Origin of the sequence: Paraburkholderia dipogonis (assembly GCF_046027395.1) — a bacterium.
GTDB classification, from domain to species: Bacteria; Pseudomonadota; Gammaproteobacteria; order Burkholderiales; family Burkholderiaceae; genus Paraburkholderia; species Paraburkholderia dipogonis_A.
In genome coordinates, this window is record NZ_JAQQEG010000012.1 from 114,528 (window position 1) to 216,821 (window position 102,294).

Sequence of the window (102,294 nt, forward strand, 5' to 3'; positions counted from 1 at the left end):
CTCGCCTGCCCAGGCAAAGTCAATGACGATCCGCGAAATGGCCGAAAAATGCGAAGTGTCGGAAGCCACGGTAACGCGCTTCGTCAAAGAGTTCAGCTTCGAAAGTTTCCAGCAGATGAAGATATCGCTGGCCGAAGAATTGTCACGCCGTCGGCAGGAACTACCCGCAAGCGAGACGCGCGAAATTTACGACCATATCAAGCCGGACGATTCGCTGGATATCGTTATGCGCAAGGTGCACGGCGCGCTGCGCGAAACGCTCGATCAGACCATGATGAAGTTGCAGCCGGAGGTCGTCGCGCGCGTCGTCGAAGCATTGAGTGCCTGCGAATACGTGGTCTTTTTTGCGACCGGCACATCCGCGCTCGCTGCGGAAAATGGTGTGGTGCGATTCTTTCGTGTGGGTAAGAAATGCATCTTCTATCGAGATCAGAGCATCCAGCAGTTCGCGTCCGTGAATCTCGACGAAAAATGCGTCGTGTTCGGCATCAGCAATTCGGGACGCACGAAGACCACGGTGCGGGCTCTTCAGATCGCGCGCGAGCGAGGAGCCCATACTGTCTGCATCACGTCCTTTCCGTCGTCGCCGATAACACGTTACGCAGACATCTCTCTCATCACTGCCGAGCAGGCCGATGCGATCGATCGCCCTGAGGCGCCCGAGTCCACGACCGCCAAGATTGGCCAGATCGCGGTGCTCGACGTGCTCTACTCCGCTTACGCGATCCACCATCATCGCGACGCGGTGCATGTACTCGCCGAAACAGATCGCTTTGTCGAGGAAGGCAAGGTGTGAAGGCCGTTCGGGCAAAGAGCATTTCCATCTTCTTTCGCTCATGGCAGGACCGCTGTATTCAGGCGTCTTCGCGATGTCACGCTCGATGTCAGCGTCGAGCTCTTTTCCAAAAGTATGAATCCGATCCCGGATGCCGCTGAACAAAATGCCCCTGTCGGGGTGCCCTCAAGATTCGGACTTTTTCGTACGTCAGGGCTTCCAAGTGGGCATTTCGAATGTTGTCGCTGACCGATCCGTCTGAGTCGCTCAAAACCCGCCCCCTATTGTCCGCTTTCGCGCCGGCATGAGGCGTTCGCCGACGGCTCGTCGGCTCCGCACTGCTTCGCAGGGTCTTCGGGCACGGCGTCTATCACCTGGTTAAGGGGCTCTGTTTCGTCAGATTCGATGATGGCAGCGAGACCAGCATGTGATCCGGCATTTCGTTCAAATAAGGCCAGAAGTTCAGGGCGCAATCCGTCACCCCGTTGGGCTGCGAGAGCGTGAAGCGAGAGAAATGGCAACATGGTAGGACTCCAGTCAATGAAAGACAGGGGAACACGATGTCGATGAAAGAATTGACGTATCGCGCGCCTGCAAGATTAAGCATGGTTCGAGCGTACCGTGGGGTGTCCGCCGACCTCGGCAACTGCGGGATCGAATGATCAGGTTATGGCAGCAGCCCGGCACATGCACTCCGTTTCTTGCTATCTAATTTCTTTGAACGTTAACCCATGCTTAACGCGTACGTGCACCTGGCGTCATTGGTCAGCCTTCGGATGCCAGCCTGCCGTCGTGCGGTTGATCACCATCAGTCTGTTTGAGCGCCGTCGCGGAGCCGCCGAAAACCCTTCTGAAGGCCCAATTTGGCCGCTCTGGTTGCAGCGCATCGCCGCTAGATATCGGGTTTCTGGCTTTCGCAGGCGTGAAGGCGCGCGAAGGCAGATGCCGGCTCACCGGGAGTAAGAAGAAGCAATGCGAACCGGTCGACTACGCGTTGACCCCTAGCGCGATCCGCTTTGTGTGCCCTGCGACGACGAAAGCGCAGTCGGCGCCGGGCCAAACCGCGTCTCTGCATAAGGTTCGATGTGCACTGCCGACACCGGCTTGCCGATTAAGTATCCCTGCGCCGCATCGCACCCGAGCTCCCTGACGAGAACGAGTTGCGTTTCGGTCTCGATGCCTTCCGCGACCGTTCCCATGCCCAGCGCGCGCGCGAGCGCCACCATCGCTTCGACCATCGCGCGTGCCTGGTGACAGGTCTCCTCAACGGTGAGCCCCTGCACGAATGACTTGTCGATCTTGATGCGATCGACAGGCAGCCGTGTGAGGTACGCGAGGCTCGAGTAGCCGGTGCCGAAGTCGTCGAGCGAGACGGTCACGCCGAGCCTTCGTACGGCCGAGAGCGAGCGCGACGCTGCGACGAAGTCGCTCATGACAGCGGTCTCCGTCACTTCGATGTCGAGTACGGAAGCGCACACGCCCGACGCCTCGGCCGCCTCCGAAACCAATGCGGCGAGATCGCAGTTCTGGATCGTCGTGGCCGAGAGATTGACGGCGATCTTGAACGGCGTGCGGTCCGTCGCCTGCCATTGCGCCGCCTGGCGGAACGCGAGGCGAATTAGCCATTCGCCCGTCGCCTCGTAGGCCGGCGATTCAAGCAGCACGTCGAGGAAGTGGCCCGGCATGAGCAGGCCCAGTTGGGGATGGTTCCATCGCAGAAGCGCCTCGGCGCCGTAAATACGGCCCGTTTCCAGGTCCAGTTGTGGCTGGTAGTGCAGTTCGAACTGATGCGCGGCGCTCGCGCTTTCCAGATCCGCGCGTAGCCGCAGGCGATGCGAGAGGCGCTGCGCATCCTCCTTGCCGAACGACCACACGTGCGAGCCGCCCATGCGCTTCGCGTGATACATCGCGGTGTCCGCGTTACGCAGCAACTCGCCCGCATCCGACGCCGACACGGGGTAGCGCGCCACGCCGATGCTCGCGCCCACCGACGCCCGCACGGATGGCGTCTGGATGGGCTCGCGCATGCGTACTATGACGTCACGCGCGACGCGCGCGGCCTCGCCCTCGGGCGCGCCGACGAGGAAAATTACGAATTCGTCGCCGCCGATCCGCGATGCATGGGCGCGTTCGGTGAGCAGGTCCGAAAGACGCTCGCCGACGACGCGCAGCACTTCATCGCCCGCCGCGTGGCCGAACGAATCGTTGATGTCCTTGAAACGGTCGAGGTCGATGAAGAGCAGATCGACGGAATCGGCCGCGCCTTCGTCGACGAGACGGTTCAGGCGCAGCAGCAGTTCGCGCCGGTTGATGAGGCCGGTCAGTTCATCGTGCGTGGCCTGGCGCGACAAGAGTTCGGAGATCGCGCGCGCTTCGGTGACATCGCGAACCAGCACGGTGACGCCGTCGTCGCATGGAAACGCCCGCACTTCGAACCAGGTACCGAGCGGCGCGTAGAAGTCGGTCGCGGTGCTGGGCATACCGGTCTCGGCCGCCTGCCGATAGGCCGTTTCGTAGCTCGACCCAATGAGGTCCGGGTATTCGGCCCAGATCTCGCGACCCAGCAGGTCCGTCGACCGGCGCTTCAGCAGCCGCGCAGCGGTGCGGTTGATGTTTCGAAACTTCCACTCCCGGTCAAGCGACATCACCCCGTCCGTGATGTGGTCGAGCACTTGAAAGTCTTCCACGCCTTTATCTCCCTTGGCGGACCGATGCCACGGTCCCCCTATGACTGAAATCGCTACCAGTGTGTATCGTAGGAGGATAGGCCGTGTTTGTGAACTGAAAAGCTTCGCCAAGCAGGGGCGCCCCCAGTGCCTGCACGACGCGGTCAGCGCAACGCTACGCCGCTATGGGTAGGGCTGCAGTGCGTCGGGCGCGCGCGTCTCACGGTCTCTCAAAGTCATCGAGCGGCCCGCAGCGCATATCCACGGGCGCGTGCGGGGAGCCTGGAGCGACCGCTGTAGCCATACCGGGACGTCTTGCTGTGAGAGCGCCGACAGTCAATGTCACTCCGGGAATCCCTCCGCTTCAACCGGATCATCGCGCTGACGCATGAGCCAATAGACCCCGCCCAGTGCCAGAAGTGCGGCGGCCAGCGCGCCAATCCGGTAAGGATCCGTGTTCGGATCAAGAATGATGAATTTGCGCGCGATCGCGAGCAAAGCGATCAGTACGACCGTTTTCACCTGCACGATATGATCGCGTCGAAGCATCACGCGGATGATGGAGTGCTTGAACTCCATCGCAATCAGCAACGTCATGATCATGCCAAAGACCGTCTGGAACACAGCGTGATCCAGCGGGTTCAGCGCTTTCAACAGGAGCAATGCGACTACCGCGCGGATGAGTTGCCACAGTGATATGGCAATGATCACGGAAATGACGATGCTCAGAATATGAGCAACAGCCTGTTCGAAGCGTTCGTAAAAACCGAGGACGTGCAGCTCCAACCGGAGCGCGTCCATCGCCCTGCGGGCCCTATCCCTTTTCCCATTCATAGTTAGCTGCCTTAATCCCACAGTGCCGCCGGGCGGCGTGGCGAATAGATGCCACGCCGCCCGGGCACGCTACCGTTCGACCCTACGCGCCGAAGAACTCATTTGATCTCGATCTTCCTGACCGCGGAGCCGGCGGAAGTCGTTTTTGGCAAACAAAGCGTCAGGACGCCCTTGTCAAACTTTGCATCCACCTTGTCGACGTCGACCCCATCGGGCAGTGGAATCATGCGAGTGAATGAGCCGTACGACCGCTCCAGCCGGTAGCAGCCGTTTTCCTCGCTCCTCGTGTCCTGCTTCTTCTCGCCACGCAGAACGAGGACGCCGTCTTCGATGGACGTCTGCAAATTCTCGCGATCCATGCCCGGCAGTTCAGCGGTGATGCGCAGCGCGTCGCCGTCATCGACGACATCGATGCGCGGCTGGAACCGCGATGAACTGAAGTCGCCGAACCATCGGTCAAGACCGTTGACGTCTGCGGACGGATCGTGCAGGAACTCGCCCATCGCCCGCCACGGGTCCAATGAGAAGAACCGGGACACATCGGGCCACTCGGCCAGCCAGTGCTTCGACGTTGGTGCACTGGGCGATGATTGCTCGCCGTTTTTTTCGGTTTGCGTTTTGCGCAGGAATTTGAACGGGTTCCATTTGCTCAGATCAGTGTTCATTTCATCCTCCAACAAATTGCAAGATGATTGACGTTCGGTGCACGTGGAAAAGTCCGACCTCGCTCAAACGTGCTACGCGGCCAAACCCAACGCTTGCACCGATTCACCCCATACACCACGATTGATCAGTTGAACGGCGTATTGCATCGCTTCGCGCTCAGCTTCCTGCTGACTGCGCCACCGTTCGCCGTAGCGCGGCAGGTGCCAGTCGGCCAGCACGTCGCCGTTCATGCAGATCTGCACGATCGCCACATAGCCGTCAGGGGCGGATACCGGCGTGTGAATGTATCGAACCGGCACGGGGCGGATGTTGATTTGATGCCCTTTCCAGAACTCTTGTGTGACGCTTTCCATTGCAAACTCCCAGAAATGCGATGGTGGCGCCCAGCGGCGCGCCACCAGGTTTCCTCATTGTCGTAATGGTGTGCTCCGGGTTACCCGACCCTGACCTCAATGCGACGAGGCTGAGCCTTTTCACTGCGCGGAATGCGCAGCTTCAGCACGCCGTCCTGCAGGTTCGCTTCGATCTTTGCCGTGTCGAAGTCCGGACTCAGCGTGAAGGCCCGGAAGTAGCTGGGCGCCGGCATTTCGGCATGCCGCAGCCGCAAGCCGTCGGGTGTCGGCACGCGCGCCTCGGCCTCGATCACGAGGTTGCCGTCCTGCACCTTCACATCGAGCCGGTCCTTCGAAACACCGGGTAGATCGGCCACAACCGTGATGCCCGTCTGGTCCTCGAAGACATCGACGGCCGGCACGATGGTTGCCCTGCGTTCCGCGGACTTCGCCTGCGTGCTCGGCGTCACGCTGGTTGGCTGTTCGCGTTCGATAACTTGAGTGGTATCGCTCATGGCTCTCTCCTCAATCATTGGACCGTAATCGACCGGGGCTTCGACGACTCGTGCTTGCTCACCGTCACGCACAGACAGCCGTCTACATAACGCGCCTGCACCTTGTCAGGGTTAGCGTTCTGCGGTAGTTCGATGACCCGCCTGAAGGTGCCGGCGAAGCGCTCCCCGGCGTAGACCTTCCGGTCGCTGTCGCCGTCGGGCGTTGCTGACTTACGCTGGCCGCTGATCGTCAACAGGCCCTTGTCGATCGAAACATCGAGTTCGTCCGGCTTCATGCCGGGCGCGAATGCGACGATCTCGATGGTGTCGTCGGTGACGCCGAGGTTGACTTGCGGGAAAGTACCGCGTCTGATGGAGCGGATGCTGGACGGGAAGCCTCCGAAGAGTTCATCGATCTGCCGCTGCAAGCGGTTGAACTCGCTGAAGAGGTCGCTCCCGAAGTAGAGATCACTCATGGTCGTATCCTCCTTTTCAAACATGAAAGGAAGGCGAACGGGCGCACGCGCTCCAGTTCGCCTGCCAAGCCTCTGACAAACAAATCGAAACACGCAGCGCGATAACGCGACTGCCTGAGCGAAACCCAGAATAGGAACGCCCGCGCAAAATTTCAAGGGAGTGCGCCGGTTGGTCGCAGCAGCGCGAAGGCTGTCGGGACGCTGTGAGTTTCGCTCACTGAATCGGCGGCACGGAGCCGAGCTGAATCACGCGGCCCGATGCTGGTGGGAAAGCCATCGAAAAGGCTGGCGACCTGCCCTGCCCCGTGATGCCGAAACCGCGCCGGGCCGGTCCGCGCGGACGCACGCTGTACCGTCTGGGCAGCGTGCGGCGCATCATCGTCGGCTAAAACATTTTGTTACAAACTGGCCGTTCAGCGGCCTCTTGAAGCAGGCGGAGTGAAACCTTATTTCGCTATCCGCCAGCACGCTGGCACGGCTGCGCCCCACCGCGGGCGTTACCCATCTCGCTGTTCGCGCGCAGCCGGATTCCTTTTTTTGGTGATCTGTTTTCCCTCAGGAGATGGCATGACCGATTTCCGCGAAGCATTCCCGGACCTCAACTTCTGGGGTACCGCTGATCACATCGCCGAGGGGGACTATGTAGTCGGCCGGCGGGAGGGTGGCGGCACGCATAACGTCCGGCGTTCAACGATTTCCTCATTGGATCGTGCCGACTACGACCTGCCGGAAAATGCGCTTCAGCGGCACGACCGTGCTCCGGCTCAAAGACGGCAAGTTCGTTGAAGAAATCGGCTTGGATGACAGTGAGACCGCCCAGCAGCAACTCGGACTCATCAATCATGGCTCCTCGTCTGCTATTTATTCCGCTCCTTCGCGCCCAGTATGCCGGGCTGTCCCTTGCTCAGCCATTGCTCGCCTCGCCAACATGCCCAAAGTGTGCATCTCCTTTTCAACGTCCGGGGTCCACGGACGACCATAGTTAAGCCGGATGTGACGGCGAAATTCGCGGCTGCATGAAAAGATTGCACCGGGTGCTATCGCGATTTCGTGCGCTTCCGCCATCTCGAACAACTGCACTGCCTCGACTCCTTCTGGAAGTTCCACCCATAGAAAGAATCCGCCCGGCGGCCGGACCACTAATGTCCCCTGCGGGAAGTACCTGACGACGGCGGCCACCATCCGGGCCTGAAGGGAAGCCAGTTCGCGACGCAGTTTGCGTAGAAGCCGGTCGTAGTCCCCATGCTCAAGGTAGTCGGCGATTGCGCATTGTGCGGGCACCGACGCCGGGGCCATCGTCAGCCAACGCGCGTGCTCAATTCTCGCGGCGTATCGTCCCGCCGCTACCCAACCGAGGCGCAGTCCAGGCGCAAGGCTCTTCGAAAACGAACCGCAGTGCAGCACGAGGCCGTTAGAATCGAAACGCTTCGCCGGATACGCGGGCGTCAAGCCAAAATGCAGTTCGCGGAATACGTCGTCCTCGATTAGCGGCACGCCATGTTTTGCCAGCAGCCTCACGAGCGCCTCCTTCCGTTCATCGGAGAGCGTCGCGCCGGTAGGCTGGTGCAGCGTCGTCATAAACCAGCAAGCCCGTACGGGATGATGCCGCAACGCCTCCGCTAATGCGCCGAGGTCGAGTCCATGGTGTGGATCGACAGGGATTTCCACGGCCTTCAGATGCAGGCGCTGAACCGCATCTTGCACAGCATGGAAAGCGGGCCGCTCTATTGCGATGGTGTCTCCAGGCTGCGTCAGAACCTGCAGACACAGTATCAGTGCATCGAGCGCGCCGCTCGTCACGACAACCTCATCGATTGGAACGGTAACGCCTGTGACAATGTAGCGCAGGGCGATCTGGCGACGCAGATCTGCTTCCGCCTTTCCCGCCGACAAGGCATTCCGGGAACTCGCCATACTCCGGGTCGCCGCAGTCAACGAGCGCGAGATCCGGCCAAACGGGAACAACTGGGCACTTGGCTCCGAAGAGCCAAGCCCCGGATGCGCGCATCGACGTTGAGCCTTCATGAAGCGGATAACCAGGCTGTCGCCATCAGCCTCGTCAATACTGCGCTTCGAAACGATCATTAGTGATTTCGGTAGCGCAGGCCGACTTGCGACGAAATAACCAGACCGAGGTCTTGCTACGATCAGGCCTCGTCGTTCGAGCGTGTAGTAAGCCTGGAAAACCGTTGAAGGGCTGACGCGATACGAACTGCTCGCCTGGCGCACCGACGGGAGCCGCACGCCGGGCTCAAGCGTACCGCTCGCAATCAGGTTTTCGAACTCTGCCGCCAGCTGAAGATAGCGCTTCATTATTATGTCATGCTAATTAACTAGAGTTGACTCGGGTCGCTCCGGTTGCGGGCGGAATGCCTCATTTAGAAATTTCGGACCCGCCAGCCGAGCACGGTTGCAGCTCCCGCCGGCTTTGAGGACGGGGCGTTGGCGGTCTGGAGAAATGCCTTCAGCCGGCTGGCACCGAGTGCACGGCTGTAGAAGAAACCTTGACCGAATTCGGCCCGGCTTGCCCGCGCGATGTTGTGATGCGCCGCGTTCTCAATGCCTTCGACCACGACCACGGCGCCCATCTCATGGCCCATGCTCGTCAACGCACTGATCTGTCTGGAGCGATCATCGGGATCCATTCCCAACACTTCCCTGTCAATCTTCACCATTTCGAAGGTCATGTCTGCCGGCAGTTCAAGTCCGACGTCAGTGGGACGCACGCCCGACAGGGCAAAACGCATTCCCATATCACGCGCCTGCGCCATCATCGGGATGAGACGTTTTCTGAACTTCCTCGCGCTGCCTGCGTCGATCTTCAGTATTAGCGGTGGAAGACCGAGGGAGCCAACGTCACCCAGGTCCCTGATGAACGCGGAATTTACCAGGTAAGAAGCGGGAGCGGTAACGCCCAGGTAGAGCGATTTCGGAACGCCGATTTCCCGCAGATCCTGAGCGGCACGCGACAGGACGAATCGCGTCATTGGCCCAATCAGGCTACTGCTCTCAATGAACTCCATGTAGTGGGCCGGCCCCAGCGCGCCATATTTCTCGTTTTCCCATCGCAGTAATGCTTCGACGCCGACACACCTGGCCCGCCGCACGCCAACGACAGGTTGATACTCAACATGGAACCGGCCACGACGCAGCCCTGCACGCGCTGCACGCAGCAGGGACTTGTCGTAGCGAAACCACCACTTGAGGGCCCAACCGACAACAACGACCAAGGCCCCCACCAGGATCGGCCACAATATAAATCCCAATATGGTCCATACTGAAGTACGCTGCGTAGTAGTGCTCGCCGAAGGCTGCACCGAGACGAGCGTGTCGGTGCCGATCGAAGGCGATCCCGCTCGCGTTTCACAACCTCCACCCGATGGGCAATCCAGGGTCTCCATCGCTGGTTCCGGCAACTGCTCCGCGCGGTCGACCCGCGACGCGGTACCGGCCACTGCGTCAGAGGCCAGACGGCCGCCTCGTTCTGCCGCCGCATGGTCCCTGATTTGCCACCGCAGTTCCCTAAGCAGCGTCACAACGTTTGGCCCCGAGCTGGCCATCGCAGCAGCGGTGCCGGTGGCATCGGCACGCGTGTCGTCCAGCGAATCGCAAGTATTAGTCAGTACAGCCGTCGGGCCAGCGACCGGTCCGGCAAGGACGGCGGGAATAACGGGCAACTGCGCAATGGACGCGCAGGCTGAGCCGAAGCGAATCGGGGGCGCTGGTGGACCGGTAAGCCAGTCCGTCAATTGCTGCCAGACGTTGCGTTCAAACGTAAGACTGCGACTGGAACCAGTGTCGGTCGGAGCTGCAAGAGCGAGTGAGGTGCCTGCGCAGGCGACCAGCACGACTGCCATACCTCGTCTCCATGCCCGACGGAGCGCGATGAACGCGCTGCAACTGATGGTTGATACCGGGAACCCAAATGCCATTGATTTATCGTTAAAAAATTTCGGCTTTAAAATCGCTATCGATTGGACCGCTACGCGTAGGCGAAACATCGAAAGAAGTGGAAACTGTCTGCGCCGCACTTTGCCAGCGTGTGCCCGTCAGCAATAGAAGCAGATTGCAAAAGAAAGGCCGTATCAGATTGATAAGCGGCTTTCTTCTAACGTTAAGTGTGTGTGCTACCGGGGCGGGTCCGACGCCCGCAACGGTGTTATCTGTGAGGAGTACAAGTTGAAACGGTACGAGCGGCTAGCCGACCAACTCAGTGAGCTCATCAAGCGCGGTGATCTGCCACCCGGCGCGCGTATCCCTTCGGTTCGCGCGGCATGCAAGGCTTGGGGCGTGAGCCCCGCGACGGTATTTCGTGCCTACTACCTGCTCGAAAATCGGGGCATGATCAAGGCGCGCCCGCGTTCAGGCTATTTCGTGTCGGCGACTTCCAGAGAATTACCGCAGCAAATGCCCTGGACCTCCCTGGGTACCGACCCGAAGACCGTCAATATCAGCGACCTTGTCTTTGAGGTCCTCAAGACGATCAGGCAGCCCGAGACGGTCCCACTTGGTTCAGCGTTCTTGAGCCCTGCGCTGTTTCCGATGGCGCGCGTCGGAAAGTCGTGCGCGACGGTCAATCGTTCAACGGACCTAGCCAGCATGGTTGACGGACTGCCGCCAGGGCACGAAGGATTGCGCCAGCAGATTTCGTTGCGTTACCTGATGGCGGGCATGACGGTGCCCGTCGACGAGATAATCATTACGAGTGGTGCACTCGAAGCCCTGACACTAAGCGCCCAGTTGCTCGCCGCTCCAGGCGACGTGATCGTGATCGAAAAGCCGACGTTTTATGCAGCGCTGCAGGCTATCGAACGTCTGAGGCTGAACGTAGTGGAGATTCCTGTTGACCCGGTGGAGGGTCATGATCTGGATGCGCTCGCGCGGGCGCTGCAGCAACATCCGGTTCGCGCCTGCTGGTTCATGACCTCGTTCCACAATCCGACCGGGGTGACACTGGACGATTCCAGGAAGCAGGCGCTGGTTGATCTGCTCGCCAAACACGACGTGCCGCTCATCGAGGATGACGTCTACAACGAGCTGCACTTTGGCCCGGACCCGGTGCGTCCGGCCAAATTCTTCGACCGGAAAGGTCTTGTCATCCATTGTGGATCGTTCGCGAAGTGCCTTGCGCCCGGATATCGTATCGGCTGGGCGGCAGCCGGAAGGTTCGCGGGCGGGCTGGAACGTGCGAAATGGATGACCACGCTATCGGCCAGCATGCCGGCGCAGCGCGCAATCGCCGACTATCTGGAGCACGGCGGATATGAACGTTTCCTGCACAAACTGCGTCGCGAGTTGGCCCATCAGCAATCGCAGATGCTCGACGCGATTAGCCGGTACTTCCCGGCCAATACGATGGCGACGAGGTCTGACGGCGGTTATTTCACATGGGTGGCGCTACCGGATCACGTAGACTCGATACACCTCTTCCAGGCTGCGCTCAACAGTGGCATCAGCGTCGCGCCCGGACCTATCTTCTCTGCGGACGGCGCCTTTCGACACCGTGTGCGTCTAAACTATGGATACCCGTGGTCGGCACAGCTCGATAAAGCGGTCGCGACACTAGGCGCCCTGTGCGCTGATGAATCGCGTTGTGGCGCAAAGCTGGCCGGTCCGGTGCAGCCGGCATGACGCGGGCGTCGATTTCAACCGTGCATGCCGGCCGGTGAATCGTGAAGCTCGAGCACGACAATACGCGCCTTGCCCGCGACTTTCGCACGATACATTGCGGCATTCGCCGCGCGTAACAGGGCTTCGCCACTGAATGACGCTGCCTGGTCGCGCGGTAGCATGCCGATACTCGCCGATAACTGGACGACCTTCGCCCCGAACGTTATGGGCTGGCTCAGCGTCAGCAGGATTGCGCGTGCAATTTTCTCCAGTGCAGCACGATCGATTGCAGGGCCGGTCAGCAGCACCGTGAACGCATCCCCGGCATGCCGCGCAATCAGATCCCCGCCACGCACGCAGCAGCTAATCCGGCGCGCGGCTTCAACAAGTACTTCGTTGCCGCACTGATGCCCGTATGTATCGTTGACAGCCTTGAAGCCGTCCAGGTCGATAAACATAATGGCAGCCACACCGTCGCCTCCTGCTGCGCATGCCTCCTCCAGCCTGTGGAGGAACGAGCGTCTGTTAGGCAGGCCGGTCAGCGCGTCGTGGAACGCCTGATGCCGCATGCAATCGAGCAACGCCCTTCTCTCAGTCACATCCTGCACCAGCAGGTAATACCCGTCAGCCGACTGATCGTGGACGCGACGCGGCACCAGCACACCGCGCAGGATACGTTGGCTCCCGTTAAGCGTCGCTCCGACCTCGTACTCGACCCTTTCGCCGTTGAGCACGCGTTGGACGTACGGCTCGATGGCAGCAACGTAGTCAGCGTCGAGAACCTCATGGGTGAGCCGTCCCGTGATCTCCTCCGGGTCCAACCCCAGCCACTCGCGATAGGTTGAGTTGGCAAACTGAAGACGTCGCTCACCGTCGACGTAAGCGACCAGCACCGGCAGATTGTCAGCGATGGCGCGCAAATCTGCGCGCGTGGCCCCCAATTGTCGCTCGGCGGTCGTCAGCTGCTCATGCGACCTGCGCAGAACTTCCGAGGCCTCATGTGCTGCCCGATGCAACGCAGCCTCCCGCGCATCGCGCGCGGTTTTTTCCCGTTGCTCCGCCTGGGTATCGTGAATGACAAACAGCCAGCCTCCGTCGCGGGTCGACGCCGCCTGCTTCAATGCCACCTGCACTCGCGCTGGCTTACTTTGCTTGTTGCGCAACCGGAACGTTACGTCGAGCGTCAGGACCTCGACCCCTCGCCCACGATTGAGTGCCTGCACGACCTGTTCAAGGCTGGTCCGGTCGCTCGCATCCAGCAGATCGAGTATGTTCGTTTTCGTCAGCGGAGCACGCGAGTGCGCGAAGAATTTCACGCAGGCATCATTCATGCGACGCCACTCCCAGTCCCTTCCGATATGCGCAATAGCGACCGGTGTCCGATAGAACGTCTCGACGTACAGCGCATGCTGGGCCTCAAGCCGGTCGATCACCTGAAGCACCTGCAAACGATCAGGGCTGTCCAGCTGGCGCAGGCCAACTTCGTGCTCGATCATTTGCCCGAGGTCTACCAGCATCTGACGCTGTTCGCGCGTGAAGCGCCGCGGCATCGCGTGCATCGCGCACAGCATACCGATGGGTTTGCCGCACGGAAGACGCAGCGCAATACCTGCGAAAAAGCGGATGCCCGGTTCGCCGATTGCCAGTGGCCCCTGCGCAAGCTTCGCATCAGACAACGCGTCCCTGACGACGAACGGGTCATCGCATTGGAGCGTCCGGCAATAGTATGTCTCCACATGCGATAGCACATCCCGATTGCACCCACTTGCACCCATGACTTCTGGCTGACCCAAGTTGTCCAGAAATATGACTGATATCGGTAAATTCAGCGCGCGCGCAGCGATGCTGGTCATGCGCTCAAAGTACTGATCGTGGTTGCTTTCTGGTGGCGGGTTGGCGGTGGCTAGTTGTCGTTGCCGCTCCGCATCCATGGTGCATTCGTCTTTCACGCTCCATGCTCCATTCGGGTCACACCGTGTGGTGTATTTATCGACGTCCTCGCCGACGCAAACGCACGCAGCTGATCAACTGCCATCGGCTTCCCATACCAGTATCCCTGTGCGAGGTCGATTCCCGAGCGCTGTATCACATCGTGTTGTGCAGCGCTCTCGATGCCTTCCACGACAACTTTCGCCCCAAGCGTATGCACCAACGCGGCGATTGACTTCAGAAACAGGGTGCGCGCTTCGCCGCGCATGGCTAGAAATCGCCGGTCGACTTTCACCTGATCAAACCGGAAATCCCAGAGTAAGTCCAGATTGCTGAAGCCGGTGCCGAAATCGTCGAGTGACAGGCGTACGTCACGCTGCCTCAAGTGGCTAAGCGCCGCGATAACCCGCGGTGTGCGCTCGACGCAGTTGCGCTCGGTGAGTTCCAGAACCAGGCGATCTAACATTGGACCGGCGGACTCACAGATATCCTCGACAAAGCTTTCCTCCATCAGATGCCGCGCGCAGATATTTACCGATATATGCCAGTCCTGAGCGAACGGTACCTCGGTCAGTGCGTTATTCGCCTCGCGTAGTACGAAACAGGTCAATGCGCCGAGCAGACGCGTGCCTTCGAGCGCTCGAATGAACCGCCCCGGGCCTTCGGCTCCGAACTTTGGATGACCCCACCGGAGCAGGGCTTCCACACCCACGCAACGTCGCGTGTGCGTGTCCACGATGGGCTGATAGACAACATGGAACTCCCCGCGGCGAAGACCGATGCGCGCCGCGCGCCGCAATCTCGCTTTTGGGGAGACCCCGTAACCCCCGTACACAAGCGCAACGCAAGCAGACAACGCGACGGCCGGCACAGCGGCGTCGTGAACTCCGATCAGGGTGGCCGCCAGCAAAATAGCTAGGGCCGACACAACGGTGACGGTCACGACCTCGTCAAGATGCGCGTCGAATACAGGTCGCAGCCGGCGCAGTCGTGCTGTGTAGCGTTGAAAGGAACGCATGAAGTTGGCTTCGCGCAGTTATCTGTGTCGCGTACTATGACCTGACTGCGTTTCGAAAACGAGTAGCAGTTACGTGTCAAAACATGCGTATCAGATCCGCCGTCACACGCGGGATAAGTCGGCGCGGCAATTCGCCCACCAGGATGTATCTCGAAAAACAGAGCATGCATCTTGAGAAAAATCTCAAACCTGGGATGGTGAGACAAGAACGGATTATCCAAGATAAAGACATGGCAACTTTGAGTGACGACGGCCGATCGGGACATATTGCGCGTCTCAAGCCAGTTGATAGCTTGCAGAGTTAAACCTTCCTGAAGATGTCGCCCCAGCAGTGGTGCATCGCTGGTCAAGCCAGAACTCTCTCATCCTACGACGCGGGCCGTCATCCCTTGTGGTGGCGAGTTCCGTGTGGACTTCTCCCCGTCTACCGTCGCGAGCTCGGGACGATTTCAGGCCTCAGTCCGGCATCGACAAAGGCAGGTTGAGGGACGCACGACGAGAAAGCCAGACACCGGGACGGTATCGAGGGTCGCCACAGACATCCATCAACCCGCGGAGCACCGCCATGATCCGCCGAGCGCCGATACGTTCGCCGAGCGTCAATGGGCCAAACGGGGTAACCCAAATGTCCCGTCTTTTTGCGCGCGGGCGGCCTTCTGCTGGCTGCGCAAGGCGAACGCGTCCTGATCTTCACGACTTACCTGATAGTCGTCCGTGACGTTCTCAGCAGTTTCCGGCATCGAATCGACGCCGTATTGCTTCTTCATTAGCGCATTGACAAAGCGCCAGCCGATGGTCGTATCCTGGATTTGCGCCAGACGCGAGAACCCGCTTGTCGCCTTACCCAATACAAAGGGCGCGCGACTCATGCTTTCGACACCACCCGCAATCAGCAAACCCGCTTCGCCCGATTTGATTGCCCGCACCGCAATGCCCACCGCATCCATACCCGAACCACACAAACGGTTCACGGTAGAACCTGGCGTGCCAACCGGCAGGCCGGCAAGAAGCGCCGACATGCGCGCGACGTTTCGGTTGTCCTCGCCCGCCTGGTTCGCGCAGCCGTAGATCACTTCTTCGACGCCTTCCCAATCCACGTCCCTGTTACGCTCGACCAGCGCGCGCAAAGGTACCGCGCCCAGATCGTCGGCGCGCACAGAAGACAGCGAGCCTGCGTAACGACCGATCGGCGTGCGAATTGCGTCACACAAATATGCTTCAGTCATGCCAGTCCTCTCCATTCGAGTTTACGTTCAGATCCCTACGGCCCCTCTGTCAAGCGCCCTGGTCGCCCGACGTTATTGGTCTCGTGGTATTCCGAAGAAGTGCGTCGCCGGCGCTTGGGCCAACGGTTCGCGGGTCGGTGTCTGCAACAGTCAATGGGTAGCCGCTACATTGATCTGGAGCAACCCCGCAGCGTTAGGGTGCCGCCGCGCGAAGCAGTCGAAGCTCGATGCTGTGTGCCCTCATGGGCAAACAAGGGTGTGTGCGGAGCAGGCGCTCCGCTACCCATAAAATCTGGTTTGAAACTACAGCTTACGTTGATCGCCGGGGGAATCCTGGTCAGCCACCGCCGACTAATGAATGTGGCTGCCACCGTTGACGTCGATGGTCGCCCCGGTGACATAGCCCGCCAGATCCGACGCGAGGAAAAGGCAAGCACCCGCAATCTCCACTGGCCGACCAGCACGCTGAAGAGGAATGGTCGTGGCGATCTCCTTCTGCCGCTCTTCGGACAGCCCGTCCAGCATGCCTGTTTCCGTCATCGACGGGCAGACGACATTGGCACGGATCCCCATTGGCCCGAACTCCCGGGCGATCGTGCGGGTCAGACTAATGACGCCACCTTTTGATGCCGCGTAATGCGCACCGCCGACCAGACCGCCCCCGCGTTGTGCCGCGACCGAAGCAACGTTGACGATGGCGCCGCGCTTCTGCTCAGCAAACACCGCAAGCGCGCTCTTGCAGAGATTGAACGTTCCCTTGAGGTTCACATTCATGATCCGATCGTAGTCGGAGTCCTCTATTGTCAGCATCGGCTGGGCTTTAACAATCGCTGCGCTGTTCACGAGGCAATCAACCGCTCCGTAGCGAGCGCAGACCTCATCGAACAGACGGATGCAATCCTCACCGTTGGCGATGTCGCATCTGATACCGGTCACGTCGGCATCGCGGCCAGTCTTGGCATCGATAGAAGCCTTCATTTCGCTTGCCAGGCCATCATTCATGACCAGGTCGACAGCGACGATTTTTCCGCCGTGTTCCGCGAACAGTTCTGCAGTCGCATATCCGATTCCCCTGAGCGAACCCGCCCCGACGATCACACAAACCTTGTTTTCCAAAAGCATGTCTCTTACTCCGTTTCGTGCCGATCCGCAGAGCGCGAATTAGCGTTTGATGTCGAGGTGTCGGGTTTCAGGGCTCGCAATGATGGCGATGAGCGAGGCGCTGATGACAACCGCGCAAAAGGCAGTGATGACCCACGTCTGCCCGTGCGCACGCTGCAGCAGCCAGGCGCAGATGAATGGTGTGGGGCCACCCATCAGCAGATTCGCGCCGGTGTATGCGGCCGCGGAGCCGGAATAACGGACGTTGGTTGGGAAAGGCTCCGCAAAGAAAGCTGGCTGCACGCCTGACTGGATCTGGAGCGATCCGACGAACGCCGCCATTGCGAAGAAGATGAGATACCAGCTCTTGCTGTCGAGGAGGGTGAAGTAAGACAGCGCGATCGCAAGCGTCAACACCGATGCAATCAACATGGTTGGCTTACGGCCGATCCGGTCACTCACCGCACCTCCTGCGATGACCGTGAAAATCGCGAAGACGTTCGCGCCCATCAGGCAAAGAAACGCAGTCTGACTTGGCAGTGCGAGATTCTTGGTGATATAGCTGAGCGAGAAAACGGTAATCACGTAGAAGCACGCCGTGGGGGCGCACCAAACTACGAGCAGTCGAAGAATCGTCCCCGGATACTGAGCGAACGCCTTGATCAACGGGACGCGTTCCTCCTGGCCTTTGGCATGTGCCTGCACGAAGGCCGGTGTCTCTGAAACCCGAAGACGGATATAGATTCCGACGATGACCAGCAGGAAGCTCAGAAGGAACGGCACACGCCATCCCCAGCTTTGAAACTGCTCCGCGCCGAGGGTGCTTGTCAACACGAACAGCATCCCGCTCGCCAGCGCCGCGCTCAGCGACGAACCGGTGTTAATAAAAGATCCATACAGGCCTCGCTTGTTCTGCGGAGCGTGCTCCATCGTCATCAGTTGGGCGCCAGTCGCCTCGCCGCCGAGCGCAAAGCCTTGCAGGAAGCGCAGGAGAACGAGACACAACGGTGCCGCAAAGCCAATGGTCGCGTAGGTCGGCAGACAGCCGATGAGGAACGACGCCGCGCCCATCAGCGACAACGTATAAAGAAGAATGTTCTTTCGTCCGATACGGTCGCCCAGCATCCCGAAGAACAGGCCACCAAGCGGGCGCGCAAAAAAGCCGATCCCGAAGGTCGCGAACGCCGCAAGGATGCCCATGTTGGGGTCCATTTGCGAAAAGAATATCTTGGGAAAGACGGTCGCCGAAACCGCACCGTATGCAGTGAAGTCGATCCACTCCAGCGCCGAACCTACCGTACTCGCGACAGTCGCGCGCTTTGCCATCGAATTCGTTGGCGCGGCGGGCATGTCCATAGTTAGTGTGTCCCTCATCGGGATGTCTCCTGTTGGAAGATTGATTTTGCTTTGATAACGAAATGGAAGGGGTAATTCGATCAAGCGTGGCTGGTCAGGCGTCGCACACATCCAACCGGAGAACGGGCACAACTGAGTGGCCTGCATGCAGGAGGCGCAGCACCCGGGCCCGGTTGCCAAGTGGCGACGGGACGCCGCTGCGCCAGCTACCCCTAGCGAGCAAACACGTTCGGTTGGTGTACTTCGATCACGTTTCCATCCGGATCCTGAAGGAACACCTGGTGCCAACCGGCAATCGCCCAACGACCGTAGTCCGAATAGCGAATGCCACGCTCATCGAGCCGCCGCTTAAAGCCCTCAATGTCGTCAGTGCGGAAGCAAAAGTGTCCACGCGCCATCGGATTGACGATCTGATTCATCTTGAAGCCAGTATCCAGATCCCGCTCCGCCCAGTGAAATTCGATGTCGCCATCGCTAAGGAAGTCGACCTTGCCGTTGTAGCCCGTAGTCGTGCTTTCGGCGTTCACCCGAGCGTGTTCTTCGTCGTTGATAGTGCCGAGATCGAACAGCGTTTGATAGAACTTGGTCAGGCGAGGAAGACTGTCCGTGCACAGGTTGAGGTGGTGAAACTTGAAGTTCATGTCGTGCCTCTTCAGGGGTCAAAGGATGCGCTTGGGTGAGCAGGAAGGCATGAAGCGTCATATGCAACTGCGCTGCTCCGGTCGAAGCTCTGTTCTCATGTTCAAAGCTTAATGACAAGTTATGTCGTTTCACTGGTGAAGTCAACTATGCATAGGTGCAAACACCTACAAGTATTTTCACGTATGCGCCAGTAGCGCGAGTTTGCTATTCTCAGGCTTGATTCTCGGCATCTTTTGGGATTTTCAGGTCTTTCGATCGTGTACAAACTAGGGATGCATCAAAATTGGCCTGCGTCACACCGAAACGCCAGATGCATGGATGAATTGAAAGCGCAATCAGCCGCCACGGCATTCAGCGGGCGGGGGCAGATACAAGGGATCGGAGGACTTGGGTTATGAAACGTGACGTCAACCTGGACACTTCCGCTGATGAAGCGGGCGCCCGCAGCTATTCGGCCCCAGCGCTGGAGAAGGGCCTCGACATTCTTGAGGCGCTCTGCGGAAGCCAGCATCCGCTGACCCAGAAGGACCTGGCCGGCCAGGTGGGTCGAAGCGTGGGCGAGATTTACCGAATGATTCAGTGCCTGGTGAGCCGCAACTATGTCGCGCAGATCGACGACAGTTACGCAATCACCACCAAGCTATTCGAGCTTTCGCACCTGAATCCACCAACACACCGGCTGCTGCTCGAAGCGACGCCAGTCATGAACCGGCTAGCAAGCGAGTTCGATCAATCCTGTCATCTGACGGTCTATAACCACGGCAAGCAGGTCGTGGTGGCGAAAGTCGATACGCCGAGCGGAATGGGATTCAGCCTTCGGGTCGGGTCGGATCTGGACGTGTTGATCTCTGTGTCGGGACGGGTTTTGGTCGCCTTCCAGGATGAAGAGACACGCAAACTGCGGATTGCCGAATCGCTGCAGCGAAGGCCAGACCAGGCGGATCCGCAGATTGACGCCGTTCTGGACTACATTCGGGCGCGCGGCTTCGAGTCCGCCCCCAGTTCGCAGGTGAGGGGCCTATATGCGCTCAGCTTTCCCGTACTGGATTCGAGGAATCACGCAAGCGCGGCGCTGACGATTCCCTATGCGGAACGAATCGACCAGGCGCAGCGCAAGCCGGTCAGCGAGATTCAGGCGGCGCTGGAAGAGGCCGCCAAGACTATCAGCGGGCGCATTGGCGGAGGTGTGCCGGATTCCAGGCAGCGGCATGACTGATGGCAATATCGGCCGCTTGAAATCGCCTTCAGCTAAGCGTTCGCCCGCACCTGCGAACGTCCACCAACTCGCGTGCACAGCAGCGCAGCTGCTTCTCCAAGGGCGTCTTCAATGTCTGAAATCGACTTGCGACGAGTCTGATCGATCCGTTCAGCGTACGGAACGGTAAGCGCTGCTATCGCGTGGTTGTGCGAATCCAGAATGGGGAAACTCACCGCGTACAAGCCGCGCACCTGAACGCTCGGAGCCGATTCATAGCCACGCTGTTTGATAAAGTCGAGAACACCCGAGATCTGCGGATCAGCCTGGTCAGGGCGCCGCTCCAATGATTCATCGATTCTGAACTTTCGAGTTTCCAGGTCCTGGAACGCAAGAAGGACGCGCCCGGACGCAGACACCAGCACATCCAGTTCTGATCCCACGCGGACGCTAAATCCCATTCCGCTCGGGGTGTCGACCTTTGCGATGACGGTCTGACGGCCTTCGCCGTACACGGTCAGATGGCAGGCCTGGTCGAGTTGACTCGACAGCTTCTGCATGATCGGCATTGCCTCGGTGAGCAGCCTGTGCGTGGGCGGATTGTCGTGCGACAGGGAAAAAAGCTTCGTCGTGATGTAGTAGCTGTCGCCGATTTGCGCAACATACTTGCGGTCTATCAACACCGCAAGCATGCGGTAGAGCTCGCCGACGCTGCGCCCGAGCTGCAGGGCAATGTCCTTCATCGTCACCGGCGCTTCGGCCTGGCACAGCATCTCCAATATGTCGAGGCCCTTCTCAAGCGCTGGCGCCGAGTAAGCGCGGCCCTCCGCTTCTCCTGCTTTTGTCACTTCTGTCACGTCATCTTTCATCTGGTTGCTGCTCTTCAGTTCGCTGTTTGTGCGTTGCCGCGGCATGAGTTGGTTTATTTCATGCGAAAGGCGGCCCGACGGTGTCGCTCGGCCCAATCGCAATAGATACGCATTCGAACCACTGTACTGGATGAGCCAAATCACTTCAATCAAGTGCTCCGCTCGCAGAACGGTCGTACCGCACCTGGCCGCGGATCAATCGCTCCGCGCACAACTCCGCGTTAACCGCAGGTTGTACCGGCCGCGGAATCGAGTAGAATCACCAATGAAATATCATTTTCACCTATGCACTACAAAACAGACGCACATCTAGTTTGGCAGCCGAGGAACAAGGAGTTCTCGATGACGGTAGAAGCAACTCACGTAACCTACACCCGCACTGAGGACTGCTCTGTCTCGTTAGTCAGGCGGGTGGCCGCAATGCTGGACCTACCGATGGATGCCATCAGTGATGGCGCCCCGCTTCCTCGCGGCTGGCATTTTCTCCTTATGGGTGCCGACACTCGACGCTCAGAGCTACGCGCTGACGGTTTTCCCGGTCTCGGCGCGCCAATTCCAGATCTTGGCTTGCCTCGCCTTCTGCAGGGCGGACGAAGCGTGGAGTACCACCATGACATTCCAATTGGCGCGGTCGTCACCAGGACGAGTGGCGTAGCCGACATCATCGAGAAGACCAGTGCCTCCGGGCGCAAGGCCATCGTGAAGATCGTCCACTCGTTGCGGCTCGCGAACCACGCGGAGCCCGCAATCACCGAGACGCAGACTTACCTGCTGTTGCCTGCGCAGGCGGGCGACAAGGAATCCGTTGGCGAACCTGTTGCGGTATCGGCCTCCTATACGAAGGTCGTGGTCCCCGATGAGACGCTGCTATTCCAATACTCGGCGCTTGGATTCAACTCTCACAAGATTCACATCGACCGGGGCTACGCGCGCGAAGTGGAAGGGTTTCCGGATCTTGTGGTCAACGGCGGACTCACCACGCTGTTTTTAACTGAGTTCGCGCGCCGTGAACTTGCGCTGAATCTGAGCAGATTCACGATGAAAAACCTTGCGCCGCTTTTCTGCGGACGGCCCGTAACGATCGCGGCCGATGGCAGCGGTACCGAGCGGAGCCTGAAGGCATACGACGATTGCGGAAAACTCGCTGCTGTAATGGAGGCTGAAATAAATGACCTTTGAACCTTTGAAGGGAATTCGCATCCTGGACCTGACTAGTGTCGTGGTCGGTCCGGTATGCACGGCAAGGCTCGCGCAATACGGCGCCGAGATCATCAAACTGGAGAGCCCCGACGGCGATCTGATGCGCGGCTTGGGCGGTTTGTCTCCGACTGGTCAGCACTCGGGTGCATACCTGCATCTGAACCGTGGCAAGCGGAATCTATGCTGTGACCTGAAGAAGCCGGGCAGCAAGGACCTGGTCAAAAAGCTGGTCGCCTCCGCGGATGTGGTGATTGCCAATATGCGCCCTCAGGCGCTCGTGCGTCTCAGGCTCGACGCGCAAAGTATCCGTGCGGATCATCCGGACAAGATTTATTGCCTGATAACCGGCTATGGCACTGATGGGCCTTATGCAGGCCATCCCACCTACGATAGTGTCGTGCAGGCCGCCACGGGCATGACCGGACTGACGCTTGCGCGCGATGGCGCACCATCCTATGTTCCCATGCTCATCTGCGATCACGTCGTCGGCGAGATTGCTGCTGGGTCCATTCTGGCTGCGGTCATACAGAGAAAGGCAACAGGAAGTGGCTCTTCCATTGAAGTACCGATGTTCGAAACCATGTCCGCATTCGTGCTGCAGGAACATTTGGCACAACAAAGTTTTGATCCGCCCGTCGGGCCGCCGGGCGATCTTCGTTTGCTAAGCCCTCACAACAAACCCGTGAAGACGGCAGACGGTTGGATCGCATTTACGGTCAATACCGACCAGCAGGTACGTGCGTTCCTCAAGGCAGTGGGTCGTGCGGAACTGATCGACGACCAACGCTTCGCGACCGTTGGCGCGCGAGCCCAGAACGTCAGGGAGTGGTTTGAAATCCGGGGCGCGCCGCTTACCGACAAGACAACGGTTGAATGGCTCGACATACTTCAGGAGGCTGACATCGCCGTCAAGCCATGTCACACGCTCGAAACCTTGCCTCATGATCCGCATCTACAAGCGGTCGGACTTTTGCAGGCCGATGAGCACCCCACCGAAGGCAAGACGGTTGCAATCCGTTCGACCATCAGCTTCGACGATGCTTACCCTGCGCTCCCCTCATTTGCACAGCCTCGCGGGTGGGATACGCGCGCCGTGCTCGAGGAGATAGGATATTCGGCCCATGAGATTTCTGGTCTGCTCGCAGAGGGCACCGCTATTGCCAGTTCAACTCGAGCGGAGGATCAATAACATCGAAGGCCATGCGACGACCGCGGGAAGCCAACGTGCGCATTGCGGACAGATTCTCTATTCCGCACATATTTAGAGGCTGTTTATCCCGTTTTTCAGCGGCGATAGAATCCTTCAGGTCAATGCAGACGGGCCGACGCTGGCTCACGCATTGCACTATCGCTGACAACTTTAACGAGGATTTGCAAATGCCGGTCGTTCGAGTAAGCTGGTTTGAAGGTAAGGACACCGCTGCTAAGCAGGCGGTCGCCGCCGAGATCACGGAAAGCATTGTGAAAAACACCGGTACTGACGCAAAGTACATTTATGTGATTTTCGAAGACGTCGCGCCGTCCAATTGGGCGGGCGGAGGTACCTTGTTCGGAGATACCACCTCATCAACTTGAGGCGAATTTTGCCGAACACGGCCGGTCATCGCACCGTCAGTGCTCTCCGTCATACACGGGGTCTGGCTATGCAGGGGATGTTCGATTTAATAGTGTTAGCTTCGGACGTCACCTTGCAAGGGATCGCCAAAGTGCCAGCCTGCCCATAGCCGCACCACCCGCTATGAGGACGGTCAGCCGAAAAAACACGCGGCCAGCGGCCGCGCATCGCTGAGTTTTGTTTGGGATCTCTTTAGCCGACACAAACGGCTTGCGCCGTTCCGTAACGATCACGTTCGTCAATACCTGTTGCAATGGAACTCCCGGCATATCGACGTTGGCCCCCATCTGCAAAACGCCGCTCCCGACGCAAGACACGATGCTATGTATCCTGCTGCGCTCGGTAAGTTCCAGAACGATGCGCCGGTGTTCATTCGGGGCGACTTCGATCCGGAACGTTATGAACGCCGCTCACAGGTGGGAGGCGCTCATTCCATTCCCCCGTTCCTCAAGTGGACGTCTCGAAATGCCACTCTGGCACATGGATGCCGATCGGCTCGTAGGGCCTCAGCGTTCCTGCAGGATCCTGCATCCCCGGCAGCAGGGCGGCGTCCCTTCCATCGCCCCCACTTCCGCCTCTCCTGTAAATTTCGCGAACGACGGCTCCCGAGCGGCTACGAGACGATGGCAGATGACGTGCTGAACTACCGTCGTTGGCGGTCCGAGTGAAGATCCGTCACCCTCGCACGCAGGACGGCTTGATCAAAGAGAGTACGCGTTCGCTAGCAAACACCGCAGTCCAGTCGTCCGCGTCGCCGGCGTTCCAGTCGCCGATCGGTACGCGGTCGGTGTCGTGTTGCCGGCATTCGGCCAGGGCGGCATGTGCATGCTTCGTGCGCTGTAGTCCGGCGTGGCGACGCCTGCGGTATGGGCGATGGGCATCGAGACGAAGGGGCTCCCGCTCGAAACGCCCGGATCCCGGGTGCAACCGGAGGTGGCCGGACTTCGCGTGACCATCGACGACCTCCGCGAGATTGACGCTTACGCTGCCCTCCCGTGCCGGGCGTGGCAAGTCGGGTCAATTGCCGCGCTGCCCGCCTTCGCCGGGCCGTGCCCCTTGCTGTCGCTGCGCGTGCGCCACGCGATCGCGCTCCGCTTGCGCGGCAGCCGTCGCGTCGACCGGGTCATCACGCTGCCGCATCAGCCAGTAGACGCTCCCCAGCGCCACCAGCGCAAACGCAAGCGCCGCGATCTGGGCGGGTGCACTGGCCGGATCGAGAATGATGAATTTGCGGGCGATAGCGAGCAGCGCAACGAGAAGCACCGTTTTGACCTGCACGATGTGATCGCGCCGCGCCATCACGCGCGTAATCGAATGTTTGAACTCCATCGCGATCAGCAGCGTCATGACCATGCCGAAGATGGTCTGAAACACCGCGTGATCCAGCGGGTTCAGCGCGTCCGAAACCAGCAATGAAATCACCGCGCGAATCAACTGCCAGAGCGACACGAGGATGATGATGGAAATCACGACGCTCAGCACATGCGCAACAAGCCGCTCGAAGCGTTCATAAAAGGTGAGCATGTCCCACTGCAGACGCAACGCATCGAGATCCCTGCGCAGCCAGCTTTTCTTTCTTTCCATGGTTTGACTCCCGGGCGGCCGTCGCTGCGCCGCGAACGCACCGCGCGCGCCGAACACGGATCGCCCAGATTTCCGGCAACTTCAGCGGTGGCTTCTGTCCTGTTAACATGCCCTTGTTCCACGGCACCCGCGTGGGATGGGTGGCTTCAGCGGTTTCCATGAAGCTCTCCTTTCGAATGAAGGGAGTATTAGTCTGCGCTCGCCGCCAACGGTCGCTGCTCGACCCGATCCTGCCGCCGGCCCCAGCCACAGTATAACGGCAGTTTCCGAGGCACAAGGGCCATTCATTCCTTCGAGTCAGTCGATTAGTTCCTCGTACACGGGGCGGACTACAGCTTTATGTAATAGCGGCCCTTCCCCCTGCTCACTATCATCAGGGCAAGATAGGATCTGAAGCAAACCCCAGTTCGGTGAGCGTTCAATGCTCCGGCCTGTTCGCACGCTGTTGCCCGCGCATCGCGCGGCCGACACACGGCAGAACCGGTTCGTGCCGCTTTCACGGACACGTCCGGTCGATTCCCTCGTTCGCAGTCGGCGCGCCGGGACACATGTCTCCACGCTGTTCGCGCACTTTGATGCCGCCTGGTTCGAAGCTTCTTAAATGCGCGGCGGTCACGTTCGATCATGCCGGCCGCAGGCTCGTGCATGGCCTATCACCTCACGTTTCGGAGACGTACATGGGCAAGAAGGTTGCGGAAATCATTGTCGAAGTTCTCGAACAGGCGGGTGTCAAGCGCTGCTACGGCATCGTAGGCGACACGTTAAATCTGTTTGCTGAGAACCTGGAGCGCAGCTCCATTGAATGGGTCAGCGTTCGCCACGAAGAAGCGGGTGCCTTTGCGGCAGGCACGGAGGCGCTGCACACGAATAACCTGACGGCATGTGCGGGTAGCTGCGGTCCAGGCGGCTTGCATTTCATCAACGGATTGTATGAAGCCAATCGCAATCGTGCTCCTCTCGTCCTGATCGCAAGTCAGGTGGCGATGAGTGAGATGGGGTTTGAGTTCATCCAGGAGGTGGACTTCAAATCGATCTTCAAGGAATGTTCGGTGTTCTGCGAAATGATCCTGACGCCCGAACAGGCCAGGAAAAAAGCGGTGATGGCTTGTCAGGCCGCCTTGGCCAGGCGGGGCGTCGCAGTGCTGATCGTGCCGGTCGACGTCTCGCACGGCGAAGTGAAAGAAGACTTCCCTTATCGCGTTCATCATAGTCGCCCGATCATCCGACCGGGCGACGCGGAAATCGAAGAGATCGCGCGGACGCTCAACGCCGGCAAAAAGATCGCAATTTATGCGGGGGCCGGCTGCGAGGGGGCACTCGACGAAATCATGGCGGTGGCTGACCGGCTCAAGGCACCCGTCGCCCACACCTCTCGCGGAAAGTGCTTTCTTGAACCGGACAATCCCTACAACATTGGCATGACGGGCATCCTGGGGAACGAAGCCGGCTACAACGCCCTGCTCGAATGCGACACGCTGTTGCTGCTGGGCGCCGATTTTGCGTGGCGTCAGTTCTATCCCGATGAGGCCACGATTATTCAGATCGACATCGACCCGACGCATTTGGGGCGGCGACATCATGTCACCCTGGGTGCGGTCGGCGACATTCAACCTACGCTGCAGGCGTTGCTGCCGCACCTGGAGCAGAAGGACGACGCTTCGTTCCAGGAGAAATACGTCAAGCGATACGCCGAGACCATGGCATCGGCAAAAAAACATCTCGTACCCGGACACAACGACACCATCCCTGGCTCATATCTGGCGTCGGTGATCAACCAATATGCCGCCGACGATGCGCTCTTTTGCGCGGACGATGGCACGCCGGTGGTGTGGGCAATTCGCCTGCTCGAGGTCAACGGCAAACGTCAGATCTTCGGTAGCCTTCTGCATGGCACCATGGCGACCGCCCTTCCGAGTGCATTGGGACTACAAAAGGCGTGTCCCGACCGTCAGGTGATCGCCATGTGCGGAGACGGTGGCCTTTCTATGCTCTTCGGCGAACTCCTCACCACGATCCAGGAAGACTTGCCGATCAAGATCGTCGTGTTCGACAACAGCAAGCTGGGCTTTGTGGAAATCGAACAGAAGTCGGAGGGCATGCTCGACACGTTCACGCGCCTGAAGAATCCGGACTTCGGCAAAGTGGCCGACGCGATTGGCCTTTGGGGGAAAACGGTTCGAAACGCTTCTGAACTTCCAACGGCCGTGCAAGAGTGGCTGTCCCAACCCGGTCCCGCGCTTCTTAACGTCATTGTCAATCCGCTGGAACTGGTCAAACCCCCGTTCTTTGAAGCAAAGCCCGCGATCGGCATGGCGCTGTACTCGGCGCGCGCCATACTCAACGGCCGCGGGGCGGATGTGCTGGAAATAGTGCGTGAAAACTTCCTTTGAACTGGCGCAATTTTGCCTACGGAAAGTAAGCGTTGCGCCGACGCTGTCCTGACGGCGGGGCTACTTTCCGCCCCGTCAATTTGATCCCATGCGTAGGGAGTTGAGTTGGCCGTCCGGCGAACACGCGGATTAAAACCACTTCCCTCCGACCAGCCCTGATACGCGAAGGAATCCAGAATGACAATTGAAAAAGTGTTATACCTTGCTCATGCGCACGTCACCGGCGGCCGCGACGGACGTGCGACGGATCCCGAGAGCAACCTTGATCTCAAGCTGGCCATGCCGCAGGAACTCGGCGGCGGAGGCGGTGGCACGAACCCCGAACAACTCTTCGCCGCGGGATATAGCGCGTGCTTCATCGGCGCGCTGAGGACCGTCAGTGCGCGCGACAAGATCGCTTTGCCGAAGGACGTCGCCATCGACGGCAGCGTCGGAATCGGGCGGATTCCCACTGGCTTCGGCATTGAAGTCGAACTGAAAATCTCGCTGCCGGGCATGGACCGATCGCAGGCGCAAGCTCTGATCGACAAGGCGCACGTCGTCTGTCCTTATTCGAACGCGACGCGCAACAACATCGACGTCAAGCTAACGCTGGTCTGATTCGCGCGTCATCGCACGCTTGTTCAAGTGCAAGCAGCGGATGCAGTGTCGCCCGAAGCGTCGCATATCCGCTGCAATCCTTCTGTTTGCTGGCTTTGTGCCGGGATCGGCGGCGCCATGGTCGCGTGTCTCCCCAAGTGGTTTGGGCAATTCTAATATTGCCGGCTCCGGCAGCCTGCAGTCGGCAATACGGCTCAATGCAGTTGCCCGAGCGGTAGACGGTGCCCTTGGAATTGCGGCTGCTGGCTCCCGACGTGGATGGCGCCACGTTACATGCGTGCCTCGCACGCCACTATGCTGAAGCGGCCCACGTACTTGTCTCCCCGCTGCACGAATCGTGCGTCTTAAAGCACCTGGATCCGCAAGTGCTGAACGGTACGAACGACATGCGCCTAAGCGTATTTCCTAACATGGAACACGGGCACGTCCTGCTGTCCGCCGTTTTCGATAATCTTGGCAAAGGCGCATCCGGTGCTGCGGTTCAGAACCTGAACCTGATGCTCACGCAGCAGGCGAACACGCTCGACGCAAAAGACCGTTGACTCGCGCGACAGGTTCGCGCGCCGCCGTCCAGGCGGCGCTCCCGGTCAGAACCGATGCCGCAGGCCGGCGATCAACGCCAGCTGACTGTTCCGTCCTACCCCCGCCGGTCCGAAAACGTTGATTGCAACCACGCTCGCGTCTCCCGCCAGATGCTGGTAGACCGCGGACAGGTGGACGTCGGTCCGCTTGGAAAGCAAATAGCTAATGCCCGCATTGACCTGGTGCCACTTTGGCCGGTCGCCCGTGGCAAACGACGTGGCGCCGCTGCCGGTGTAGCCGTCCCCGTCCGTGTAGATGTATCCGATACCCGCCGAAAGAGCCGGCGTCACCAGATAACGGCCGTTGATTTCGTAGTTGTCCACCCGCAGGTGATGGGCGCCCCGATAGTCGAGACGCGTATCCGTGACGACGACATTCACCGTCGCCGGGCCGATGGCGTAGCCAGCGCCGAGTGCATAGATGCGCTGCCGCTCGACGAAGCCAGCGTTATAGAAGATGCTGGTCGACCCGCTATATTCGTCGCCGACTGTGCCGTTCGGGTTGGTCGACGTCGCAAGGCCCGCAGACGGGTTACTCAGATTCAGGAAGCTCGCCACGATATGCAGCGGGCCATGGGCATAATCGAGCCCGAAGCCGTACGCGCGATTGTTTGCAAAGCCCGCGCCGTTCGCGCCCCCCGCCTGATTGCTGAACGCATACAACGCACCGAGTCTCAATCCGCTGAGCGGAGAGACTTCGTACTTGGCTGTATTGTTCAAGCGGAATGTCTGGAACGTGTCGTCGACATCGCCAATATGCGCGCCATAAATGCTTCCGAACTGCAGCCACGACAACAACGGCGCCACGTAGTCGAACGTGTAGTCATATTGCCGTCCCATCGTGATCGTGCCGTATGTCTTGCTCGACACGCCCACATACGCCTGCCGTCCGAAAAGCCGACCGCCTTGCGAGGACGTGCCGTTGATGCCGCTAAACCCCGATTCGAGCCGGAATACCGCACTCATGCCACCGCCCAGGTCTTCCGTCCCGTAGAAGCCCCAACGGTCGCCGCTGCCGAAACCCGTCGCCGCGGACCAGCGATGCGCGCCTTTCGCGGTAATCGACGACGCCACTGAATTCGTATAGGCGATGCCGTTGTCGATAATGCCGTAGAGCGTCACTGAGCTTTGTGCCCGAGCGGCGGTGGACGCGGTACAGGCGTACAGAACCGCAGCAGCGCAAACTGCTGTCTTCATTGTCTATCTCCGGTATGGTTCGTTATGTTGTTGTCGTTCGAGTCCTACGTCGGCAAGCTCCACACGCACCGAAGGAACCGGCGCTGCGCGGTCAATACCTTGATAGGTGGAAGCTTTGATACCTCAGTGGTCAGCCGCAGCCTCAGCGGGCTGGAAATGCACGCCCTCTTCCGATGGCTCCCCGTCTCCGTTCGTTCGGTAGACCCGCCCGAGTACGAACGACAGCACGGCAACCGCGATAACCGGAATCGATGCAACGCGGAACAGGTCCTGCACGGGCAGGTGCGCGCCGATCAAGATCCCGCCGATCATCGGACCAGCAATCGACCCGATTTTCGCGATGCCGATTGCTGTCCCGGTGCCTTTCGACCGAAATCTGGTCGGATAGACCATTGACGCCACGGCGTTCAGACCGGACTGGGTACCCGCGACGCAGAAACCGACGCCGAACACCGCGGCCACGAGCAGGCCGGCGTCGAGTCCCATGCCGAGCGAAGCAACCAGAGGAAAGCCGATGACCGGAAGACACGTGATCAGCAGCACGCCGCGCCTGTCGACGAAACGCATCAGCACCAGGCCGCCCGCGGTGCCGCCGATCGAGAATAGCGTCGTCATCAAGGCTGCCTGACGCGGTGCGACGCCAACGGCTTCGATGAGAACCGGCAGCCAGTTCTGCAGGAAGAACAGCGCCATCGAATTCGCGATGTAAGCAAGCCACAGTACCGGCGTCACATAGCGCAGCCGACCTGCAAACAGAAGTCGCGGTGAGAACTGGCTGAACCTCTGTTCATCCGCGACGACGAAGGTCACGTCCTGTGGCAGGCCCAGATCGGGCCGCACGCGCCGCGCGGTGGCGGCGATGCCAGGCAATGGCCAGCCTTTGAGCACCTGGAAGCGCAGCGACTCCGGCATCACGAATGCGGCCGCGATAGCCACCACGAGCGGAGCAAGGCCGCCAACCACGAACACCGCTGGCCAGCCGAAATGCGGCACCAGCCACACCGCCACACCACCACCGAAACCTGCCCCGAGCGTGTAACCGGTGAACATCAGCGTGACCCAGGTTGCACGCAGGCGCTTCGGCGCGAACTCGGAGACCAGTACGAACGCATTCGGCACGGCGCCGCCGATCCCGATACCTGCCGCAAAGCGCAACCACAGCAGTTCGGGGACCTGTGTCGTCCACGCAGTCGCGAGCGTGATCAGGCCGTACCAGCAGGCACCCAGCAGGATCGCGCGCTTGCGTCCAATCCTGTCGCCGACATAGCCGAACAGGATCGACCCCACCATGATGCCGAAGATGTTTGCGCCGAATACCGGCCCGAGCGCGCCTCGCTCGATGTGCCATGCCTTGATTAGCGACGGCGCGGCGAACGCAAGCGCGCTCAGTTCGTAGCCGTCGGTGAGCATCACGAGCCACGTCGAAAAAATCAGGACGATCGCAAACCAGCCGACCTTCTGTTCGTCGATCAGACGCGATACGTCCACGGTGCGTCCGTCAGTTGCCAGTTGAGTCATGTCTCCTCCTTTGCGTCCGCAGCGGCAGTCGAAGTCACTTCGACAGGCGGCGAATCTTCAATATTGCGATCAGAGATCCGCCAGGCGTGCTGTGTGTCTTCTGCGCACACGGTGCATCGCCCAGGAAATCTGTCGAGCCGGCATCAGTTCTTCAGATGCGGTGGATCGATCCGCTCGACGTTGTCGTAGAGACGCTCGCGCAGCATCGCGCGGTCTATCTCATGGACATTGCCGCCATCGGCGAGATCGAGCGAATGCGCCGCGGCCGCGCCCATCGCGATGCAAGGACCCATTACCCGCACACTGGAAAGCGCTGTCGCATCGGCGTCGATGCAACGGCCGACCGCGATCAGGTTGTCCGCATCCTTCGCCAGCAGGCTGCCGAGCGGCACGGTATGGAGGTGATCGTCGCCGAAGGGTTTCCACTCGTAACCCTCGGCGCGGTCGTGCAGTTCGATCGGCCACGAGGTGCGCGCCACAGCGTCGGGGAATTTCGTCGCGGAGATCACTTCTTCCGACGTCAACTGCTGCGTGCCGACGATCCAGCGCGTCTGACGGATGCCCGGCAAGCCGTAGCTGCGAATCCGCGCGTTTTTATAGATGTGCGGATACTCGCCGAGCAGGAACTGGAAGGCACTATCCGCCTGGTTGCGTCCCACCAGCGCACTCTTCGATGCCGCCATCGGTTCGAGCGGCGTTTCCACGTGAGTCATATTCACGATGCCGATGTTACGGCCGCGGAAGTAGAACACGAGACCGTCCTTGCGCTCGAGCCCGTACGCGCCGGCCCGGGCTTCCACACGCTCGCGGAACGCGGCAGGCGTCGGCAGATCGGTTTCGTCGAGGTTTTCCAGCACGACCATCTGCGTGCCCTGGACCGGCGTCACGGGCTCCTGGCAGTCGAGACCGGCGAGCCACGTGAGGGCCGCGTCGCCGCTCGCATCGATGAAGCCGTTCGCGGCCACGCGCACGTCGCCATAACGGGTTGCGACGTCGAGTTCACGCAGCCGGCGACCTTCACGCACGACATCGCGCAGCACTGCGCCGAGCACGACGGTGATACCCGCATCGAGAATCTTCTGCTCGATCCAGCGCGCGAGCGCCACCTCGTCGTACAGAACGACCGTGGTGAGCGGACCTTCCTTGTAATGCAGCGCGCCCTTCTCGCCGAGGTCGCGCAGGATGCCGTCGGCGATGCCGTGCGTCACCTGGTAGCGCTTCGGGCCATTCGAGAACAGGCCACAAAACGTACCGATGATCGAATTGACGGCCTGACCGCCGAGCGCAGGCATGCTATCGACCAGTACCACCTTGCGGCCGAGCGCGGCGGCTTCAAGGGCAGCCGAGGTGCCGGCAATGCCGGCCCCGACGACGCAGATATCGGCGTCGATCTTCCAGCCGGTCGAATTGGCGTCGCGGCGGACGGTGCGGGTGCTGGTTTTCAAAAGGTTTCTCCGTATATGACAAAGACAAAAAATGCGCGGACTTCCCGGCCCTGCTGCGGCCCTCAGCCGCGCTGCTTCTTGATGACCTCGACGATGCCGCGCTCCGCATCGACCTTGACCCAGTCGCCGGTTTCGATCACATCGAGCGGATCGATGTCGAAGCCGGTGAGCGCGGGCGCATGCACCACCACTGCGCCAAGGGCGATCTTGGTGGTCATTTCGTTGAACAGCATGGCCGCCGGCGCCGAACCGGCGAGTCGCGCGATATGGAACTGGCTTGACCAGCCCGACGATCCTTTCGCGCCGGGGAACACCAGCACCTTGCCGGCGAAGCTCTGGCCGCGCAGCTCGTGACGCGTTTCGATGATGGTGCCGGTGCGCGGGTCAATGCCGCCCCAGCCGGAGATGCGATCGCGAGTGACGAGCGCCTCCCCTTCGGCGCTGCCGCCGACCACTTTCCTGCCATGCAGGACGATGGTTTTGCTCTTGCTTTCAGTGTTCATCGCTGTGTCCGTACTCATGCGAAAGCTCCACTCCAACGCCCCGTCACCGCAGCCTGAATACAGTCGGCCGTGGTGCCGAACCAGGCTTCTACGCCCATGATCGCCGGCAGGTAGTGCGCCTGCTTCGCCGAATCGACGGCGGCGACGCGCGTGCCTTTCGGCATCACCCGGCCAACCGACGAACAGGTATCGGTCATCAGTACGCCGCCCGCGTCCTCGATGATCTTCGTGTAGCCCGCCTGATCGGCGAGCTGTTTGGTCGCCCTGGGCGTGAAGATCCACAGTTCGGTGTCAGGGCTGACGCGCTGGCCTTCGAGCAACTGGCACGCTTCCCAGATCTGCTCGATCGAGTAGTGCGGGCAGCCGAGCATCACGAAATCGACCTCGGTATGCTTGGCCGTCGTGTTGACCCGCTCGTAGGCGAGGCGGCGCTCGGCCTCGCCGTAGCGGATCGTTTCGACTGGCTTGCGGCCACGCATGGCCGCATCGAGCGTCGGCGCCTCGGGCGTCTGGCCGACCACGTGATACATCTCGACGCCACCCGACGACGCCGCCGCTGCACCGAAGTGCTTGAGCTTCGGCAGGTTCGGCACGTGGCGCAGACCGTTGATCACCGGGATACGGTCCTGCACGATTTCGCCCACGTAGTAGCCGAGCAGGCCCCAGTCCGCTACGGTCTTCACGTCGATATCGAGTTCGATCAGGTGTGTACCGCCGCGATTCTCTTCGAGGTGAAGGCCCCAATAGGGGATCTTGCCGGTCAGCATCGCGGCACCTGCGCTTTCGCGGCCTTCCGCATTCGTGCGCGCGCCGAGCACCGCGTTGATATAGATCACCGCTGACGATTCCATCCAGGCGCAGTGCTCACCCTTGACCGGCACGTTGCCGACCTGATATGGCGCGCACGTGTTGAGCGGCTGGATACCGAGCTTCGCCGTATAGGCTTCGCCCGCGCGGTAGAGCGTCACGATGTCCGTGCCGACGTTCTGCCGTTCCGCGTGCTCCGGATCGAGTCCTTGCTGCAGATGGCTGCTGAACACCCTGGCTTTCGGCACGGCGACGACATCGGGACTGTCGAGGTTGAACTCGGAAAACACCGCATCGAGGCCGCCGTGCTTCGTCGCATAGTCGCGCAGGAACGGCATCGTCGCGCCAACCGTGCCGCAGACGTTGTTCGTATCGACGAGGCGCTCTGCCCCCAGCGCCGTGCCATAACGCACCAGCAGGTCCATCGCGCGCTGGACGGCCGGACCGTCACGGCCATCGAGCATCGCCTGTTCTTCATCGTTCAGACGCATTTATGCCGCTCCCTGTGCAAGCTGAAAGTCGATGGGGTCGTGATCCGCATCGAGCGTGGTCGCGCGGCGCAATTCGCGGCGTGCCGACAGGTCGTGACGACGCCCTCGATGCAGCGTGCAGCGGTTGTCCCAGATCACCAGATCGCCGGGCTGCCACTCGTGCGAATAGACGAACTGCCGCTGGGTCGCGTGTTCGAGCAGGTCCATCAGCAGCACGCGGCCTTCGGCGATCGTCTGGCCGACGACATGTGTCGCGTGCGCGCCGATGAACAGATGCCGGCGCCCCGATCCCGCGTGGCTCCGCACGAGTGGCCAACGGACCGGGGGCAGCGCATTGCGCTGGGCTTCGTTGTAGTCGGTGTCGCCAAGCAGGAAACGCGAGTAGAGCGCGTAGTGCTCAGCTTCGAGTCCTTCGAGCTCTTGCCTGTGGTGCTCAGGCAGCGCGTCCCAGGCGGCGCGCATGTCGGCGAACTCGGTGGCGCCGCCCCACTGCGGTACCACGACCGCGTGCAACATCGAATAGCGCGCGGAGGGCTTCTGGAACGAGCTGTCGCTATGCCACAACTGGTTCGCGAGATTGCCGACCACGCGCCGGTGGGCGCGATCGGCAATCTCGCCGCTCTCATCGAGGTTCGAGATGTCGGCGAGTTCCTGCGAGGCGAGCCGTGCGTGCGGACGGGCCACTCGCTTGAAGCCGAGATCGAGCGGCCCCAGCGCGCGCGCGAAGGCAAGCTGCTGGTCGGGCGTGAGCGGCTGGCCGCGGAAGATCAGCACGGCATACTGATTCATCGCTGCATCGATGGCGTGGGCCGCGGTGGGTGCGAGCGGCGCGGCCAGTTCGATTCCACTCGCGAAGCCGACAAAGCCGGGCCGCTGCGGGTCGAATGGGATGACATCAAGCGACATGGACTGCTCCTGATTGATGGTTGCCCGAGACGACGTCATCGTCGCCGGGGCGATGCAGGCGACCGAGCACGAAGGCCAGCACAGCGACCAGCGCAACCGGCACGGCGCCAAGGTAAAAAAGCTGGTGCACCGGCAAGTGCGCGGACAGCAGCATTCCGCCGATCATCGGCCCGGAGATCGCACCGATCTTCTGGATGCCAACAGCCGCGCCGGTTCCCTTGGCGCGCAACGCGGTCGGATAGGCGAGCGCTGCGACCGCATTCAGGCCGAACTGCGTGCCGACCACGGCGAAGCCGATCAGGAACACGGCCGCGATGAGCATCGGTTCGGGCATGCCGACGCCGAGCAGCGCGACGAGCGGCGTGCCGACCAGGGGCAGTACAGTGATGATGACGGCACCGCGCGTGTCGACGAAACGCATCAGCGCAAGGCCGCCGAGTGTGCCGCCGACCTGGAACATCGCAGACACGAGCGCTGCGCGCTGGGGCGGCAGGCCAACACTTTCGATCAACATCGGCAGCCAGCTATTGAGGAAGAAGAGCGCCATCGAGTTGGCGATATACACGGCCCACAGCACCGGCGTCAGCGCACGCAGACGGCCTGTGAACAACAGCCGGAGCGACGCGTTCTGGCGCGAGCGCCCGGCGCCTTGCAACTCCCGCCCGATGACGAAACGCGTCTGCGGTGCCATCGCGAGATCAGGTGCGAGGCGCTTGACGATGCGCGAGACCTCGTCGTTGCGGTCGCCCCTGAGCGTCAGGAAACGGATCGATTCGGGTACGGTCAGCCACAGCATCAAGCCCGTCACGAGCGGCGCAATCCCGCCTATCACGAACACGATCTGCCAGCCGAAGCGCGGCACCAGCCACGCCGATACCAGCCCGCCAACGCCGCTGCCGATCGTGTAGCCGGTATACATCAGCGTGACCCAGGTGGCGCGCCTTCGCTTCGGCGCGAACTCGGTCATGTAAGCGATCGCGTTGGGCACCACGCCGCCGATCCCGATGCCGGCCAGGAAGCGCAGGATCAGCAAATGGTCAAGTTCGGTCGCGCGCGACGCCGCGAGCGTGAATGCCGACAACACGAAACTGCCGATCACGATGGTGCGCTTGCGACCGATCACATCGCCGAGATAGCCGAGCGCGAACGCGCCGATCATCGTGCCGAACACGAACGCTCCGAACACAGGACCGAGCGCGCCGTGGCCGAGGTGCCACGCCCGGCTGAGCGCGGGGGCTGCGAATGCCATCGCGCCGAGGTCATAGCCCTCGGTCAGCATCATCGCCGCCATCGCAAGGATCAACGCGACGGCGAAGCCGCCGCCCTTCTGCCGCTCGATGACCGTGTTGATATCAACTGTCGGCTGCGCGCTCATCTCAGACCTCCTTCGTGGTCTTGCTGGCGGTCAGGACAGCACCCTGCGGCATCGAGCCGACGTTCGCGCGGTAGATCTTCAGCCAGCCGGTATCGTTGACGGGTGCGGGACGCCGCCATGCCGCACGACGGCGCTGCAGCTCCGCTTCGTCGACCTGCAGGTCGCAGACGCGGCGGTCGAGATCGATGTTGATGAGGTCGCCGTCTTCCACCAGCGCGAGCGGTCCGCCGGTGGCGGCTTCGGGTGAGACTTCCGCCACCACGAGGCCCTTGCAGACGAGGCCGGACAAATGACCATCCGTCAGCATCGCGACTTTCCCGGAAAGGCCGGCACCATCGATCGCGAACACCACCCGCGACGCGCCGCCGCCCATTGCAGGACCACCGCACACGCCGGCGCCGCGCATCACGACCACCGCGCCGGGCTGAATCGTGCCGTCCTTGATCGCGGCGATTGCGTCGTCGGAAGTGGAATAGCAGAGTGCCGGGCCGGTGAACGCACGCGCCTTGTCAGGCGAGATGCCGAATTTGACGATGCCCGCCTGCGGCGCGAGATTGCCGCGCACCAGGACGATCGCCGGTTGCTTCGCAAATGCGCGCTCTGGCGTGCGAATCACTTCATCATCGGCCACCCGTACCTGTCGAAGATTGTCTGCGACCGTGCGGCCGGTCACCGTGAGCGCACCGGTATCGAGCCACGGTTCGAGGCGCTTCATGACGGCCCTGCCGCCGCCGGCCGCTTCCAGCTGTTCGATGGTGTCGCTGCCGACCGGCCGCACGCCGGTCAGCACCGGAATGCGCGCGGCATGCTTTTCGAACAGTGCGTAGACGTCGACATCGATCTGTCCTTCTGCCGCGATCGCCTGCATGTGTTTGACGGAGTTGATCGAGCCGCCGACCGCGAGGATCGTCATTACCGCATTGGAGAACGCGCCCGGCGTCAGGATGTCGCGCGGCTTCAGGTCCTCACGCACCATCTCCACAATTCGCGCGCCCGCTTCGCGCACGAAGGCGAACATCCGCTCGCTGTTGGCGGCGATCGGTGTGCTGCCCGGCAACGACATGCCGAGCGCCTCGCTCACCATGTGCATCGAATTCGCGGTGCCGAGCCCGGAGCACACCCCGGGGCCACGAATCGCGTTGCGGCTCATGCCGATCAGGTCTTCCTCCGACAACTTGCCGGTCAGCGCGTGCATCGCACCGACAAAGACGTCCTCGATATCGACGTGCTCGCCGCGGTATTCGCCGCTCGGCTGATAGCCACATGCCACCACGATGCTCGGAATGTTCAGCCGCGCCGCTGCCATCAACTGGCCCGGAACGGTCTTGTCGCACGATGCGAGGCACACCATGCCGTCGAGGAGCGCGCCTTCCACGGCCACCTCGATGTCGTTGGTCACCAGATCGCGCGCCGCGAGCATATAGGCGCCGCGTGCGCCCGCGCCGGTGATGAAATCACTCGGCGCTGCCGTGCGGATCTCGAACGGCAGCGCGCCGGCCGCGCGGATCGCGTCCTTCAGTTGCGCGGCAATGCCATCGAGGTGACTGAAACAGGTTGCGAGTTCGGACGACGAGTTGACGATCGCGATCTTCGGTTTTTCAAGGTCTTCCTCGCTGATGCCGAGGTTGCGCCACTGCGCCGCGCGCACGGCTCCGAGATAGGACCCACGGGGGAAATTGCTGCGCAACGGTCGTTGTGGCTTGTGTCCTTCGGACATGGTGTCTCACTCCTTTTTGTTGAAGACGATGGTAAAAAGCGGGCTAAAATCCGTCAATCATGTAACGCTGATAGGTATCATCCAATCCATGGATATTCGTCAAGTCGATCTGAATCTGCTCAAAGTGTTCGATGCCCTGGCAAAAAAACGCCATGTGACACAGGCTGGCCTGAGCATCGGGCTGAGCCAGCCGGCGATGAGCTATGCACTCGCCAGGCTCCGCGACCTGTTCGAGGATCCGCTGTTCGTTCGCACGGGCCACGGCATGGAGCCGACCCCACGCGCGCAGTCGCTCATCGATCCTGTCGCGCGGGTGCTCGAACTGGTCCAGAACGATATTCTGCCGGCGCCGGAATTCCGGCCCGGAGAATCGTCTCGCACTTTCGTGCTTTGCATGTCGGATATAGGAGAGATGGTCTTCCTGCCGCGGCTGTTGCGGTACCTCGACGCGCAGGCACCCAATGTGCGGATCAAGACCGTGGCGCTCAGCACGCCGGAACTGGAACAGGGTCTCGGCTCGGGCGAAGTGGATCTTGCGGTGGGATATTTCCCGGGACTGGAGGGTGCTTCGATACGGCGCAAGGCGCTCTACCGGCATTCATTTGTGTGTATCGCGCGTGAAGATCATCCGCACATCGGCGATACGCTGTCGCTCGAACAGTATCTTGCCGCATCGCATGCGATGGTGCGCCCCGAGGGCCGCACCCAGGACATCCTCGAACGCGCTCAGGCGCGGCTCGGCATCGTCGTGAACGTGCGCTTCAGCCTGCCCCGCTTCATGGGGATTCCGTTCATCGTGGCGGGTTCGGACACGATCGCCGCGGTGCCGCTCGCAGTTGGGCGCCGCTTTGCGGAATTCGTCAACGTGAAGCTGCTACCCTTGCCGTTCCCGGTCCCTAAGTACGACCTGCATCTGCACTGGCACTCGCGCTTTCACCACGAGCCCGCCAACCGCTGGATGCGCGAGGCGATGAGCGAGCTCGTGAAGGGGCCGCAACAGCACGAGCCGCTTGCCAATACGAAGCGGCCACGCGCGGCCGCATCCGGCTCCTAGAGATCGAGTACCAGCATCGGCGACTTCGAGCGCGAGCAGCATGGCAGGAACTGGTCGTTGGCACGCCGTTCATCTTCAGTTAGATAGACATCGCGGTGATCGGGCTCGCCGGACAGAACGCGCGTGAGACAGGTGCCACACACGCCCTCCTCACACGAGGTAGCGACCATCACGCCTGCTTCGTCAAGGGCCTCGATCACCGTCTGCCCCGCTCCGACATCAATGATCCGGCCGCTTCCCGCAAGCTTGACCTGGAACGCACCGTCCGCATCCGCACTGCCGCTCGCCGGCGCGGCCGTGAAATATTCGCGGTGAACGTTCGCGCTGTTCCAGCCGAGTTGCCGCGCCTGGTCGAGCACAACCTCGATGAAGCCGCCCGGACCGCAGACGTACAGATGCTTGCCCGGCTCGGGGTCGCTCAATACCTTCGACAGGTCGATACGCTCAGCGAGCGGAGCGTTGTCGAAATACAGACGGGTGTGCGCCTTGAGATGCGGCTCGTCGAAACGCTCGCGAAACGCGGCGCGATCTGGCTCGCGCGCGCAGTAATGCAGTTCGAACGAAGCGCCGGTATGCGCGAGTCGCTCGGCCATGCAGAGAATCGGCGTCACGCCGATACCCCCGGCAAGAAGTATCGAATTTGTTGCCTCGTGCGACAGCGGAAAGTGATTCTTCGGCTCGCCGATCTCGATGAGCGTGCCCTCGGGCAATCCATGCATGGCGCTCGAGCCGCCGCGCGACGCCGGCTCGAGCAGCACCCCGATCAGATACCGGTGCTGCTCGCCCGGACTGTTGCAGAGCGAATACTGACGTGTCAGACCATGGCCAAGGTGCACGTCGATATGCGCCCCCGCGGAAAACGCCGGCAACGACGCGCCAGCGGGGTCGGCCAGTTCAAATGCACTGATGTTGCGCGCCACTTCGAATTTACGCGTAATTCTGACTTTCATGAGCCCGCCACCTCCGCCGCGGCTTCGCGCTCCTGTTTGAGAAGCCGATCGATCACCTTGCGCGACTGCACACCACCTGCATCGATATTCAAGCTCATGATCCGGCGCGACGGATGGAGGAGCAGGTTGCGTTGTTGCGCTTCAAGGACCGCGAGGTCTTCGGAAAAAATCTTGCCCTGGCCTTCACGGATCTTCGCGGTCAGCTCGTGGTCATGCGGCGCGAAGTTGCGCGCCATGCCCCAGAAGTACCAGATCGACGTGTCTGTCTCAGGCGTGATGAAATCGACGACGATGCTGCCCGCCTTGTGCTCCTTGGGCGCGTCGTAGCCGCCGTGCCCGGCGTGAGCCACACCGACTTCGATCAATACGTGGCTTGGCGGCGTGAAGCGGCAGATCTGCCAGCGGTCGCACGGGACGTCGTCGGCGAGTCCGTTGCCGCGTAGCGCGGTGGCCCAGAACGGGGGCGGCATGATGTTCGTCATATGGCGGCTCGTGATCACGGTGTCGCCATCGATGTGTGTTGCCGGCGGTGCTTCCTCGATCTCCGGTTGCCCGATGCTGCTGGCATGGACGTAGGTCTCATGCGTCAGATCCATCAGGTTGTCGATCATGAGCCGGTAATCGCAATTGATGTGGTAAAGGCCACCGCCATAGGCCCATTCGGAGTTCTCCGCCCACTCGAGATGGTGGATCTTCGACGGGTCCGCAAGCGCTTCCTCGCCGGGCCACACCCAGATGAAGCCGTAGCGTTCGACGGCCGGGTAGCGGCGGATCGCCGGGATGCCGCCGACCCGCTGTCCGGTCATGGCCGCGCATTTGCCGTTCGCGCCCATCACGAGACCGTGATAACCGCAGACGAGTTGGCCGTCGCGCACAAAGCCAAGCGATAGCGCCGCACCACGATGCGGACAGAAATCCTCGACCGCGGCGACCTTGCCTTCGGGTCCGCGGAAGAACACCATTTTCTCGCCGCAGATCGTGCGGCCGAGCGGCTTGCCGTCGATCTCATCGGGCGTACAGGCTACATACCACGTATTTTTCAGGTGCATCGACGTCTCCTCGGAGTACTAACTGTATGAACTTGATATTGTGGCAACACGGGTGGGTGCGCCCGCCCGCCAAAGGCGGGCGCCTTAACGGCCGACAGGCAGGCGAATCAGCCTTCCGCCGGGAACCCGTTTCATCGCTTTCTGATTTTCCAGCGCGGCTCGCAGGTTCCGGTGGGCAATGCGCGCATGTTCGCGCATCAACGCCTCGGCGCGCGCGCCTTCGCGGTTGCCGATTGCCTCGACGACTGCGCGGTGCTGCGCCTGCGCGATCAACAGCATTTCACGCGCGCTCGCATCGATCGACTGCACCATCACGAATGCGCTCGGTGAAGCGAATGGCATAGTCATCGCCTTGTCGATCTGACGCTCGATGACGCCGCTGTCGCAGGCGGCTGCGAGCAGCGCGTGTAGACGCCGGTTCGCATCGACGTAGGCCGAAAAAGTGTCGTCCGTCAGTTCGCCGGCGAGGATCGAGTCGATCTCGTCGACGCATTGGTGCAACTTCTGCAGGTGCGCAGGATCGACGCCGCGCTCGGCCGCCAGTCGGGCTGCGAGGCCCTCGAGCGTACCGCGCAACTCGATCGAGTCGCCGATCTCGGTGACGGTAAATGAACGCACCGCGAAACCGCCCGATGCAATTGGCTCAAGCAGCCCTTCATCCTGCAAGCGAATCAGCGCGGCGCGCACGGGCGTGCGCGACACGCCCAGACGCTCGACCACCCATAGTTCGGAAATTCGGGCACCCGCCTGCAGGTGACCTTCCACGATCAACTCGCGCAGACCGAGAAGCGCCCGTTCCGTTTGTGATGCGCTTCCCGGGACTTTGGCTCGATGCATATCCGATGCTTCAGCCCCTTCGCGGCTATCGAGATCAGCCGGCGACGATTCATCGGCAGCGTGGGGCGCTTCAACATTGTGAGTCGCGCCCGAGGGCAAACGGCTGTGGCTCATGTTTGGGTCTGTGCGATGTACTTTGACTTTATTGTATACATCACAACGACACTCGCAATGGAAATCCCGCTTATTTGCGGGTAATCCCTAGGATTAGATGCGACATCTTAAAACTAATGTATACAATCCAGCGGCCCTGAGTTCCATTAACGTGCCCTCGTCACGCGCACGGCGCCCGCGACCACGCCCAACGCCGACGAAATCGCGCCGAAGAAAAGGGCAATCGATGCGCCATGCGGCCCGCAAATGTCGAAGATGACGACAGCCAGCGCCGCACCGAACGTCATGCCGACCATCCGCGACATGGTCATCAAGCCGCCCGCCGCGCCGCTGCGCTCCTGCGGCGCCGAGGTGAGCATGATCCGGTTGTTCGGCGTCTGGAAAAAGCCAAAGCCCATGCCGCAGACCGCGACCCGCCACACGATGTCCAGATTCGATGGCGCGGACGGCAGCGCAGTGAGCAACACAAGGCCGAGTGTCATGATGGCAAGTCCAATGCCGCCAAGAAGACCCGGCGCATGGCGTTCCGAGAGCCGTCCCGCAAGCGGCGCGACGAAGACGATCACGAATGGCCACGGGGTAATCAGCAACCCGGTTGTCGTCGCACTGCGCGCGAACTCGTGTTGCAGCATGAATGGCAATGCCAGAAGAGCGAGCGCCTGCGCCGTGTATGAGCAGATCGAGGTGAGCGCCGATAGCGACAGGACCGGAATGCGCAGCAGGTCGAGCGGCAGCAACGGCGCGGCGCGCCCGCGCTGGTGACGGACGAGCGCCGCTCCGGCAAGACACGCAAGCACGATCTCGAGGGCAGGCACGAGATACGCGCTGTCACCGGCTCCCCCGCTTTCGCCATTTGGGGCACCCAGGCCGCCGACGCCGATGATGAAGAGCGCAATCGTGACCGCATTGAGGAGCGCAGCGGTCCAATCGAAACGGCGCGGCATGGGTTCACTGCGCGGCAGAATCGCGCCTGCCAGCCCCATCGCGAAAACGCCGAGCGGAAGGTTGATCGCAAAGAGCCACCGCCATCCGCCAATCGAGAGAATTCCGGCGGCGACGGTCGGCCCCAGCGCCGCCGATACCGCAACGGTCAAACCCAGCAGCGCGACGCCGCGGCCGACCAGACCCGGCGGAAAAACCTTGCGCAACAATGCCGGCACGATGGTCGACACGCATGCTCCGCCGAGGCCCTGCAACGCGCGTGCGGCGATCAGGAACGGCAGGCTGGACGCCGTAGCGCAGCCGATCGACGCCAGCGTGAATATCGCCAGACCGCCAAGAAAGACACGTTTGTAGCCAAGCATCTCGCCAAGCGACGCCAGTGGCAGAACGGCCACCGCGACCGCGAGCTGATACGCGTTGACAACCCACACCGCATCGGCGGCGGAACTCGACAGGTCGTGCGCAATCGTCGGCAACGCAACATTGGCGATCGACGCGTCGAGATTGCCGAGAAATGTGCCGAGCAGTATCGACAGAACCGCCCACCTGCGTGCGCGCGATTCGGCACGGCCTGCGCCGTCGCGGGCAACCGTCAGACGGGCGTATGCAAATCGTTTCATCATTTGGTGTCTTCCACTCATACTTGCTGTTTGATCACACGCACAGCCATCTCACATGCCCAACCGCCCTGCTACTCGACTCGCCACACCCGGGACGCACGAGCCAGCCAGCGCCAGTCCGCTCCACGCATTCGCACCATTGCGCCTCGCGCGCAAGCTGCGGCTCAACCAGTTGCTGATCGTGGACAGCGTACTTCAGACCCACTCATTCGCGGTGACGGCCCAACGTCTCGGCATGACCCAGTCGGCAATCACCAAGGCGATCCAGGATCTCGAAAGCTTCTTCGATGCGAAGCTGTTCGAGCGCACCAACCGCGGCGTGCGCCCGACCGAACTCGGTCTTCGCATGGGCGAGCACACCCGCGTGATGCTCGCCGAGATGCGCTACATGACAGATTCGCTTAACGCGCTGCGCCTGGGCGACGCCGGCCACGTCGCGATCGGCACGCTGACCACTGCAAGCTCGCGCCTCCTGCCCGACGCCATTCGCGCACTGCGTACCCGCCATCCGAACATCGGCGTGTCGATTGTCGTCGGCGACCGCGCGCAGTTGTACGGCTATCTGGTCGAAGGACGGATCGACATCGTCATCGGCGCCGTGCCGCCCGCATCAGCAGGATCGAACGACCAGGTGGCCTACCAGGTGCTCTATGAGGACGCGCTGTACGTCGTCGCCGGCAGCGAACACCCGCTCGCTGGACGTCGCGCGCTTGGCCTCCACGAATTGCAGTCGTATCCGTGGATCATTCCGCCGCGCGAGTCGCTGGTGCGCGTCAAGATCGATCGACTGTTCACCAGCGCCGGCCTGCAATTGCCAGCCGACCTGATCGAATCGCTTTCACCGATCACCAACATGGGCCTGTTGATGGACCAGCGATCGTTAGGCTTCATGTCGGCGGGTCTCGCACAACTTTTTCTGACGGCAAGGCTCCTCGTTCGGCTCGACGTCGGCGAACGCTGGAGCTTCGGCGACGTCGGTTATGCGATTCGCGCAAGCCGGCCACCCAATCTCGCGACCCAGTCGTTCATCGCCTGTCTGAAGGCGCAGGTTCCACCTTCGCCAGCGCCTTAGAAAAAGTGGTGCAGACCAATCCGCGCCACCGCCTGCGTGTTGCTGTTCGACGGCGACAACCCATTCACCACGGCAAACTGCGCCGCGCCGCCCGCGCGCTGCCAGGCCGCGGCCGCATAGACTGTCGTTGCTTTCGACAGGAAGTGCATATAGATCAGGTTGAACTGATTCCAGTGATTCGCATCGAGCTTCGAGTACGCGTATGACACCCCGACCGTATCGAAGGGCGAAAGGAAGGTGTCGAGACCGCCCTCCGCGCTCCAGATCGAAGCGGTGCCGTGCGGCGTGGTGAACTTGACGTTCGAATACATCGCGTGCGGCCCGAACAGGCTGCCCGTGTAGCGCCCGGAAACGCCATAGCTGCGCGTCTGATCCGCGTTGAACATCGCGTAGGTTGCACCGGGTGCTGCCGGATTCGCGCTCAGCCTCTGTCCAAGCAGGCTGCTGAGGCCGAGCGTCTGCCCGAGGTTGAACGAGCGGTTGTTCGACACCGTATAGGCCGCCGCCAGCAGCGCCGGACCATTCGCATAGCGCGCACCGAAGCTGTATGAACGGCCAGCGTTGAAGTCGCCTGGCTGACCGCCGAATCCGTTGATCACACCTAGCGTCAAGCCGTGAAACGCAGGCGTTTCATACTTGACCGCGTTGTCGATCTGAAACTGGTTCGCCTGGTTGTCGAGATTGCCCGGATGGAAGAAATACGACGAACCGAGAAAACCGCTGCTGCTCGCACGCAGATACTCGTACATGAAGTCGGGAATGTGGCCGAGCGTGAGCGTACCCTGCGGGGCGGAAAGCGCGACATACGCATAACGGCTGAAGAGAACGCCGCTGCGTTTGAAACTGCCGTCGTTCAGATTGAAGCCGTTTTCCAGCACGAAAATCGCCTTGAGATTGCCTCCGAGGTCCTCAACTCCGCGAAAGCCCCAGCGATCCGGCGAGCGGTTGCCCGTATCGAGCCGCACATTGTTGCCGCCGCGTTCGTTGGTCACGTAAGTCACGCCTGCGTCAACGCTGCCGTATAGCGTGACTGAACTTTGCGCGAATGCCTGGGTGCTAGCGAGTGCCAGCAAGGTCATACTCAACAGGACTTTTTTCATCTGGTCTCCATTTTTATGCACGTGCAGACGCGCCGCGGGCGTGCGCCCGCGGTGTCAGGCACGCTGTTATCGGATAGGGAAGGCCGCGGCCGCGATGGGCGGCAGCCTGATGCGCGTTACTTGATCCGGAACACGCGTTGCGCGTTGGTTTCGAAGAAGCGCTTCTTGTCGGCCATGCTCATCGGCAAGCCGTCCAGTGCAATGACCTCGTCGATGGCGTGCTGGTACGGATAATCCATCGCATACATCACACGATCCATGCCGAGCAAGTCCTGAGTGAACCTGATCGCCGGTCCCCAGGCAACGCCGCTATTGGTGATGACGAAGTTCTCGCGCAGATAGTCGCTCGGCTTCTTCTTAAGCGGTTTCATCGATGCATAGCGCTCGGACACCACCGTCGCGCGGTGCATGTAGTCGAGTCGATAGGCCCAGAACGGCAACGCTTCGCCCATATGGCCGAGGATCACCTGCAGCTTCGGGAACCGGTCGAATACGCCGGCGGTGATCATCCGTAGCGCGTGCATGCCCGTCTCGACGCCGAAGCCATAGATCGCGCCGTCGAGTCCGCATTCGAGGAACGGCTGGATCATGTTGCGCGGCGGCGTATTCGGATGCAGATAAATGGGGGCGTCGTTCGCCTCGGCCGCTTCCAGGATCTCCCAGAACTTCTGGTCGGAGAGATACTCGCCGTGCGTATGCGAATTGATGATCACGCCGGTCAGCCCGAGTTGCTTGATGCCGCGCTCGATTTCCCGCGCCGCTTCCTGCGGATTTTGCGGCGCCACCGCGACCATGCCCGAAAAGCGCGTCGGATGGTTGCGTACAGCCTCAGCAAGTTCGTCGTTCGCGGTGCGCGCAAACGAAACGGCGGACTCTGCATCCATGATCTGCACGCCGGGCGAGGTCAGCGCGATGATCTGCCTGTCGATGCCGGCCTCGTCCATGTGCTGCAGCCGTTTCTCGCCGAGGTCTTGCAGGCATTCAATGATATGCCGTGCGCGTGCGCTCTGACTGCTCATGTAGAAACCCATGAGGCTGACGAAGCCCGGATCGGGATCGGGTCCCTGGAGAATCTTCCTGTACATCTCCAGCATTTCCGCGGGCGCGAATGCTTCCTCGGTGGCGATGCGGGCGTATTCAGCCTTGGCTGGGCGAAGTGCCTGTTTCGTTTCAGGATGGTTCATGTCTGGATGGTCTCTGGAAAATAGATACGACGGATCAAGTGCGCTTCGCGACCGGCAACGGCCCGCAGGCCGCATCCGGCTCCTGCCGGTCGTGATGTCTGAAGTGAGTGTTATCGCGTGAAAAGAGACGGGACAGAGCAAACGCCGCTGCCGCCGACACCAGCGCGGGCAGCGCGCCGAGGAACAGCAGATCCTGTGCGGGCCAGCTCATCGCAAGCAGCATGCCGCCGACGAGCGGACCGACGACCGAGCCGATCCGTCCGATCCCAAGTCCCCAACCCATGCCAGTCGAGCGCATGAAGGTCGGATAGACGCGGCTCGCAATCGCATGCGTGCCGGCCTGCCCGCCGACGACGCCGACTCCGGCACCAGCGGTCGCGGCAATCAGCAGATAGGGGCTGTCGAGGGACAGGCCAATCGCGCCAATCGAAGCCGCGCCAAACAGGAACAGAAGCGTCAGCACTCGCGCGGGGTTGTAGCGTTCAAGCACGGTGCCGAGCGCAATGCTCGCGACCGTGCCGGCGATCTGCAATGCGGAGGTCGCATAAACCGACGACTGCATCGAAACGCCGGCGCGTGTGAGCACGGTAGGCAACCAGCTTGCGAAAAAATAGATTTGCAGCAGGCAGGTGAAATAGATCGCCCAGATCAGCAGCGTCGGGACAGCGCGGCCCTGGGCGAACAGATGCCGCACCGTCAGGCCAGGCGCCTTTTCTTCGTTGGCGACCCAGCTCGTGTGCTCATTGCACTGCAGTCCCGGACAGACGCGTCGCATTAGTGTCGCAAGCTCGGCCCCCTTCGATTCGCGCAGAGCGCGAAACCGGATCGACTCGGGTAACGCAAGCAGCGCGATAACGCTAAGCGCGAGCGAGAGCGCGCCGCCGATCTGAAACACGATCGGCCAGCCGTGGCTTTTCAGAAGCGCTCCCGCAACAAGGCCACCCAGCGCCGACCCCACCGAAATGCCGCACGCGGTGATCATCACGACGAGGGCCCGCAGGCGACTCGGGCTGTATTCGGCACACAGCGCCAGTGCGTTGGGAATGATTCCGCCGAGCGCGATGCCCGCGACGAAGCGCAACACCATCAATTCCGAGAGCGAACTCACCGAAGACATCGCAAGCGTCGCCGCGCCGACGATGGCAGTGCATATGACGATGATCTTCCGGCGGCCGACATAATCTGCGATCGATCCAAGGCCAAGCGCGCCGAATGCCATGCCGACCAGTCCCGCCGAGAATGCGGGCGCAAAAGTGGACGGCGCGATGTTCCACTGCCTGCTCATCGCCGGAACGACGTAGCCGAGCGCCTGAGCATCGAAGCCATCGGCGAGCAGGCACAGAAAGCACAGCGCGAAAACGAGCAACTGGAAGCGATGGACCGGTCGAGCGTCGATCGCATCTGATAGATTGAGAGAGTCTGGGGGTGTCAAGCGAGTCTCCTTAGCCTTCTCTTCGGCCAACATGTTTTAGTAGACGCAGTATGGATATGCCTGACAAGAAAGACGACTGAAAAAAACGGCCTCAGACTTTCTTAATTGGAATATCTGGTCGGACTGCCTTGTGCAACTGGCGCGGCCCACGCGAAGTACCGTTCCGGGAGTCGTCCGCTACCGCGCCAGAGCCTTGTCGGCTTCGTGCGGATCGTTTTCGCTCCCGAACGTGGGTGGTTGGACACAGATGATCTGATCCAACTCGGCCTTGCAGACGCGATCGCGGCGAAGCGCTTTACAACGCTACCTGCGCCGGATGCCATATGCCGGATGGAAAAGGCGCACAGGGCGCGGGTCACTACCCGGCGCTCGCTGACAGCCCGGCAGTCGAAGCCGCACCCTACGTCATCGTCAACGTACTGCGCGGCCTCTTTCCCGCACCCTCCTCCACCGCTTCACGAGACTTATGGCAACGATGTATCGGGGTCTGATTCGGCGCGGCGACGGCGAGCTTCAGTTTCAACGTTGATATTCTGACGCTGCTTTCGTGAGGAAAGTATGCCGCTTTCAAACGGTTGCTTCGCCGCATGTTGCTGTCAATGGCGCTGTCCGACCTGTTTCGGGCTGTCACCACCTTGCGACCGTGCGGTCATTCCTGCCTGCGGGTTGATTTGAAATTGGCAATCGCGTTCGTCGCACGAGGACGCGCGGACGGAAGGAAAACTGCAACCCCTACTTACAAACCGCGAGCAAGCTCGCGGGTTTTTTCGCTCGCCTCATTGCGGGATGCATGGTCCTGCTCGGGGCCTGCCAACGTTTTCTCGACACTGATCACACGTACGTCGGTGATTCCAACCATACGCGACCACATGGTCAGATAGGTGGTCTGAAAGTCGAACTGATCCTGCGGAAAATCCGCTCCAAGCTGAACGCCTCGCGCCGCGATCGTGACCACCGTCCTTCCACCAAGCAGGCCGTTCAATCCTCTTTCGTCGAATGTAAACAGCACGTCCTTCTGTGATATGACATCGATCAGATGCTTGAGGCGATACGGGATGCCGAAGTTCCACATGGGTACGCTGAAGAGAATGACGTTTGCCTGTCGGAACCGCCCGGCAAGCGTATCGACGGTGCGCCATGCGTCGGCCTGCGCAGGATCGAGCGGCCGGCCCTCGATGCCCGCGTATTTTGCTTCAAGCACCGGCCCGTCGAAAACGGGCAGGTCGATTTCCCAGACGTTCAGTTCGTCGACCGTCCCCTCGGGATGTCGTTCCTTCCAGACTTCAGTGAAGGCGTTGGCGACCTGCCGAGAGGCCGAGCGCCCTGTGCGTGGCGAACCAATCACGTGAAGAAGATGCATAAGTCCTCGCAAAGGTAAGTTGGAGAAGGAGCGAATCCCGCCGCGAAGTCATGTCAGCATCGGCGTCAAGTCGGGATCGCCTTTAGTCATCGCCCGCTGATACCCAGCCCGTCCGCCGATGCGCTGAAGATACGCCAGTATGTTCGGATAAGGCTTGAAATCAACAGGATGAAACAGGCGCATCGTGGTCAGCGAAAAGACGCTCATGATGTCTGCCGCGGTGAACGCGCTTCCAGCGAGATAGTCGTTCTGTGCAAGCCGCGCTTCGATCAGCGCGAGCACCTTGTCCAGTCGTCCCTGCACCGACACTTGAATCGGATGGTCCGGTGTCAGGCCGCAGCGCCCAATGAACATCGATCGACCCATTACCGGCTGAAGATTGCCATTGGCGAAGTGAAACCAGTAGAGATAGGAAGCGAAATCGGGATGGTCGGGCCCATGCTGCAAACGTCCGTGACCATATCGAGCGAGGATAAATTCGACAATCGCGGCCGATTCGGCAAGCAAGACTCCGTCGGCTTCGATGAGCGGTGCAGCGCCGAGTGGATGTAGTGCCTTGAGCTCCGGCGGCGACAACTGCGTGACCGGGTCGCGCGTGTATTTTTCGAGCTCATAGGGAACCTCGAGTTCTTCACAAAGCCAGACGATCCGTTCCGATTGTGAGTGACCAAGGTGATGGATTTTCAGCATGAAGCTTTCCTTGTAAGAAGGGCGGCAAGTGATCCGGTTCATTCGGATAATGTCGGCAGGCGTGTTGATTCGAGAAAGACGAACCCGGACGCCCGTCGGTAACGCTTATCCTATACCCCTTCCCACTCCGGATACGGACATCCGGTCGGCCAGCGCCATCTCCAGCCTGGGTTGCGGATACTTCTCCCGAAGCTGGTCTCGACAGCATCGGCTATCAAGAAAGTCGACGTACTTAACCCCTCGGCGGCGAGCACCTTGACGACAGTTTACCGAGCGTATATTTGCCACGCGCCGAATCAAGCGCGCTGTCGATCCCTGCGCTTAGCCGTTGGAGACAAACCAGCAATGACCGAAGCGAGCAAAGCGCCGCCGACTACATCACCGATGCAGAGACCGACCGTACACGCCTGTTTTACGAACGGATTCGGACCTCTTGAATCATTGGACGTCACCCTTATTCCTCCGCAGGCGTCGAGCACTCCGGCCGTTCAGGCCGAAACAGCCTGAACGGCCGCTGCGGGTTGCGGATAGTCGACGATCAGCCAAATACAGTTCAGCAAAACAGAATTTGGTGGAATACAGATGTTCGCAGTGGGAACTTGACCAAGTCTGATAGGGGGCGAATCTCGCCACCATGTTGGCTCGAGAGCGCGACCGGATAAGCCGCCCGCGCCTCGTCACGATGTTTTTGCTATTCAGCGGCGGTGGCACCTGCATCCTCGCAGGGGTAGCCCAGTGCTTCAGCGACCTCGGGACAGGTGACCTTGCCGAACGCGACATTCAGGCCACGACGCAGATGTTCGTCATCGGTAAGGGCCTTGCGCCAGCCCTGGTCGGCGATTGTCAGGACAAAGGGAAGCGTCGCGTTATTCAACGCATAAGTGGATGTGCGCGGCACGCCGCCAGGCATGTTTGCGACGCAGTAGTGTACGACTTCGCCAACTTTGTACGTGGGGTCCGCGTGAGTCGTAGGTCTCGCGGTTTCGCAGCATCCTCCCTGGTCGATCGCGACATCGACGATGACGGAGCCGGGGCTCATCGCATCAACCATCTTGCGCGTGACGAGTTTGGGCGCAGCGGCGCCGGGCACGAGCACGCCGCCGATCACGAGGTCGGCATCGAGCACGTGTCGTTCGATGTTGTCCTGATTCGAATACACGGTGATCACGCGTGCGCCCAGCAGCCGGTCCATGCGTCGCAGCGCATCGACATTGCGGTCGATTACGACGACCTGCGCACCCGTGCCGACAGCCATCTGCGCGGCATTGGTGCCGACCACGCCGGCGCCGAGGATCACAATCTTCGCAGAGGGCACGCCCGCCACGCCGCCAAGCAGGATGCCCTTGCCACCGTGCGCGCGTTCCAGGCTGAACGCGCCCGCCTGAATCGACATGCGGCCCGCAACCTCGGACATGGGCGCGAGCAGAGGCAGTCCGCCGCCGCGTTGCGTGACGGTCTCATAGGCGATGCAGACCGCGTTGCTTCCGACGAGATCGGCGCACTGCTCGGGGTCCGGCGCGAGGTGCAAATAGGTGAAAAGAATCTGTCCTCGGCGCAGCATCGCACGCTCGGGCGCCTGGGGCTCTTTCACCTTGACGATCATGTCGGCAGCGGCAAACACCGCTTCTGCGCTGGGCGCAACCTGCGCGCCCGCGGCCCGGTACGCGTCGTCCGTTGCGCCGATGCCTGCGCCAGCGCCTGTCTCGACGTCCACGCTGTGTCCATGCGCGACGATCTCGCGCACGGAAGACGGGGTGAGACCGACACGATACTCGTGGTTCTTGATCTCCTTCGGAACGCCTACGTGCATATTGCCTCCTGTATGGACCTGCCAGTCTGCCGCGAAATGATCTGATTCCTCAGACGTCCAGCACGACCGGAGAGCATTGGCGAGGCAGGCGTCGACGACGCTAACGCACGCAGGCGGCAGGACCGCAGGAAACGATTGCCACGATCTACCCGATTTCACCTATTGGCGACGCCATCGCCGGGCGTTTAGCCAGTAGCAGGTTGTGACGGGTAGCATCGGAACGGAATGCATGCGGAAATCGAGCGTGACGTAGGTGCTGTATCCGGCTACGAGTAGTGATTTCCACAATACTATCGGCGGTGCGGTAGAAGTTGTTAATGTAATTGTGGTGAATTTTGGTTGAAACACCTGAATTAGGTGATGTGTGTCCATCACCTTACATCGCAGGCCTAAGGGTTTATATTTACTCCTGTCTCCCATGTCTCCTTTCGACATGTATTCAGCAGGTTTGCCTGTATCAGGCCTCAAACATTCTCGACCCTGGCTCAACAGCTCATCCGGGCATGGACGAAGGCGATCGAGTTCTTGGCTGCCAACAACGACCAGGTTTAGTCGACAGGACTGGAGTTCACGGCAAAAGAATCGTCGGACGGCTATTGACACTAGCTACTGCCAAAAATTGTCGCAGCGCTAAAAGACAACTATGTGGAAACTCGATGGTCCACTCGGTGTGGAAACTACACGCTGAATGACACCGGGACCTGACATTCGCCGACTTTAGTTATTTCAGATTAACCAAAACCCAACAACTTGCTCGTTCTCCCTGATCTGCATAAAGTCCCCTTCCCATTTTCCGAACTTCATCCCCTTCCGTGAGCACGATGCGGCGTTGCGTGCGAATGCCTGGACCTCAAATTTGCCCGTTCCGTTAGTCGCGATCCTGCCTGGCTAGCGGCCGCGCGAAAGCAATGCAGACCGGCGGCATGAGCCGTCATTAGCGCGAATAAAAGAATCAAACCGCTGGGGGGTGAATGCCGAACAAGAGTAGAAACAAAAACTTATCGGCCCAAAAAAATGTGAATAGCCGTAGCTTTTTGTCGCGGAAATACTGGCTTCACCTCAAGCCGATGCCGGTTTCCGCGCTTTCCGCGGACCCCCGTGTGCTTGCCATCAAACCGTCGTCCCTTCGGAAATTCGATGAGCAACGTCACCCTGCAAACCACCGCAACACCCGGTTCCGTTCGTCCTGTTCAGTCGAGCCATCACGTACGCACGATCGCGGCCTGTTCGATCGGCAACGCACTTGAAATGTACGACTTCACCGTCTACAGCTTCTTCGCCATGCTGATCGGCAAGCTGTTTTTTCCTGTTGATAGCGCATACGGTTCACTGCTGCTTGCTGTCGGGACATTCGGTATTGGCTTTGTGATGCGGCCACTCGGCGCGCTGGTAATCGGCAGCTTTGCCGACCGGCGCGGCCGCAAGGCGGCGATGACGCTGACGATCGCGCTCATGGTCGGAGGCACACTGTGCATTGCCTTCGCGCCGACCTACGCGACGGCCGGGACCTTCGGCACACTCGTCATCGTATTCGGCCGCATGTTGCAGGGTTTTTCCCTCGGTGGAGAAATCGGCGCATCGACCGCAATGCTGATGGAGTCTGGCAGTTTCGGCAGCCGTGGCTTCCGGATCGGATGGCAGGGTGCGAGCCAGGGATGTGCTGCCATGCTAGGCGCGCTGAGCGGCGCCGTGCTCTACGCGAGCCTGTCGCAAACCGCACTCGAGTCCTGGGGCTGGCGCATGCCATTCCTGCTTGGGCTGCTGATTGCACCGGTAGGTCTTTACATCCGCGCTCACCTCGCAGAGACGCTCGATAGCAATGCGACGGAGGCTAATCCGCTCGCGACGTTGTTTACGCAACATGGCAGCAAGATCGTGCGCGGCGTGCTGTCTATCGTCGCGGGAACGGTCGGCATGTACCTGGTCGTGTTCTTCATGCCGACCTATCTCGTACGTGTGCTGCACCTTCCTAACTCGCTGTCGTTGATGGCGGGCTGCGTGTCGGGCGCGACCATGACAGTCATGTGCCTCTTGTCCGGCTTGATCGCCGATCGGACTGAATCGCGCAAGCCCATTGCACTCGCGTCCGTCATCCTGACGACGCTGCTCATCTACCCCGCTTTCTGGGCCATGAATGTGCATCCCAGCGTACCGCTGGCTCTTGTCATGACCGCCATTGTCACTGCGTCAAGCAGCTTTGGCAGCGCACCCATGCTGCTGTTGTTGATGGAGATGTTCCCGGCCAGCGTGCGGGCGAGTGGACTGTCTGTCATCTACAGCATAGGTGTTGCGCTCTTTGGCGGATCAGCGCAGTTCATCGTAACCTGGCTCCTGGCGAAAACAGGCAATCCCATGTCGCTCGCGATGTACATGATCGTCTGCGGAATCGTGACGGTGTGTGCGATGGCCAGCCTGCCTGAACCGCGCAAGCGCACCTCATAACGAACGTCACAGTCGCTTCTCGCGGTGGCCAGGCGTCCCCCCTCAAGCTGATATTCGTCACTCTGAGTGAATCGATTTTCGCGTTCGAATGAGACGCGAGGGGACCGCTCGTCCCGCGAACCGTCGCAATTATCAAAACACGCAAGTGGAGATTTGCAATGAAAAGGACACTGGGTGCGCTGCTCGCTGCGCTTGGCACCTTGGCATGCACCGGGGCTTCCGCCGAAGTGTCGCCAGGCGCACCGCCCGACGCGGCGGCCAGCGCATATGCAACCGGCACGCAAATGCAGTCGATCTTCCGGTACTGGGGAGCCGGCCTGGGGCCGCAGACGCTGGGGGTGGCCTCACAACGTAGCTTTGTCACACTCTACGGCACGCTGGACATGGGCATCAATTACACGAAGGCCGGCCCATACAGTATCGAGCGAGTTCAATCGGGCGGCGCACTCACGTCGAAGTTCGGCTTCTACGGCCAGGAGTACCTGGGTAATCAATGGACCGTGTTCTTCCGCCTGGAAAACGGCTTCATGGGCAATACCGGTGCTGTTCAGGACACGACGTCGCTCTTCAATCGCGCATCCTATGTCGGCATGCAGAATCCGATCTACGGGCAACTGACAATGGGCCGCCAATATACGTCGGCCGGCGCAGCGGCACTCGGCGCGGATCCGTTTCTTGCCGTCGCGCACGAGTCGGTCTATACGTACTTTCTCGGCACCTCGGATCTGGGGCTCGGTACGAATGGCGACGCACTGGGACGCCTGCCCGACACGCTGCGCTATATCTCCCCACGGTTCGGGCCATTCGGCTTTGACCTGAGCTATTCGCTCAAAGGCGATCAATCCGTAGGTCCAGCTGTGCACCAGCGCTCGGCGATGATTTCTTACATCGACAAACGGGCGGTGTTGTCGATCGCTTTCGGGCAGAGCTGGTGCGACCCGTCGATGGCGGGCAGTTGTGTCGGCGACACCAAAATCGCGCCGACAAAGCGCACCGACACCTATCTGGCCTCCCTGATGTATGACCTTGGTCCGGTCCTCGTGCAGGCGGCCTACATTCGGTACGTTCCGCAGACAGCGGACAGTGCCATTGCAAACCTGTATCTGCTTGGCTTGCAAAAATGGTGGGGCGTCAATTTACTGCGTGCCTCGGCTGCGTATCGCGATACGACGAAATCGCAGGACTACGCATACGGCTCGACCATCGGGATCGACCACTTTCTGTCAAAGAGAACATCTGTGTATGGCCGTGTCGGCGTCATGCGAAATGGCCCGGATTCCAGCGTCACATACAACTACGACAGCGGATCGCCGGCACCTGCGCCCGGACGCACGGTGTCGAGCGTCACGCTGGGTATCAACCATCAATTCTGATTGATGCGCCGCCTGCTGGCGCATCCATTTTCGTCACTCCTACCGAGGATAAATCGTGTCAATCGAACTGGTTCAAGACTTCATCGAAAGCAGCAAGGGCAAGTACATCCAGTTGTCGGACGAGATCTGGCAATACGCGGAATTGGGCTATGCCGAGCAGAAATCCGCCGCCGCGCATATTGCGTTTCTCAAATCGGCGGGCTTTACCGTGCGCGAGGGCGTTGCCGGGATTCCGACGGCGTTCGTCGCGGAAGCCGGTTCGGGCGGTCCAGTGATCGGGATCCTTGGCGAGTTCGATGCGCTGTCCGGACTCAGCCAGGAAAGCCTTGCACTTAGATCCTGCCCGTCAAGCGAGATCGATAGCGGCAACGGACACGGTTGCGGACACCATTTGCTTGGCACGAGCGCACATCTGGCAGCCGTCGCGATCAAGAACGCGCTCGAGCGTAATGGCATCGAAGGAACGGTGCGTTTTTACGGCTGTCCGGCTGAAGAAGGCGGCTGGGGCAAGACCTACATGACGCGCGCGGGTCTATTCGATGATGTCTCCGCCGCGATTACCTGGCACCCCGGCGTGGCGAACACGATCATGAACATGGAAAGCCTCGCCGTCAAACAGGCGTATTTCCGTTTTAGGGGTATCGCCGCACACGCAGGCGCGTCGCCGCACCTCGGTCGCAGCGCGCTCGATGCGCTCGAACTGATGAACATTGGCACGAACTTCCTGCGTGAGCACATGATCCCGGACGCACGCGTGCACTACGCAATCACCGACTCGGGCGGCGTAGCGCCCAACGTCGTGCAGCCCAACGCGGCGGCGCTGTACATGATCCGCGCCCCGCGCAATCGCGACGCTCATGAACTCTATGAGCGAATCTGCAATATCGCGCGCGGTGCCGCTCTGATGACCGACTGCGAACTGGAGATCGAGGTGCATTCGGCTTGCTCGAACCTGCTGCGCAATACCACGCTGAATGAACTGATGCAGGCAAAGCTGAAGCAATTCGGTGCGCCGGACTATGACAGCGACGAGTTGCAGTTCGCGGAGTCGATGCATCGCACGACGCGCCCGGAAGAGATCGAGATGGCGGGCCGTATGCTGCAAGCCGCATGGCGTCAGCCGAAAGCGCTGTTCGACGGCGTCGACGCGCTACACAACGACCGTCCGTCGAAGATGCACGGCTCGACCGACGTCGGCGACGTCAGTTGGGTCACGCCGACCGTGCAATGCATGACCGCATGCTTCGCTTTTGGCACGTCACCGCATTCGTGGCAGTGGGTTTCGCAGGGCAAGAGCGCGATCGCGCACAAAGGCATGGTGCTCGCGGCGAAGACGATGGCTGCCACGGCGCTCGAGCTGTACACGAATCCGCTCCTGCTCGCGGCAGCACGCACGGAACTGGCCGAGCGCCTGGCCGTAGAGCCCTATGTGTGCCCGATTCCGGAGGACGTGCAGCCGCCGCTGCCGAAGACCGTGGGCTAACTGTTGCACTGGCGTGCCCGCGCGCAATTTTGTCCCGCTATCATGGATCATCTGGAAGATGAAGTCAGGGGATGCTGTGAAGCTGAGACAACTCGATGCGCTGCGCGCGGTCGCTGAGGCCGGGAGTCTCCATGAGGCAGCGCGCCGTCTCTTCCTCACGCAGCCCGCTATCAGCCGCTCGATCAGGGAGTTGGAGGTCGAACTGGGCATGCAGTTGCTGACTCGATCGGCGAATGGCGCCACATTAACGCCATTCGCTCACCAGGTTTTGAAACGCGCTCTCGTCGTGCAGCGGGAAGTCGGGCGCATCGTGGAAGATGCGCAGACGGCGCGTGGAGAACTCGGCGGGCGACTGACACTCGCCGTCACCCCGCCTGCGTCCACGCGCGCGCTCGCCGATTCGCTCGTCGAAATGACGGTTGCGCGCCCGGGCGTCAAGCTGGAGGTGATCGAATGGCGCGGCGAGAATATCGCGGACGGGTTGCGAAGCGGTACGGTCGATGTTGCGATCTTTACGCAGTACGGCGAACCGAAAAACGCAATGTTCGAATGGACGCGGCTCTACGAGCTTGATATACAGCTTACGATTCCGGCGTCGTATAAAGGCAGCGAGACGCTATCGGTCGAGCAGATTCATGCGTTGCCGTGGCTTTTGCTGGATTCTCCAAGCGACGAGTCGAGCTTTGTCGCGACGCTGTTCGGTGAACACGGATTGTCGCAGCCGGAGCGTACGACGCGATGTTCCGCAATGAACCTTTATCTCGATCTCTCGATGCAGATGGAGGCTGTCGCGGTTTGGACTTCTCTCGCAATGCCGCTGTTATCGCAGCGAGTGGACGACGGTCTGCTCAAATTGCTGAGCATTACTGAGCCCATGCCGAAAATTGGCATGTTCCTCGCCTATTCCAGCGAGGAACTGCTTACCGCGACCGCGCAGGATCTCATCCGCCGTTTACGCGCAAAGCTCGACCGGGACGACGAGAGCCGCTTGCCTGCTGGTATGCGCTATAGCGAAACCCGTGCCGGCGCTCGCTAGTGCAATGGAGAACCCACGCAGTCCGTGTTCAATCTTTCAACGCGGCGTTGAACGGTGGAAACAGCCCCGAACTGTCTAACAGACACCCGAACTCGCCAGCCCGCTTATGCAAATAAGCCGGTACATCGACGTGCGTATAGTCATAGAAGCCACGCGCATCGCGCAACCCATCACGGCCTTCGCGCATGTTGTCGCTGACGATCCGCGCCGGCAAAAATCGCGGATCGATCTGGTTCGCGAGATAGTGCGACGCGTAGTACAGGATGTCGCATCCGCCCCAGTCGATGAATTCGAGCAATCCGAGCACGGAGAAACGCAGTCCGAAGCCGGTACGAATCGCAATGTCGATATCTTCCGCACTGGCGACACCCTCCTCGACCATCCGGGCTGCCTCGTTCATCGCGAGCGCCTGAATCCGCGGCACGATGTAGCCCGCCGACGGTGCGCACACTACGGGTACCTTACCGATCCGGCGCAACAACTGCACAATGCTTTGCACGACCGTCTCAGCTGTCACGTCACTGCGGCTCACCTCGACGAGCGGCATAAGATGCGCAGGATTCAGCCAGTGCGCGTTGAGCAGCCGTTGCGGGTGCGGGACGAATTGCTGTAACTCCGTGACGAGGAACGTCGACGTGGTCGACGCAATCAGCGCCTGCGCGCTCACATGCTCGCAGAGCCACGCAAACGCCGCTTCTTTCGCCGCCATCACCTCGGGCACGGCCTCAAAAACGACCTGCGCTGCCGCCAGATTCGACCGTGCCTGAGCGCGATCCACAATCAGGACGCGCTCGATCGCCTCGGCTGCCTGAGTTTCCGTGATCCGCCCGAATGCGACCAGTGACTCCAGTTGCCGCAATATTTCGTTGCGTGCGGTCTTCTCGAACTCGACGCGAGCCTGCGCGTCGCGCTCCTTGAAGTCGATCATCGTGACGCTCAGGCCCGCGTACGCGAAGGCAAGTGCGATGCCCTGACCCATGCGGCCCGCGCCAAGGATATGGATCCGCTCAATCGCCGTGGTCGTGCTCATTGGTCAAAGCCCCGCTGAAGCAACGCCGTCATCGCGTCGCGAGAAAGAGATGCGAGACCCAGTTGCTCGAGCGTTCGCCCTTCGCGATACAGATCGCGCTCGGACACCGCGCTTGCAACGCTCAGCAGCCCTTCGGCAATCGGCGTGCGGACACCGGCCCATCGGCCCGCCGAAACCAGAAACGACAAGCCGAGGCGTGTGTCCTCCAGCATGTAACGATGCGTCTTCAGGTCGATGTCCTCGCGCCAGTCGCCGCTATCCGTCAGCTTGCCGTGCGCGCCTCGCCCATACATCCATTCGTCGCCGTCGCTGGCGTAATGGTCCGCGAGCGGGAAATGCGGAGCGCCGTAGCCAAGTCCTTCGCGAATCGCAATGCGCTCGGCGTCGAGCGCGCCCGTCACCCTGCGCACGGACGGCTGGGTGCCTTCATTGTGGATATCCCATGCGTCGAAATGCTCGAGCGGCCCCGCGTTCATGATGATCAACGGCGGATGGATGACCGGCCCCGCATTCATCAAAGCGCCGCTCAGCGCATCTTCGATCGGCTCGACCGACGGATAGCCTTCCTTCAGAATGCCAAATGCCCACGACGCGTGTTGCGCGGGAAAAACGCCCGTTGGCAAGCGGGTCGCATACGCGCTCACCACGACGTTGTCGTCACCGTGCTTACGCGCCAGATACGGCAACGTACCGGTTTCGGCAAATGCGACGCGGTGCGTGTTGCCCACATCATGCATAGCCTTGGCGAATACATAGCTGCCAAATGTTCCGGGCGGCAAAAACACAACCTGGTCATCGCGAAGAAGCGGCGCGAGTTGCGTCGCCAGCGCAGTATGCGTGGTCGAAGGCAATGGAATCACCAGAAGCCGCGCACCCGTTACAGCGTCCGCGAGTTCGTCGACTATCCGCACCGCGCCCGCTGCGTCTCCCAAGGGCACTCGTCGCTCGCCGCGGAAATCCTTCACTTTCAACGAGCCGGCTTCGCGCAGTTGCGCCGAGACCTTCGTATCGCGGCGCCACCACGTCACTCGATGACCTTTTTCCAGAATGTCGACTACCGCCGCATAGCAACCGTGGCCGCCGCCCAATACGCTCACATTCATCGCAGTTCTCCTGATTGGATGCCTCTCAGGCTACGCGGCCGACGCGGTGAAAGCGCTTCATGGCGCGCAATCCGCATTCAAATTCGGCAACTATGCGACGCGTGAACATTTATGCCTTCCATTGCGGCATACGGGTCGATCCGTCTTGCACGGTCAATTTGGCTGTCGCATGATGCGGATGTCACCTGTTTTGTGCTTTGAGGTCCGTGAATGGATATTGCGATTTCCCGCAAATACCGTAACCGTCTTCTCGCATCGCATGCCCGCGAGGAGATCGAACGAGAAGTGTCGCTCGCGCTCGCGCCGCATCGGATGGAAGTAACGGGTCGAGAACCGTTGAACGCCGAGCTGTATGGCATCGCGCTGCACAAGGCATCGCTTCTCGAACTTCACTATGGCCGCGAAACGCACATCGACGCCGGCGATCTCAACGATCACTATCTGTTTCGCACCACGCTCTCCGGTCGGTGCGCACTGGAATCCGGGAGCGAACGGGTTTCGCTGCGTGCGGGCAGCCTGAGCGTATCATCGCCCGCCCGTATAAGCCGCATCGATACCGATCGCGAGTGCCGCAACCTGCTACTGCGCGTCGATCGCGCCGCGCTCGAAGTGAAGCTTGCCGACATGCTGAACGACAGCGTCCGGCAACCCTTGGTGTTTGACATTTCTGTCGGTAGCACACACACCGGCACAACAATCTTTCTTTCGACGTTGCGCTACCTTTGCAATCTGTGCGACCAGTTCGATGAACCATCGCAGCAAAGTATTTTTGGCCCTGACCTCACACAATGGCTTATGACAGTGCTGCTGAGTCAACTGCCGCATTCCCACAGTGTCCTGCTGGCGAGAGCCTCGTCTTCCCCGCTTCCGGGTCACGTGCGCCGAGCCCGTGACTATATCGACGCCCACCTGGACGAAGCCCTGCGCATTGACGATCTCGCCCGCGCAGCCGGCGTGTCAACGCGCACGCTGCAAAATGGCTTCGCACGGTTTCTCGACACGTCGCCCGGCGGTTATATCCGCGAGCGGCGCCTTGAAGCAGTGCATCGTGCGCTGCAGGCGGATCCCGAACGTTCGGTCACCGACATCCTGATCGCGCATGGCATACAAAGTTTTGGCCATTTTGCGAAAGCCTATGCGCGGCGCTTCGGCTGCCTGCCGTCGGCGACCGGCAAGCGTTGCGCGCGCCACTGAGACGGCGCCATGCACACCGACACGACCGCCTCGGCTCACGAGCCTACGCATGACATTCTGCCCGTTTCTCGCGCTGATGGCGCGCCGCGCGTCCAGGATCTCGATCTGAATCTGCTAAAGGCGTTTCATGCCGTGCATGTGGAGAAAAATGTCGGCCGCGCCGCGCTCCGTCTTGGCATGACGCAGCCGTCGGTGAGCCACGCCTTGAGCCGGCTGCGCCTGGTCTTTCATGATGCGCTGTTCGTGCGCACCGCACGTGGCGTCGAGGCGACGCCACGTGCGGAAAGACTCGCGGGATCAATCGACCGTGTCCTGAGCCTGCTACAGGAAGCGCTCGACGAAGGCGCGCAGTTCAGCCCCGCAACGTCGCGCCGGGTGTTCCGCCTGCATATGAGCGACTTTGCGGAAAGCGCGTTTCTGCCCACCCTCATGCGCGAACTCGACACACGTGCGCCCGGCGTGGTTATCGAAACACATCATGTAGACGACAGCCAGTTCAACGTCGAACTCGAATCAGGCCGAATCGACTTCGCGCTCGGGCATTTCCCCCATGCGTCGAGCCACTTTCACCGCAGCGAACTGCTTCAGGAGCGCTATGTGCTTCTGATGGCGCGGCGCGCTGTGCAACTGTTCGAACTGGAAGCGGAATTCACGCTGGGCAGCAAGCCCGTCCCCGCCGGGCTGCATTTCATCGCGGTTACTTCGCATCCGCAAGCGGGCGAACTGCTTCGACGGCATAGTCTGACCTCCCGCGTGCGGATAGCCGTGCCCAACTTCATGGTGGTGCCAGCCATCCTGAGCCGGTGCGACTATGCGTTGATCCTGCCACGCACCGTGGCGCGCGCTTTTCTGACACTCGGCGACTTCGCCGCCTTCGAGATCGACGACGCAGATACCTGGCCCGTGAATGCCTATTGGCATCGGCGATTCGATGCCGATCCCGGACATCGCTGGCTGCGCGGATTGCTGATGGAACTGTTCCGCATCGGCGCGCGCGAACCCTTCGAAAGCTGGCTCGCAGAGCCACTCGATCTTCATCCTGACCGCGCTCACGATGCGTGATGCAAGCCGACGACAGCCCGAACCACAGGCCGTGCGTCGCCTAGAAAGCGGTCATGATGCCCGCGACCACGGAACTCGCGGTAGCGCCCGGCTTCGCCACCGCCACGCCGCCGCCGGCCGCGCCATTGACCGTGAAGGAGGCGTGTGCGCCGTTGCGGATCATCGCCGCGCCCGTGTACAAGACGGTGCGCTTCGACAACGGATAGTCGTAGCGCACGCCGAACGAGTCGGCATTGCCTTCGCTGTCCGCAACCTTGCGGTAGTGGCCATAACTCAACAGAACCAGCGCACTTCCCACTGGCACCGTTGCGTTCAGTTCGAACAGATCGCTGTGTGGATTCGACGCTGCCGCGTTCACACCAGCGGTCACGTCCGGGCCGCCGCGATGACGCATGAAGATGAACGCCGGTTTGACGAAACCAAAATCGTATGAAATCGCGCCGAGTGCGTAGTTGCCCGCCGCCGTCGGACTGGTCGCATTCAGCGCGGCGGCACTCGCCGGGCTGAATGTTTGCTGCATATAGTCGATATCGACCGAGAGACTGCCCGAGAGATAGTTGAGCGACGCACCGTAGGTGTCTCCAAGCGTCGACGGGACGTTCGTGGCGCCGTTAGCGCCGCGTGCGACGATGGCCCGCAGCAGCACACCAGCCACTCGCGGCGACGTGTAGCGCACTGAGTTGTTGACCCGCAAAAACGCCGGCCCGACGAAGTTATTCGCCGCGTTGCCCCACGCCAGACCCGCGCCATCTCCCGGCAGACTGTATGTGACGAACGAGGTATGCAGGACCGTGTAATTCACGCCGGCCTGGAACGCGCCGAACGGTCCCGATAGCCCGACCCACGACTCTCTTCCAAACAGTGCGCCGTTGTTACCGAGCGCGCCATTGGAAGAGTTGAAGCCGTTTTCCAGTTTGAAGATCGCGCGATATCCGCCACCCAGATCTTCGCTTCCCTTCAATCCCCACTGACTCGCGAAAATGTCGCCGCTACCCATGCGCACCACATGGTTGGGACCGAAGTTCGTGTATTCGATCGACGTATCGATGCGTCCGTATAACGTCACGCTCGACTGTGCAAACGCGGGCACCACTGCGAGGCTCAATAGCGACGCGCACCACTTCCAGTTGTTCATTCTCGTCGTTCCCGCCAGAGATTGATCTTTCCTCAGCCGTGCACGGCAAAACCACACGGCACATGCTTTCCCCGTCGTTAGCGAGCTTCACTGAACGAAGCAGAAAACGAAGCGAGTCTAGGAAGATCAATATCCAACGTCGATCAACGCGTCGGTATAACACTTATAGACAGTGCGCATGACGGCATTCGCGCGTTGCGTGACGCTTCGGCACGCCTTATGTGACGCCCCTCCGATGCCTGTGCCCCCGGGGAAATCTTTAGCTGACCAGGTGTATGCAGCAACGTTGCCGCCGGATTTGCGCATATGTTTCGGAAATTTGTTTACGTACGCTGCATTTCTGGCACGCCGCACGGCGTACTTTTCTAATGCCGGACGGCGCATATCGCGAGCATCGCCGCCGTGCGCCGCTGAACATCGACCAACGGAGAACCGAGATGGCCGCATCGACGAGCAGCAAGCCTGCGGGCAAGAGTTACACGTACGAGTGGTACGTGGTCGTGATCTGCATGCTTGCGTATGTGTTTTCATTTGTGGACAGACAGGTCCTCGCACTCATGATCGAGCCGATCAAGAAAGATCTGCATCTGACCGACACACAGTTCAGCCTGTTGCACGGATTCGCGTTTTCGCTGTTTTACGCTGTGATGGGCATGCCCCTTGCCTACCTCGCCGATCGCTTCGCTCGCCCACGCATCATCGCGACCGGCATCGCACTGTGGAGCTTCGCCACCGCCGCATGCGGCCTTAGCCAGAGCTTCATTCACATGTTCTTTGCGCGGATGAGCGTTGGAGTGGGCGAGGCTGCACTCTCACCCGGCACCTATTCGATGTTGAGCGATTACTTTCCGAAGGACAAGCTTGGCCGCGCAGCGGGCGTCTATTCGCTGGGTTCGTTCATCGGCGGCGGGATTGCGTTCCTGATTGGCGGGTACGTGATCGCACTGCTCAAACAGATGACGACTTTCTCTTTGCCGCTCGTCGGCGACGTTCGCTCGTGGCAACTGACGTTCTTCATCGTCGGCCTGCCGGGCTTCCTGGTCGCACTGCTATTCATCCTGACCGTGCGCGATCCGCAACGCAAAGGACTGGAGCAGGACGTCTCCGGCAAGGCAAAGCGCGTGTCGATGGCCGATTCGCTGCGCTTTATCGGTTCGCACGGCAAGACGTTCTTCTGCCATTACCTGGGCTTTTCGTTCTACGCGATGACGCTCTTCTGTCTGATGAGCTGGACGCCTGCGTTCTATATTCGCCGTTTCGGGCTCACGCCGGTCGAGGCGGGCTATACGCTCGGCACGATACTTCTGGTCGCGAATACCGCCGGGGTGTTTTGCGGCGGCTGGCTCAACGATTGGCTGCTGAAGAAAGGCCGCGCCGACGGCCCCATGCTCGCGGGCTTCATTGGCGCGGCCGGTCTTCTGGTACCGGCGGTCGCTTTCACGCAGGTCGGCACCGTTGGCCTATCGCTCACGTTGCTCGTGGTTGCAATGTTCTTCGCATCGTTCCCAATGCCCACTTCTACGGCCGCCATGCAGACCCTGGCGCCGAATCAGATGCGCGCCCAGATTTCTGCCGTGTTCCTGTTGATCTCGAATCTGATCGCGCTGGGTATCGGTACGACTCTTGTCGCGCTTCTGACCGACAAGGTGTTCGGTTCTCCCACGGCGGTCGGCAATTCAATGTCGATCGTCAACTGTGTTGCGACGGTGCTGGCTGCAGGACTGCTGTGGCTTGGCTGCAAGCAGTATCGCCTGAGTCTTGCCCGCGAGGAGGGTCGCAAGAGTATGTCCAGCGTGCAGGCACCGCAGGTTCCCGTCGCGGCTACCGTGCCGGAACAACTGGAAACCGGACGTGCATGAATGGCGGAGTCGTACCGCGCCGGGCATCGAACGTCACCATGCCGCTCTGCCGACATTGGTCATTACAATGGCAGATGCCAAGGTCGAACTCGGCCCAAGCGAATTGGACTTGAATCAGCTGCCTTCGTGGCTGGTCGAGCCGATCGCGCCACAGCAACTAGGCGCGCGTCGACGATTTATACGCTGAAGATCGTTGCCGCCCCGGCTTGCGTGTCAGGCAACTGAGCATCGGTCGGACAGGCGGGCGATTCAATTCCGGTTCCAGGCGCAGGCACAGGCACAGGCACAGGCACAGGCACAGGCACAGGCACAGGCACAGGCACAGGCACAGGCACAGGCATCATGCCGGCGAGATCGCTCTATCCGCAATCGTTACACCGTCCGGCTGCGCCGACAACAACCCGTCCGCGATCTTCTCGAGCAATCAGAACCAGTTGGCACTACGGATCGGGTTGCAAAAAAGTTTTGAGGATGCATCGGCTTCCCGGAGGCTGACCCGAGCCGTTGGTCTTGGTCAACACCTTGATCCGCAGGCGGCCGTTCTTGGGTACAAAGCTCATAACCGTGGCACGACGATTTTTTTAGGAGTGACTTTGCAAAATAAATCGACGAACGACGGTCTTAGTTCGGCCCAACTCGGACGACCGGTGCCCCTGTTGGTCGATGTCCCTTCTTTGAGTGCAAGGGTCATTGAAGACTCTAGTGAGCCTCCGTTACGCCGCCATTTTCTTCGCTCCAAGAAACGGAGCCTGGAGCCGAGAGTAAACCGGACGGTATACGTAACGATCACGCGAGATCAACGGCACGCACGAACTTCAGCAGTTGGTCGCTGACCTCGGCGGCGGCCTCATGTTGTACCCAATGCCCCACGTTATCGAGTTCGAGTCCTCCTGCAAGGCCGGGTAAGCCGGCGCGAAGGTCGTCCAGGCTAAGCGGATATAGCTCTTTCAGACCGTCCGCCTTGCCCCAGATAAAAAACGACGGCTGAACGATCTTCGCGCCCTTCCACGGAGCGGACAAGACGAAATACGGCTCCGCCGCGCGATAGTAATTCAACCCTCCGTGGAAACCGGTACGCTGAAATTCCGCGATGTTATGTGCGACGTAGTCCGGTGGCGCCCACGAAGGCAACCGTCCAGGGGCGGCACGATAAAGGCTTCGAGCCGGATCCATCGGACTCCACTGCTCCCCGGTTGGCGCAGTACCCGATGCCCAATACAGAATGCCGGGAATGGTCACCGCGGCGTTGGCCCAGATTTCGTCGGCGTCGGCCCGAATTTGCTCGAACATATAGAACTTGTCCTGATGCCCCGCCTTTCGCATCCTGTCGAAAACACTGACGTCTCCGCGCGGCACGAAAGGGACGCTCAGGCAGAATACCGCCGCGAATCTGTCCGGCCGCATCAGCGCCGCGTTCCACGCATGCGTCGCCCCCCAGTCATGACCGACGAGGACGGCGCGGGGAATCTCCAGCGCATCGAGCAGACCAATCAGGTCGCCTGTCGTGTGCAACGGTGTGTACAGGCTTGCGTCGGCCGGAGCCGAGCTTCGTCCATAACCACGCATATCCGGAGCAATGGCTCGATATCCCGCCGAGGCAATGGCCTTCATCTGCCGGCGCCAGGTATAGGAGGTGTCCGGAAAACCGTGGCAGAACAGCACTGCTGGCCCCTCCCCTTGCTCCGTCACGTGCAAGATAATGCCGTTGGTCGCAATGTCGTATTGTTTGATGCCATCGCTGAAATCTGAAGTCACTTCATCGCCGTTCGATGCGCTCATTTCATTCAACTCCTTTAGTCGACGTGCAGAACCCTATGCGGATCAAGATGCGTCCATGATGGCTACGAAAGCCCCTTCGCCTCGAGCCAGGAGCGGATTACCTGGACGAGTTCAGCCTTGCGTTCGAGCGGAAGCCAGTGGCCAGCGCCCAGCGTCGCTGCAGACAGATCCGTGCAGGCGTTTCGCATGGGCTCGCCGAGAGCGCTGCGGGTGATGTCGCAGATGCCATCGAACTGGCCGTTCACGAACAGCACGGGCTGGCTCAGGCGGCCGCTGTCGGGCGCAGTTCGAGCGTAGGCGACGTTGGCGTCATCGTTCAGATACCAGGCGTTACCCGAACGAAAACCGGTCACACAAAACGCTTCAACCAGCGCGTCGAAGTCAGCAGACGGCCAGAGCGCCGCGTCCGGAGCCACCGTCGGCGCGCGACGTGCCGAACCGAACCAGCCTCCATTGCGCGAGACCAGCGCAGAGCGATAAATGTGGTTCACGGACTTCGGGTCTCCAGACCGATAGATCGCCGCCAGTGTCGCCGCTATGTCGGCATTGAAGTCGGTAACGGTCTGATCGAAATGCGTCCGATAGAAACGGTAGTAGTCCCATTGCCCGTCCGGATACTGGTCGGCAGGATAGAGCGTGCGATCGACCAGGGGCAACAGACTGCGCAAGCCGAAGCTCTCGGGCATATACGGAACGGAGACGAACACAACCGCGCGGCTGCGCTTCGCGTGGTGCGCAGCGAGCGCCCCGGCCACCGGGCTTCCCAGGTCGTGGCCGACCCATATTGCCGGACTCGCGCCCAGATGGTCATGAAGCTCGACCAGGTCGTCAACCACCTCTTTGAGCGCATAGGCATCGGGCGCGCCTGGTGTCGACGAGCCGCCGTATCCGCGCATGTCCGGCGCAATGCAGCGCCAGCCCTCCGACGCGAAAGCCTCGATCTGCGCGCGCCACATCAGACCGACGCCGGGCCAGCCGTGAAGGAAGATCATCAATGGCCCCTCGGCGGGTCCGGCCTCCCAATAGCGCGTGGAATGACGGGGTGAGCTGAAGGTATGAGCGATCATGGCAGGAGCATCCTCCGATGTACGGTCGTCCGGGAAGGACGCGGTCTTCGAATTCCATTTGCAGCGTGCGTTCGCGAACGCAGCCAACGCGCCTGCCGCCCGCGTCGAGAGCGGCATTTTGCAAAAGACTAGTACGAGATTATCATCAACTGTCGATCAGGATTATGAATATACTCCAGTTCAGATTCGGTGACGAAGCGTTCGTCACCTTCCCAATTAATGAATCGAGCGGAGCTTTCAAATGGCTTTTCGTAAATTTTTTGTCGCAGGCGCGACGGGCGACACGGGCGGAGCAGCGACAGTTGCCCTTCTGGCTGCAGGCGAACAGGTACGAACCCTGGTGCGACGCGAGGACGCCCGCTCAGAGCGGCTGCGCGCGCAGGGCGTCGAGGTGCTGGTTGGCGACCTCTCGGATATCGACGACGTCGCACGCGCTCTTCAAGGCATCTCATCGGCCTATTTCGTCTATCCGATCGAGGCTGGAGGGATAGCGGCCAGCGCTTCTTTCGCACAGGCTGCCCGTGAGACCGGAGTCGAATCCATTGTGAACATGTCGCAGATTTCGGCACGCCGTGAGGCGAAAAGCCGTGCCGCGCGAGACCATTGGATCTCGGAGCAGGTGTTCGACTGGGCGGGCACGCCGGTCACGCATCTCCGCCCTACGTTTTTCGCTCAATGGCTCACTTACCCGGGTCAAGTCGCGAGCATCAAAAAGGAAGACGTATTGCGCCTGCCCTTTGGCGAAGGGCGCCATGCACCCATCGCAGCGGAGGACCAGGGTCGCGTGATTGCCGCCATCCTTCGCGATCCGGCACCGCACGCGGGCAAGGTATATCCGCTGCACGGGCCGGTCGAGATGAATCACCATGAGATTGCGGCAGAGATGAGCAAGGCGCTGGGTAGGACGGTGACTTATCAACCTGTCGATCTCGACCTGTTCAAAAAACGCCTGGACACCGACCCAAAATTTAGCGACACCTTCACGCAGCATCTGCTGTCGGTTGCCGTCGATTACCAGGAGGGCATTTTCGCCGGCACCAATTCCTTCATCGAGGAATTGACCGGCACTCCGCCAATGACGGTTCAGGCATTTATCAGGAAGCACGCGGCGCTGTTCGCCTGACCGCGGCCTCGCAGCGGAGAAGCCGAACAAAACAGAGCGTGTCATGCAGTCCTCCAACATTGATGCAGCCAGTAAAATCGCAACTGAGGGAATACCTGGCAATCCGGTCTGGATCGCTCTGGCCGAGGCGCCCCCGGGCTTCGTCGAACGCAGTGAAGGCGGGGCGCGGTATCGACCGGAATTTGCATCGTTAGGGGACGCGAAAAATTTCGTCGCGGAAAGCGTCTCTCAAGTTGCAGCAATGCTCCAGCCAGGACAGCGCCTTTCATTCTTCGCGGCGGGCAAACCGGACTTGCCGCCCGGCTTCGGCATTGCCGATGGACTCGCAGGACAATCATCTTTGAGACTGAAAAAAATGGGGCACTCACAAGCTGAGAAACTGGCCACGCATCAGCGGATTGTGCAAGTCGCCGCACGTCGTTTGCGCGAGCGCGGCATTGACGGGATTAGTGTCGGCGACATCATGAAAGAAGCTGGCTTAACCGTCGGCGGCTTCTACAAACATTTCGAGTCACGCGATGCGCTTGTGACCGAGGCTTTCATCATGGCGTTGCAGGACATCGAGCATATTCAGGACGCGCTCAAGACTGCGCCTCAGCAGGCGATAAGCACATATGTGTCAGGAAGTCATCGGAACAACGTCGGAAGAGGTTGCCCAATTTCGGCGTTGGTCAACGATGTGGCGCGCGCTCCTGATGCAACCCGCGAGGTATTCACCGAACGTGTCAGTGAAATCATCAATTTGCTCGCGCAGTCGTTTTCGGAAACGGAAGACGCCCAGGATAAGGCGGTGACGATCTTCAGCACCTGCGTGGGTTCAATAGCACTCGCTCGCGCAGTGAAGGACCCGAGTCTGTCGAACAAGATAATCGAAGGAGCGCTGGAGCAGGTGCTCAAAATGTACGAATGATGCAGTGCGTAAATCTTAGGCCTCACCCCGCGTTTCCCTCATCCCAACCTGGTCGTTGGAAAACTCGAGCACACGGTGGCTCGGCTCGCAATAGTCGCTCGCGCTACAGGCGTCATCACCGACTTGGGCGATCGCACCGATGATGGCGTCGCTCCCCACTCGCTACAGTTCCAGGTCCCGCCCTGAAGAGCGGGAGCTCGCGGAGTCTGGTTTAAACCGCCGGGACCGGGAGACCATAGCAAATTTGCCTATACGGTCTCTCTCGTCGAGCGGCTACTGCCAACGCCTTTGAGTTTCGACGACGAAGCTCGTGGCGAACTGCACTGATACCTGGTGGTCGGCGAGCTTTTCTCGATGGCGCGAACGGGTGACTGGCTCAACGCGGCTCACCTTGTCGAACTCAGACGCATCTGGATGAAAGCCAATGGCGTGCGTAGATGCTGCTGTCAGCGCTGCTTCATTAGAGGATCTCTCCGGGCTTGCCATCCGCGCAACGCAAAAAGCCCTAGCCGTCCCCGTAACTTCAGTTCGCACGGACACGACCGGCATCTCATGGAGTGGAATATGTGAACGCCCCCCCCTTTCCTGCCGACGGATTTATGGCGAAGCCAAGGACGAATTGGTTTGAGGCTGACGGTTAGTTGCGCACGGTAACGACGAGGCGCATTGAATACATGTGATCTCAGCGAAATGCTTTGCGCCTGTATGAAGATCGCGCCCACAGATTCAGAAAGGAAACAACACAATGCGCTTGCGACGCATCAGTGCTCGACGCTCATCGGTACATGGCAAGGGACTTTTCGCGCTGCAGCCGATGGCCGCGGGCGAACGGCTCATCGAATACAAGGGTGAAGTAACCACCTCGCGGCGTGCCGCCGCCCGCAGCGATCCGAAGCCGGTCACACCTTCGTGTTCGGGCTGTCTGACGGGCGTGTGATCGATGGCAGTCGCAGCGGCAACAGCGCCCGCGTTCTCAACCATGCGTGCGCGCCCCACTGCGAGGCGATTGAGACGGGCGATCGTGTGTTTATTCACGCACTCGCCGCTATCCAGCCCGGCGACGAGCTTTTCATCGATTACGGTCTCACAGTCGATGGAATTTCAAACTCAAACGGATTTGAGTATTAAGTGAAACTATGCGACTGTACTGTTTCGGCGACCCCGGTTGTCCCTTCATGTAAATTTACGCAGCCCGATCTGCCAGTTATGGTGATAGGGAAGTTTGACAGCGTCCTATGCGATCCTTCAGCTAGATGTCTGCGTTGCGGCAACTACCAATTGCTGGCAGAGTCCAAGACATGAAGCAATTGATCTGTCCCAGAGTTAATAGTTAGGCGTCCAAGCGGAGACATAAGATGACACGAGTTCGCGTTGAGAGCTTCACTATCTCGCTCGACGGATACGGAGCAGGCCCAAATCAAGACATCAACAATCCGCTCGGCATTGGCGGGACGGATCTGCACCAGTGGTTATTTCCAACACGCACGTTTCAGCGGGCCTTGTTCGGGAAGGACGGCGGCACGACCGGGGTTGACGATGACTTCGCCGCTCGTGGCTTTGAGAATGTTGGGGCTTGGATTCTCGGGAGAAACATGTTCAGCCCCCTTCGTGGGCCGTGGCCGGACATGAACTGGAAAGGCTGGTGGGGAGACAATCCACCGTATCACGTTCCGGTCTTCATCATGACGCATCATGCACGTCCACCCATCGAGATGGAAGGCGACACGACGTTCCATTTCGTCACGGGCGGCATTCGCGAAGCGCTTGAAAGGGCACGCGAGGCGGCCGGCGGAATGGACGTGCGCATCGGCGGTGGATCGAAAACCATCCAGCAGTATCTTCGCGAGAGCCTCATTGATGAACTGCACATTGCTATCGCACCCGTCCTGCTCGGCGCAGGAGAACGGCTGTTCGAAGGGGTTGACTTGCGGGCTCTGGGATACGAATGCGTCGAATTCGTAGCATCGGAGAAAGCCACGCACGTCGTCCTACGGCACCAAGGGCGCGCGGACGCCTAACAACCGGTTGCGGCCGGCCGGTCATGGGTTGGTTCTCGCACACGCCCAAGCCTGAACGGCCGCTATTGCGATTTCCAGGCCACTGCGTCGTGCGGCTGCTGCTGGCCGAAGATGGCCGACCGCTGCGCTTCACGATTGGCGCGCCATCCTAGCCCCCTACACGTTCAAGCGCCGACCAATTGGCATTATTCAAACTTGAAGGACTGCTTCTACGACGCTGCCCTCAGATGAGACGCCGCCTGCCGAAGCTCTGGCAGGTAGTGCTGTATCGCATCCCCTTCAAACCTTGCGTGCGGGCCTGAAGAATGCGCTCGCGCAAAATCGCCTTGTCGGTCAGCGTAGCGCCGCGCACTGTTGCCGCCGCGACTGCCGTCGATCACGGACACATCCGACAGTCCGAACAGAAAAACCCATTGAGACACGCAGCGTTGGAACAGGTGTCGGATTACTGCTGCAATTTGCTTGGTTATGTCCGTTAAACGTCGATACAACATCCTGCTCCTACTTATTTCGCGGACTATGATGGCAAGGGGGTGGCCGGTTTGCCGCAACGCCTGGCAGCCTTGATTTCTTCCTGGATCGTCGCCTTGGGTCGCTCCGTGGTTCGAAGGTCCACCCTTGCCATTGCGAGCGATTTTTCTGATCGGCCTTGGAGCGCTCGCATCGTCAGTTGGCACGATAACGGGTCACGCACGCCACACCGATTTGATTGTTGTTCAAGCTGCCTGCAGGAGCCTGCAATTCAGTTTGCCGGAAGGTCTTTTCGCGCGCTAAAGGAGAGCTTAGATGGCGATACAGACTTTGACTTTCGAATATCGCCCGGAACTTGCCGATATCAAGTTTGATGCCGTCCGCTTATGGGGGAGCTGGGACCAGCGCGGCACACCTTCGGATAACTGGACACCTACCATCATGGTCGAGGTACAGGAATCCGCAGGCCCGAAATACTGGAAAGCTGAGGTCTCTTTCGCACCTGAGTCTTTGGGGTCAACTTTCTGCTGGGGCGTCAAAGCGGACGGCCCGGCCGGCCAGGATGTGTGGGCTATCGCCGCCGAGGTCGACGACGAGAACAGGACAGACCGGGTACTTTCTTTCACGTTGCGCGACGCACCGTCGACCCAAACCTACCGCCTTACCTGGTGCGGACTGCTTGGGGTTCATAGGCAACCTCGACCGGGTGGCTCTGACGGTATCACTTTTTCAGCGTGGGCACCAAACGCCCGTAACGTGTCGCTGGTGATTGCGGACCCCAAAACCGGGTATGTTTCCGACGACGGCACTGGCGGTGTCCGGAACATTGCGATGGCGAAAGAAGATGGTGGAATCTGGCGCGTCGCGTCAGGCAGCGCACCAATGCTCGAGTCTTTCGAAGCAATGGTCGGCCGACCCTATATGTTTGAAATCGTGAAGGACGACGCATCCACCGCGTTTCGCACCGACATCTGGTCGCTGATGCAGATAGGCTCGGGCGACGTCGACCCGCAAGGCGCGCACTATGCGGGACCTCCAGAAGCTCTCGACGGCCCCAAAAGCTGTTCCGTGGTATGTGATCCGTCAAAGGTAACGCTAGGTCCTGCCCGTGAACTGAAGGCTGATCAGTTTTGGGCCGATGAGTTCGATGCAAGGCGGCCATTGCCCAATCGTATCGAAGACCTGGTCATCTATGAGTTGCACGTGGGCGCCCTGGGTTTCGGCCGTACAGGCCCGGGGACGCTAGATGACGCCATCATGTTTGTGGACCATCTTGTGCGGGTGGGCGTCAATGCGGTTGAACTGCTGCCCATCGCCGAGTTCGACAAGGAAGCGAACTGGGGCTACGGGACCTCCCACTTCTTCGCAATGGACCAGGCTGCCGGTGGCACGGACCGGCTCAAGAACTTTGTGAAGGCGTGCCATCGTCGGGGCATCGTGGTCATTCTTGACGTCTGCTACAACCATTTCGATGCGGACGCCGACCGGGCTGAGTGGGCCTACGATTCGAATGATCCAACACGAAACATTTACTACTGGTACGAAGGCAATCCAGGCGACTACGCCGATCCAACTGGCGGATATATAGACAACCTCTCGTCGGGCTGGGCCCCGCGCTTCGATGTGGAAGCGGTAAGGCAGATCTTCATTTCCAGCGCCGCCTTTCTGGTTTCAGTGTGCCACGTCGACGGATTCCGGCTCGATCAGACGAGTTCGATCCATCAGTATCCCGTGCTGCACGCAACCCAACGACCGGCCGCGCGCGCGGCTGCTTTTGGAGTCAAGTTTCTGAAACAGTGGACGCGAACGATGCGTCTCATCAAGCCGAACCTGTTTCTTTTCGCTGAGGATTACTCCGGCTGGTCGGCATTGACCGATCCTAGCCTCGCAGGTAATGGACTCGGGTTCAACGCGACGTGGTTCGCCGACTTTCACCACAACTTGGTGGAATTCGAGAGCGGTCCGCAGGCGCAGCTGCTCAAATTGGCAGGTTATGGAGACGATCGCCCTCTCTCGATGACATCATTCGCCGGCGCTCTCGAGACGAGTGGGACCGCCAGAGTCGTGTACAACGAATCTCATGACGACGTCGGCAATCGAGGGGGCTCGGCCCGGACAATTGTAACCGCGGTCAATGATGCACCTCTGGTTGGCGCTACACGGGTGTGGGCCGAGGCGCGAGTCCGATTCGCTGCGGCAATGACGCTGCTCTCCGCCGGGACGCCGATGTTCTTCATGGGAGAGGAAGTAGGCGCAGCGAACCCCTATCGTTATAACGACTTCCTCGATAACCGGGAAGACATTATCGGCCTGGCGACAGGCTCGGGAGCAAGACTGTTTGCCTTCTACAGCGCGCTTGTCGCGCTCAGCGTCAAGCATGGCGCATTCCGCTCGAGGAGCATTGAGATCTCGGTCATCCATGACGTCAACCGCGTCATCGCGTTTCATCGTTGGGGCGAAGTGGACGAATTCCTGGTCGTCGGTTCCCTTGGCAATATGCCGTTCGGGTCTGGCTATTGGCTGACGGGGGATCGGCTGCGCAGGGGCTCGTGGCGGGAGGTATTCAACAGTGACTATGCTGAGTACGGCGGCCAGAATATCAGCAACGGCGCACTCCCATTGCATCCGACGGGCGACGCGTTAAACGTAGTCCTACCAGCATGTGCAGTCGTCGTGCTGCAACGAACCTGATCCGGATTGACCGGAAGCCAGGCAAAGGCGCTGGCCTGCAGCCTCCGCAGAGGGGTATCCACCTGGAGGTGCCCCAAAGGCCCTCGTTTGCATATCCCGGTAGCCAGTGGGTGTCGCCGAAAGATACTTTCGGAACAGCTTCGCTAACTGGCCGCAGCTGCCGATACCGCAGCGCCGCAACAAGCGAGTTAGCCTTCTGGAAGATCTCGATGATTGCTGCGACCGTGGGCAGTGCGAATCCATTGAATAGCGCGATGTCGACGCGGGTCATCGCGATCGCTTGCGTCGGCGCGGTAGTTTGCCGCAAGCAGCGCGGCAGTGTACGTACCAGTTCCATTTATTTTTACCCGGAATGTTTTGGTCTGCAAAGACTGTTTCGAGACTCTGTCGTTTTCTTATGGACGTGTGTTATACAAATGACCTTGGCGTCACTATCACGTGGTCGAATTAGCCAACCCATTGGAGGGCAATTTCGCGCGCGACAGACGTTGCTAACGGTTTATAAGTAGTCGTTTGGCGGCACGCGTGGTCGGCCGGACTGATAGCTGAGCGTCGACGTCCAGATTTTCGCCTGCGCAGTCGTTGGAAACGGCGTTTGATTTTATGCAACTACACTTCATGAACGAATGGAACAGAGACGTTCATGGAAACTTGTCCAGTCGATTGCAAGCAGCGGAATTGTTTTGTCGCCTCGCGCGCGATATGAAAAAAATCGCATCCAGCCATCAAGGAAAATACCCTGCCCCGGTCGAAGTACGCATGGCGGCCTCGCAACATGAGGCTGGCTTGTGCCTACAATCTGTTTGGCGAGGCCATCAAGTAATTTGTTATTGCGGCCGGTATGCGAATTTGCGCTGTCTGTCTGCGTCGCGCGGTCAGGAAATCTTCACGCACGCTGAATTCGTGCGCGGTGTGAACTGGATTTACTTGCCATCCGGCGTCCGGCTTTTGAGCACACTGCTGTTAGGCGGCGACGGCGCAATCGGCCTGCTCATCGCGAGCTGGCTGGTTGACTTCTTTTACTTCTTTCCGCACGACCCGGTTCGCTCATTTGCGGGCGGGATCATTGCGACCGTGGCACCGTATGCGGTCTACCGGCTGGCGCTGGAGCGCTACAGACTACGTGCGTCTCTGACGAATCTCACGCCCAAGCGGCTTCTTGTCCTTGCCTTGGCATATTCAGCAGCGAATCCGCTTCTCCATCACATCTGGTTCGCCCTGCAAGGCGACACGGAGAACATTGCAGAGCGTCTTTTTGCCATGTTCGTAGGCGACCTCGCAGGCGCGCTGATCATGCTCTATACGATGAAAGACATCCTGGCGCTATTGCCGATGACACGACGCGCCGGCGCGCGAGTCGACCACGGTGACGACGAGGAGCCGCCGGGCAAACGCCTCAGCGGGCCTGATCTTGAGAGATCGGCTAGCCGGCCTACCATAGACCGTCGGCCCGATCGACCGACTGGCGCGCGATAGCCAACCGCCGGATTGGATGCCGCTTCCCGCTTCAACTAGTTCTCCCAGGTTAATTGTTATAAAAATAAGAACATAACGAACACAAGTTCGCCAAACCTGACCGCATCGCCGTGAGAACCGCGCCATCAAGGCTGCGTGATTGTTCTTCCCTTACCGGCGTTGCTGCTCTTTGCGTCGGGTACGGCTGCGGTGAGCTTTCAAATGTTATGGGCGAGCAAAGCCGAGCGAGGTCGACCAATCCCATTGCGATTTCAACCAGGCGGCAGGGCAGCCGATCGGACTTGTGACGCTCGCCTGCTACGCGGCCTACTGTGCGGTCTGCTGACGTTGATACTCGTTGTGCTTCATTTGCATGTAGTCGGCGCGGCTGACCTCATGCAATTGCCGCGGATACTGCTCGGTCGCATCGAACCAGCCAGTGAGGCGTTTGTCGAGGCGGGCGTTGGGCGGGCCGGAAAGCGCACTCAGGTATGCATCGATAGCGAGGTAATAGCGCATGGTATTGCGTTCCACCAGACCGCGCACGCCGCCGATGTATTGCGTCTCACCCGTCGACGGATCAGGTATGGAGGAAAAGCCAACCTTGTCGCTGCCGATCGTCGCCAGATAGGTTTTCATCGCAAGCCGTCCCGCCGTGCCGTAACCGTAGGCGTAGGTCAGATGGATAAAGGTGCGGCTATCGCCCAAGGGTATCGCCTCCAGCACAATACGGTAGTCTTTCGTGCTCAGCGGACCCGTGGCGGCGGAGAGCTCCACGCGAAGATAATCCGGGCTGCTCGCTGCCGGGCGATAGTTGAATTGCACGCGGTAAGACGAGGAAAGCGACTCGTCCGTTTTCTTGCCGATGTTCACGGCGAGGACCGTACCATTGGCGCTCGTCGATGCATGGCAGTACTTGGTGTTCAGATGCAGGATCAGCACGTCGCACCAGTTGGCCGGGCCCTGAGCCGGGTCATTGAGCGCGCCGTTGAGCGTCGCGAACGGATAGTTGACCACACCGTAAATATCGCCCTTGAGTGCCGAGGGCAACTCCTGCGATTCGAGGTACAGGGGTCGCTGGAACTGGTTGTGCGCGAGCTGCTGCGTCAGACTCTGGTATTTGTCGCGCAGGCTCGCCGCGTTGTCGGCCGCTTGCGCGAAGGCGCTCTGGCACAGGCAGCAGAACACCGCCAATATCGCGGCCATCAACCACTTCCGCGCTCTCCGGTTACCTGCCGGGGATCTGACAAGCCTGCTCATGGACGTCCTCCTACTTTTGACTCGGGTTGCGGGGCCCCAGGCGTGGATCAGACCTGGCGCGCCGGTTGCCCTCGCATTCTTGCAGAAGATGGCGTGGACCGGCGGCATTCGCACAAGAGTCGATAGTGACCCTCGTTCGATGCCGCTTTGTCGGTACGACCCGCTCCTAGCCGCCCACTTTTGTTACACGCCACACTGTATTGCCGACATCGTCAGCGATGACGAGTGCGCCGTCCGTGTCCTGGACCAGCCCGACCGGCGCGCCATACGACTCCTTTTCGTCGTTGGAAACGAAGCCGCTGACGGCAGCCTTCGGTGTGCCAACAGGCTTGCCATTCTCGAACGCGACATACACGACCGCATAACCGCTCAGCGGTGAACGATTCCAACTGCCATGCTCGCTAATGAAAGCACCGCCTCGATACTGCGCTGGCAGATTGCTGCCGCTATAGAAAAGCAGTCCCAGCGGGGCAACGTGAGAGCCAATCGAATAATCCGGCCTGACCGCCTTTGCGACCATGTCGGGCCGCTGCGGTTGCGCGCGCCGGTCGACATGTTGACCCCAATAGCTGTACGGCCAACCATAGAAGCCACCTTCCCGCACCGAAGTCAGGTAATCGGGCACGAGATCCGCGCCAATCTCGTCGCGTTCATTGGCGACCGCCCAGAGCTGTCCCGTTTTCGGTTCCCATTGCAGCCCTGTCGGGTTGCGGATCCCGGCCGCGAAGATACGGCTGCCGCCCGTGGCGATATCGACTTCCAGTACATTCGCGCGCCGATACTCGACGTCCAGACCGTTTTCGCCAGCATTGCTGTTCGAGCCCACACCGACATACAGCTTCTTGCCGTCGGGACTTGCGAGCAGCGCTTTGGTCCAATGATGGTTGATCTTGTCCGGAAGGTCGGTGAGTTCCGCTCCTGGAGCCGAAATACGGGTCTCACCCGACTGGTACGGATACGTCAGGATGGCATCCGTGTCGGCGACATAGAGCGTGTGGCCGACCAGCTGCATGCCGAACGGCGAATGCAGATGATCGATGAATACATGTTTGTCCCATTGCCCGCTGCCGTCGGTCCGCTTTCGCAGCAACGTAATGCGATTGGCGCCTTGTTCTTTTTTTCCCGACCGGGCCGTGATCATGCCGGCAATCAACTGCTTCGGCGTGGTCACAGGCTCCGCATCAGGACTATTCGCTTCCGCCACCAGGATGTCGCCATTCGGGAGGACATAGACCTGGCGTGGATGTTGGAGCCCGGACGCGATCGCCTCGATCTGCAGGCCATCCGCGACCTTCGGCTTGTTGCCGTTCTGCCATCCGACATATTTTGGTACCTGTATCGGAGGCGCCAGAAAATTGTGCACGCCAGGCAATGGTGGATTGGCTCCCACCTGATTCGATGGATCATACTCGGCGTGTTCGCTGCATCCGCCGGTCAGGGCCGCGAGCATGATCACAAGGGCACCGCTCAAGACGATTTTATTCACGAGCCGCCCCCTTGAAACCGAATCTGGCGAACCCGAGAGCGAACTGCCCGATACTCAGCAGTACCACGGTGATCACCGACCGAATGACGTTCTCGGGAACCATTGCGTAAGCATCCCGGCTATGAACGAAGGCGTTGACGATCGCCGCGACGATGCCCAGCAGATTCAACCAGAAGTCGAGTTTCTCGATACCCGCCACCGTGCCGCGCGGCGAAATCCATACGTGGCAAAGATTGATCACGCGCGGAATGATGGCAAAAAACAGTGCCGCAGTGACGAGCCACGCAGCTCCCTTTCCCCAGAACACATTGCCGGTGGCCGCGTAGGTGACGTCAAAAACCAGTGTGCCGACGAAGAGGCCGTACGGAATCGGATTTAACAGCTCGAAAACCGCCGTGGCGAATCTCGATCGATCGGTCGGAGTGGCCTGAATCATAGGTGAATCCCTTGTGCTGAGTACGCGCAAGCAAGGTCGGATTAAACAAGCGGCGCGTTCGGTCGGAACGAATTCAGGCCAGGCATGTTGCATGCGCGACCCGTGCGGGCGAGCAACAGGCGCGGCACAGCCTGTCCTCCCTATCAGCCGGCTTCGCCCACCTCTTTCGGATCGGGCAGTTTTTCGCCGCTATTCGGCTTCGGCGGCGCTGGTTCATTCTTCAGCGACTCTTTCTGTTCGTCGCTCAATCGGCGGTCCGCGGCGGTCGGGTCGGTCTCGGTCTGACGTGGCGGCGTTGGGCGTGAGGATTCGGTAGCCATATAAACTCCATTTCGGTAGGTAGACTGTTGACCATCAGGTGCATGATCCTTTCTGCAGAAGCATGCGGCGTGCCGCGGACCAGCGAACCTGCCCGGGCGCTAGCGCTCCCCGTTTGTCTCACGTAGCCTCGCTGATTTACGCCTGACGGATGCATTCGATGAAAGTTCGACAACTGCAAGGAGACGACCGTGGCCGACCTCTCTTCTGACAAACTGGACGAATGCGCTGCGACATTCGAACGCGATGGAATGATTGTTTTGAAGCACCATTTTCCTGCGGCGTTGCTCGCTGCCTGGCGCGAAGCATTCGAGCCACTGCTGCGCGAGCGCGTCGCCTCGCGAACAACTGCGGTGCGCGGCGACAACCGGCACTACATCACCCTCCCGTTCTCGGGCGTGTTCGCCGACGAAAGCATCTTTTGCGACCGCGCCATTCTCGGTATCGTCGAGCGGGTCGTGGGTGACGACCCGGTGATGTGCCAACTCGCGACCGATACGCCGCTGAACGGCTCGACGTATCAGGACATCCACCGCGACACGCCTCCGCTGTTCGACGATCAGCCGGAAATGCCCTCCTTTCAATTGGCGGTCAATTTTCCCTTGTGCGACGTCTCCCTCGAGAACGGTCCCTTTGAGACCACGCTAGGCACGCATCGCATGCGTCCGGACGAAGCCATGAAGGCGTGGCGCGAGAACCGGGTCGGTTTGCAGGCCGTCCAGATGGAACTCGGCGACGTCATGGTGCGGGACGTTCGCGCGCTGCATCGAGGTACACCGAACACGACGGATCAGCCGCGCCCTATGGTGGTGATCGGCTACAGCAGGAGCTGGTATTTTCGACCCGAGGTTCATATTGATGTGCCGGCCGACGTGGACGGACGCCTGAGCCTCCGGGCAAAGCGGCTACTACGCTATATGCCGCGCGTAGATCGACTGGACGTTGGCCGCGCGCCCGAGGCGTATCAGAAGTTCGCCTATTGAGGCAGTCTCGGAGGCTTCGTATGTGAGCGTGAGGAGTCGACCAGAGCACTGGACGAACCGGCATCGACTCCGTGGACACGACGGCGCGTCCTGCCGTCTCGTATGCCACGCTCACCCCGCGCTCGAAGAGTAGTTCCTCGAAGTCGCGCAAGCTCAGCGGTTGCGTCGCACCGGCGTTCACCATCAGGCGTCAAGCGACTTGCGCCGCCAGCGTCCAGAGCGCGCGCCAGTCGTTTTCGCCATCCAGTCGCTCGAGCCGGTTCCACAGGGCGTCAACAGCGGCCACATCGGCGCCCAGAGCAACACAGGTGGCGAGTTTCTGGCGTCGATCCGCATCCGACAGCGGACGACGCCGATCCCCAAGCGGCACGTCGACCCGCTCTCTGAACGCCCGGCCATCGCGCAGACGCGCCGTGACGATGGCGGGCACCGCATCGGCCGACGGACTGCTCTCAAGCGCCTCGTCGACCACGAAACGCACTCGCGGAACCAGTCTGCGCACGTCCTCGCGCTGCACCGCAGCATCTTCGTAGTGAGCTAACGTCAACATCCCGTCCAGGGCCGCCGCCAGAGAGTGCTCCATACTGAACTTGCCTTGCAGTCCAGTGTCCGGTCGGGCGTGTTGCAGGACCTTCTTCGCGAGAGGATGCGAGACGCACTCGATCGTTTCGATATCCCCTCCCTTGAAGCCGTGCGTCTGCTTCAGACTGATGAGCGCATCCAACGCGCAATGGGTGCATCCGCACGCTCCGTAGCGCTTCAGTGCGATTCCCGGCGTCAGCAGATCCCAACTGTCGGCGAGCGCAGCCTGCAACTTCTTCGTTCTACGCTATCGGCTTCTACGAAACGGCATCCGCTATCGATTCAACCGGCAAGCAGGCCGTTGCCGAACTCAGCGGCAGCGCCTCCGCGAACGACCACCAGCTGGCGGCTATCGTCGGGACGACCCTCCCGATCCTCGCGCCAATGATTCGGTACGTGCTGGCCGAATGGAATGTCGTGGTGTCGGCCATGCTGCTGCCGCAGCACTTACGATAAAGCCGCTGCCATAGCAAAAGAACCAATCGTTATGCACATGCAAAGCAGGGAGCCGAGGAAAGACGCGTTGGCGGTTGCTCGTCATGCGAGCGGGTCATCGTATGCCGTGCTTTATGAAGCACGGGTCAAGGGCGCATCAGAACACGCGTCCTTCGGTGAGATGCGTGGTCACGCCGTTCAGCTCATAGTCGCCGATCACGCGCGCTTTGTGCAGCAAAGGGTTGTGACTGAAGATCGTGCGCAGATTGCGCCAATGGCGGTCAAAGTTGTGCGTGCGTCCCGTGGCCGACGCGCCGCCAATCTCGAACAGACGCTCGCCGGCGTACAGCGCCAGCTTGCTGACCACGAGCTGTGTTTTCGCAGTAGCCAGCGCGCCTTCCAGCACCCGCTCATCCGCATTGGCTGCGCCGCTGTGAATCGCATTCGCCGAACGGTCGAGCGTGCGAGCGTTTGCCGCGACCAGGGCATCGATCGACAGGCTGTGGGCTGCGAGATCGCCCACCACCTGCTGCACGAAACCGTCCTCGCGTGCGGAGGGCGCGGGGCTATGCAGCACCGGACGGCCGTATTGCGTCACGTAGCGCCGCGCATCCGCGAGAACATTGCGCACGATACCGGCCGCGACCGTCACCAGGTGCAGCTGCCGCACTGCGCTACCATGCCGGCCGGCGAGACTGGTATAACCACGTGTCGCAATCTCGTGGGACAACACCTGCACGTTGTCGAGCACGAGACTCCCGCTCGCGGTCATGCGCTGCCCCATGCCGTCCCAATCGTCGATGATTTGCACTCGCTTACGTGACGCGCACGTGGCCTTTCGCCAGCGCACGACTCGTCGATGCGGACCTGTCCATCGATTTTGCCGAGCGGGGCAAACCGGAGGATCGCACAACGGTAATTGCGACCACACCGTTGACGGACGAAGAGTGGATCATTTGCCGCCCCGGCGACCTCCTGATGTTCTCGGGCGGCATGTTGCAGCGACAAGCCTTCATTCCGGTTCCAGAACACGTTTTCGCGTCGGCACCGGCGGCGACGCGCGAGCTATCTCGGCCGACGGCCGATCAGGCCTGGCGCAACGATGTGACCTTTTTGCCCGGTGTGTAGGTTCCCGGCATCGCCGCGCATGTGCCGACCGGCGTGCGGCGCCCTTTTCATATCACCTTTGCCGTGTGTCGCCGGAAGGCCGCCGCCGCGTGCCGTGCAGGCAACTGGTCGTCCTCTCCGGACAACTTGTGACGCAGCGTGCCATCGGCATAAGCGGTCTTGTACTGTCCGCGGTTCCGCAGCAGACGTAGCCGCTCGAACGGTCGCGCGGATGCGTCCCACAGGCCGTGATTGATGCGACCCACGCCATGCATGCTGAACGCGTTGAGCAGGATCTGTTTCTTCGCCATCACAAGGCCCCATGCCGCGGCGGCAGCTTGTCGTTGAGATAGAAGTTGCCCACGGCGTGATACTTCCAGCGCACCGGGTCGTGCAGCGTGTGAGTACGCGCGTTGCGCCAGAAGCGGTCGAGACCGAGACCGTCGAGCGTCGCAGCCGTGCCGGCGAGTTCGAACAGACGCGAGCCGGCATCCAGCGAAACGGTCGTGGTGAGCGCGCGCGCCTCGGCCACGGCGATCGACGCCTGGGCGACCGTTCGCTCGGTGGGCTGCGCCTGCGCCGTATCGACGAAGCGACCCGCGCGGCGCAGCAACGCCTCAGCCGCGCGCAGCCGCACCGAAAGGTCACCGAACTGCGCGATGGTCAGCGGATCGTCGGCGGCACGTTCGACCTTCGCATCGATCCACGGCCGCGAACGCTCACGGACGAACTTCAGCGCGGCGTCGAAGGCGCCGCGTGCCTGACCCAGATCGATTGCCGCGTGAATGATCTGCGCGAGCGGTCCGATCGTCGTCGGGTGCTCGAACGACACCTGAAACGGCACGACCCATTCCGGTTCGACGCGCACGTGATCGAACTGCACCGAGCCGCTGCCGGTGACGCGCTGGCCGAAACCGTCCCAGTCATCGGTGACGGTGACGCCCGGCGTCTCGCGTGGGACGAACGCGAGATACGTGACGTCGCCGACCTCGTCTTCCGCCACCACCAGCGTCGGAATCCAGTGGGCGTAAAGCGCGCCTGTGCAATAGAACTTGCGGCCGTCGATGTGCCAGCCCGCCGCTTCTCGCGTGAGTCGCGTGCGGCGCTTGAAATCCTTGTGGCCAACCTCGGCGAGTGCATTGCCGAAACGATCTCCCGCGAGCACGCGTCCGTAGAAAAAGCGTTGCTGCTCGAGGCTGCCGCCGACACGCAGCACCTCCAGTGCGTAGAAATGGTTCTGCGGTATCTGGCCGAGCGAGCCGTCGGCCGCGGCGATCGTCGCAGTGACTTCGGCGAGTGTTCCGTTGCTCACGCCCGCACCGCCGAATTCGCGCGGCACGGTGATGCCCCACAGGCCGCTCGCCACGAATGCGTCGAGCTCAGCCCACGGAAGCCGCCGATCGCGATCGCGTAGCGCGGCTTCGAGCGCGAACTCCTCGGCGAGGCGCCGCGCGGCGAGCAGCGCCTGCGCATCGTCTGCGATCAGGTCGGGAACGTCCAGGGAATGCAATTCGCTAGCTAACAGCGTCGAAGTCGCGCTGTCGCGAGTCGCGGGAGAAAGATCAATGGCCATGTTTCAATTCCACGAGTGGCGCGCGGGAAGCACTTGATTCAGGTGATAGTTGCCGAGCAGATGCAGCTTCCAGCGCACCGGGTCGTGCAACGTATGAGTGCGCGCGTTACGCCAATGGCGGTCGAGGTTGTGTCCGGCGCGAGTCGACGCCGAGCCCGCCAGTTCAAACAGCTTTTCGCTTGCTTCGAGCGCGATGCGCGTGGTCAGCACCTTCGCCTCAGCCACGGCGACGGACGCTCGCGCGCTGGCTTCGGCATCGATCGGCTGAGCGCTAATCGCATCGAGCGTGCGGCCGGCGTCCAGCAACACTTCATGCGCGGCATGCAGGTCGATCTGCAGGCGGCCGATGTCGGCAATGATGTATGGGTCGTCGGTCGCGTGTTCGAGGCCCGAATCGACCCACGGCCGTGCGCGCTCGCGCACGAAGATGAGCGCATCGGCGACTGCGGCCTGTGCAATGCCCTGGTCGATCGCCGCCTGGATCAGTTGCGAAGTCGGGCCGAACAGACCCGGACGATCGGCCAGTTGCCAGATCGGCAGCACGTCCCGCGGATCGACCGGCACCTGGTCGAAGACCACACTGCCGCTCGCCGTGGTGCGCTGGCCGAAGGAACTCCAGTCGTCGATCACGGTAAGGCCAGGCGCATCGCGCGGCACCCAGACCTGCACGGCGCGGCCTTCGTCGTCGCTCGCGCGCGCCGGGATGCGGTGCGCGAACAATGCACCGGTTGAATAGAACCGCCGACCGTCGAGGCGCAATCCGTCCGGTGTAGTGTAGAGACGCGTCGAGCCTTGCAGGACCGTGGTGGCTGCCGCCGAGCGACGCTCCGGGCCGGCATTGCCAAGCCGCTGGCCCGCCAGCACTTCTGCGTACAGACGCTCTTTCTGCGCCGCTGTGCCGACTTCGCGCAGCACGCCCAGCACGCCGAAATGGTTCTGCGGAATCTGCCCGAGCGCCGGATCGGCCGCGCAGAGGTTCACGAAGACTTCGGCCAGCGTCGCGAACGACACGTCGGCTCCGCCATACTCGCGCGGCACGGTGATGGCGCCAAGACCGCTTTCCGACCACAGATCCAGTTCGTCCCATGGCAGCCGGCGCTTGCGGTCACGCTCGGCGGCGTCCACTGCGAAAACGGCGGCGAGTGTTTTAGATGCGGCGAGCGCCTCCGCGTCATCGGCGATCCGCGCAACGCGTGCCGGATCGGGACGCGTCGGCACGCGCGACGCGACAGAACTGGTTTCGGGATTGGACATGATGGCTCATACAGACTGTTGAGACCCGTCCGCTCGCACGCTTCGGCCTGTTGCTATTTGACAGCAGCACGCATCCGACTCGGCACGGAAGGGCTAATCGTCTATTGGACCAGCACATGACAATCACGCCTACTATCGAATTGGAAATTTCTTATGACGTGATTCGATTTGCCGAGCCCGCTCGCACGCAGCGCAAGATTCGTCGTACGTCCTTGCGTTCATTTGCATAACGATAGTGCTCGATGTTGTTTGTGTCATGGCGGCTGACTACCTGGCGTCTCTTGATCTTCATTTTGAACACTTTGGAACACATGAAAAACAACCCTGACGCTTAAGGGCGCATTGCTGCCCCTTCTTCTGACCTGCGGCATCGTGAGTGCACGGCCGGCGCTGGCAGCCGATCAAACAGTGCGTAACAGTGCATGTCGGCATCATGTCTGGCGAGGATGAGGACGTATGGCGCGCAGTCGCGGTCAACACGCCAGGCATGGCCTCACGATCAAGGTCACGACGTTCTCCGACTCCGCGAAAACCTCAGCGGCGCACGAGCATGGCGAGCGAACGATGCGCATCGAGTTGCCTGTCGTAGCCGGCAAGCGCACCGTCGACGCGGCGTAGCAAAGGCGGCGTAGCAACGGTGGTTGCGTCGGACAGCGTCGCCGACCCGGACGCCGGCGTGGCGCCGGCCAAACAGTATCCAACGTCGCGCCGCGCGTTGATGCAGGTGCGCACCTTACCGGCGTCGATCAGTGTGGCGAGCGCGGCATCCACGGCCTTCTCCGATACACCGAACAGACGGGCGAAAGTTATAGTCGTGTAGACACGGTTGTGTCTCATTTTCAGCATCAAACTATCGATTAACGGATCCATGCTCACAAAGGTCGGCCACTGCGGTTTCGGAACGAATGCCGCGCGCTGACTTTGCGCACGGCCTGAACGGAAGCATGGCAGCGTTCGCAAAATTTTGGAAAGACTGAGTTTCGATATGGTTATGAAATGCGCGGCACGTCGTCATGCGCGCATAACCCCGATCAGCCAGCGCCGCGGGAGTCTTGTGTACAACGCGCGATCGCGGTTGCTCAACGCCCGCGCTTACTACGCCAGCGTGATCGGGCTACGCCGCTCAATATGGCTTGTCGCCGAGAATGGTGGCGCGGTGCATGACGCGTCGGGCGGGGCGGTAGTCGTCGACCGCGTAGTGGCTGGTCGAGCGGTTGTCCCAGAAGGCCACATCGCCCAACGCCCAGCGCCAGCGCACGCTGAATTCCGGGCGCGACTGGTGCGCGAACAGGAAGTTGAGTAACGCCTTGCCCTCTTCTTCCGGCAAGTCATCGATCTCGGTGGTAAATCCTTCATTGACAAAGAGGCCCTTGCGCCCACTTTCTGGATGGGTGCGGACCACCGGATGGCTCAACGGCGGGTTCTTGAGTCGAGTCTCATTCCAGCGCTGTCTATCGGCTTCGGTCAGACCGAAACGCTTGAGCGGAAAGGTTTTGGTGAAATCGTGCTTTGCTGTCAGTCCTTCCAGCAGGGTCTTCAGCCTGTCCGATAGCGCGTCATACGCGGCAAAACTGCTCGCCCAAAGTGTGTCGCCGCCGTATTCCGGCAACTGGCGCGCGACGAGTACAGCGCCAAGCGGAGGGGTCTCGGCGAACGTGACGTCAGTGTGCCAGATGGCGTTGTCTTTGAGGTCGACCGCTTCGGTATCCAGCACCATGATCTCGCTCGCCGCGGGATGCTGCGGATAGATGGGATGGGTGTGCAGATCGCCGAACTGCGCAGCGAAATCGCGTTGTTGTAGCGGACTGAAAATCTGATTGCGAAAGAACAATACCTGATGGCGTGTCAACGCCTCGCGGATTTGGTCCCGCACGTCCTGATCGATGGGCTGGGCCAGATCGATACCCTCCACCAACGCACCGAGCGCCGGCGTTAGACGGGTGAAATTCAAACTCACTCCACACTCCTTGAAGGCACCGATACTTTGGCTGGCGAACTCAGGCGGCAGATTCTCCGCGAAAACCGACGTAAAACCAACCAACAAGAAATCATTTACTTATGGATTTTGGTTGATGGCTTCGTTCGCCGATTCGCCGAACAGCGAATGTCGCCATCTCGTCGACCATCTTTGCTTTCGCGAATAAGTGATTTGACTTCACCACTCCTGGACAACAAGAATGGGGCTCATGTTGCGACGCATCACTTTCGCGCCATGTGTTTGTTATCAACACCGCCGTCTACCCATGAGGATCGACATGACCCAGTTTTCTCAGGAACAATTCGCCGCAACTCAAAAGAATCATGTAGACACATTCTTCAGCCTGACAGGCAAGATTGTCGAGGGCGTCGAAAAGCTGACCCTCCTGAACCTGCAGGCTGCGAAGTCGATTTTTTCTGAAACTCAGGAGAGCGCGCAGAAAGCACTGGCCGGGAAAGAGCTGCCCGATCTCTTCCAACTTCATAACGCCCTCATACAGCCTGCCGCTGAAAAGGGCAATGCATACAATCGGCAGGTTCATGAGATTCTGACGGCCACTCATCAGGAATTCGTCAAACAGGCCGAAGCACAATTTATCGGGTACAGCCAGAACGCGCAGGCCTTTCTCGACGGCGTCACAAAGAACGCACCGACTGGCTCAGAAGCAGCAGTCGCCCTGCTGAAGTCGACGATCACCGCCGCCCAAGACGCCTTCGACACCGTGAACAAGGCAACCCGACAGGCCGCCGAAATTGCGGAGAACAATTTCAATGCGGCGACTATCACGTCGTCGAAAGCCGTGAAGGAAAGCGCTGCTCACGCGTCGCGAGCCGCCAAGGCCGCCTGATAAACGGCCATGCCCCGGCTGCGGGGCCGTGGGGCGTCGTACGGGCCGCCAGATCCGGGGCCCATTCCGTGCACCCGACCTAGAGCGGCTTGATGTCGGCAGCCTGCTTGCCTTTCGGCCCCTGCTTGACCTCGAAACTGACCTTCTGATTCTCCTGCAACGACTTGAAACCTTCCGTACGCACTTCGGAGAAATGTGCGAACAGATCATCGCCGCCGTCATCGGGCTTGATAAAGCCAAATCCTTTCGCGTCGTTGAACCACTTGACCGTACCTGTCGCCATGAGCATTCCTTACCGAGTGTTAGGCTGGACCGCGGCGAATGCGTTTCGCGCTGACGCGCTCCGTTGCTGCCGCGTCCAGGTGGCGTCGCGAGATGTTTCATCCACGCGGCGCAATTTAAACAATACGGCAAGTGTGAAGCACTCGAAACGAATCAATTCTTCGATGTTTATCACGCAGCCGCGAGCCATATCGCTTTGCGTCAGCCAACCCAGGCATTACACAAGGTAATAAAGATCTGCCAGGCGTTGCTCGGCCTGCAAGCGCCCCGCACAGTGAGGACAGATATTGCCTGCGCCCAGTTGCGCATAGGCGTACCGGACAGCGCGTACCGTCGCCGACCACGTCTCGTCCTCTTCCGGGAAAAACCGGTCTGCCGGATACCAGCCGGTAAAACGCAGATTGCCGAGCACGTGGCGCAATGCCGGCCGAAGTCCGGCGAGCAGTACGATGAGTCCGTCCCGTTGTGCGTCGCGCAAAAAATGTTCGAGCCGTTCAATGCACACCACATCGGGATTCCGCACGCGCTTGAAACGCAGCACGAGATAGTGAACATCTTGTTGCCGCGCGCGCGCCTTGATCGTTTCGAAATGATGATCGAGCTCCGGCGCCGCGCCGAAGAAAAACTCGCCTTCGAAATCCCAGACCGCGACCGCGGCACATGACGGATCGGATGGCAAACGCTCTCTCACGACGCCTTCCGGACTCACGACCAGTTCCGTTGCCTTCAATTTCGCCGCGCGGGGGACAAACAGGAGGATAGACAGCGCGACGCCGATCAGGATGGAGAATTCGACGCCGATCAGCAACGCGGCGAGCGTCGTCAATACGATCAGGCCGGCATCATATTTCGAAGCCCGGAACGTATAACGCAGACGCTCGACATCGATCAGGCGCACCGCGGTCACTAACAGCAGTCCCGCCAGCGAAGCCTTCGGGATATAACGCGTGAGCGGGGCAAGCACCAGCACCGCCAGCGCGACAGCCACAGCGGTCACCACACCCGAGAATCGCGTGGCAGCCCCGGCCTGGTAGTTGATCGCCGAACGCGACAGAGAACCCGAGCCTGGAAGGCAGCGAAAAAAACCACCCACCAGGTTGGCGACGCCTTCTGCGAGACATTGCCGGTTATAGTCAAGCGGCTGGTGAGTGTGATGCGCAATCGACTTCGCGATGGAAAGCGCCTCCAGCAAGCCGAGAAACGCAATCGCGACTGCGCTCGACGACAATTGACCGATCCACTTCCAGTGAATCTCCGGTATATGCGGAGACGGGAGTCCCGCTTTCAATGCGCCGATGACCGCGACCGCCGTATGACCGTCTTCCCCTGGCTGCGACCAGCCGAGCGCATAGGCCCCTCCGGCAACGAGCAGCAGCACGACGAACATATCGAGTTGCGGCAACCGGTAACGCCGTACGGCGCGACGCAGCGCCACCGCCAGGACGACTGAAGCCGCGCTGACGGCCACGGCCCTCAGGTTCACGGGATCGCCCTGCGTCAGCGTCAACCACAACCGGTACAGCACATGCTGATGACCGGTACCCTTCTCGCGCACGCCCAACGCATTACCGATCTGGCCGATCGCCAACAGTACCGCGGCGCCCGCCATGAAGCCGAGGATGACCGACTCCGAGATGTAGCGTGTCAGGTCGCCCAATCTGAAGACGGCGATGCCGATCTGGACGATGCCAACCATCACGCCGAGCAGAAACATCGCCTCATAGATATCGGCCGTGGCATTCGGATCGAGAAAAGCGAGCGCGCTAAACACGACGAGGGAAATCGCGCTGGTCGGCCCGTTGATCAGATGCGACGACGAGCCCAGCAGCGACGCAATCAACGTCACCACCACCGCCGAATACAACCCGAAGCGAGGATCGACGCCCGCGATCAGCGCATACGCCATCCCTTGCGGCAGCGAAATGGCGGCCACCGTCAGGCCCGCAAGCAGATCCCGTTTGCCCTTGCCCCAGTCGTAGGTGAAGTTGTTCGACAGCGCCATGAAGTTACCCCTTGTCTCTTGCGCCCTGACTCGACGAATCTGCCGCGCCGTCAACTGGCTTGAGGACCGTGTCGATAATGCCGTTTTCGTCGAAGAATCGATGGTTCGCGTCATCCCAGTCACGGGCAATCGCCGTCACCGGGAACAGCTTGAGCGGAGGCAGGCGCGCGGCGAAGCGTTGCGCAATGTTCGCGTTGAAAGGCCGGTAGCCAGCCTGGGCGATGGTCTGCTGAGCCGCGTCGGTGAACAGGAATTGCAGATACGCTTGCGCTTCACGTTCGCTGTGATGGCGCGCCACATTCACGTCGACCCATGCTACGTAGGGTTCGGCGAGAATGCTGACTGGGGGATAGACGATTTCGAGTTCGTCGTGCGCGTCCGCAACCTCGCGCAGCGCCTCGTTTTCCCACGCGAGTTGCACGTCGCCGATTTTTTCGACTGTGAAGCCGATGGCTGCACCGCGAGCGCCGCTGTCGAGCCGGACCGTGTGCTGGTACAGCGCACTGAGATAGTCGCGCGCTGCGCCTTCGTTGCCGCCGCGTGTGGTCACCGCGCCCCACGCCGCGAGGGCGCTCAGTTTGCCGTTGCCGGAGCTCCGCGGATCTGGAGTCACGATGTCCACACCCGGCACGATCAGGTCCGGCCAGTCGCGGATATGCCTGGGATTGCCCTTGCGCACCACGAATACGATTGTCGAGTAGTACGGCTGCGAGTGATTCGGCAGACGCCCGGCCCAGTTATCGGCGATCAAGCCACGCTTGCGCAACGCGTCGACATCCGAAAAAAGCCCTAACGTAACGACATCCGCTTGCTGCTCGCCCGCCACCACCGAGCGCGCTTGACGAGAAGAGCCGCCATGCGACTGTTTCACTTGCGGCCGGACTCCCGTTGCCTGCTGATAGGCCGCGATGAACTGGCCGTTGAGGGAACGATACAACTCCCGGGTGGGGTCGTACGATACGTTCAGGATCTCATTGCTTGTATTCCCCTGAACATTTTTCACCCCGATCAGCGTCACGGCGATCACGACACCCGCCACGGCGGCAAGGTTGAGCAACGGCAAACGTTTCATTGTTTCTCCGGCGGACCCGGCCGACCGGACCCCTTGCGGCACCGGAACACTCCGGCAAAGGCGGCTTATTGCATACCGTCATCCGGAATTGATTGTCTGCCCGGGCCGGACTCGTCGAAAACCAATTTGTTGTGATATGCAAAGTGTCGGCCGCGGCTATTTATGAGCACCGGGACGGCCGGTCATCAATCCAGATGCGCGCCCACCGAGCCGCATAGGCGAGGGCAAGGTCCGACTCGAAGAAGTAATCGAGTTCGTCGAACACGAAAGCCGGCTTCAACAGCGACACCTCGTCCTGAATGACAAGATTGGCTGCGAACAATCCGCCGGGCAGAGCTTGCGCCGCTGGCGCCACTTCATAACCTTTGTAATGCATGCCCGATTGACCTCCGATACGTGACGGCTAGAAGCGACGAGTCGAGGTTAGCCGGCTTATCGAAGCGGGAGAACCAAGCATTTGGCAAATGCAAATCCGGATCCGCTCGTCGTTGCATAGACATAAAGGGAGAGTTTCGATAGGTTGGCGGCAGGCTTCTTGCCACACGCAGCCGTGGCCATAGGACGTCACGGAATCGTCCCCAGTGCTCAAAATTTTATATTCGTGCCAGCAGCAGCCTCATGCGGCGCTAAGCCGTCGTACTGCTATCGATATGCAAAAAAAATGGTTCGACACGCTCGCCTGATTGCAGACACTCGATATGTTGCCAATCGCTCCGCCGACCATCATGAAGGGATTCGGAAATATCGCTCGTCGAACTTTCGATGACGCGACGGAAAACGCGTCAGCGCCATCGGACCTCCGTCGCGGCTCCGTTAAGCGGGTAGGCTCCGTGTTGTTGGTCGCCGGGATTCTGGCGTGCATTCACAGGGAAATTTCGGGCACGAGCGATGGGTCGCTCTTTTCCGTCACGACTGCATATGCTAGCGACACACTGCATCATCTCGTGACGGTCCTGCTCAACCGCAACCCATGATCCAATCGGTCGCCTCATATGAGCAACGGCCCGGTCGCCGTCCCGGAGCACGCTGATGGCTATCGACGCCCAAGGTCTGCAGGTGACGGCGTCGGAGGAATCCGCCGTCGCGCTCGACCGCGCCATCTCGGACTGCTTCGGCTGGAAGGGCGACCCTGTTGGCCGCTTGCAGGACGCAGTGGATCAGGATCCTGGCTTCGGTCTGGGCAGCAGCGCCATCGCATCGCTGTTTCTGCTGGGTGGGTTTCGTGCCGACGATCCGCGCGTCACCGTCGCCATTGCCGCGGCCGAACAGGCCAGCGCCGGCGCGACTTCACGCGAAATCCGCCATCTCGCTGCCGCCAGGACGTTGGTCGCGGGACGAATTGCCGACGCGATCGATCTGTGGGAGAGCATTCTCGTCGACCATCCGACCGATGCACTGGCTTTACGCTTCGCTCACGACGCTTACTTCTGCCTCGGTCAATCGCTCAGTATCCGGGATTCCATTGCAAGGGTCCTGCCGCACTGGGACCCGCAGGGCGAAAACTACGGCTATGTTCTCGGTCAGTATGCTTTCGGCCTCGAGGAAGCAGGTGAACTGCGTCGCGCTGAAAAGGTGGCTCACGCCGCCATCGCTCGCAATGCCGAAGACGGTTGGGCGATTCACGCGGTAGCCCATGTGCTTGAAACAGAAAGTCGCCAGGCCGAAGGCATCGCGTTCCTGCAGGCGGCCCACCCGGCCTGGAGCCGCGCTCACGCGCTCGCCGTCCACAATGGCTGGCATCTTGCTCTCTACCTGATTGAGGAAGGACGCTTCGATGAAGTGCTGGCCGACTACGACCGGTACGTTGCGCCGAAACTCGCAGGCGACTTCCTGCTCGACCTCGTCGATGCCTCCGCCCTGCTCTGGCGACTGGAACTCGCGGGCGCGGACGTCGGAGAACGCTGGGGCCCGCTCGCTGCCCAATGGCTGACCCATGTGGACGACCATGTGCTGGTATTCAACGATCTGCATATCGCGCTTGCCGTGTCGCGCGCCGGCAACCAGCTGGGACTCGAACGTTTTCGCCGCTCGCTCGAACGTTATATGCGAGACGGCCAGGGTGACAACCATAGCGTGACTACAGAGGTCGGCCGTCGCCTGATCGATGGCGTGCTTGCCTTTGCCGCGGGCGAATACGCCCGAGCAGTCGGCTATTTCCTGCCGGTGCGCTACCACGCCATCCGCATCGGCGGCAGTCACGCACAGCGAGATCTCATTACGCAGACACTCATTGCCGCTAGCAAGCGCGCAGGTCAGCTCGGCTTGACCCGCGCACTGCTTGCCGAACGTATCGCGGTAAGGCCGACCGAACGCACCAGACAGCACTACGCGAGCGTCGGCGGGATTAGAGAGTTCTCTTTACACGCCGTCTGATCAGGGATAACCGACCCTGTCCGTTCACGAGATATCGAAAATCGTTTCGGCAATAGTCTGATGGCGCCGGGCACGCGTATCCGTATCGAACGGCGCGTAGAGCGCGCGCGGATGACCGAATTCACCATTACACAGCAAGCGCTTGTATAGATCGGACCCAATCTGAGTGCCGATTGTGGATCACAAGGAGAGCTGAAAGCTCCAGTAGCCGCACGACGCAATACATCATCCCAGATCGGACACAGCTTCCCCCAGCGTGCGCACGCCAAATCCGCGTCATGGCCAACGGTGGGCGGTCGCGGCGCGGGAGCCGACAACGCGGCAATCATGCCTGTGTGCGGATTCGAGCGCTACGCGCCAACCCTGATTGCTGACACATGTTTGTCATGATAGGTTGCTGCAATCCCCCGCGGCCGCATCTGGCATCTATTTTTCCGCGACTCCGTGCGCGATGAAAAAAAGCGGGGTGAGTAGCTCTGGACTCATCGTACGCATACGCCTATCCCCGAGAGGAATTCGAGAGCATGGCTTCAATGATCCAGTGGACTACCCTGTTCGCCTGCCTCCGCGCGGCTTCTGTCGCGGCTTCCCTGTCCATCGCCGCACTTGGAGCCCATGCCGCGGATCTCGTGATCGCAGGCCGCGACGACATCTACGGCCGCGGGCTCGCGCAGGCGGTGGACGGCTACAAGAAACAGCACCCGGGCGTCGATATCGAGTTGCTGAAGCTGCCGAACAACGACCTCTATCAGAAGCTGAAGCTCTCGTTGCGGGAAAACACGCGCGCCTATGACCTGGTGATGATGGACGACACCTGGTCCCCCGAATTCATCGCCAACGGATGGCTTCAGCCGCTGCCCGCCACGCTCGCGGATGCTGACATGGTGTCCTCTACGGTCTCCCTGGGACGTGCGTCGACGGGAACGTTGTACGCGATGCCGATCGTCGGCAACGTCGAGATGTTCGCCTATCGCAAGGATCTGCTGGCGAGTCGCGGCCTGCAGCCGCCGCGCAAGTGGGACGACGTGCTGAAGATCGCACAGACCATCGGTACAGCCGACAAGGACGTTTCGGCTGTCGTGTTTCGCGGCATGAAGGGCAATCCCGTCGTCACCGGTTTTCTGCCGATCCTTTGGGCGTATGGCGGAGAAGTCGTCGACACGAACGGCAAGGTCACGATCGATTCGCCCCAGGCGCTGGCCGCGCTAAAGATGCTCCTCGCCCTCAAGAAGTGGGCACCGAAGGACGTCGACGTGTATGGAGCCGGCGAAGTGCGCGACGCGTTGCAGGGCGGCATGGCCGCGCAGGCCATCGAAGTGTGGCCCGCCTGGCTGCCTGCGCTCGACGATCCAACGAAGTCGCGCGTCGTCGGCCAGGTTGCGCTGCAATCTCCGCCCGGCGAGGTCAAGGGGCCGGCGCCGATGCTCGGCATCTGGCAAATGGGCATTGCGAAAGATGCAGCGCATGCGAAAGTGGCAGCGGATTTCCTTGCCTATCTGACTTCGTCAGCGACGCAAACTCAACTTGCCGTGCTCGGCATTCCGCCGACGCGCAAGAGCGTCTTCGCCAATCCGACGCTCGTCAAACAATATCGCTGGTATCCGGAGCAGCTCAAGGCGCTCGAAGCGGGCCGTGCGCGGCCTCGCGTGAAGGACTGGCAGCAGATCGAGGCGATTCTCGGCGACGCGTTGCAACTCGCGCTGACGGGGCAGGCCGCGCCCGACGCGGCCTTGCATCAAGCCGCGCAGAAGATCGCCCAAGCCAACGCCGTATCGCAGTGACAGCGCAGGCAATCGGGGGAACGGGTCGATGAGCCGGTCACGACGTTACCTGCCGCTGATCGTCCTGATGAGCCCAGCCGTGCTCGTGCTCGGCGTGCTGGCGCTCTACCCGGTAGCACGCGTGCTGACCGATTCGTTTTTCTCAGTGGATTACGCGTCGGGGCACCGCTCGTTCATCGGGCTCGCCAACTATCGATCGGTCATTGCCGACGGCGAGTTCGGCACGAGTTTCGTCAATACGATCCAGTTCACGATCGTAGCCTCGATCGCTGAAGTCCTGTTCGGACTCGCGCTCGCGCTACTGTTCGTCCGCGCGTTTCCGGGCCGGCGCATCGCATTGCCGCTCGCCGTGCTGCCGATGATGCTCTCCACGCTCGTCTGCTCCGCCATCTGGCGCAACTGGCTCAATTACAGCGGCTTCCTGAATGCGCTGCTCACGGCGGCAGGTCTGCCGCGGGTGCCCTGGCTATCCGATCCGCACCTCGCGCTCTGGTCGCTGATGCTCGTCGATGTCTGGCAATGGACGCCGATGGCATTCCTCGTCATTCTCGCGGGGCTACAGTCAATTCCGCCTGAAATCGCGGAGGCGGCGCGCACCGACGGTGCGAACGAATGGCAGTGCCTGCGGTACATCACGCTGCCGCTCGTTGCACCGCACGTCGCCCTTGCCATGCTGCTGCGGTCGATCGACACTTTCAAGCTATTCGACAAGGTGTACGCGTTGACGGGCGGTGGTCCAGGCAATGCCACGCAGACGCTGTCGACGTACATCTACGACACGGGCTTCCGGTTCTTCAACGTTGGGCCTGCCAGCGCGGCTTCGGTCCTGATGCTGGTCACATGCGCGGTGCTGGTCTCGGGATACATATGGAAATCGGCCGTCAAGCGCGACCGGTGATGCCGGTCGCACGCTTGCAAAGTTTCGCGCGACGTTCGTCCGGTGCCGCGGTGCGTGGGCTGTTGCGGCTCGGTGCGCTGGCGGTGCTGCTGCTGCCGTGCGTATGGATGGCTGGCGCGGCTTTCACGCCCACGCTGGAACGCCTCGCGCATCCGCTCGCGTTGTGGCCTTCCGCGCCCACGTTCGAGCATTTCGCGGCGGTGTGGCAAAGCGGCATGGCCCAGCCGGTGCTGAACTCGGTGTGGGTCGCACTCGGCGCCACGTTGCTCGCACTCGCCTTGGCTTTTCCGGCCGCGTATGCTCTCGCGCGACTTGCGTTTCCGGCGCGGCTCGATCTGGTGTTCCTGATGCTCGTGCTCGCACTCAAGCTGATGCCGCCGATTACGGTGGCCGTACCGCTGTTTTCGCTGGCAAAGTGGTTCCATCTGCTCGATTCGCTGTTCGGGCTGATACTCGCATATCAGCTGTACACGCTGCCGATGGCGATCTGGATGTTGCTGTCTTTCGTGCGCGACGTGCCGATCGACTTCGAGGAGGCCGCAGCGCTCGACGGCGCAAACCTCGCACAGCGCATCGTCTTCATCGTCATGCCGCTTTGCGCGCCAGGCCTCGTTGCCACCGCCATCTTCGTGTTCATCACTGCATGGAACGAGTTTCTGCTGGCGCTGCTGTTCGTCTCGTCGCCAAGTCATTTCACGCTGCCGCTCGCCATGGCGGGCTATGTGACCGAGAACGGCATCGACTGGGGAGAACTGATGAGCGCGGGGCTGATTTCGTCAGTGCCGACGCTTCTGCTCGCGGGCTATGTGCAGCGCTACTTGATGCAGGGCTTTTCGGGTGGGTTGAAGTAGCGAGGCGGACGGCCGCTGGCAAGGAATTTACGCGCTTCGTCGGTGTCGTACCAGTCGAACATGAAGTCGTGGTGTGCGAATATCAGCCATCCCAAGGGAAATGTCGAGCGGGCGAACCGCCTCTCAATCTTTCACGTCGCGACGTTAGCATTCCCCCGCCCGGACGCCGCCAAGACCGGACCTTTCCCCCGCGATGATTTCCAGCCACTACAGTTGCGCCCGCTTCGGGACCAGCGGGGCGCAACATGAGGCGCGACGGCGATACACGGCGTTACAGCGTGTCCTTCGCGTTGCGTTCCGCGCCTGGCGTGCGATCAAAAAACTTCCGATAGCACCGACCAAGATGAGACGCACCAGTAAAGCCGCAGCGCATGGCGATGTCGAGCAGTGAGTACGTCGATTCATGAAGCAGCTTCTGCGCAGTCTTCAGCCGTAGCTCGAGATAGAACTGTGACGGACGGACGTTAAAATGCTTCAGCCACATCCGTTCGAACTGGCGCGGCGAAATGCCGACAAGCGAGGCGACCGTCTTCATCGGAACCGGCCGTTCGACGTTCTGTTCCATCAGCGTAATGGCATTGACGATGCGCCGGTCTTCGACACCGTATCGCCACTGGATCGCCATCTTCTGGCTTTCAGCGGAGCCGCGTATACGCGTATGCAAAAACTGGTCGGCGACTTCAACTGCGAGCTGATGGCCATGCTGGCTCGCGATCAGGTCGAGCATCAGGTCCATGGCGGCCGTGCCGCCGGCGCAGGTCAGGCGATCGCCGGCGACGCAGTACAGGTCACGGCACACCTCGAGCGACGGAAACTCGTCCGCAAGCGCCCTCAGGGCTTCCCAGTGGATTGTGCAGCGCCGCCCGTCGAGCAGACCGGCCCGCGCGAGGATCATCGTGCCCAGGCTGATGCCGCCCAGCGGGCGACCGGTCGCGGCATACCGCCTGAGAAATTCAAACACCTGCGCATTGCGGTAATCAGCGACTCCGATGCTTGCCACCACAAACAGGTGGCTGAATTCCGGCGCCGAGGTCATCGCGAACTCAGGCAGCAGTGAGAAGCCGGAACTCGACGACACCGGTTCGCCATCCGCGCTGATCAGGTGCCAGCTATACAGTGGCTTGCCGGCCACCCGGTTGGCGGCGCGCAGCGGCTCAGTGGCCGAACTGAGGGCCATCATCGAAAAATGCGGAACCAGAAAGAAGCCCATCCGTTGGGTTGGCGAGTCGGCCTTATCGTTTTCTGATGGGTCCATGAGCGTGTGTGGATCAATGACGGGAGAGGCCGCCGGTACGAGGCAGATCGCACGCGTCCCCATCGTCGCCGGAGCATCGGGGGCGCGTACCGATCGTACCTCGCAGGCTAGACCCGGATTTCGCCGAGCACCAGATCGAGCAGCGGCGCGATCGGGGCGTCGTTCGAGCCGAGTTCGTCGACCCGGCCCGCCAGTTCCTTCGCGTACCGCTCGCCGCATGCGCCTTCAGCAAAGTGCCGGAATTTTTGCCGGATCGCACTGGCAACGAACGGCAAATCCGGATCGCCGCGCGCCTGAGTCGGCCCGGAATCAAAGCGACGGCCGTCGACCAGTTCGACGCTCACGTCGGCCATGCGTTCAATCGGAAAGCGCGAGCTGAATTCGGGCTGTTCCTCCGCGCTGATCAGGTGGCTCAGACGCAGCACTTCGGCGTCTGTAAGACCGTTGCCCTGGATCGCGTCGAAATTGACCGTACCGTATTTGAGCGCCACGGCCACCGAGAAGTGCAGACTGTATTGCGCTTCCTCGGTTGTCGCGGGCTGCGCATGGGCAAGCCGCGTTGCATGATGGAAGGTCCTGACATACACCGAGCGAATCTGTCCGCTCGTGAAACCGTGCTTCCGCTTGAGTGCCTGCGCCGCGTCGATGGCAGGGTGCGCCCAGCGACATACCGGCTGCGGCTTGAAATATTGTTCCATGATGCGCCAACGCTCGCCGAGATCGCCCCAGTAACGTTGCGTTTCCGGCTGCTCAACCGTAATCGCGGGGGCGCCCGTGAATCCCTGCTGCGCCAGAAAGCCTGCGCTCAGGCCCGCCATGCACCCCCAGCCGGAGCCATCCTTGACCATCGTCGGATGATCGATGCAGCGCATCATCTGGCTGCGGGGTCCGTGGTATTCGGCAATCCCGAGCGCCTCGCGCGGGGGGGGGGGGGGGCCCCGGGGGGGGGGCGGGCCGC

The 102,294-nt window shown here is 60.7% G+C and carries 83 protein-coding genes and 8 pseudogenes (1 of these 91 cut by a window edge); 34 read left to right on the top strand and 57 right to left on the bottom strand.

Features of this window, described 5'->3' with window-relative positions; genetic code table 11:
* Positions 1-796: the 3' portion of a MurR/RpiR family transcriptional regulator gene (locus tag PQR32_RS14300; RefSeq protein WP_408227526.1), read on the top strand. 92 nt of this gene lie to the left of the window's left edge; only the last 796 of its 888 coding nucleotides appear in the window; its start codon lies off the left edge, out of view; it ends in the stop codon at positions 794-796.
* 980 nt (positions 797-1,776) lie between these two features.
* Here the strand turns inward: PQR32_RS14300 and PQR32_RS14305 are convergent.
* The 6 genes from PQR32_RS14305 to PQR32_RS14330 form a co-directional block, all read right to left on the bottom strand.
* Complete coding sequence (locus tag PQR32_RS14305) at positions 1,777-3,462, bottom strand: sensor domain-containing protein (protein ID WP_408227529.1); 1,686 nt, start codon at positions 3,460-3,462, stop codon at positions 1,777-1,779.
* Positions 3,463-3,783: 321 nt separating this feature from the next.
* Positions 3,784-4,242 (bottom strand): phosphate-starvation-inducible PsiE family protein, encoded by a 459-nt coding sequence (locus PQR32_RS14310; protein WP_408227532.1) that lies wholly within the window; start codon positions 4,240-4,242, stop codon positions 3,784-3,786.
* Positions 4,243-4,373: 131 nt separating this feature from the next.
* Positions 4,374-4,940, bottom strand: coding sequence for an Hsp20/alpha crystallin family protein (locus PQR32_RS14315; protein ID WP_408227535.1), 567 nt, complete (start codon positions 4,938-4,940; stop codon positions 4,374-4,376).
* Positions 4,941-5,012: 72 nt separating this feature from the next.
* Positions 5,013-5,294 carry a hypothetical protein gene (locus tag PQR32_RS14320; RefSeq protein ID WP_408227538.1) on the bottom strand — a complete coding sequence of 94 codons (282 nt, stop codon included), beginning with the start codon at positions 5,292-5,294 and terminating at the stop codon, positions 5,013-5,015.
* Positions 5,295-5,374: 80 nt separating this feature from the next.
* Complete coding sequence (locus PQR32_RS14325; protein ID WP_408227540.1) at positions 5,375-5,788, bottom strand: Hsp20/alpha crystallin family protein; 414 nt, start codon at positions 5,786-5,788, stop codon at positions 5,375-5,377.
* A 14-nt stretch (positions 5,789-5,802) separates the two neighbouring features.
* Positions 5,803-6,243, bottom strand: coding sequence for an Hsp20/alpha crystallin family protein (locus PQR32_RS14330; RefSeq protein ID WP_408227543.1), 441 nt, complete (start codon positions 6,241-6,243; stop codon positions 5,803-5,805).
* Between the two features lie 567 nt (positions 6,244-6,810).
* Here PQR32_RS14330 and PQR32_RS14335 point away from each other — a divergent pair.
* Positions 6,811-7,081: pseudogene (locus tag PQR32_RS14335) on the top strand (ester cyclase); the annotation flags it as partial.
* A 23-nt stretch (positions 7,082-7,104) separates the two neighbouring features.
* Here PQR32_RS14335 and PQR32_RS14340 read toward each other — a convergent pair.
* Positions 7,105-8,556 (bottom strand): aminotransferase-like domain-containing protein, encoded by a 1,452-nt coding sequence (locus tag PQR32_RS14340; RefSeq protein ID WP_408227546.1) that lies wholly within the window; start codon positions 8,554-8,556, stop codon positions 7,105-7,107.
* Positions 8,557-8,621: 65 nt separating this feature from the next.
* The gene (locus PQR32_RS14345; protein WP_408227549.1) at positions 8,622-10,100 is read right to left on the bottom strand and encodes an EAL domain-containing protein; all 1,479 of its coding nucleotides are present in this window, start codon (positions 10,098-10,100) and stop codon (positions 8,622-8,624) included.
* 322 nt (positions 10,101-10,422) lie between these two features.
* Here PQR32_RS14345 and PQR32_RS14350 point away from each other — a divergent pair, with 322 nt between their 5' ends.
* Positions 10,423-11,874 (top strand): aminotransferase-like domain-containing protein, encoded by a 1,452-nt coding sequence (locus PQR32_RS14350; RefSeq protein WP_408227552.1) that lies wholly within the window; start codon positions 10,423-10,425, stop codon positions 11,872-11,874.
* Between the two features lie 14 nt (positions 11,875-11,888).
* Here PQR32_RS14350 and PQR32_RS14355 read toward each other — a convergent pair whose 3' ends face one another.
* The 6 genes and pseudogenes from PQR32_RS14355 to PQR32_RS14380 form a co-directional block, all read right to left on the bottom strand.
* A complete protein-coding gene (locus tag PQR32_RS14355) occupies positions 11,889-13,802 on the bottom strand; it encodes a diguanylate cyclase domain-containing protein (protein WP_408227555.1) in 1,914 nt (637 codons plus the stop codon).
* Positions 13,799-14,800: an EAL domain-containing protein gene (locus PQR32_RS14360; protein ID WP_408227558.1), complete on the bottom strand. Its 1,002-nt coding sequence runs from the start codon at positions 14,798-14,800 to the stop codon at positions 13,799-13,801. Before PQR32_RS14360 ends, PQR32_RS14355 begins: the two co-directional genes overlap by 4 nt.
* Positions 14,801-15,426: 626 nt before the next feature.
* Positions 15,427-16,026: pseudogene (locus PQR32_RS14365) on the bottom strand (thiolase family protein); the annotation flags it as partial.
* 351 nt (positions 16,027-16,377) lie between these two features.
* Complete coding sequence (locus PQR32_RS14370) at positions 16,378-17,148, bottom strand: SDR family NAD(P)-dependent oxidoreductase (RefSeq protein WP_408227561.1); 771 nt, start codon at positions 17,146-17,148, stop codon at positions 16,378-16,380.
* A gap of 39 nt (positions 17,149-17,187) precedes the next feature.
* Positions 17,188-18,483 (bottom strand): MFS transporter, encoded by a 1,296-nt coding sequence (locus tag PQR32_RS14375; RefSeq protein ID WP_408227564.1) that lies wholly within the window; start codon positions 18,481-18,483, stop codon positions 17,188-17,190.
* Positions 18,484-18,695: 212 nt separating this feature from the next.
* On the bottom strand, positions 18,696-19,124 hold the full coding sequence (locus PQR32_RS14380; protein WP_408227567.1) for a VOC family protein: 429 nt from the start codon (positions 19,122-19,124) through the stop codon (positions 18,696-18,698).
* A gap of 395 nt (positions 19,125-19,519) precedes the next feature.
* On the opposite strand from PQR32_RS14380, the gene PQR32_RS14385 reads away from it, so the two are divergent.
* On the top strand, positions 19,520-20,341 hold the full coding sequence (locus PQR32_RS14385; RefSeq protein WP_408227570.1) for an IclR family transcriptional regulator: 822 nt from the start codon (positions 19,520-19,522) through the stop codon (positions 20,339-20,341).
* Positions 20,342-20,373: 32 nt separating this feature from the next.
* On the opposite strand, the gene PQR32_RS14390 is transcribed toward PQR32_RS14385, so the two are convergent.
* Positions 20,374-21,333 (bottom strand): IclR family transcriptional regulator, encoded by a 960-nt coding sequence (locus PQR32_RS14390; protein ID WP_408227764.1) that lies wholly within the window; start codon positions 21,331-21,333, stop codon positions 20,374-20,376.
* A 198-nt stretch (positions 21,334-21,531) separates the two neighbouring features.
* Here PQR32_RS14390 and PQR32_RS14395 point away from each other — a divergent pair, with 198 nt between their 5' ends.
* From PQR32_RS14395 to PQR32_RS14405, 3 genes are all read left to right on the top strand, one after another.
* Positions 21,532-22,368 carry an HTD2 family dehydratase gene (locus tag PQR32_RS14395; RefSeq protein WP_408227573.1) on the top strand — a complete coding sequence of 279 codons (837 nt, stop codon included), beginning with the start codon at positions 21,532-21,534 and terminating at the stop codon, positions 22,366-22,368.
* Positions 22,358-23,578 carry a CaiB/BaiF CoA transferase family protein gene (locus tag PQR32_RS14400; RefSeq protein WP_408227576.1) on the top strand — a complete coding sequence of 407 codons (1,221 nt, stop codon included), beginning with the start codon at positions 22,358-22,360 and terminating at the stop codon, positions 23,576-23,578. The genes PQR32_RS14395 and PQR32_RS14400 overlap by 11 nt, the downstream gene beginning before the upstream one ends.
* Before the next feature lie 188 nt (positions 23,579-23,766).
* Positions 23,767-23,964, top strand: a complete 198-nt coding sequence (locus PQR32_RS14405) for a tautomerase family protein (protein ID WP_408227579.1) — start codon at positions 23,767-23,769, stop codon at positions 23,962-23,964.
* A gap of 1,057 nt (positions 23,965-25,021) precedes the next feature.
* On the opposite strand, the gene PQR32_RS14410 is transcribed toward PQR32_RS14405, so the two are convergent.
* Together PQR32_RS14410 and PQR32_RS14415 are read right to left on the bottom strand one after the other, a co-directional pair.
* On the bottom strand, positions 25,022-25,588 hold the full coding sequence (locus tag PQR32_RS14410; protein WP_408227582.1) for a phosphate-starvation-inducible PsiE family protein: 567 nt from the start codon (positions 25,586-25,588) through the stop codon (positions 25,022-25,024).
* Positions 25,589-25,637: 49 nt separating this feature from the next.
* Positions 25,638-25,748, bottom strand: a pseudogene (locus PQR32_RS14415) (integrase); the annotation flags it as partial.
* A gap of 517 nt (positions 25,749-26,265) precedes the next feature.
* Between PQR32_RS14415 and PQR32_RS14420 the strand changes: the two are divergent.
* The 3 genes and pseudogenes from PQR32_RS14420 to PQR32_RS14430 form a co-directional block, all read left to right on the top strand.
* On the top strand, positions 26,266-27,978 hold the full coding sequence (locus PQR32_RS14420) for a thiamine pyrophosphate-dependent enzyme (protein WP_408227585.1): 1,713 nt from the start codon (positions 26,266-26,268) through the stop codon (positions 27,976-27,978).
* Positions 27,979-28,155: 177 nt separating this feature from the next.
* Positions 28,156-28,578, top strand: a complete 423-nt coding sequence (locus PQR32_RS14425) for an organic hydroperoxide resistance protein (protein ID WP_408227588.1) — start codon at positions 28,156-28,158, stop codon at positions 28,576-28,578.
* Positions 28,579-28,796: 218 nt separating this feature from the next.
* Positions 28,797-29,120 (top strand): annotated as a pseudogene (locus PQR32_RS14430) (N-acetyl-gamma-glutamyl-phosphate reductase); the annotation flags it as partial.
* Between the two features lie 45 nt (positions 29,121-29,165).
* Here the strand turns inward: PQR32_RS14430 and PQR32_RS14435 are convergent.
* The 8 genes from PQR32_RS14435 to ilvD form a co-directional block, all read right to left on the bottom strand.
* Positions 29,166-30,356 carry a porin gene (locus PQR32_RS14435; protein ID WP_408227591.1) on the bottom strand — a complete coding sequence of 397 codons (1,191 nt, stop codon included), beginning with the start codon at positions 30,354-30,356 and terminating at the stop codon, positions 29,166-29,168.
* A 123-nt stretch (positions 30,357-30,479) separates the two neighbouring features.
* Positions 30,480-31,874 (bottom strand): MFS transporter, encoded by a 1,395-nt coding sequence (locus PQR32_RS14440; protein ID WP_408227594.1) that lies wholly within the window; start codon positions 31,872-31,874, stop codon positions 30,480-30,482.
* 143 nt (positions 31,875-32,017) lie between these two features.
* Complete coding sequence (locus tag PQR32_RS14445; RefSeq protein WP_408227597.1) at positions 32,018-33,319, bottom strand: FAD-dependent oxidoreductase; 1,302 nt, start codon at positions 33,317-33,319, stop codon at positions 32,018-32,020.
* Between the two features lie 62 nt (positions 33,320-33,381).
* Positions 33,382-33,840, bottom strand: coding sequence for an aconitase X swivel domain-containing protein (locus tag PQR32_RS14450; RefSeq protein WP_408227600.1), 459 nt, complete (start codon positions 33,838-33,840; stop codon positions 33,382-33,384).
* Positions 33,837-35,120, bottom strand: a complete 1,284-nt coding sequence (locus PQR32_RS14455) for an aconitase X (RefSeq protein ID WP_408227603.1) — start codon at positions 35,118-35,120, stop codon at positions 33,837-33,839. The genes PQR32_RS14450 and PQR32_RS14455 overlap by 4 nt, the downstream gene beginning before the upstream one ends.
* A complete protein-coding gene (locus tag PQR32_RS14460) occupies positions 35,121-36,026 on the bottom strand; it encodes a TauD/TfdA dioxygenase family protein (protein ID WP_408227606.1) in 906 nt (301 codons plus the stop codon). It abuts the gene before it with no gap.
* The gene (locus PQR32_RS14465) at positions 36,016-37,401 is read right to left on the bottom strand and encodes an MFS transporter (RefSeq protein ID WP_408227609.1); all 1,386 of its coding nucleotides are present in this window, start codon (positions 37,399-37,401) and stop codon (positions 36,016-36,018) included. Before PQR32_RS14465 ends, PQR32_RS14460 begins: the two co-directional genes overlap by 11 nt.
* A 1-nt stretch (position 37,402) precedes the next feature.
* Positions 37,403-39,118, bottom strand: coding sequence for a dihydroxy-acid dehydratase (gene ilvD / locus PQR32_RS14470; protein WP_408227612.1), 1,716 nt, complete (start codon positions 39,116-39,118; stop codon positions 37,403-37,405).
* Between ilvD and PQR32_RS14475 the strand changes: the two genes are divergently transcribed.
* Positions 39,078-40,172 carry a LysR family transcriptional regulator gene (locus tag PQR32_RS14475; RefSeq protein WP_408227615.1) on the top strand — a complete coding sequence of 365 codons (1,095 nt, stop codon included), beginning with the start codon at positions 39,078-39,080 and terminating at the stop codon, positions 40,170-40,172. The two genes, ilvD and PQR32_RS14475, sit on opposite strands and share 41 nt — an antisense overlap.
* Here PQR32_RS14475 and PQR32_RS14480 read toward each other — a convergent pair.
* From PQR32_RS14480 to PQR32_RS14495, 4 genes are all read right to left on the bottom strand, one after another.
* A complete protein-coding gene (locus PQR32_RS14480) occupies positions 40,169-41,122 on the bottom strand; it encodes a PDR/VanB family oxidoreductase (protein WP_408227618.1) in 954 nt (317 codons plus the stop codon). The two genes, PQR32_RS14475 and PQR32_RS14480, sit on opposite strands and share 4 nt — an antisense overlap.
* Entirely contained in the window at positions 41,119-42,171 is a 1,053-nt protein-coding gene (locus PQR32_RS14485; protein WP_408227621.1) for a Rieske 2Fe-2S domain-containing protein, read from the bottom strand. Before PQR32_RS14485 ends, PQR32_RS14480 begins: the two co-directional genes overlap by 4 nt.
* Before the next feature lie 84 nt (positions 42,172-42,255).
* On the bottom strand, positions 42,256-43,008 hold the full coding sequence (locus PQR32_RS14490; protein WP_408227624.1) for a GntR family transcriptional regulator: 753 nt from the start codon (positions 43,006-43,008) through the stop codon (positions 42,256-42,258).
* Positions 43,009-43,268: 260 nt separating this feature from the next.
* Positions 43,269-44,687 carry an MFS transporter gene (locus PQR32_RS14495; protein ID WP_408227627.1) on the bottom strand — a complete coding sequence of 473 codons (1,419 nt, stop codon included), beginning with the start codon at positions 44,685-44,687 and terminating at the stop codon, positions 43,269-43,271.
* A 52-nt stretch (positions 44,688-44,739) separates the two neighbouring features.
* On the opposite strand from PQR32_RS14495, the gene PQR32_RS14500 reads away from it, so the two are divergent.
* The gene (locus PQR32_RS14500) at positions 44,740-45,756 is read left to right on the top strand and encodes a LysR family transcriptional regulator (RefSeq protein ID WP_408227630.1); all 1,017 of its coding nucleotides are present in this window, start codon (positions 44,740-44,742) and stop codon (positions 45,754-45,756) included.
* Here PQR32_RS14500 and PQR32_RS14505 read toward each other — a convergent pair.
* The 3 genes from PQR32_RS14505 to PQR32_RS14515 form a co-directional block, all read right to left on the bottom strand.
* Positions 45,753-46,856 carry a porin gene (locus tag PQR32_RS14505; protein WP_408227633.1) on the bottom strand — a complete coding sequence of 368 codons (1,104 nt, stop codon included), beginning with the start codon at positions 46,854-46,856 and terminating at the stop codon, positions 45,753-45,755. The two genes, PQR32_RS14500 and PQR32_RS14505, sit on opposite strands and share 4 nt — an antisense overlap.
* 116 nt (positions 46,857-46,972) lie before the next feature.
* A complete protein-coding gene (locus PQR32_RS14510) occupies positions 46,973-48,040 on the bottom strand; it encodes an amidohydrolase family protein (RefSeq protein ID WP_408227636.1) in 1,068 nt (355 codons plus the stop codon).
* 34 nt (positions 48,041-48,074) lie between these two features.
* Positions 48,075-49,472, bottom strand: coding sequence for an MFS transporter (locus PQR32_RS14515; protein WP_408227639.1), 1,398 nt, complete (start codon positions 49,470-49,472; stop codon positions 48,075-48,077).
* Positions 49,473-49,762: 290 nt separating this feature from the next.
* Between PQR32_RS14515 and PQR32_RS14520 the strand changes: the two are divergent.
* Positions 49,763-49,963, top strand: a pseudogene (locus PQR32_RS14520) (c-type cytochrome); the annotation flags it as partial.
* Positions 49,964-50,208: 245 nt separating this feature from the next.
* On the opposite strand, the gene PQR32_RS14525 reads toward PQR32_RS14520, so the two are convergent.
* From PQR32_RS14525 to ald, 3 genes are all read right to left on the bottom strand, one after another.
* Positions 50,209-50,832 (bottom strand): FMN-dependent NADH-azoreductase, encoded by a 624-nt coding sequence (locus PQR32_RS14525; RefSeq protein WP_408227642.1) that lies wholly within the window; start codon positions 50,830-50,832, stop codon positions 50,209-50,211.
* 48 nt (positions 50,833-50,880) lie between these two features.
* Positions 50,881-51,522 (bottom strand): glutathione S-transferase family protein, encoded by a 642-nt coding sequence (locus PQR32_RS14530; protein WP_408227645.1) that lies wholly within the window; start codon positions 51,520-51,522, stop codon positions 50,881-50,883.
* A 691-nt stretch (positions 51,523-52,213) separates the two neighbouring features.
* Entirely contained in the window at positions 52,214-53,332 is a 1,119-nt protein-coding gene (gene ald / locus PQR32_RS14535; RefSeq protein WP_408227648.1) for an alanine dehydrogenase, read from the bottom strand.
* 1,137 nt (positions 53,333-54,469) lie between these two features.
* Here ald and PQR32_RS14540 point away from each other — a divergent pair.
* From PQR32_RS14540 to PQR32_RS14555, 4 genes are all read left to right on the top strand, one after another.
* Positions 54,470-55,774 (top strand): MFS transporter, encoded by a 1,305-nt coding sequence (locus PQR32_RS14540; RefSeq protein WP_408227651.1) that lies wholly within the window; start codon positions 54,470-54,472, stop codon positions 55,772-55,774.
* A gap of 284 nt (positions 55,775-56,058) precedes the next feature.
* Entirely contained in the window at positions 56,059-57,147 is a 1,089-nt protein-coding gene (locus PQR32_RS14545) for a porin (protein WP_408227654.1), read from the top strand.
* Positions 57,148-57,199: 52 nt separating this feature from the next.
* Positions 57,200-58,630 carry a M20 family metallopeptidase gene (locus PQR32_RS14550; protein ID WP_408227767.1) on the top strand — a complete coding sequence of 477 codons (1,431 nt, stop codon included), beginning with the start codon at positions 57,200-57,202 and terminating at the stop codon, positions 58,628-58,630.
* 58 nt (positions 58,631-58,688) lie between these two features.
* The gene (locus PQR32_RS14555) at positions 58,689-59,666 is read left to right on the top strand and encodes a LysR family transcriptional regulator (protein ID WP_408227657.1); all 978 of its coding nucleotides are present in this window, start codon (positions 58,689-58,691) and stop codon (positions 59,664-59,666) included.
* Between the two features lie 28 nt (positions 59,667-59,694).
* On the opposite strand, the gene PQR32_RS14560 is transcribed toward PQR32_RS14555, so the two are convergent.
* Together PQR32_RS14560 and PQR32_RS14565 are read right to left on the bottom strand one after the other, a co-directional pair.
* Positions 59,695-60,696, bottom strand: coding sequence for a 3-hydroxybutyryl-CoA dehydrogenase (locus PQR32_RS14560; RefSeq protein ID WP_408227660.1), 1,002 nt, complete (start codon positions 60,694-60,696; stop codon positions 59,695-59,697).
* Complete coding sequence (locus PQR32_RS14565; protein ID WP_408227663.1) at positions 60,693-61,799, bottom strand: NAD/NADP-dependent octopine/nopaline dehydrogenase family protein; 1,107 nt, start codon at positions 61,797-61,799, stop codon at positions 60,693-60,695. Before PQR32_RS14565 ends, PQR32_RS14560 begins: the two co-directional genes overlap by 4 nt.
* A 210-nt stretch (positions 61,800-62,009) precedes the next feature.
* On the opposite strand from PQR32_RS14565, the gene PQR32_RS14570 reads away from it, so the two are divergent.
* Entirely contained in the window at positions 62,010-62,993 is a 984-nt protein-coding gene (locus tag PQR32_RS14570; RefSeq protein ID WP_408227666.1) for an AraC family transcriptional regulator, read from the top strand.
* A 9-nt stretch (positions 62,994-63,002) separates the two neighbouring features.
* Positions 63,003-64,055: a LysR family transcriptional regulator gene (locus PQR32_RS14575; RefSeq protein WP_408227669.1), complete on the top strand. Its 1,053-nt coding sequence runs from the start codon at positions 63,003-63,005 to the stop codon at positions 64,053-64,055.
* 40 nt (positions 64,056-64,095) lie between these two features.
* On the opposite strand, the gene PQR32_RS14580 is transcribed toward PQR32_RS14575, so the two are convergent.
* The gene (locus PQR32_RS14580; RefSeq protein WP_408227672.1) at positions 64,096-65,190 is read right to left on the bottom strand and encodes a porin; all 1,095 of its coding nucleotides are present in this window, start codon (positions 65,188-65,190) and stop codon (positions 64,096-64,098) included.
* 437 nt (positions 65,191-65,627) lie between these two features.
* Between PQR32_RS14580 and PQR32_RS14585 the strand changes: the two genes are divergently transcribed.
* Complete coding sequence (locus PQR32_RS14585) at positions 65,628-67,049, top strand: spinster family MFS transporter (protein ID WP_408227675.1); 1,422 nt, start codon at positions 65,628-65,630, stop codon at positions 67,047-67,049.
* Between the two features lie 786 nt (positions 67,050-67,835).
* Here the strand turns inward: PQR32_RS14585 and PQR32_RS14590 are convergent.
* Both PQR32_RS14590 and PQR32_RS14595 read right to left on the bottom strand, forming a co-directional pair.
* Positions 67,836-68,828 (bottom strand): epoxide hydrolase, encoded by a 993-nt coding sequence (locus tag PQR32_RS14590; RefSeq protein ID WP_408227678.1) that lies wholly within the window; start codon positions 68,826-68,828, stop codon positions 67,836-67,838.
* 62 nt (positions 68,829-68,890) lie between these two features.
* Complete coding sequence (locus tag PQR32_RS14595; protein ID WP_408227681.1) at positions 68,891-69,895, bottom strand: alpha/beta fold hydrolase; 1,005 nt, start codon at positions 69,893-69,895, stop codon at positions 68,891-68,893.
* A gap of 241 nt (positions 69,896-70,136) precedes the next feature.
* On the opposite strand from PQR32_RS14595, the gene PQR32_RS14600 reads away from it, so the two are divergent.
* From PQR32_RS14600 to PQR32_RS14625, 6 genes and pseudogenes are all read left to right on the top strand, one after another.
* On the top strand, positions 70,137-71,018 hold the full coding sequence (locus PQR32_RS14600; protein ID WP_408227684.1) for an NmrA family NAD(P)-binding protein: 882 nt from the start codon (positions 70,137-70,139) through the stop codon (positions 71,016-71,018).
* A 43-nt stretch (positions 71,019-71,061) separates the two neighbouring features.
* Entirely contained in the window at positions 71,062-71,928 is an 867-nt protein-coding gene (locus PQR32_RS14605) for a TetR/AcrR family transcriptional regulator (protein WP_408227687.1), read from the top strand.
* A 745-nt stretch (positions 71,929-72,673) separates the two neighbouring features.
* Positions 72,674-73,026: pseudogene (locus PQR32_RS14610) on the top strand (SET domain-containing protein); the annotation flags it as partial.
* Between the two features lie 257 nt (positions 73,027-73,283).
* On the top strand, positions 73,284-73,946 hold the full coding sequence (locus tag PQR32_RS14615) for a dihydrofolate reductase family protein (protein ID WP_408227690.1): 663 nt from the start codon (positions 73,284-73,286) through the stop codon (positions 73,944-73,946).
* 786 nt (positions 73,947-74,732) lie between these two features.
* On the top strand, positions 74,733-77,108 hold the full coding sequence (locus tag PQR32_RS14620; RefSeq protein ID WP_408227693.1) for an alpha-amylase family glycosyl hydrolase: 2,376 nt from the start codon (positions 74,733-74,735) through the stop codon (positions 77,106-77,108).
* Between the two features lie 822 nt (positions 77,109-77,930).
* Positions 77,931-78,584: a hypothetical protein gene (locus PQR32_RS14625; RefSeq protein WP_408227770.1), complete on the top strand. Its 654-nt coding sequence runs from the start codon at positions 77,931-77,933 to the stop codon at positions 78,582-78,584.
* A 306-nt stretch (positions 78,585-78,890) separates the two neighbouring features.
* Here the strand turns inward: PQR32_RS14625 and PQR32_RS14630 are convergent, their stop codons facing one another.
* From PQR32_RS14630 to PQR32_RS14645, 4 genes are all read right to left on the bottom strand, one after another.
* Complete coding sequence (locus PQR32_RS14630) at positions 78,891-79,823, bottom strand: hypothetical protein (RefSeq protein ID WP_408227695.1); 933 nt, start codon at positions 79,821-79,823, stop codon at positions 78,891-78,893.
* Between the two features lie 166 nt (positions 79,824-79,989).
* On the bottom strand, positions 79,990-81,273 hold the full coding sequence (locus PQR32_RS14635) for a PQQ-dependent sugar dehydrogenase (RefSeq protein ID WP_408227773.1): 1,284 nt from the start codon (positions 81,271-81,273) through the stop codon (positions 79,990-79,992).
* 28 nt (positions 81,274-81,301) lie between these two features.
* Positions 81,302-81,838, bottom strand: coding sequence for a DUF2231 domain-containing protein (locus PQR32_RS14640; protein WP_408227698.1), 537 nt, complete (start codon positions 81,836-81,838; stop codon positions 81,302-81,304).
* Positions 81,839-81,888: 50 nt separating this feature from the next.
* Positions 81,889-82,065, bottom strand: coding sequence for a hypothetical protein (locus PQR32_RS14645; RefSeq protein WP_408227701.1), 177 nt, complete (start codon positions 82,063-82,065; stop codon positions 81,889-81,891).
* A 189-nt stretch (positions 82,066-82,254) separates the two neighbouring features.
* Here PQR32_RS14645 and PQR32_RS14650 point away from each other — a divergent pair, with 189 nt between their 5' ends.
* A complete protein-coding gene (locus PQR32_RS14650) occupies positions 82,255-83,046 on the top strand; it encodes a phytanoyl-CoA dioxygenase family protein (RefSeq protein WP_408227704.1) in 792 nt (263 codons plus the stop codon).
* Positions 83,047-83,236: 190 nt separating this feature from the next.
* Here PQR32_RS14650 and PQR32_RS14655 read toward each other — a convergent pair whose 3' ends face one another.
* Both PQR32_RS14655 and PQR32_RS14660 read right to left on the bottom strand, forming a co-directional pair.
* Positions 83,237-83,860: an MmgE/PrpD family protein gene (locus PQR32_RS14655; protein WP_408227707.1), complete on the bottom strand. Its 624-nt coding sequence runs from the start codon at positions 83,858-83,860 to the stop codon at positions 83,237-83,239.
* A gap of 360 nt (positions 83,861-84,220) precedes the next feature.
* Positions 84,221-84,871 (bottom strand): annotated as a pseudogene (locus tag PQR32_RS14660) (acyl-CoA dehydrogenase family protein); the annotation flags it as partial.
* 11 nt (positions 84,872-84,882) lie between these two features.
* Here PQR32_RS14660 and PQR32_RS14665 point away from each other — a divergent pair.
* Positions 84,883-85,191, top strand: coding sequence for a class II glutamine amidotransferase (locus tag PQR32_RS14665; protein ID WP_408227710.1), 309 nt, complete (start codon positions 84,883-84,885; stop codon positions 85,189-85,191).
* A 47-nt stretch (positions 85,192-85,238) separates the two neighbouring features.
* On the opposite strand, the gene PQR32_RS14670 is transcribed toward PQR32_RS14665, so the two are convergent.
* Genes PQR32_RS14670 through PQR32_RS14680 form a run of 3 tightly spaced genes read right to left on the bottom strand, consistent with a single transcriptional unit; the run spans position 85,239 to position 87,997 of the window.
* A complete protein-coding gene (locus PQR32_RS14670; protein WP_408227775.1) occupies positions 85,239-85,481 on the bottom strand; it encodes a hypothetical protein in 243 nt (80 codons plus the stop codon).
* A complete protein-coding gene (locus tag PQR32_RS14675; protein ID WP_408227713.1) occupies positions 85,481-86,743 on the bottom strand; it encodes an SfnB family sulfur acquisition oxidoreductase in 1,263 nt (420 codons plus the stop codon). Before PQR32_RS14675 ends, PQR32_RS14670 begins: the two co-directional genes overlap by 1 nt.
* A 3-nt stretch (positions 86,744-86,746) precedes the next feature.
* Complete coding sequence (locus PQR32_RS14680) at positions 86,747-87,997, bottom strand: SfnB family sulfur acquisition oxidoreductase (protein WP_408227716.1); 1,251 nt, start codon at positions 87,995-87,997, stop codon at positions 86,747-86,749.
* Between the two features lie 324 nt (positions 87,998-88,321).
* On the opposite strand from PQR32_RS14680, the pseudogene PQR32_RS14685 reads away from it, so the two are divergent.
* Positions 88,322-88,540, top strand: a pseudogene (locus tag PQR32_RS14685) (metal ABC transporter substrate-binding protein); the annotation flags it as partial.
* On the opposite strand, the gene PQR32_RS14690 reads toward PQR32_RS14685, so the two are convergent.
* The gene (locus PQR32_RS14690; protein WP_408227719.1) at positions 88,532-88,843 is read right to left on the bottom strand and encodes a hypothetical protein; all 312 of its coding nucleotides are present in this window, start codon (positions 88,841-88,843) and stop codon (positions 88,532-88,534) included. The pseudogene PQR32_RS14685 and the gene PQR32_RS14690 overlap by 9 nt on opposite strands.
* A gap of 277 nt (positions 88,844-89,120) precedes the next feature.
* Positions 89,121-89,954: a taurine dioxygenase gene (tauD, locus tag PQR32_RS14695; RefSeq protein ID WP_408227722.1), complete on the bottom strand. Its 834-nt coding sequence runs from the start codon at positions 89,952-89,954 to the stop codon at positions 89,121-89,123.
* Positions 89,955-90,252: 298 nt separating this feature from the next.
* Here tauD and PQR32_RS14700 point away from each other — a divergent pair, with 298 nt between their 5' ends.
* On the top strand, positions 90,253-90,822 hold the full coding sequence (locus tag PQR32_RS14700) for a phasin family protein (RefSeq protein ID WP_408227725.1): 570 nt from the start codon (positions 90,253-90,255) through the stop codon (positions 90,820-90,822).
* Positions 90,823-90,901: 79 nt separating this feature from the next.
* Here PQR32_RS14700 and PQR32_RS14705 read toward each other — a convergent pair whose 3' ends face one another.
* The 4 genes from PQR32_RS14705 to PQR32_RS14720 all read right to left on the bottom strand — a co-directional run bounded on the left by PQR32_RS14705 (position 90,902) and on the right by PQR32_RS14720 (position 94,554).
* Complete coding sequence (locus PQR32_RS14705) at positions 90,902-91,105, bottom strand: cold-shock protein (protein ID WP_083083486.1); 204 nt, start codon at positions 91,103-91,105, stop codon at positions 90,902-90,904.
* Positions 91,106-91,321: 216 nt separating this feature from the next.
* Entirely contained in the window at positions 91,322-93,106 is a 1,785-nt protein-coding gene (locus PQR32_RS14710; protein ID WP_408227728.1) for a SulP family inorganic anion transporter, read from the bottom strand.
* A gap of 4 nt (positions 93,107-93,110) precedes the next feature.
* A complete protein-coding gene (locus PQR32_RS14715; protein WP_408227731.1) occupies positions 93,111-94,178 on the bottom strand; it encodes a sulfate ABC transporter substrate-binding protein in 1,068 nt (355 codons plus the stop codon).
* A gap of 160 nt (positions 94,179-94,338) precedes the next feature.
* Positions 94,339-94,554 (bottom strand): hypothetical protein, encoded by a 216-nt coding sequence (locus PQR32_RS14720; protein ID WP_408227734.1) that lies wholly within the window; start codon positions 94,552-94,554, stop codon positions 94,339-94,341.
* 653 nt (positions 94,555-95,207) lie between these two features.
* On the opposite strand from PQR32_RS14720, the gene PQR32_RS14725 reads away from it, so the two are divergent.
* The 4 genes from PQR32_RS14725 to PQR32_RS14740 all read left to right on the top strand — a co-directional run bounded on the left by PQR32_RS14725 (position 95,208) and on the right by PQR32_RS14740 (position 100,081).
* Entirely contained in the window at positions 95,208-96,551 is a 1,344-nt protein-coding gene (locus tag PQR32_RS14725; protein ID WP_408227737.1) for a tetratricopeptide repeat protein, read from the top strand.
* 524 nt (positions 96,552-97,075) lie between these two features.
* The gene (locus tag PQR32_RS14730; RefSeq protein WP_408227740.1) at positions 97,076-98,332 is read left to right on the top strand and encodes an ABC transporter substrate-binding protein; all 1,257 of its coding nucleotides are present in this window, start codon (positions 97,076-97,078) and stop codon (positions 98,330-98,332) included.
* Between the two features lie 28 nt (positions 98,333-98,360).
* On the top strand, positions 98,361-99,230 hold the full coding sequence (locus PQR32_RS14735) for a carbohydrate ABC transporter permease (RefSeq protein WP_408227743.1): 870 nt from the start codon (positions 98,361-98,363) through the stop codon (positions 99,228-99,230).
* On the top strand, positions 99,200-100,081 hold the full coding sequence (locus tag PQR32_RS14740; RefSeq protein WP_408227746.1) for a carbohydrate ABC transporter permease: 882 nt from the start codon (positions 99,200-99,202) through the stop codon (positions 100,079-100,081). Before PQR32_RS14735 ends, PQR32_RS14740 begins: the two co-directional genes overlap by 31 nt.
* A gap of 271 nt (positions 100,082-100,352) precedes the next feature.
* Here the strand turns inward: PQR32_RS14740 and PQR32_RS14745 are convergent, their stop codons facing one another.
* Both PQR32_RS14745 and PQR32_RS14750 read right to left on the bottom strand, forming a co-directional pair.
* The gene (locus PQR32_RS14745; RefSeq protein ID WP_408227749.1) at positions 100,353-101,336 is read right to left on the bottom strand and encodes a GlxA family transcriptional regulator; all 984 of its coding nucleotides are present in this window, start codon (positions 101,334-101,336) and stop codon (positions 100,353-100,355) included.
* Between the two features lie 107 nt (positions 101,337-101,443).
* Positions 101,444-102,294, bottom strand: an 851-nt coding sequence (locus PQR32_RS14750; RefSeq protein ID WP_461824412.1) for an MmgE/PrpD family protein, incomplete at its 5' end; no start/stop codon positions are given.

Bases quoted from the DNA above. Each gene is read 5' to 3' on its own strand.
- PQR32_RS14310 (WP_408227532.1), bottom strand. From the start codon at position 4,242: ATGGACGCGCTCCGGTTGGAGCTGCACGTCCTCGGTTTTTACGAACGC.
- PQR32_RS14315 (WP_408227535.1), bottom strand. From the start codon at position 4,940: ATGAACACTGATCTGAGCAAATGGAACCCGTTCAAATTCCTGCGCAAA.
- PQR32_RS14320 (WP_408227538.1), bottom strand. From the start codon at position 5,294: ATGGAAAGCGTCACACAAGAGTTCTGGAAAGGGCATCAAATCAACATC.
- PQR32_RS14325 (WP_408227540.1), bottom strand. From the start codon at position 5,788: ATGAGCGATACCACTCAAGTTATCGAACGCGAACAGCCAACCAGCGTG.
- PQR32_RS14330 (WP_408227543.1), bottom strand. From the start codon at position 6,243: ATGAGTGATCTCTACTTCGGGAGCGACCTCTTCAGCGAGTTCAACCGC.
- PQR32_RS14340 (WP_408227546.1), bottom strand. From the start codon at position 8,556: ATGAAGCGCTATCTTCAGCTGGCGGCAGAGTTCGAAAACCTGATTGCG.
- PQR32_RS14345 (WP_408227549.1), bottom strand. From the start codon at position 10,100: ATGGCAGTCGTGCTGGTCGCCTGCGCAGGCACCTCACTCGCTCTTGCA.
- PQR32_RS14360 (WP_408227558.1), bottom strand. From the start codon at position 14,800: ATGCGTTCCTTTCAACGCTACACAGCACGACTGCGCCGGCTGCGACCT.
- PQR32_RS14370 (WP_408227561.1), bottom strand. From the start codon at position 17,148: ATGCTTTTGGAAAACAAGGTTTGTGTGATCGTCGGGGCGGGTTCGCTC.
- PQR32_RS14375 (WP_408227564.1), bottom strand. From the start codon at position 18,483: ATGGACATGCCCGCCGCGCCAACGAATTCGATGGCAAAGCGCGCGACT.
- PQR32_RS14380 (WP_408227567.1), bottom strand. From the start codon at position 19,124: ATGAACTTCAAGTTTCACCACCTCAACCTGTGCACGGACAGTCTTCCT.
- PQR32_RS14385 (WP_408227570.1), top strand. From the start codon at position 19,520: ATGAAACGTGACGTCAACCTGGACACTTCCGCTGATGAAGCGGGCGCC.
- PQR32_RS14395 (WP_408227573.1), top strand. From the start codon at position 21,532: ATGACGGTAGAAGCAACTCACGTAACCTACACCCGCACTGAGGACTGC.
- PQR32_RS14400 (WP_408227576.1), top strand. From the start codon at position 22,358: ATGACCTTTGAACCTTTGAAGGGAATTCGCATCCTGGACCTGACTAGT.
- PQR32_RS14405 (WP_408227579.1), top strand. From the start codon at position 23,767: ATGCCGGTCGTTCGAGTAAGCTGGTTTGAAGGTAAGGACACCGCTGCT.
- PQR32_RS14410 (WP_408227582.1), bottom strand. From the start codon at position 25,588: ATGGAAAGAAAGAAAAGCTGGCTGCGCAGGGATCTCGATGCGTTGCGT.
- PQR32_RS14420 (WP_408227585.1), top strand. From the start codon at position 26,266: ATGGGCAAGAAGGTTGCGGAAATCATTGTCGAAGTTCTCGAACAGGCG.
- PQR32_RS14425 (WP_408227588.1), top strand. From the start codon at position 28,156: ATGACAATTGAAAAAGTGTTATACCTTGCTCATGCGCACGTCACCGGC.
- PQR32_RS14435 (WP_408227591.1), bottom strand. From the start codon at position 30,356: ATGAAGACAGCAGTTTGCGCTGCTGCGGTTCTGTACGCCTGTACCGCG.
- PQR32_RS14440 (WP_408227594.1), bottom strand. From the start codon at position 31,874: ATGACTCAACTGGCAACTGACGGACGCACCGTGGACGTATCGCGTCTG.
- PQR32_RS14450 (WP_408227600.1), bottom strand. From the start codon at position 33,840: ATGAGTACGGACACAGCGATGAACACTGAAAGCAAGAGCAAAACCATC.
- PQR32_RS14455 (WP_408227603.1), bottom strand. From the start codon at position 35,120: ATGCGTCTGAACGATGAAGAACAGGCGATGCTCGATGGCCGTGACGGT.
- PQR32_RS14460 (WP_408227606.1), bottom strand. From the start codon at position 36,026: ATGTCGCTTGATGTCATCCCATTCGACCCGCAGCGGCCCGGCTTTGTC.
- PQR32_RS14465 (WP_408227609.1), bottom strand. From the start codon at position 37,401: ATGAGCGCGCAGCCGACAGTTGATATCAACACGGTCATCGAGCGGCAG.
- ilvD (WP_408227612.1), bottom strand. From the start codon at position 39,118: ATGTCCGAAGGACACAAGCCACAACGACCGTTGCGCAGCAATTTCCCC.
- PQR32_RS14480 (WP_408227618.1), bottom strand. From the start codon at position 41,122: ATGAAAGTCAGAATTACGCGTAAATTCGAAGTGGCGCGCAACATCAGT.
- PQR32_RS14485 (WP_408227621.1), bottom strand. From the start codon at position 42,171: ATGCACCTGAAAAATACGTGGTATGTAGCCTGTACGCCCGATGAGATC.
- PQR32_RS14490 (WP_408227624.1), bottom strand. From the start codon at position 43,008: ATGCATCGAGCCAAAGTCCCGGGAAGCGCATCACAAACGGAACGGGCG.
- PQR32_RS14495 (WP_408227627.1), bottom strand. From the start codon at position 44,687: ATGATGAAACGATTTGCATACGCCCGTCTGACGGTTGCCCGCGACGGC.
- PQR32_RS14500 (WP_408227630.1), top strand. From the start codon at position 44,740: ATGCCCAACCGCCCTGCTACTCGACTCGCCACACCCGGGACGCACGAG.
- PQR32_RS14505 (WP_408227633.1), bottom strand. From the start codon at position 46,856: ATGAAAAAAGTCCTGTTGAGTATGACCTTGCTGGCACTCGCTAGCACC.
- PQR32_RS14510 (WP_408227636.1), bottom strand. From the start codon at position 48,040: ATGAACCATCCTGAAACGAAACAGGCACTTCGCCCAGCCAAGGCTGAA.
- PQR32_RS14525 (WP_408227642.1), bottom strand. From the start codon at position 50,832: ATGCATCTTCTTCACGTGATTGGTTCGCCACGCACAGGGCGCTCGGCC.
- PQR32_RS14530 (WP_408227645.1), bottom strand. From the start codon at position 51,522: ATGCTGAAAATCCATCACCTTGGTCACTCACAATCGGAACGGATCGTC.
- ald (WP_408227648.1), bottom strand. From the start codon at position 53,332: ATGCACGTAGGCGTTCCGAAGGAGATCAAGAACCACGAGTATCGTGTC.
- PQR32_RS14540 (WP_408227651.1), top strand. From the start codon at position 54,470: ATGAGCAACGTCACCCTGCAAACCACCGCAACACCCGGTTCCGTTCGT.
- PQR32_RS14545 (WP_408227654.1), top strand. From the start codon at position 56,059: ATGCAGTCGATCTTCCGGTACTGGGGAGCCGGCCTGGGGCCGCAGACG.
- PQR32_RS14555 (WP_408227657.1), top strand. From the start codon at position 58,689: ATGAAGTCAGGGGATGCTGTGAAGCTGAGACAACTCGATGCGCTGCGC.
- PQR32_RS14560 (WP_408227660.1), bottom strand. From the start codon at position 60,696: ATGAGCACGACCACGGCGATTGAGCGGATCCATATCCTTGGCGCGGGC.
- PQR32_RS14565 (WP_408227663.1), bottom strand. From the start codon at position 61,799: ATGAATGTGAGCGTATTGGGCGGCGGCCACGGTTGCTATGCGGCGGTA.
- PQR32_RS14570 (WP_408227666.1), top strand. From the start codon at position 62,010: ATGGATATTGCGATTTCCCGCAAATACCGTAACCGTCTTCTCGCATCG.
- PQR32_RS14575 (WP_408227669.1), top strand. From the start codon at position 63,003: ATGCACACCGACACGACCGCCTCGGCTCACGAGCCTACGCATGACATT.
- PQR32_RS14580 (WP_408227672.1), bottom strand. From the start codon at position 65,190: ATGAACAACTGGAAGTGGTGCGCGTCGCTATTGAGCCTCGCAGTGGTG.
- PQR32_RS14585 (WP_408227675.1), top strand. From the start codon at position 65,628: ATGGCCGCATCGACGAGCAGCAAGCCTGCGGGCAAGAGTTACACGTAC.
- PQR32_RS14590 (WP_408227678.1), bottom strand. From the start codon at position 68,828: ATGAGCGCATCGAACGGCGATGAAGTGACTTCAGATTTCAGCGATGGC.
- PQR32_RS14595 (WP_408227681.1), bottom strand. From the start codon at position 69,895: ATGATCGCTCATACCTTCAGCTCACCCCGTCATTCCACGCGCTATTGG.
- PQR32_RS14600 (WP_408227684.1), top strand. From the start codon at position 70,137: ATGGCTTTTCGTAAATTTTTTGTCGCAGGCGCGACGGGCGACACGGGC.
- PQR32_RS14605 (WP_408227687.1), top strand. From the start codon at position 71,062: ATGCAGTCCTCCAACATTGATGCAGCCAGTAAAATCGCAACTGAGGGA.
- PQR32_RS14615 (WP_408227690.1), top strand. From the start codon at position 73,284: ATGACACGAGTTCGCGTTGAGAGCTTCACTATCTCGCTCGACGGATAC.
- PQR32_RS14620 (WP_408227693.1), top strand. From the start codon at position 74,733: ATGGCGATACAGACTTTGACTTTCGAATATCGCCCGGAACTTGCCGAT.
- PQR32_RS14630 (WP_408227695.1), bottom strand. From the start codon at position 79,823: ATGAGCAGGCTTGTCAGATCCCCGGCAGGTAACCGGAGAGCGCGGAAG.
- PQR32_RS14635 (WP_408227773.1), bottom strand. From the start codon at position 81,273: ATGCTCGCGGCCCTGACCGGCGGATGCAGCGAACACGCCGAGTATGAT.
- PQR32_RS14640 (WP_408227698.1), bottom strand. From the start codon at position 81,838: ATGCAACATGCCTGGCCTGAATTCGTTCCGACCGAACGCGCCGCTTGT.
- PQR32_RS14645 (WP_408227701.1), bottom strand. From the start codon at position 82,065: ATGGCTACCGAATCCTCACGCCCAACGCCGCCACGTCAGACCGAGACC.
- PQR32_RS14670 (WP_408227775.1), bottom strand. From the start codon at position 85,481: ATGGCGAAGAAACAGATCCTGCTCAACGCGTTCAGCATGCATGGCGTG.
- PQR32_RS14675 (WP_408227713.1), bottom strand. From the start codon at position 86,743: ATGGCCATTGATCTTTCTCCCGCGACTCGCGACAGCGCGACTTCGACG.
- PQR32_RS14680 (WP_408227716.1), bottom strand. From the start codon at position 87,997: ATGTCCAATCCCGAAACCAGTTCTGTCGCGTCGCGCGTGCCGACGCGT.
- PQR32_RS14690 (WP_408227719.1), bottom strand. From the start codon at position 88,843: ATGCTGAAAATGAGACACAACCGTGTCTACACGACTATAACTTTCGCC.
- PQR32_RS14700 (WP_408227725.1), top strand. From the start codon at position 90,253: ATGACCCAGTTTTCTCAGGAACAATTCGCCGCAACTCAAAAGAATCAT.
- PQR32_RS14705 (WP_083083486.1), bottom strand. From the start codon at position 91,105: ATGGCGACAGGTACGGTCAAGTGGTTCAACGACGCGAAAGGATTTGGC.
- PQR32_RS14710 (WP_408227728.1), bottom strand. From the start codon at position 93,106: ATGGCGCTGTCGAACAACTTCACCTACGACTGGGGCAAGGGCAAACGG.
- PQR32_RS14715 (WP_408227731.1), bottom strand. From the start codon at position 94,178: ATGAAACGTTTGCCGTTGCTCAACCTTGCCGCCGTGGCGGGTGTCGTG.
- PQR32_RS14720 (WP_408227734.1), bottom strand. From the start codon at position 94,554: ATGCATTACAAAGGTTATGAAGTGGCGCCAGCGGCGCAAGCTCTGCCC.
- PQR32_RS14725 (WP_408227737.1), top strand. From the start codon at position 95,208: ATGGCTATCGACGCCCAAGGTCTGCAGGTGACGGCGTCGGAGGAATCC.
- PQR32_RS14730 (WP_408227740.1), top strand. From the start codon at position 97,076: ATGGCTTCAATGATCCAGTGGACTACCCTGTTCGCCTGCCTCCGCGCG.
- PQR32_RS14735 (WP_408227743.1), top strand. From the start codon at position 98,361: ATGAGCCGGTCACGACGTTACCTGCCGCTGATCGTCCTGATGAGCCCA.
- PQR32_RS14740 (WP_408227746.1), top strand. From the start codon at position 99,200: ATGGAAATCGGCCGTCAAGCGCGACCGGTGATGCCGGTCGCACGCTTG.
- PQR32_RS14745 (WP_408227749.1), bottom strand. From the start codon at position 101,336: ATGGACCCATCAGAAAACGATAAGGCCGACTCGCCAACCCAACGGATG.